The 112,554-nt window shown below is 71.1% G+C and carries 97 protein-coding genes, 2 tRNA genes and 4 pseudogenes (1 of these 103 only partly in view); 59 read left to right on the top strand and 44 right to left on the bottom strand.

The genetic code is table 11. The annotated features are described in order from the left end of the window. The 6 genes from ACWC1K_RS05200 to ACWC1K_RS05175 form a co-directional block, all read left to right on the top strand. A protein-coding gene (locus ACWC1K_RS05200; RefSeq protein WP_450828889.1) for a LysR family transcriptional regulator crosses the window boundary here: on the top strand, positions 1-443 show its 3' end. 460 nt of this gene lie to the left of the window's left edge; only the last 443 of its 903 coding nucleotides appear in the window; its start codon lies off the left edge, out of view; it ends in the stop codon at positions 441-443. Between the two features lie 580 nt (positions 444-1,023). Next, the gene (locus ACWC1K_RS05195) at positions 1,024-1,374 is read left to right on the top strand and encodes a hypothetical protein (protein ID WP_450828888.1); all 351 of its coding nucleotides are present in this window, start codon (positions 1,024-1,026) and stop codon (positions 1,372-1,374) included. Positions 1,375-1,410: 36 nt separating this feature from the next. Beyond that, positions 1,411-1,995, top strand: coding sequence for a helix-turn-helix domain-containing protein (locus ACWC1K_RS05190; protein WP_450828887.1), 585 nt, complete (start codon positions 1,411-1,413; stop codon positions 1,993-1,995). Then, positions 1,992-2,525 carry an N-acetyltransferase family protein gene (locus ACWC1K_RS05185; protein ID WP_450828886.1) on the top strand — a complete coding sequence of 178 codons (534 nt, stop codon included), beginning with the start codon at positions 1,992-1,994 and terminating at the stop codon, positions 2,523-2,525. Before ACWC1K_RS05190 ends, ACWC1K_RS05185 begins: the two co-directional genes overlap by 4 nt. Before the next feature lie 54 nt (positions 2,526-2,579). After that, positions 2,580-2,939 carry an MmcQ/YjbR family DNA-binding protein gene (locus ACWC1K_RS05180; protein ID WP_450828885.1) on the top strand — a complete coding sequence of 120 codons (360 nt, stop codon included), beginning with the start codon at positions 2,580-2,582 and terminating at the stop codon, positions 2,937-2,939. Between the two features lie 243 nt (positions 2,940-3,182). Continuing rightward, positions 3,183-4,487, top strand: a complete 1,305-nt coding sequence (locus ACWC1K_RS05175) for an MFS transporter (protein WP_450829039.1) — start codon at positions 3,183-3,185, stop codon at positions 4,485-4,487. Positions 4,488-4,905: 418 nt separating this feature from the next. Here ACWC1K_RS05175 and ACWC1K_RS05170 read toward each other — a convergent pair whose 3' ends face one another. Next, complete coding sequence (locus ACWC1K_RS05170; protein ID WP_450828884.1) at positions 4,906-5,829, bottom strand: transketolase family protein; 924 nt, start codon at positions 5,827-5,829, stop codon at positions 4,906-4,908. 53 nt (positions 5,830-5,882) lie between these two features. Beyond that, positions 5,883-6,590, bottom strand: a complete 708-nt coding sequence (locus tag ACWC1K_RS05165) for a transketolase (RefSeq protein WP_450828883.1) — start codon at positions 6,588-6,590, stop codon at positions 5,883-5,885. Between the two features lie 157 nt (positions 6,591-6,747). Here ACWC1K_RS05165 and ACWC1K_RS05160 point away from each other — a divergent pair. Together ACWC1K_RS05160 and lysA are read left to right on the top strand one after the other, a co-directional pair. Then, positions 6,748-6,821, top strand: a tRNA-Pro gene (locus ACWC1K_RS05160). Positions 6,822-7,167: 346 nt separating this feature from the next. Continuing rightward, positions 7,168-8,454, top strand: a complete 1,287-nt coding sequence (gene lysA / locus ACWC1K_RS05155) for a diaminopimelate decarboxylase (RefSeq protein WP_450828882.1) — start codon at positions 7,168-7,170, stop codon at positions 8,452-8,454. 9 nt (positions 8,455-8,463) lie between these two features. On the opposite strand, the gene ACWC1K_RS05150 is transcribed toward lysA, so the two are convergent. The 7 genes from ACWC1K_RS05150 to ACWC1K_RS05120 form a co-directional block, all read right to left on the bottom strand. Beyond that, a complete protein-coding gene (locus tag ACWC1K_RS05150; RefSeq protein WP_450828881.1) occupies positions 8,464-9,615 on the bottom strand; it encodes a hypothetical protein in 1,152 nt (383 codons plus the stop codon). Positions 9,616-9,820: 205 nt separating this feature from the next. Continuing rightward, positions 9,821-10,498 carry an aggregation-promoting factor C-terminal-like domain-containing protein gene (locus ACWC1K_RS05145; protein ID WP_450828880.1) on the bottom strand — a complete coding sequence of 226 codons (678 nt, stop codon included), beginning with the start codon at positions 10,496-10,498 and terminating at the stop codon, positions 9,821-9,823. A 238-nt stretch (positions 10,499-10,736) separates the two neighbouring features. Beyond that, positions 10,737-12,197 (bottom strand): amino acid permease, encoded by a 1,461-nt coding sequence (locus ACWC1K_RS05140; RefSeq protein ID WP_450828879.1) that lies wholly within the window; start codon positions 12,195-12,197, stop codon positions 10,737-10,739. Between the two features lie 196 nt (positions 12,198-12,393). Then, complete coding sequence (locus tag ACWC1K_RS05135; protein ID WP_450828878.1) at positions 12,394-14,025, bottom strand: PucR family transcriptional regulator; 1,632 nt, start codon at positions 14,023-14,025, stop codon at positions 12,394-12,396. A gap of 83 nt (positions 14,026-14,108) precedes the next feature. Beyond that, entirely contained in the window at positions 14,109-15,230 is a 1,122-nt protein-coding gene (locus tag ACWC1K_RS05130) for a PP2C family protein-serine/threonine phosphatase (protein ID WP_450828877.1), read from the bottom strand. Positions 15,231-15,367: 137 nt separating this feature from the next. Beyond that, complete coding sequence (locus tag ACWC1K_RS05125) at positions 15,368-16,555, bottom strand: SPFH domain-containing protein (protein ID WP_450828876.1); 1,188 nt, start codon at positions 16,553-16,555, stop codon at positions 15,368-15,370. 15 nt (positions 16,556-16,570) lie between these two features. Continuing rightward, positions 16,571-16,822, bottom strand: a complete 252-nt coding sequence (locus ACWC1K_RS05120) for a hypothetical protein (protein WP_398956479.1) — start codon at positions 16,820-16,822, stop codon at positions 16,571-16,573. A gap of 288 nt (positions 16,823-17,110) precedes the next feature. On the opposite strand from ACWC1K_RS05120, the gene ACWC1K_RS05115 reads away from it, so the two are divergent. Both ACWC1K_RS05115 and ACWC1K_RS05110 read left to right on the top strand, forming a co-directional pair. Then, positions 17,111-18,028: an SGNH/GDSL hydrolase family protein gene (locus tag ACWC1K_RS05115; RefSeq protein WP_450828875.1), complete on the top strand. Its 918-nt coding sequence runs from the start codon at positions 17,111-17,113 to the stop codon at positions 18,026-18,028. 134 nt (positions 18,029-18,162) lie between these two features. Next, the gene (locus ACWC1K_RS05110) at positions 18,163-19,329 is read left to right on the top strand and encodes an acyltransferase family protein (protein ID WP_450828874.1); all 1,167 of its coding nucleotides are present in this window, start codon (positions 18,163-18,165) and stop codon (positions 19,327-19,329) included. On the opposite strand, the pseudogene ACWC1K_RS05105 reads toward ACWC1K_RS05110, so the two are convergent. Together ACWC1K_RS05105 and ACWC1K_RS05100 are read right to left on the bottom strand one after the other, a co-directional pair. After that, positions 19,326-19,708 (bottom strand): annotated as a pseudogene (locus ACWC1K_RS05105) (ArsR/SmtB family transcription factor). The gene ACWC1K_RS05110 and the pseudogene ACWC1K_RS05105 sit on opposite strands and share 4 nt — an antisense overlap. 284 nt (positions 19,709-19,992) lie before the next feature. Further along, a complete protein-coding gene (locus ACWC1K_RS05100) occupies positions 19,993-20,460 on the bottom strand; it encodes a winged helix-turn-helix transcriptional regulator (protein ID WP_450828873.1) in 468 nt (155 codons plus the stop codon). A gap of 100 nt (positions 20,461-20,560) precedes the next feature. On the opposite strand from ACWC1K_RS05100, the gene ACWC1K_RS05095 reads away from it, so the two are divergent. From ACWC1K_RS05095 to ACWC1K_RS05065, 7 genes are all read left to right on the top strand, one after another. After that, positions 20,561-21,055, top strand: coding sequence for a PaaI family thioesterase (locus ACWC1K_RS05095; protein ID WP_450828872.1), 495 nt, complete (start codon positions 20,561-20,563; stop codon positions 21,053-21,055). Positions 21,056-21,364: 309 nt separating this feature from the next. Beyond that, positions 21,365-22,501 carry an FAD-dependent oxidoreductase gene (locus tag ACWC1K_RS05090; RefSeq protein WP_450828871.1) on the top strand — a complete coding sequence of 379 codons (1,137 nt, stop codon included), beginning with the start codon at positions 21,365-21,367 and terminating at the stop codon, positions 22,499-22,501. A gap of 187 nt (positions 22,502-22,688) precedes the next feature. Next, positions 22,689-24,308 carry a serine/threonine-protein kinase gene (locus ACWC1K_RS05085; RefSeq protein WP_450828870.1) on the top strand — a complete coding sequence of 540 codons (1,620 nt, stop codon included), beginning with the start codon at positions 22,689-22,691 and terminating at the stop codon, positions 24,306-24,308. A 66-nt stretch (positions 24,309-24,374) separates the two neighbouring features. Then, positions 24,375-27,146, top strand: coding sequence for an MGH1-like glycoside hydrolase domain-containing protein (locus ACWC1K_RS05080; RefSeq protein ID WP_450828869.1), 2,772 nt, complete (start codon positions 24,375-24,377; stop codon positions 27,144-27,146). Further along, complete coding sequence (locus tag ACWC1K_RS05075) at positions 27,143-28,591, top strand: alpha-amylase (RefSeq protein WP_450828868.1); 1,449 nt, start codon at positions 27,143-27,145, stop codon at positions 28,589-28,591. Before ACWC1K_RS05080 ends, ACWC1K_RS05075 begins: the two co-directional genes overlap by 4 nt. Positions 28,592-28,648: 57 nt before the next feature. Further along, positions 28,649-29,311 carry an NUDIX domain-containing protein gene (locus tag ACWC1K_RS05070; protein WP_450828867.1) on the top strand — a complete coding sequence of 221 codons (663 nt, stop codon included), beginning with the start codon at positions 28,649-28,651 and terminating at the stop codon, positions 29,309-29,311. 89 nt (positions 29,312-29,400) lie between these two features. Further along, a complete protein-coding gene (locus ACWC1K_RS05065; RefSeq protein WP_450828866.1) occupies positions 29,401-30,384 on the top strand; it encodes an aldo/keto reductase in 984 nt (327 codons plus the stop codon). A 12-nt stretch (positions 30,385-30,396) separates the two neighbouring features. Here the strand turns inward: ACWC1K_RS05065 and ACWC1K_RS05060 are convergent, their stop codons facing one another. Together ACWC1K_RS05060 and ACWC1K_RS05055 are read right to left on the bottom strand one after the other, a co-directional pair. After that, on the bottom strand, positions 30,397-30,648 hold the full coding sequence (locus ACWC1K_RS05060; RefSeq protein ID WP_450828865.1) for a hypothetical protein: 252 nt from the start codon (positions 30,646-30,648) through the stop codon (positions 30,397-30,399). An 8-nt stretch (positions 30,649-30,656) separates the two neighbouring features. Further along, positions 30,657-31,109, bottom strand: coding sequence for an SRPBCC family protein (locus ACWC1K_RS05055; RefSeq protein ID WP_450828864.1), 453 nt, complete (start codon positions 31,107-31,109; stop codon positions 30,657-30,659). A gap of 173 nt (positions 31,110-31,282) precedes the next feature. Here ACWC1K_RS05055 and ACWC1K_RS05050 point away from each other — a divergent pair, with 173 nt between their 5' ends. Then, positions 31,283-32,014 carry a flavodoxin family protein gene (locus ACWC1K_RS05050; RefSeq protein ID WP_450828863.1) on the top strand — a complete coding sequence of 244 codons (732 nt, stop codon included), beginning with the start codon at positions 31,283-31,285 and terminating at the stop codon, positions 32,012-32,014. A gap of 130 nt (positions 32,015-32,144) precedes the next feature. Here the strand turns inward: ACWC1K_RS05050 and ACWC1K_RS05045 are convergent, their stop codons facing one another. The 3 genes from ACWC1K_RS05045 to ACWC1K_RS05035 all read right to left on the bottom strand — a co-directional run bounded on the left by ACWC1K_RS05045 (position 32,145) and on the right by ACWC1K_RS05035 (position 34,789). Continuing rightward, complete coding sequence (locus ACWC1K_RS05045; protein ID WP_450828862.1) at positions 32,145-32,702, bottom strand: dihydrofolate reductase family protein; 558 nt, start codon at positions 32,700-32,702, stop codon at positions 32,145-32,147. Between the two features lie 64 nt (positions 32,703-32,766). After that, positions 32,767-33,771 carry an RNA polymerase subunit sigma-70 gene (locus ACWC1K_RS05040; RefSeq protein ID WP_450828861.1) on the bottom strand — a complete coding sequence of 335 codons (1,005 nt, stop codon included), beginning with the start codon at positions 33,769-33,771 and terminating at the stop codon, positions 32,767-32,769. Between the two features lie 46 nt (positions 33,772-33,817). Beyond that, positions 33,818-34,789 carry a Clp protease N-terminal domain-containing protein gene (locus ACWC1K_RS05035; RefSeq protein WP_450828860.1) on the bottom strand — a complete coding sequence of 324 codons (972 nt, stop codon included), beginning with the start codon at positions 34,787-34,789 and terminating at the stop codon, positions 33,818-33,820. A 68-nt stretch (positions 34,790-34,857) separates the two neighbouring features. Between ACWC1K_RS05035 and ACWC1K_RS05030 the strand changes: the two genes are divergently transcribed. The 3 genes from ACWC1K_RS05030 to ACWC1K_RS05020 are packed head-to-tail and all read left to right on the top strand — an operon-like array spanning position 34,858 to position 36,325. Continuing rightward, a complete protein-coding gene (locus tag ACWC1K_RS05030) occupies positions 34,858-35,217 on the top strand; it encodes an excisionase (RefSeq protein WP_450828859.1) in 360 nt (119 codons plus the stop codon). A gap of 41 nt (positions 35,218-35,258) precedes the next feature. Beyond that, a complete protein-coding gene (locus ACWC1K_RS05025) occupies positions 35,259-35,453 on the top strand; it encodes a hypothetical protein (protein WP_450828858.1) in 195 nt (64 codons plus the stop codon). A 41-nt stretch (positions 35,454-35,494) separates the two neighbouring features. Continuing rightward, entirely contained in the window at positions 35,495-36,325 is an 831-nt protein-coding gene (locus tag ACWC1K_RS05020) for a DUF427 domain-containing protein (RefSeq protein ID WP_450828857.1), read from the top strand. On the opposite strand, the gene ACWC1K_RS05015 is transcribed toward ACWC1K_RS05020, so the two are convergent. The 6 genes from ACWC1K_RS05015 to ACWC1K_RS04990 form a co-directional block, all read right to left on the bottom strand. Continuing rightward, positions 36,288-36,824, bottom strand: coding sequence for an NUDIX hydrolase family protein (locus ACWC1K_RS05015; RefSeq protein ID WP_450693440.1), 537 nt, complete (start codon positions 36,822-36,824; stop codon positions 36,288-36,290). The two genes, ACWC1K_RS05020 and ACWC1K_RS05015, sit on opposite strands and share 38 nt — an antisense overlap. 15 nt (positions 36,825-36,839) lie before the next feature. Beyond that, the gene (locus tag ACWC1K_RS05010; protein WP_450828856.1) at positions 36,840-37,970 is read right to left on the bottom strand and encodes an amidohydrolase family protein; all 1,131 of its coding nucleotides are present in this window, start codon (positions 37,968-37,970) and stop codon (positions 36,840-36,842) included. Positions 37,971-37,972: 2 nt separating this feature from the next. Continuing rightward, a complete protein-coding gene (locus ACWC1K_RS05005; RefSeq protein ID WP_450828855.1) occupies positions 37,973-39,376 on the bottom strand; it encodes a glutamine synthetase family protein in 1,404 nt (467 codons plus the stop codon). 39 nt (positions 39,377-39,415) lie between these two features. After that, positions 39,416-40,225: an SAM-dependent methyltransferase gene (locus tag ACWC1K_RS05000; RefSeq protein WP_450828854.1), complete on the bottom strand. Its 810-nt coding sequence runs from the start codon at positions 40,223-40,225 to the stop codon at positions 39,416-39,418. A gap of 113 nt (positions 40,226-40,338) precedes the next feature. After that, positions 40,339-41,169, bottom strand: coding sequence for a hypothetical protein (locus ACWC1K_RS04995; RefSeq protein WP_450828853.1), 831 nt, complete (start codon positions 41,167-41,169; stop codon positions 40,339-40,341). Positions 41,170-41,266: 97 nt separating this feature from the next. Next, positions 41,267-41,509, bottom strand: coding sequence for a hypothetical protein (locus ACWC1K_RS04990; RefSeq protein WP_450828852.1), 243 nt, complete (start codon positions 41,507-41,509; stop codon positions 41,267-41,269). Between the two features lie 150 nt (positions 41,510-41,659). Here ACWC1K_RS04990 and ACWC1K_RS04985 point away from each other — a divergent pair, with 150 nt between their 5' ends. From ACWC1K_RS04985 to ACWC1K_RS04940, 10 genes are all read left to right on the top strand, one after another. Further along, on the top strand, positions 41,660-42,127 hold the full coding sequence (locus ACWC1K_RS04985) for a potassium channel family protein (RefSeq protein WP_450828851.1): 468 nt from the start codon (positions 41,660-41,662) through the stop codon (positions 42,125-42,127). Positions 42,128-42,266: 139 nt separating this feature from the next. After that, positions 42,267-43,673: a cytochrome P450 gene (locus tag ACWC1K_RS04980; protein WP_450828850.1), complete on the top strand. Its 1,407-nt coding sequence runs from the start codon at positions 42,267-42,269 to the stop codon at positions 43,671-43,673. 79 nt (positions 43,674-43,752) lie between these two features. Continuing rightward, a complete protein-coding gene (locus ACWC1K_RS04975; protein WP_450828849.1) occupies positions 43,753-44,643 on the top strand; it encodes a Cof-type HAD-IIB family hydrolase in 891 nt (296 codons plus the stop codon). Positions 44,644-45,279: 636 nt separating this feature from the next. Continuing rightward, a complete protein-coding gene (locus tag ACWC1K_RS04970; RefSeq protein ID WP_450828848.1) occupies positions 45,280-45,936 on the top strand; it encodes a helix-turn-helix domain-containing protein in 657 nt (218 codons plus the stop codon). Between the two features lie 52 nt (positions 45,937-45,988). Next, entirely contained in the window at positions 45,989-47,323 is a 1,335-nt protein-coding gene (locus tag ACWC1K_RS04965) for a M24 family metallopeptidase (RefSeq protein WP_450828847.1), read from the top strand. After that, positions 47,323-48,303, top strand: coding sequence for a thiamine pyrophosphate-dependent dehydrogenase E1 component subunit alpha (locus ACWC1K_RS04960; RefSeq protein ID WP_450828846.1), 981 nt, complete (start codon positions 47,323-47,325; stop codon positions 48,301-48,303). Before ACWC1K_RS04965 ends, ACWC1K_RS04960 begins: the two co-directional genes overlap by 1 nt. Beyond that, positions 48,291-49,289, top strand: coding sequence for an alpha-ketoacid dehydrogenase subunit beta (locus ACWC1K_RS04955; RefSeq protein WP_450828845.1), 999 nt, complete (start codon positions 48,291-48,293; stop codon positions 49,287-49,289). Before ACWC1K_RS04960 ends, ACWC1K_RS04955 begins: the two co-directional genes overlap by 13 nt. A gap of 22 nt (positions 49,290-49,311) precedes the next feature. Then, positions 49,312-50,679, top strand: a complete 1,368-nt coding sequence (locus ACWC1K_RS04950) for an amidohydrolase family protein (protein WP_450828844.1) — start codon at positions 49,312-49,314, stop codon at positions 50,677-50,679. Further along, the gene (locus ACWC1K_RS04945) at positions 50,676-51,551 is read left to right on the top strand and encodes a cupin domain-containing protein (RefSeq protein ID WP_450828843.1); all 876 of its coding nucleotides are present in this window, start codon (positions 50,676-50,678) and stop codon (positions 51,549-51,551) included. The genes ACWC1K_RS04950 and ACWC1K_RS04945 overlap by 4 nt, the downstream gene beginning before the upstream one ends. Beyond that, positions 51,548-52,237: an SDR family NAD(P)-dependent oxidoreductase gene (locus tag ACWC1K_RS04940; RefSeq protein WP_450828842.1), complete on the top strand. Its 690-nt coding sequence runs from the start codon at positions 51,548-51,550 to the stop codon at positions 52,235-52,237. The genes ACWC1K_RS04945 and ACWC1K_RS04940 overlap by 4 nt, the downstream gene beginning before the upstream one ends. Positions 52,238-52,418: 181 nt before the next feature. Here ACWC1K_RS04940 and ACWC1K_RS04935 read toward each other — a convergent pair whose 3' ends face one another. Together ACWC1K_RS04935 and ACWC1K_RS04930 are read right to left on the bottom strand one after the other, a co-directional pair. After that, on the bottom strand, positions 52,419-52,772 hold the full coding sequence (locus tag ACWC1K_RS04935) for a hypothetical protein (protein WP_450828841.1): 354 nt from the start codon (positions 52,770-52,772) through the stop codon (positions 52,419-52,421). 32 nt (positions 52,773-52,804) lie between these two features. Then, entirely contained in the window at positions 52,805-53,446 is a 642-nt protein-coding gene (locus ACWC1K_RS04930; RefSeq protein WP_450828840.1) for a maleylpyruvate isomerase family mycothiol-dependent enzyme, read from the bottom strand. Positions 53,447-53,516: 70 nt separating this feature from the next. On the opposite strand from ACWC1K_RS04930, the gene ACWC1K_RS04925 reads away from it, so the two are divergent. Further along, complete coding sequence (locus ACWC1K_RS04925; RefSeq protein WP_450828839.1) at positions 53,517-53,960, top strand: MarR family winged helix-turn-helix transcriptional regulator; 444 nt, start codon at positions 53,517-53,519, stop codon at positions 53,958-53,960. Positions 53,961-54,131: 171 nt separating this feature from the next. On the opposite strand, the gene ACWC1K_RS04920 is transcribed toward ACWC1K_RS04925, so the two are convergent. Continuing rightward, positions 54,132-54,881, bottom strand: a complete 750-nt coding sequence (locus ACWC1K_RS04920) for a hypothetical protein (protein WP_450828838.1) — start codon at positions 54,879-54,881, stop codon at positions 54,132-54,134. A gap of 110 nt (positions 54,882-54,991) precedes the next feature. Between ACWC1K_RS04920 and ACWC1K_RS04915 the strand changes: the two genes are divergently transcribed. The 3 genes from ACWC1K_RS04915 (at position 54,992) to ACWC1K_RS04905 (ending at position 56,304) form a co-directional block, all read left to right on the top strand. Continuing rightward, positions 54,992-55,168, top strand: a complete 177-nt coding sequence (locus ACWC1K_RS04915; RefSeq protein ID WP_450828837.1) for a hypothetical protein — start codon at positions 54,992-54,994, stop codon at positions 55,166-55,168. Then, on the top strand, positions 55,159-55,629 hold the full coding sequence (locus tag ACWC1K_RS04910) for a hypothetical protein (protein WP_450828836.1): 471 nt from the start codon (positions 55,159-55,161) through the stop codon (positions 55,627-55,629). Before ACWC1K_RS04915 ends, ACWC1K_RS04910 begins: the two co-directional genes overlap by 10 nt. 105 nt (positions 55,630-55,734) lie before the next feature. After that, entirely contained in the window at positions 55,735-56,304 is a 570-nt protein-coding gene (locus ACWC1K_RS04905; RefSeq protein WP_450828835.1) for a hypothetical protein, read from the top strand. A gap of 21 nt (positions 56,305-56,325) precedes the next feature. Here ACWC1K_RS04905 and ACWC1K_RS04900 read toward each other — a convergent pair whose 3' ends face one another. The 5 genes from ACWC1K_RS04900 to ACWC1K_RS04880 form a co-directional block, all read right to left on the bottom strand. Beyond that, complete coding sequence (locus tag ACWC1K_RS04900) at positions 56,326-57,138, bottom strand: SAM-dependent methyltransferase (protein ID WP_450828834.1); 813 nt, start codon at positions 57,136-57,138, stop codon at positions 56,326-56,328. 58 nt (positions 57,139-57,196) lie between these two features. Beyond that, complete coding sequence (locus ACWC1K_RS04895) at positions 57,197-57,844, bottom strand: endonuclease (protein WP_450828833.1); 648 nt, start codon at positions 57,842-57,844, stop codon at positions 57,197-57,199. Then, positions 57,841-58,173, bottom strand: coding sequence for a DUF3140 domain-containing protein (locus ACWC1K_RS04890; RefSeq protein ID WP_450828832.1), 333 nt, complete (start codon positions 58,171-58,173; stop codon positions 57,841-57,843). The genes ACWC1K_RS04895 and ACWC1K_RS04890 overlap by 4 nt, the downstream gene beginning before the upstream one ends. Positions 58,174-58,215: 42 nt before the next feature. Then, positions 58,216-58,698: a Dps family protein gene (locus ACWC1K_RS04885; RefSeq protein ID WP_450828831.1), complete on the bottom strand. Its 483-nt coding sequence runs from the start codon at positions 58,696-58,698 to the stop codon at positions 58,216-58,218. Between the two features lie 100 nt (positions 58,699-58,798). Beyond that, positions 58,799-59,608, bottom strand: coding sequence for an alpha/beta hydrolase (locus ACWC1K_RS04880; RefSeq protein WP_450828830.1), 810 nt, complete (start codon positions 59,606-59,608; stop codon positions 58,799-58,801). Between the two features lie 147 nt (positions 59,609-59,755). On the opposite strand from ACWC1K_RS04880, the gene ACWC1K_RS04875 reads away from it, so the two are divergent. Next, positions 59,756-60,943, top strand: coding sequence for a thiolase family protein (locus tag ACWC1K_RS04875; protein WP_450828829.1), 1,188 nt, complete (start codon positions 59,756-59,758; stop codon positions 60,941-60,943). Between the two features lie 193 nt (positions 60,944-61,136). Next, a complete protein-coding gene (locus ACWC1K_RS04870; protein WP_450828828.1) occupies positions 61,137-61,910 on the top strand; it encodes a sulfite exporter TauE/SafE family protein in 774 nt (257 codons plus the stop codon). Positions 61,911-61,915: 5 nt separating this feature from the next. Here ACWC1K_RS04870 and ACWC1K_RS04865 read toward each other — a convergent pair whose 3' ends face one another. Next, complete coding sequence (locus ACWC1K_RS04865) at positions 61,916-62,782, bottom strand: HAD-IIA family hydrolase (protein ID WP_450828827.1); 867 nt, start codon at positions 62,780-62,782, stop codon at positions 61,916-61,918. A gap of 123 nt (positions 62,783-62,905) precedes the next feature. Here ACWC1K_RS04865 and rpmG point away from each other — a divergent pair, with 123 nt between their 5' ends. The 4 genes from rpmG to ACWC1K_RS04845 all read left to right on the top strand — a co-directional run bounded on the left by rpmG (position 62,906) and on the right by ACWC1K_RS04845 (position 64,404). After that, entirely contained in the window at positions 62,906-63,070 is a 165-nt protein-coding gene (gene rpmG, locus ACWC1K_RS04860; RefSeq protein WP_266963303.1) for a 50S ribosomal protein L33, read from the top strand. Positions 63,071-63,142: 72 nt separating this feature from the next. Continuing rightward, positions 63,143-63,403, top strand: a complete 261-nt coding sequence (locus tag ACWC1K_RS04855) for a type B 50S ribosomal protein L31 (protein ID WP_450828826.1) — start codon at positions 63,143-63,145, stop codon at positions 63,401-63,403. Positions 63,404-63,438: 35 nt separating this feature from the next. Continuing rightward, positions 63,439-63,561: a type B 50S ribosomal protein L36 gene (ykgO, locus tag ACWC1K_RS04850; RefSeq protein ID WP_030935932.1), complete on the top strand. Its 123-nt coding sequence runs from the start codon at positions 63,439-63,441 to the stop codon at positions 63,559-63,561. A gap of 96 nt (positions 63,562-63,657) precedes the next feature. Next, the gene (locus ACWC1K_RS04845; RefSeq protein ID WP_450828825.1) at positions 63,658-64,404 is read left to right on the top strand and encodes a cobalt-precorrin-6A reductase; all 747 of its coding nucleotides are present in this window, start codon (positions 63,658-63,660) and stop codon (positions 64,402-64,404) included. Here ACWC1K_RS04845 and ACWC1K_RS04840 read toward each other — a convergent pair. From ACWC1K_RS04840 to ACWC1K_RS04830, 3 genes and pseudogenes are all read right to left on the bottom strand, one after another. Then, positions 64,391-64,877: pseudogene (locus ACWC1K_RS04840) on the bottom strand (hypothetical protein). The gene ACWC1K_RS04845 and the pseudogene ACWC1K_RS04840 sit on opposite strands and share 14 nt — an antisense overlap. Positions 64,878-64,955: 78 nt before the next feature. Next, entirely contained in the window at positions 64,956-65,732 is a 777-nt protein-coding gene (gene cobF / locus ACWC1K_RS04835; protein WP_450828824.1) for a precorrin-6A synthase (deacetylating), read from the bottom strand. Between the two features lie 110 nt (positions 65,733-65,842). Then, positions 65,843-66,385 (bottom strand): DUF309 domain-containing protein, encoded by a 543-nt coding sequence (locus ACWC1K_RS04830; protein ID WP_450828823.1) that lies wholly within the window; start codon positions 66,383-66,385, stop codon positions 65,843-65,845. A gap of 102 nt (positions 66,386-66,487) precedes the next feature. Here ACWC1K_RS04830 and ACWC1K_RS04825 point away from each other — a divergent pair. Then, positions 66,488-66,561: transfer RNA gene (locus tag ACWC1K_RS04825), tRNA-Pro, on the top strand. 43 nt (positions 66,562-66,604) lie between these two features. On the opposite strand, the gene ACWC1K_RS04820 is transcribed toward ACWC1K_RS04825, so the two are convergent. After that, positions 66,605-67,354: a hypothetical protein gene (locus ACWC1K_RS04820; protein ID WP_450828822.1), complete on the bottom strand. Its 750-nt coding sequence runs from the start codon at positions 67,352-67,354 to the stop codon at positions 66,605-66,607. A 232-nt stretch (positions 67,355-67,586) separates the two neighbouring features. Between ACWC1K_RS04820 and ACWC1K_RS04815 the strand changes: the two genes are divergently transcribed. Next, a complete protein-coding gene (locus tag ACWC1K_RS04815) occupies positions 67,587-68,750 on the top strand; it encodes a serine hydrolase domain-containing protein (protein WP_450829038.1) in 1,164 nt (387 codons plus the stop codon). Positions 68,751-68,828: 78 nt separating this feature from the next. On the opposite strand, the gene ACWC1K_RS04810 is transcribed toward ACWC1K_RS04815, so the two are convergent. Continuing rightward, positions 68,829-69,050: a helix-turn-helix domain-containing protein gene (locus ACWC1K_RS04810; RefSeq protein ID WP_450828821.1), complete on the bottom strand. Its 222-nt coding sequence runs from the start codon at positions 69,048-69,050 to the stop codon at positions 68,829-68,831. After that, complete coding sequence (locus ACWC1K_RS04805; RefSeq protein WP_450828820.1) at positions 69,050-69,541, bottom strand: DUF2975 domain-containing protein; 492 nt, start codon at positions 69,539-69,541, stop codon at positions 69,050-69,052. Before ACWC1K_RS04805 ends, ACWC1K_RS04810 begins: the two co-directional genes overlap by 1 nt. 210 nt (positions 69,542-69,751) lie before the next feature. On the opposite strand from ACWC1K_RS04805, the gene ACWC1K_RS04800 reads away from it, so the two are divergent. Then, on the top strand, positions 69,752-70,666 hold the full coding sequence (locus tag ACWC1K_RS04800; protein WP_450828819.1) for a hypothetical protein: 915 nt from the start codon (positions 69,752-69,754) through the stop codon (positions 70,664-70,666). Between the two features lie 240 nt (positions 70,667-70,906). Here the strand turns inward: ACWC1K_RS04800 and ACWC1K_RS04795 are convergent, their stop codons facing one another. Further along, positions 70,907-71,653 carry an SDR family oxidoreductase gene (locus tag ACWC1K_RS04795; protein WP_450828818.1) on the bottom strand — a complete coding sequence of 249 codons (747 nt, stop codon included), beginning with the start codon at positions 71,651-71,653 and terminating at the stop codon, positions 70,907-70,909. A gap of 283 nt (positions 71,654-71,936) precedes the next feature. Next, on the bottom strand, positions 71,937-72,371 hold the full coding sequence (locus tag ACWC1K_RS04790; protein WP_450828817.1) for an ATP-binding protein: 435 nt from the start codon (positions 72,369-72,371) through the stop codon (positions 71,937-71,939). Between the two features lie 145 nt (positions 72,372-72,516). Here ACWC1K_RS04790 and ACWC1K_RS04785 point away from each other — a divergent pair, with 145 nt between their 5' ends. After that, positions 72,517-73,284 (top strand): IclR family transcriptional regulator, encoded by a 768-nt coding sequence (locus tag ACWC1K_RS04785; protein WP_450693385.1) that lies wholly within the window; start codon positions 72,517-72,519, stop codon positions 73,282-73,284. Positions 73,285-73,326: 42 nt separating this feature from the next. Then, complete coding sequence (gene glpK / locus ACWC1K_RS04780; protein ID WP_450828816.1) at positions 73,327-74,841, top strand: glycerol kinase GlpK; 1,515 nt, start codon at positions 73,327-73,329, stop codon at positions 74,839-74,841. 10 nt (positions 74,842-74,851) lie between these two features. Here glpK and ACWC1K_RS04775 read toward each other — a convergent pair whose 3' ends face one another. The 3 genes and pseudogenes from ACWC1K_RS04775 to ACWC1K_RS04765 form a co-directional block, all read right to left on the bottom strand. Next, positions 74,852-77,146 (bottom strand): transglycosylase domain-containing protein, encoded by a 2,295-nt coding sequence (locus ACWC1K_RS04775; RefSeq protein ID WP_450828815.1) that lies wholly within the window; start codon positions 77,144-77,146, stop codon positions 74,852-74,854. Between the two features lie 290 nt (positions 77,147-77,436). Continuing rightward, a pseudogene (locus tag ACWC1K_RS04770) lies at positions 77,437-77,535 on the bottom strand (nuclear transport factor 2 family protein); the annotation flags it as partial. Continuing rightward, a pseudogene (locus ACWC1K_RS04765) lies at positions 77,532-77,766 on the bottom strand (MBL fold metallo-hydrolase); the annotation flags it as partial. The pseudogenes ACWC1K_RS04765 and ACWC1K_RS04770, both read right to left, overlap by 4 nt. A gap of 711 nt (positions 77,767-78,477) precedes the next feature. Here ACWC1K_RS04765 and ACWC1K_RS04760 point away from each other — a divergent pair. The 9 genes from ACWC1K_RS04760 to ACWC1K_RS04720 all read left to right on the top strand — a co-directional run bounded on the left by ACWC1K_RS04760 (position 78,478) and on the right by ACWC1K_RS04720 (position 93,824). Continuing rightward, positions 78,478-79,152 (top strand): response regulator transcription factor, encoded by a 675-nt coding sequence (locus ACWC1K_RS04760; protein WP_450828814.1) that lies wholly within the window; start codon positions 78,478-78,480, stop codon positions 79,150-79,152. A gap of 43 nt (positions 79,153-79,195) precedes the next feature. Continuing rightward, a complete protein-coding gene (gene eccCa / locus ACWC1K_RS04755; protein WP_450828813.1) occupies positions 79,196-83,176 on the top strand; it encodes a type VII secretion protein EccCa in 3,981 nt (1,326 codons plus the stop codon). A gap of 145 nt (positions 83,177-83,321) precedes the next feature. Further along, positions 83,322-84,728, top strand: a complete 1,407-nt coding sequence (gene eccD, locus ACWC1K_RS04750) for a type VII secretion integral membrane protein EccD (RefSeq protein WP_450828812.1) — start codon at positions 83,322-83,324, stop codon at positions 84,726-84,728. Positions 84,729-84,738: 10 nt separating this feature from the next. Beyond that, positions 84,739-86,076 (top strand): type VII secretion protein EccB, encoded by a 1,338-nt coding sequence (gene eccB, locus ACWC1K_RS04745; RefSeq protein WP_450828811.1) that lies wholly within the window; start codon positions 84,739-84,741, stop codon positions 86,074-86,076. Positions 86,077-86,085: 9 nt separating this feature from the next. Beyond that, positions 86,086-89,163 (top strand): hypothetical protein, encoded by a 3,078-nt coding sequence (locus ACWC1K_RS04740; protein WP_450828810.1) that lies wholly within the window; start codon positions 86,086-86,088, stop codon positions 89,161-89,163. After that, positions 89,160-92,468 carry a right-handed parallel beta-helix repeat-containing protein gene (locus ACWC1K_RS04735; RefSeq protein ID WP_450828809.1) on the top strand — a complete coding sequence of 1,103 codons (3,309 nt, stop codon included), beginning with the start codon at positions 89,160-89,162 and terminating at the stop codon, positions 92,466-92,468. Before ACWC1K_RS04740 ends, ACWC1K_RS04735 begins: the two co-directional genes overlap by 4 nt. Positions 92,469-92,602: 134 nt before the next feature. After that, the gene (locus tag ACWC1K_RS04730) at positions 92,603-92,938 is read left to right on the top strand and encodes a WXG100 family type VII secretion target (RefSeq protein WP_450828808.1); all 336 of its coding nucleotides are present in this window, start codon (positions 92,603-92,605) and stop codon (positions 92,936-92,938) included. A 50-nt stretch (positions 92,939-92,988) separates the two neighbouring features. Then, positions 92,989-93,279 carry a WXG100 family type VII secretion target gene (locus tag ACWC1K_RS04725; RefSeq protein ID WP_030935821.1) on the top strand — a complete coding sequence of 97 codons (291 nt, stop codon included), beginning with the start codon at positions 92,989-92,991 and terminating at the stop codon, positions 93,277-93,279. After that, positions 93,279-93,824, top strand: coding sequence for a hypothetical protein (locus ACWC1K_RS04720; RefSeq protein WP_450828807.1), 546 nt, complete (start codon positions 93,279-93,281; stop codon positions 93,822-93,824). Before ACWC1K_RS04725 ends, ACWC1K_RS04720 begins: the two co-directional genes overlap by 1 nt. A 318-nt stretch (positions 93,825-94,142) precedes the next feature. Here ACWC1K_RS04720 and ACWC1K_RS04715 read toward each other — a convergent pair whose 3' ends face one another. Beyond that, entirely contained in the window at positions 94,143-94,481 is a 339-nt protein-coding gene (locus ACWC1K_RS04715) for a hypothetical protein (RefSeq protein WP_450828806.1), read from the bottom strand. 192 nt (positions 94,482-94,673) lie between these two features. Beyond that, entirely contained in the window at positions 94,674-95,513 is an 840-nt protein-coding gene (locus ACWC1K_RS04710; RefSeq protein ID WP_450828805.1) for a hypothetical protein, read from the bottom strand. 3,292 nt (positions 95,514-98,805) lie between these two features. On the opposite strand from ACWC1K_RS04710, the gene ACWC1K_RS04705 reads away from it, so the two are divergent. The 4 genes from ACWC1K_RS04705 to ACWC1K_RS04690 all read left to right on the top strand — a co-directional run. Then, positions 98,806-100,194 carry a hypothetical protein gene (locus tag ACWC1K_RS04705; RefSeq protein WP_450828804.1) on the top strand — a complete coding sequence of 463 codons (1,389 nt, stop codon included), beginning with the start codon at positions 98,806-98,808 and terminating at the stop codon, positions 100,192-100,194. A gap of 246 nt (positions 100,195-100,440) precedes the next feature. Next, positions 100,441-100,905, top strand: coding sequence for a YbaB/EbfC family nucleoid-associated protein (locus tag ACWC1K_RS04700; protein ID WP_450828803.1), 465 nt, complete (start codon positions 100,441-100,443; stop codon positions 100,903-100,905). Between the two features lie 116 nt (positions 100,906-101,021). After that, entirely contained in the window at positions 101,022-101,420 is a 399-nt protein-coding gene (locus tag ACWC1K_RS04695; RefSeq protein ID WP_450828802.1) for a WXG100 family type VII secretion target, read from the top strand. Positions 101,421-101,459: 39 nt separating this feature from the next. Then, on the top strand, positions 101,460-112,554 hold an 11,095-nt coding region (locus ACWC1K_RS04690), incomplete at its 3' end, for a scabin-related ADP-ribosyltransferase (protein ID WP_450828801.1).

Below are 112,554 nucleotides of genomic sequence, written 5' to 3'. Positions count from 1 at the left end.
CACCCGCCGACGACCCGCGCCTGACCCATGTACCGCTGTACGCCGAGCCCTTCGACGCGGTCGTCCCGGTGAGCCACCGGCTGGCCGAGGCCTCCGAGATCCCGCTGGCCGACCTGGCCAAGGACCCGTGGATCGGCCCGTACCCCGGCAACCCCTGCCACGAAGTGGTCGTCCTGGCCTGCGAGAGCGCCGGATTCCAGCCCCGCCTGGAACACTCCTCGGACGACTTCCGCGCCGTCGTCGCCCTCGCCTCCGCGGACGCGGGCGTGGCTCTCGTACCGCGCTCGGCACTGCGCGGAATGGACCTCACGGGCGTGGTCGTACGTCCGGTGGACGGGACCGCACCCACCCGCCGGGTCTTCGCGGCGGTACGGCGGGGAGCCGAGGAGCACCCGCTGATCCGGCCGGTGCTGGAGGCGCTCGACGAGGCGGCACGGGCGTAGGGGACCGACCGCCGGCCGTACATGACGAGTCAGCTGCGTCGGTGCGCCCGCCTGTGCCCATGCCGGTGCATCAGGGTCTGGGGAATTATGGGGCGACTTGGGCATCCCCTCGCATTGCGGGGTCTGTCATGACATCGGCTCTCAGGCTCCTCGCTCTCCCGCTGACCGCGGTCCTTCTCGCCGGGTGCGGCAGCTCCAGCGGCTCGGGCGATTCGGGTGGTTCCTCCAGGAAGCCGACGACCACCGCATCGGCGGGGATTCCGGGCTGCGCTCCGGAATGCCTCTCGGGGTTTTCCGACCCCGGAAGCCTGCCTCCGGGCCCTCACCGGACGTCTCACTTCTTCGACGGGCATCTGACGGTGACCTTCACGCAACGGTGGGAGAGCCATGAGGGCCAGCCCGTCGAGTTCTCCGTGGCACCGGAGGGCAGTGGGGATCTGCACCGGGTCCTGTTCTGGTCCGACCTCATCCCGGTGGACAGGGACCGCGAACGCGCCGCCGGAGTGGCCAGTACGCAACAGCGCCGGCGGCCTGGCTCGCGGCCCGCCCGAACCTGCAGGTCTCCACGCCCCGGAGCGGCATGATCGGCACCGGCGCTCTCCCGGCGAAGGTGCTCGACATCGCGATCGCCGGCAAAGCAGTGAACGAGGCCTCCGACTGCCCGGTACGGACCTGTGTGGACTTCCTGACCTGGCCGCACGCCGGAGCCAATGTCTATGGCATGGCGGAGCCCGCGGTACTCCGCCTGTATCTGGCCGACGTGAGATACGGCGGCAAGAACCATCTCTTCGCCATCGGGATCGAAGGGCGGGACCGGGCCGACCTCAAGGTGTTCCTCCCCGACGCGGAGCGCCTCATCGCCGGCGCGGACGCCCCGGTCAGCCCGGTCACCCCGATGACATTCGGCGGGAGGGACTGGCGGAAGCCATAGAGACTGTCGTCTCGCATCTGGGATAGCATCCCGAATATGAAACAGGACGATGGTGAGACAGGGCCCGACCCCGTCGACGCCCGGCTCGGCGCCCGGCTGGCCGAGCTCCGGGCCGAACGGAGTTGGTCGCTGGGGGAGTTGGCGGAGCGCAGCGGGGTCAGCCGCTCGACGCTCTCCCGCGCCGAACGGGCCGAGATCAGCCCCACCGCCTCGCTCCTGAACCGCCTGTGCGGTGTGTACGGGCGGACGATGTCCCAGCTGCTCAGCGAGGTGGAGGCGGAGCCGGCGCTGCTGGTGGCGGCCGCCGAGCAGCAGGTCTGGGAGGACCGGGCCTCCGGTTTCGTACGACGGTCCGTGTCGCCGCCGCACGCCGGGCTGCGCGGCGAACTCGTCGAGGGACGGCTGACCGCGGGCGCGGACATCGCCTACGACCGGCCGCCCGTGCCCGGTCTCGAACAGCACATCTGGGTTCTGGAAGGAGCACTCGAGGTGACGGCACAGGAGGTGGAGCACCACCTCGGCACCGGGGACTGTCTGCGACTGCGGGTGTGGGGGCCGACCCGGTTCCGGTGCACGGGACCGGACGACGTGCGGTACGTCCTGGCGGTGGTGCTGCCGTGATCGTGAACCGGCTGGACTGCGATGAACTGCACGCGCGCGTGGACGCGTTGGCGGACCTCCTCGTCGACACCGTGGACGGCGGGGCCTCCATCGGCTTTCTCGCACCGTTCGACCGTGCGGAGGCCCTCGTCTGGTGGAGGGAGCGCGCCGCGGCCGTCGCCGCCGGGCAGCTCGCCGTGTGGGCGGCGCGCGACGGTGAGCGGGTGGTGGGCACCGTCAGCCTGGCCTTCCCGGACAAGCCCAACAGCCGCCACCGTGCCGAACTGGTCAAGCTGATGGTGCACCGGGACGCCCGGGGACAGGGCCTCGGCCGCACACTCCTGACCACCGCAGAGGAGGCCGCCGCCGCGGCCGGCATCACCCTGCTGCACCTGGACACCGAGACCGACAGCCTCGCCGAGCACCTCTACCGCGCGGCCGGCTGGACCCGGATCGGCGCGATACCGGACTACGCGGCCGCCCCGGACGGCGTGCTGCGGCCGACGTCGATCTACTTCAAGAAGCTGGGGCCCATCAGCAGCGTGAGGTAGTCGCCCGACGCCCTCACCAGGTGATTGTCAGTGGCAGCGGCTACGGTGCGGAGCATGCCGGATGCCGAAGACGTACGCCGTATCTGCCTCGCCCTGCCGGACACGACGGAGAAGATCGCCTGGAGCATGCCCACGTTCCGGGTGGCGGGGAAGATGTTCGCCACGCTGCCCGAGGACGAGACCTCCATCGCCGTGCGGTGCCCCAAGGAGGAGCGCGACGAACTGGTGCTGGCCGAACCGCGCAAGTTCTGGATCGCCGACCACGAGGCGCAGTTCGCCTGGGTGAGGGCCCGCCTCGCCGCGATCGAGGACGAGGGCGAACTGCGCGACATCCTCGCGGACTCCTGGCGCCAGGCGGCCCCGCCCCGACTGCTGGACGCCTACCCGGAGTTGGGGCTTCCGGACGCGGACTGAAAACGCTTCGAGCGTTGTCAGTGGCGCGTGACATGATCCGAAGTCGGGTGTGGGAGCCGGAGCGGAGGGGGCTTCGGCTACCACCGAGACATCGGGGTGCGGGGATCGTGGGGGATCGGGCAGCGGGGAGGGGAGTGGGACGGGGTGACCGGGACGTCATCACAGCCATCGGACCCAGGAGCCGGGGTGGGGGCGGGGAGGCAGCAGGACGGCTCGGAAGGAGCGGTCGGCGGCCCGCGTGACATCGCTGCCGAAGCCCAGGCTCCAAAGGGAGACGCGGGGCCGGTGTGGTCACGGGACTTCGCGCTGTTCTTCGTCGCGCGTGCGGTCGCCCGGCTCGGTGACACCATGCTGCCCGTCGCCCTCGCCGCGGGCCTGCTGCAACACGGGTACGGAGCGGGCGCGGTCGGCCTCGCGATGGCCGCGACCTCCGTCGCCTTCGCCGGGCTTGTGGTCTTCGGCGGGGTGATCGCCGACCGCTTCAGCACGCAGAAGCTGATGATGGGTGCCGACCTCGTACGCCTCGGCACCCAGTCCCTGGCCGCGGGGCTGTTCTACTCCGGCCACGTCGTGCTCTGGGAGATCTGCGCCATCGGTTTCGTCAACGGCGTCGCGGGCGCCGTGTTCCAGCCCGGCGTCGCCAGTACGGTGCCCCGGCTCGCCTCCGACATCCAGGGCGCGAACGGCGCCATACGCATCGCCGAGTCCGCGGCCCAGCTCGCCGGTCCCGCGCTCGCAGGCGTCCTGGTGGGCTTCGCCTCGCCGGGCGGCGTCTTCGCAGCCCATGCGGCCACATACGCGGTCAGCGCCCTGTGCCTCCTGCTGCTCCGCCTGCCCCCGCCGGCCCCGGGCAGCGGTCCGGCGGGACACGGCGGTGGCAATGCCTTCCGCGCCGATCTGATCGAAGGATGGCGGGAGTTCAGAGCGCGCACATGGCTGTGGGGCGTGATCGCCGTCTGGTGCGTGTACATGATCGCCGTCTGGGGCCCCTCCGTCCCGCTGGTGGCGACGGAGGTCGTCCAGCAACACGGCCCGCGCGCCTACGGTGTGGTCAACTCCGCCCTCGGCGCCGGCACCGTCATCGGCGGCCTCCTCGCCCTGCGCCTGCGCCCCCGCCGCATGCTGCGCGCCGGTGCCCTCTCCCTGTTCGCCTTCGCCGGCTTCCCGGCGACCGTCGGTGCCGGACTCGGCGTACCGGCCATGGCGGCCGGGGCGGCCGTCGCCGGGGCCGGGATGTCCTTCTGGGGCGTGATGTGGGCGACAAGCGTCCAGACCCAGGTCCCACCCGACGTCCTCAACCGCATCCACGCGTACGACGTCGCCGGCTCGCTTGCGATGATGCCGGTCGGCCAGGCCCTCGCCGGCCCCGCCGCCACGGCCGTCGGCGCCGACCATGTCCTCCTCGCGGCCGCAGCGATGAGCTTCGCCATCCCGATCTCCCTGCTCTCGGTACCGGCGATACGCAACCTGATACGCGCTGATGCGTCGACGGGGGGCTCGGGAGCGGGGGTGGCCGAGCGGCAGCGGTGCTCGGAGGCAGCGGCCTGACGGGGGACATCCGCCTGCTCGGGTTGTTCGCTCCCACTGCGGGCCCCGACGCACCGATGGCGGATCGGGGTACGGGGGCGACGGCCGGTGGCCGTGTTCGGAGGTGATGGGCTGGTGGCAGGCATGTACTGGTTTGGCTGGCTTGATTGGCTAACTTTCGCCCGGTACACGTCGTTGCTCCCGCGTCGGGTCGGGGTACGGGGGCGGCCGGCCGACGGCTGCGTTCGCAGACGACGGGCTGGCGGCGCGCATCCGCCTGCTCGGCTCGCTCTCTCCCACACCGACATGCCCAGCTGCCCCGCGCCCAAAGCCCTGACCCACAGCCGCCGCCTCTGGCCCACCAGTGCTCGGCGTCGGCTCACCCGGCGGCGCCCCGGGCCACCCGGTGACGCCCCCGGTCACCCGCCGGCGCCCCGCCTCACCCGACGCGCGCACCCACCCGCTCGCCCGATACAAACCTGCCGATCCGCTCCCGCAGTGATCGGGCGTCCAGGCCGTGCGCGGCCACGTGTTCCTCGATGTGGCCGTACCGGCGCAGCTCACTGTGGCCCACGCCGAGCCCCAGCACGCGGTGGGGGACGTCGGACAGCGCGTCGTTCGCGGCGGCCGTCGACGTGCCCGCCAGGTACGGCTCGACGAGGACGACATCCGTCCCGGCCGTCTCCGTCGCCCGGCGCAGTGCGGCCGAGTCGAAGGGGCGCACGGTCGTCGCGTACAGCACGGTCACGTCGAGGCCCGCCGTGGCGGCGAGCACGGCGTCCAGCATCGGTCCGACGGCGACGACAGTGCCGGAGCGACCTTCGCGGACGGTGAGGAAACGCTCGCCGTCGACCGGAAGCCCCTCCGCGTTCGACTGCACGGACAACCTCACGTACACCTTGTCGTCGCCCGCGGCGACCGCATGCCGCAGCAGCGTCTCGGCCTCGTCGGGATGCCCGGGCACGTGCACGGTCCAGCCGTCCAGGGTGTCGAGGAGGGCCACGTCGCCGGGAGCCATGTGCGTGTATCCACCCGCCGGCCAGTCGAAGGACCCGGCGGCGCTGACCAGCACCGCACCCACGTTCTGATGTCCCAGATCCAGCTTGACCTGCTCGAAGGGCCGCTCGACGAGGAAGCTGGCGAAGGTGTGCACGACGGGCCGCAGCCCGGTCAGTGCCAGCCCCGCACCGGCCCCGATCAGCAGTTGCTCGCGGATGCCGACATTGAGCACCCGGTCCGGATGTCGCCGCTGTGCCTCGGTGAAAGCGTCCCTGCCGATCTCGGCGAGGACGACCGCGACCCGCGGATCCTCGTCGAGCAGCCGTGAGACGACGGGGGCGAAACGGTCACGCATGGTGTCCATGGAAGGTCTGTCCTTTCTCGTGGTGGAGGAAATACCGCAGGAGGAAGCGGGTCTCAGGCGCTCTTCGGCTCCACCTGTGCCACGACGACATGCGGGCGGCCCGGATGCGGAGCGGTGAAACCGGCGTGGAGCGCTTCGTGATCGCGACCGTCGACCGTGACCGCGGACCAGCCCGCGGCCTCGAAACGGGCGGCGATGCCGCCGGGCCGGGCATGACTGGCGGAGGAGTTGTCGACGACGACGGTGTGCAGTTGCTCGAGCCCCGCGGGCCCCGCGAAGGCGATCGCCTCGTGATTGCTGCCCTCGTCCAGCTCGGCGTCCCCGATCAGCACCCAGACCTGCGGCTCGTGCAGGCCCTGCGCACGCAGCCCCAGCGCCGTACCCACAGCGATCGGCAGCCCGTGCCCCAACGACCCACTGCCGATCTCGGCCCCCGGCACGAGCACACGGTCCGGATGGTGGCCGAGCGGAGAGGCGTACGTCCCGAACCCGGGCAGCCAGTCCACGGGCACGAAGCCCTTGGCGGCGAGCACCGCGTAGTACGCCATCGGGCCATGCCCTTTCGACAGCAGAAAGCGGTCCCGCCCCGGGTCGGCCATCCGCTCGGGCCCCACCCGCAGCACCCGGTCGTACAGCACCCACAGCACGTCCAGCGTGGACGTGGCCGCCGGGCCGTGCTTCTCGTCGCCCGTCATCAGCCCCATGAGCCTGGGCAGGTCCTCGTACGTGTACCGACGCCGCTGTTCCTCGGTGATCGTCATGCGGACGATCGTGCAACCTCAACCGAACTTCAGGTCAAGTGCTGCCGCGGACTGCTCCCCGGCGGCCCCGGACAAAAGCCATGCGCGACCATCGACCCGAGTGCGGTATGGTTTCCATGCACGTCCGGTCAGGGGAAACCCCAGGTCAGACGGGCACCGGGACGTGGCGCAGCTTGGTAGCGCACTTGACTGGGGGTCAAGGGGTCGCAGGTTCAAATCCTGTCGTCCCGACGGTGCGAAGGGTCTTCGCAGGCAGGAGCCTGCGAGGGCCCTTCTTCTGCGTGGGCCGTCTCCGGCTTCGAGGTTGAACCAGTCGGGAGGCCTCGCCTTCCCTGACGGCTCCCGGTGTGGGTGCCCGTCGACCCGGCGCCGCTCGGCGAGCGGGCGCGCAACCGACTGTGCCGTCACTCACCGAAGATCGAGACGAACCCCGCCGACGAGCGGCTGGTGAATCTGCGGACATGGTCGGGCGGGGTAGAGGGGCAACTGTGCGTCGCTCCATACGATGTGGCGTAGTGTCACAAACAGATCGGTGAGTTGCTGCTCAGCCCGCACTGCCAGGGGAGAAGGGTCTCCAATGGACGTATCACCCACCCTTTCACGGGACTGCACCACGCCCACGCCGGTGCGATACATCGACGGCGTCCTGTGCCTGGACGGGCTGCCGCTCGACCGGGTCGTGGCCGGGGTCGGTACGCCCGCGTATGTCTACTCGCTGGACGCCATGGTGGCGAACCTGGTCCGGGTCCGGGAGGCGTTCGCGTCTCTGGGCGGGAGGGTCTCGTACTCCGTGAAAGCCAACTCCAATCAGGCGATCCTGACCAGGTTCGCAGCGCTGGGGTCGGGGTTCGATGTGGTGAGCGGTGGCGAGCTGAGCCGTGTGCTGGACGCGGGCGGGGACCCTGCGCACACCACCTTCGCGGGCGTGGGGAAGACGGATGAGGAGCTGCTGCTGGCCGCCCGTCACGGGGTGCTGGTCAATGTGGAGTCGGCCGATGAGCTGGACGCACTCCAGAGGATCGCGCGGGGCGCGGGGCGCCGGGTACGGGTGGGGCTGCGGATCAATCCCGCGGTGACGGTGGCGACGCTGGCGCCCATGCAGACCGGGAGCGCGCGGGCCAAGTTCGGGGTTCCGGCCGACGAGGCACGGGAGTTGCTCGACGGCTTCGCGGCCGGGCGGTACCCGGATCTGGAACCGCTGGGCGTGCACATGCATGTGGGCTCGCAGGTGCCGGAACCGGCGGGGATGGTGCGGGCCACCGAAGTGCTGCTGGATGTGCTGGAGTACGCGCAGCAGGTGGGCCTGGCCGGGTTCCGGCGGCTGGACATCGGGGGCGGTTTCCCCATCGACCACGGCGGGGAGAGCGTGCCGGGGCCGGAGGAGTTCGCGGCCGCGCTGGCTCCGCTGCTGTCCGGGCGCGAGGACCTCGATCTGTTCCTGGAGCCCGGCCGGTCGGTCGCCGGCCCGGCCGGTGTGCTGGTGGCCAAGGTGCTGTACCGCAAGCATCGGCCCGGTCGCCGGATGCTGGTCCTGGACACGGGGATGCACCACTTCATTCGCCCGGCCCTGTACCGTACGGCGGCCCATCGCATCGTGCCCGTGCGGGAAGCGCCCTCGGCGGGGCCGACCGAGGTGGTCGGTCCGGTCTGTGAGTCGACCGACACGTTCGCCCAGGACGCGCAGCTGCCCGACCTGGTCCCCGGTGACCTGGTCGCCTTCCTGGACGCGGGGGCGTACGGGATGGTGATGGCCTCCAACTACAACACCAACCGGCGTCCCCCGGAGATCGTCGTGGAGGGCGGCAGCCCGCGAGTCGCACGCCCGCGCGAGGACTGGCGCGACTTGTACGCCTCGGAGGGCTGATTCACCGCGTCAGACGGGATCGGGCTCGGGCCGGGGCGGTTCGCCGGTTTGCCCGTCGACCGACTGCCGCAGGCCGTTGACGCCTTCGGACCAGGGACTCCACGCGAAGGCGAACATCGACTCGGGCAGGATCATCCCGGAGCAGCGGATCTCGTCGTTGAGCAGGTTGAGCTGGCTGACCGTCGACTGTGAGGCCAGATTGGCGATCGGCATGAGCTGGTAGTCCTGGAAGCCGATCGCCCGGAACGAGAAGTCGTACGTGCGGGCGGACGAGCGCCATACGTAGTTGTCGTGCCGGTTGCACAGCTGCCGGTGTGTGTAGGTGACCCAGGCCTGTTCGCCGGGCTGCATCAGCATCTGCTGGCAGGTCACGTCGAACTCCAGCCAGAGCGTGCCGTTGGAGCTGTCGCTGAGCGAGATGCCGCCGAGGTCGGGTTCGATCCGCAGGGGCACGGCGTGGCTGGGCAGCACCACTTTGATGCTGGGCTGCAGCACGTGCCGTACCCAGACCAGGCACTCCTCCGCGGACAGCTGACCGGCTCGGAAGCGCCGGGTGAGTTCGGTGTTCGCCGGGATGGGGATCAGCTGGGAGTGGATGACGCCGTCGCCGTTGATCCGTACCGGGCGGCGGGAGGTGTTGGCGTCGGTGCGGTAGGTGAAGGACGCCTTGATCCGCAGCACGCTGTCCGGCAGCGGCGGTGCGGAGTCGGCGAACCGTTCCTGCGCCGGCTGGTCCGACAGTTCGATCTCGGCCCGGTAGCTGCTGCGCGGTGGCGCGGCGAGCGTCGCCACCAGCCAGTCCACGGCCTGCGACACGCCGCCGTCGTTGGGGAAGCGGGCCCGGACGGCGCGCTTGAGGTGACGTTCCTGCTCCAGGCTGCTGAGCTGACTCAGATATCCGTCGCTGGAGAGCAGGGCGGCGACCAGCTCCTGGGTCGCGTACCGCTTGAGGTTGATCAGATCCAGGATCAGGGCCACCGCACCGGCCTGGACCAGGGTGTTGCCAAGGAGGTTCAGGTACTGGCTCGCAGTCGAGCCGTCCGGCCCGGCCTGGTGGAGTGTCGCCAACCAGAGCCAGCTTCCGGAAATGAGCAGGAGCGCGCTGATCAGTAACGCCTTCTCCCGTACCAGCCCCCATTGCGCCCGCGAACGTCCAGCCATGCTGCCTCCCCCGGTTCCCTGGGCCGTACCGTGTCCAGTATCCAGTGCGCCTACGGGTCACGACAGGCCTTCGAACCTTCAAGTGTCCCAGCTGGTAGCGGAGTTGGCGGAGTTGTACCCCCAGAGCCGGCTACGGGGCGGGAAGGGTTTGGCGGGAGCTGAACCGCCAGGACCACCAAGGGGCCCGCCGCACCGTCGAGCGACTTCAGTACGCGTGGTGGGTCTGCCAGAAGGCCCAGGCCTGGCAGGGGCTGCCGTACACGCTGTTCATGTAGTTCAGGCCCCACTTGATCTGCGTGGCGGGGTTGGTCTGCCAGTCCGAGCCGGCGGACGCGTACTTGTTGCCGGGCAGTGCCTGCATGAGGCCGTAGGCGCCGGAGGAGGCGTTGAGCGCCTGCATGTTCCAGCCGGACTCGCGGTCCACGATGTTGCTGAAGCACTGGAACTGGCCGCTGGGCACGATCTGCCGGGCTATCGCCTGGATCTCGGCGACGGTGTACGAGCTCTTGTTCGGGACGACGGCGCTGCTGTGGTCGGCGGCCGCCTTGGCTTCGGTCCGCTCCTTTGCCGCCTTCTGAGCGGCTTCCTTCTTCGCGACCGCGGTCGCGGCGGCAGCCCTGCGGGCCGCCTGTTCGGCGTTCTGCCTGGCATTCGTGTCCGCCTGGACGGCCTGGGCGTCGGCCTGCTGCGTCAGGGACGCGGTCTGCACCTGGGCCTGCTGCCCTGCGGGCAGGTCCGCGAGCAGCGTCGAGCCGGCCGCCGTCGCTTCGGCGTCGTTCGTCTGCGGCGTGGTGCCGGCCGAGGAAGCTCCGACGACGCTTCCGACAGCGGTGACCGCGGAGGCCGAAGCCACTGCCAGTCCCCGGACCGAAATCGGGCTCACACGTCTTCCTTCCGCTTCGTCGGTGAGGCCATGCCGTGACGTGTCGAGCAACTCGCTTGGCCTACCCAGCAGTTCGAACACTCTGCCGTGCGGCGGCGGGTGGCGCAATGGTGAAGGAGGTGTGGATGCTCACACCTGATGTCACTGAAACCTCGTCCGGATGTGGGCAGTTGACGCGGCGGGGCTCCCCGGCCGTAGTGGCGGGGAGCCCCGAGGACGGTGCAGTGGTTCGCTGCGGTTACCGGGACACCCGTGCGTCCTGGGTGTCGTTCCGGCGGATGCGTTCGCGAATCAGGGAGACGGCGATCACCAGCGCGGCGACGAGTACCGACAGCAGTACCTGGATGCGTCCGCCGCCCTTGCTGTCGTCGGTGAGCATGTAGAGGAGGACGAAGGAGATCATGCCGATCGTGGCCCAGGTCAGATACGGGAAGAGCCACATGCGGACGACCAGCTTCTCCGGGGCCTCGCGCAGGATGATCCCCCGCATCCGCAGCTGCGAGAAGCAGATGACCAGCCAGACGAAGAGTGCGACCGCGCCGGAGGAGTTCAGCAGGAACTGGAAGACCGTGTCCGGCCACAGGTAGTTGAAGCCGACCGCGACGAAACCGAAGGCCACCGAGGCCAGGATCGCGGGCTGCGGCACGCCGCGGGAGTTCGTCCGTACGAAGGAGCGCGGCGCGTCGCCGCGCTGTCCGAGGGAGAACGCCATCCGGGAGGCGGTGTAGAGGCCGGAGTTGAGACAGGACAGCACGGCGGTCAGCACGATGAAGTTCATGATCTGGCCGGCGTGCGGGATGCCGATCGAGTCGAGGGCCGCCACGTACGAGCCCTTCTTGGCGATCGAGGGGTCGTTCCACGGTAGCAGCGAGACCACGACGAGGATCGAGCCGACGTAGAAGACGCCGACCCGCCAGATCACGCTCCGGGTGGCCTTGGCGACCGCCTGCCGCGCGTTCGCGGACTCACCGGCGGCCAGCGTGACGATCTCGCTGCCCATGAACGAGAAGACGACCAGCAGGATGCCGGTGAGGATCGTGCCGGGCCCGTTCGGCAGGAAGCCGCCGTGCGCGGTGAGGTTGGTGAAGCCCGTCGCGGCATGGTCGGAGCCGGGCAGCACACCGAAGATCGCCAGGCCGCCGAGGATGATGAAGCCGGTGATGGCGACGACCTTGATGCCGGCGAACCAGAACTCGAACTCGCCGAAGGAGCCGACCGAGGCCAGGTTCGTGATGGTGAGGACGACCATCACGATCAGCGCCCAGGCCCACTGCGGTACGGCAGGCACCCACCCTTCCAGGATCACGGCACCCGCGGTCGCCTCGACGGCGAGCACGACGACCCAGAAGAACCAGTACAGCCAGCCGATCGAGAATCCGGCCCAGCGGCCGAGCGCGCGGTCCGCGTAGGCGGAGAAGGAGCCGGAGCTCGGGTTCGCCGCGGCCATCTCGCCGAGCATCCGCATCACGAACACGACCAGCGCGCCGACCAGCGCGTACGAGAGCAGGATGCCGGGTCCGGCGGCGGCGATGCCGGAGGCGGAGCCCACGAAGAGCCCGGCGCCGATCACCCCGCCGATGGCGATCATCGACAGATGGCGGTTCTTGAGGCCGGGCCGCAGGGCTGCCTGCTCGGGAGTCCGACCACGGGAGGGAGGGGCGGTGGCCGGAGCCGCAGCACCTGGGGGACGTGCAGTCATGTCGACATCCATGGGGTGGTGGGAGGGCCGAGAGGGAGGGGGTCCGCGCCGCGTTCCGTTCCCTCACGGGAAGTGATCCGTTTCACTTGCGGAAATGGATTTGCGCAAGCGTATGAGCGGCTGCGGGGGGACGGGTTTGTTCCCGGGTACGAAGTCGTCCTCGATGGTTGTACGGCCGGACCATGCGAAGCCGGGCTCAGGCGCCGGGCGGCAGCCGCAGCTGGAGCATGGCCAGCAGTCGCTGGTCGGGGCGGCTCAGGTCGAGACCGGTCAGTTCCTCGGCCCGGCGGATGCGGTAGCGCAGCGTGTTGCGGTGCACATGCAGCTGGGCGGCGGCCGCCCGGACGTCACCGAAGCAGTTGAGATAGGCCAGCAGGGACTCGGCGAGTCGGCCCTGGTGCCGGGTGTCGTGCGCGATCAGCGCGGTCAGCCGTGGGTCCCGTATCTCGGGGTGGGCGGAGAGCAGCGTCAGCATCTCGCTGATCAGTACTTCCGCCTGGATGTCCGGCAGCGCGGCGACCGCGGCGGCGACGCCCGCGCCCAGCATCGCGTCGAGGATGCGGTCGGCCTCGCGGCGCGACTCGGGGGCCCGGCCGAGCCCGGAGACCAGGCAGCCGATCGAGCCGCGCAGCGGCAGACCCAGGTGGCGGCCGGCGGCGTCGGTGATCTCCTGCGCCCAGCCGCGCAGGGTGTCCGTGTCGATGCTGCGGGGCAGCTGCGGCAACAGCACATAGATCCGGGGGTCGACCTGGGTGACCAGGGCGCTGCGGTGCCGGGCGGCGATCTGCACCGAGATGAGGTTGGTGACCTCGGTGTGGGTCAGCTCCGGGGCGGTGACCGCCTCGGCGGTCCCGTAGGAGAAACCCAGGACGGCGGCCGGGCGGGCGGCGTCGAGACCGAGGTGGGTGGCCAGCGGCTGCGGGCCGGTGCTGCCCTCCAGCAGTCCGGCCAGCAGCGTGCGGGAGAGGGTCAGGTCGTCGGAGAGTTCCCGGCGGCGGCGCACCAGATGGTGGGCGGCGACCCGGGCGGCACCCAGCAGCGCCCGCTCCGAGTGCTCGGACAGCTGCGTCGCGCCCTCCTGAACCCAGATGGTGCCCAGCTGCCGCTCCCCGGAGCGGATGGCCACCGCGAGGCGGCGGCGGATGCCCAGCTCGGGGTGACCGTCGATGCCGATCACCTTGTCGCTGGAGTGCAGGTGCTGGAACACGCCCCACTCGCGCAGCTTCGCCAGATACGCCTCAGGGCCCTGCCAGCCGAGGATGGAGCGCCGCCGCAGGTCGTCGATCTCGTCGGAGTCGGTGGAGCGGGAGTAGGCCAGCACCCGGTTGGCGGCGTCCTCGATGCTGACGATGCCGCCGGTCAGCACGGCGGTCGTCTGGGCGAGCGAGAACAGGTCGCCCTCCTCGGCCCCTGCCTCGTCCTCGCCCGGCGGTGCGTCGTCGAGGGCGGCGCGGGCCAGCGCGTTCACCTGGTCCCAGGGGGCGTCGCCGCGCAGCGAGAGCAGGGCGACCCCGGCCTCGGCGGCGGTCTCGCTGAGGGCGGTGGCCTGGCCGGCACCGTCCAGTTTGACCACGACGGCGGCCGCTCCGTCGCGCCCGGCGGCCCGCAGCGCGGGAAAGGCGGCCCGGCCGCGGGCACCGATGACGAGGACCAGTTCGCCGGGCCGTGCCGTCGGCGGGTCCTCGGGATCGAGCAGCGCCACGCCCCGGATCTCGACGTCCAGTCCGGCGGGAGCGGCCTGCACCTCCACCAGCGAGTCGCCCAGGGTCATCAGCAGCCGGCGCAGGCTGACGCCCGCGGGGGGCGGGGAGACCGCGGCCGGATCCATGTCTGTCGCCTCTGCTGGGAGCCACGCCGGAGCTCTGATGCTAACCGGCCCGGTCAGCGGTGCCGCACCGGAGCATGGTGTGCTCACAGGCGCGGGGAGCGGCGGACGGTCAGGACGGCGATGTCGTCGTGCCGGCGGTCGGCGTCGGTGAACGCGAGGGCGTCCTCGTGCAGCGCCCGGGGCAGTTCGGTGGGGGAGAGGCCGAGGTGCTTGGTCAGTCGCTCGTCGAGCGGGTAGAACGTGCCGTCGTCGGCGCGGGTCTCGGTGAGGCCGTCGGTGGTCAGCAGCAGCGTCGAACCGGCCGGGAAGTCGAACCAGTCCACGGTCGTGGGTTCGGCGGCCAGTTCGGCGAGACCGAGCGGGACGCCGGAGTCCAGCGGCGGTGTGGTGACCAGGCCCTCGTGCATCAACCGGGGTGGAATGTGGCCGCAGTTGACGACCTGCACCTCGCTGTCGGCGCCGACGCCGAGGATGAGCGCGGTGACGAACCGCTCGTCGTCGCCGGTCTGTTCGGCGTAGGAGTTGTGGCGGACGACCGCTGCGTCCAGGGCGTCGACGAGGGCGGTCAGCGTGGGCTCCCGGTGGGCCGCCTCCCGGAAGGCGCCGATGACGGCGAACGCGGCGCCCACGGCGGCCAGCCCCTTGCCCTGCACGTCACCGATCAGCACCCGGGTGCCGAAGGGCGAGTCGACGACGTCGTAGATGTCGCCGCCGACGAGCCGGTCCTCCTGCACGGGCTCGTAGACGCCGTTGACCAGCACGTCGTCGGTGACCAGGGGCAGTGGGTGCAGGATGTGGCGCTGCATGGCCGCGGCGGTGGAGCGCAGCCGCAGCATCTCGTGCTCGCGCCGGATGCGCCAACGACAGGCGTAGACCGAGGCCACCCCCAGCGCGAGGGTGAACAGGACCAGCAGCAGCCGATCCAGCCAGTGCCCGCCGACCGGGGCCCGCACCACCGCGGTGGTGGTGACGACGAGCGAGGTCCACGCCGCGACGAACCCCGTCTGCCGCACGGTGCACAGCGCCGACGCCGTCCCCGGCAGGAAGACCAGCAGCCCGAGCAGCCACACCTCGGACCCCGACAGCACCCCCAGGACCTCCACCAGCACCGTCACCGAGATCACGCCGATGACCAGCTCGGCGTTGCTCGGCGGCTGGATGGCGTCGGAGACCTCGGCGGGTCTCTTCCGTCGGCTACCGGTCATGGGGGGCTCCCGGGCAGGTGGCGATCACCACCTACGGTATGGCAGGCCGCGCCCGAAGGGGCGCGGGGAACTGCGCGACCAGCCACAACGGCGCCGCACGTGATCGACGGCCCATCGCGGCACCACCAGCGGAGCGCCTAGTCGACGTCGACCGGCCCGTCGTCCGACTTCCTCTCCTTGCCCGAGTGCAGCTGGAGCAGCCCGCCGCCGCTGTTCTCCTCGGGGCGGCGCCCGTCGGTCGTTTCCTGGCCGTTCAGGTTCTGCCGGACCGAGTCGAGGATGGTCAGGCCCTGGGACACCAGACCCGCGGCGATCTCGCCCAGACCGTCCGCTCCGTTGAGGACGTTGACGTTGGCGCCGGCCAGGCCGCCCGCCGCCTCCTTCACGATCTGCGGCAGCTGGTCGATCAGCATCCGGTCGAGCGCGACCCGGTCGTACGAGGCCGCCGCCTCGGCCTGGATCTTCATGCGCTGCGCCTCCGCGGCCGCCAGGACCCTGATCCGCTCGGCCTCGGCCTCGGCGGGCTTCACGATCTCGGCCACCAGCTGCTGCTGACGCAGCTTGGCCTGGCGCTGCGCCAGTTCGGTCTGCGCGGCGAGCACCTCCTGCTGGGCGTGCGCCTGCGCCAGCGGTCCGGCCTGGGCCGCCTGTGCCTGCGCGCGGTCCACCTCGGCGGAGTACTCCGCCTTCACGATGGCGGTCTGCCGGGCGTACTCGGCCTGCTTGCGGGCGGCCTCCTGCTCCGCCTCGACGGAGGCCTGCGTGGCCTGGGCCTGGGCGATCTGGGCCTGCCGCTGGATGGCCGCCTTGTGCGGCGCGGACATCGCGTCGATGTATCCGGCGTCGCCGTCGTCGATCGACTGGATCTGCAGCGAGTCCACGATCAGACCGATCTTCGCCATCTCGGTCTTGGAGGTGTCCAGGACCTCCGCGGCGAGCTTCTGCCGCTCGGTGACGATCTCCTCGACCGTCATCGAGCCGATGATCGCCCGCAGGTGACCGGCGAAGATCCGGCCGGTCAGGACGGACATCTGGTCCTGGTCGGAGAGGAAGCGCTGGCCGGCGTTGATGATGCTCTCGTGGTCGTTGCCGACCTTGAACGCGATGACTGCGCGGACGTGCAGGGCGATGCCCTGCCGGGTCACACAGGTCTCGGTGACCTCGGACTCGCACATCGAAAGGGTGAGGAAGCGGGTCTTGCGGAAGAACGGGATCACGAACTTGCCGTGGCCCGTCACCACTCGGAACGGCGCGCCCCCCAGTCCCCGCCTGCCTCCCGAGATCAACATCGCCTCGTCGGGAGCGGGAACGCGGTATCCGAACATTTTTCTTTCTACTCCTCAGTCAGCGCCGGCGGCGTCGCCACCGAGCGCGTCCAATGGATCCACCCACTCGATGACGCCGACCTCACGACATCCGCGCGACTCGATCACCAGCACCGTCGCCCCCGTGGGCAGGGGATCTTCGGACCAGGCGAGGAAGGTCTCGGAACCGCCCCTGACCCGCACCAGGATTTCGCCGGGCCCCGCGGATCCGCGGGTTCCGACGAGCACCTTCCCCGTGCAGCCGATCACGGCTTCGTCCTGCGGCATCATGGCCGCTCTCCTATGTTCTGGCCCACGATTCAGACGATAGACCTACCTGGGTCGGGGACCCAACGGGCATGTCGATACGGCGCGTGCCGCAGGGATGTAGACGCCCCTGAGCGGCGGGTGGTTCAGCCCCCGGAACCGATGGATCCCCTTTGCCGGGAAGGCCAGTTGCCTGCGTCCCGCCTCTGGCCCCGGAGACATACCGGGCGGTATACAGACTGCGTCGCGTGTGACGCCGCGCCTGGGTGCGGCTCCGCGCGACGTCCGGGTCTCAGGGGGAGGAATCGCATGGCGGACGACACGCGTTCGGGCTCAGCGGCGAGACGCCGGCGGCGGGGGATCGCGGTGGGGGCGGCGCTCGGCGGCTGCGCCCTCGTCGCGGCGTCCACGACGCCTGCCGCGGCACACGGAGGGGGACAAGGCAGGGACACCCGCTATGTGTCGCTCGGGGATTCCTATACGGCGGGCCCCCTCATCCCGCAGCAGGTGGACGCCAACTGCGCCCGCTCCGACCACAATTACCCCTCGATCGTGGCGGCGGCGCGCAAGGCGACCGCGTTCAAGGACGTCAGCTGCAGCGGAGCGACCACCGAGAACATGTGGAAGGCGCAGGGCACCAACGAGCCCCAGCTGGACGCGCTGAACCGCGACACCGGTCTGGTGACGGTCCAGATCGGTGGCAACGACGTCGGTTTCAGCTCCATCATCGGCACCTGCGCCCGCCTCAGCTCCCAGGACCCGACGGGAGACCCGTGCCGGCGCTACTACGCCTCGTCCGGCATCGACCAGCTCACGGTCGCCATCGCGCGGACCGCGCCGAAGATCGACGCGGTGCTGCGGGCCGTGCACACCAGGGCGCCGCACGCCCGGGTGCTCGTCGTGGGCTACCCCGACCTGCTGCCCGACGACGGCAGCGGCTGCTACCCGTCGGTGCCGTTCGCGGCCAAGGACTTCGCCTATCTGCGGGACACCGGCAAGCGACTGAACCTGATGCTGCGGCTGGTCGCCGAGTGGGACCGGGCGGAGTACGTCGACACCTACGGGCCCACGGTGGGCCACGACATGTGCAAGGCACCCGACGTCCGCTGGATCGAACCGCTCCAGCCGGCCTCGCCCGCCGCCCCCGCGCACCCCAACGCCAAGGGTGAGGAAGCGATGGCGCGTGCCGTTCTCGAACGTCTGGGCAAGGGGCACGGCCGCGGTTGAGCGCCAGGGCGGCGAGGTTCGGCCCCATTGGTGTGACGTCGCGGACGGGAATGAATGAAAGGTGCTGAACGGGCAACGTTCCCCTTCATGCCCCGCTTCATGCACAGCACGAACAGTCCCCTGCAGGTGATTCGATGACGACGGCGACCAGGGCGCCCCGGACGCCGTCGACCACCGAGGCCACGACGACCAGGAGTTCCCCGTCCGCTCCGGCGCCCTCACTGCCGTCCCTCACCGGCCTGCGATGGATGGCCGCACTGCTGGTCTTCGGACTGCACGTGCACAACTTCCACTATTTCGACGGCGCCGCCGGCTCCGTCGTCACCTGGGCGTTCGGGGCGGGCGCGACGGGGGTGTCGTTCTTCTTCGTGCTGTCCGGGTTCGTCCTGACCTGGTCGGCCCGGCCGGGTGACCGCGCGCCCGCCTTCTGGCGCCGCCGTATCGCGCGCATCCTGCCGGTGCACCTGGTCACCGCCGCGATCGCGCTGCTCATGGCGTACACGCTGGCCCACCAGTCCAAGCCGACCCTGAGCCAGGGGCTGGCCAACGTCCTGCTGGTGCATTCCTGGTGGCGGCCCTGGTGGCAGACGCTCGACCCGGTCAGCTGGTCGCTGGCCTGCGAGGCCTTCTTCTACGCCGTCTTCCCGCTGCTGGCGCTGGTCCTGCGCCGCGCCGGTGCCCGCGGCGCGGCGGCGCTGGCCGGAGCGTCGGTGGTGGCGGTGCTGGGGCTGGCGTGGGTGGACGCGCACCACTGGCTGGGCCAGCAGATCTACTCCTTCCCCGCCGCGCGGCTGCCCGAGTTCGTCCTCGGGGTCGCCGTTGCCCGGCTGGTGCTGCTCGACCGGTGGCGCGGACCGGGCCTGGAGGCCTCGCTCGCGATCGCGATCATCGGCTATTTCTTCGTGCCGCACGTCCCGCACATCACCGACGGCTACCCGGCCACCGTCTGCACCGTCATCGGCTTCGCCCTGCTCATCCCGGCGGCGGCCGTCGCCGACCTGCATGGTCTGCCCTCGATGTGGCGCCACCGGCGACTGGTGCGGCTGGGGGAGCTGTCCTTCGCCTTCTACATGGTCCACCTGCTCGTGCTGCGGGCCGGGACCGACGTGCTCGGCACGAAACCCCTCTTCGGCCCGACGGCGGGGCTGGCCGTCACGGCCGTCGCGTTCGCCGTCTCCCTCGCCCTGTCCTGGGTCCTGTACGAGGCCGTGGAGCGCCCCGCGAGACGCCTGCTGCTGCGCCGCCGCCCCTCCGCGGAGCCCCGCTCGGTCGTCCGGCAGCCGGACGGGCAGGAGGCCTAGAACGTACTGTCGCGCAGGCCCAGCCGCAGATGCTCCACGTGGTGGAGGACCTGCCGAGCAGTTCGGCGACGTCCTTGTCGTGGAGCGCGTAGACGACCGAGCGACCGCGGCGCTCGCCGGTGACCAGGCCGAGGTTGCGCAGCAGGCGCAACTGGTGGGAGCAGGCGGACTGTGCCGTCCCCACGGCGTCGGCGGGTTCGGTCGCCGCGCACGGGCCCTCCTCCAGGTGGGTCAGGATGCGCAGCCGGGACGGGGTCGCCAGGGCCTGGAGCGTGGCGGCCACATCGGCGGCGCCCACTGCCTCCAGACGCTCGCGTGCCGTTGCGGCGGTGGTGGTGTGGTGATCGCCGGGGCGTTCATCGCATGCCGCGTCGTCCAGGACCTCGCGGGCACCCTGCCACTGCCGCTCGGCGTCGCCGGCCAGGAGGGCTCCGCCCGTCCTCGTCGGCCTCAACGGGCTGCGGCTGCCGGGGGAGCGGGCCTGGCGACGGGCGGTCGCCGAGGGCGGGTGACGTCCACTCCGGCGAGCGACTGCTCACGGACGGGAAGCCCCTCCCGGCGGTCCCGCAAGCTCTGCGGCGACTTCACCTTCACGCCCAAGCGCTGAGCCCACCATGAGCACGGCCCTGTCATGCCGATCCGCAGGACAGGGCCTTCAGGCTCTCAGGGCTGCAGACGTGCCGCCGGCCCCGGCGCTACCGTGACCTCCCTCGGGGAGAGCTCCGTGTGCTCCTCGGGGCACTCGACGACGACCCGCACCGGGGCGCCGCAGTCGCGGTGCCGGATCTCCAGGACCGGGCCCTCGGGATCCCCGACGTAGGCCTCGCCCCACTGCCGCAGCGCCACGATGACCGGCCACAGATCGCGGCCCTTGGCGGTCAGGCGGTACTCGTACCGGGTCCGGCTGCCCTGCTCCTGGTAGGGGACCGTCCGCAGGATCCCAGCCGCGACCAGCTTGCGCAGCCGGTCGGAGAGGACCGCCTCCGACAGCCCCACATGGCGGCGGAAGTCGTCGAAGCGGCGCACGCTGTTGAAGGCGTCGCGCAGGAGCAGCAGCGACCACTTCTCACCGATCAGGTTGAGGCTGCGCTGGACCGGACAGTTCTCGGTGCTCATCTCGAGCCACTTCATACCGCCATCGTAGACACCTGGCTTCGACATTGACAGTCAGCGAAGCGCAGGGCTAACTTCGAGAAACATAGTCAGTGGGTCAGGGAGGAACCGCAGCCGCATGGAACGCTCTCGTACGTACGACTGGGACGACCCCGCGATCTCGGCGGGCGCCGTCGGACAGGGCTCCGGCCTGCACTTCCTCCGCGAGATCCTCGCCGGCCGGCTGCCCGCGCCGCCGATCGCCGCCACCCTGGGCATGTCGATCGAAGAGGTCGACCACGGCCACGCCGTGTTCTCCCTGGAGCCCGGCGAGGAGCACTACAACCCCATCGGGAGCGTCCACGGCGGCATCTACGCCACCATGCTCGACTCGGCGGCCGGCTGCGCCGTCCAGTCGACCCTGCCGCCGGGCGTGGGCTACACCTCGCTCGACCTGACCGTGAAGTTCCTGCGCCCGATCACCGCCGACACGGGCAAGGTCCGCGCCGTCGGCAGCGTCCTGAACAGCGGCCGGCGCACCGCACTCGCCGAGGCGCGGCTCTTCGACTCGGCGGACCGCCTGCTCGCACACGCCACCAGCAGCTGCATGCTCTTCCCGGTACCGGGGGCCTGAGGCCCAACTGCCGTACTGCTCAGTCTGGTTGCTGCCGGTCGTCGGTGCCGGCCAGCTGGCTGCGGTCGCCATCGGCACGGCGGCGCTGATCGCGCTGGGTGGCCACCACTCGACCCGGCCGGCATCTCCACCCAGGACGAGGAGCTCGTCGCCGCCTGGCCCCCGTCGAGGCGGTCGCCGGCTCGCGAACCACCTCCGTGCGATGACCACGGACGCTGAGACCCACACCTACGCCCACGCCCGCAGCAAGGCCACCTCCTGCATCCCGAGCCCGAGGGCCTGGTTGCCCCTACCATCGAATCCGCTGCCATGGCCCGCGTCCCGCTCGCGGGCATGAACCGGATCCGGGGAGGGGCTGTGATCGCCGTCGTAGGTGCCGGGCTGATGGGTGCGGCCACCGCCTGGCAGCTGGCCCGGCGCGGCCACGAGGTCACGCTGATCGAGGCGTACGACATCGGCCACCGGCACGGCAGCTCGCACGGCAGCTCGCGGATCATCCGGCGGGCGTACGCCGACCCCTTCTACGTACAGCTGACCGGGCAGGCGTACGAGCAGTGGCGGGAACTGGAGCACGACACCTCAACTCCCTTGCTGCGCACGACCGGTGGCCTCGACATGGGGGAGGAGCGCGACACGAAGGGGATCGCCGAGCTCCTGTCCGCGGCCGGAGTGCCCCATGAGCTCCTCGGCCCGGGGGAAGCCGCCGAGCGCTGGCCGTACATCCGCATCACGGGCCCGGTGCTCCACCACCCGGAGGCGGGCGTCGTCGACGCCGACCAGACCGTCGCGGCCTGCGTCCGGCGGGCGATCGAGCACGGCGCGGAAGCGATCATCGGCAGCCGTGTCACGGGCATCGACGTCCAGGGCGGCGACCGGGTCCTGCTGCGCGCCGACGACGGACGCGAGACTCTCGCGGACACCGTGGTGATCGCCGCCGGCGCCTGGCTGCCCGAGCTCGAACTGCCCGTGGCGTTGCCGCCGTTGGAGGTCACCCAGCAGCAGGTCTTCCACTTCCCGCAGCGGGATCCGGCCGTACAGTGGCCGACCCTGATCTGGGACGGGGAACTGCACCTCTTCGGTCTGCCGTCGGGCAGCGACGGCGGTCCGCTGCCCACGGTCAAGGTCGCCGAACACGACCGCGGCACGCCCGCCACCGCCCGCACCCGCAGCGGTGTCGTCGATGCCTCGTCGCGGGCGCGGGTCAGCGGTTTCGTCCGCGACCGTCTCCCGGGCCTCGACCCCGAACCGGTCGCCGAAGCCACCTGCCTCTACACCACCACCGCCGACGAGGACTTCGTCCTCGACCGTCACGGCCCCTTCGTCATCGTCTCCCCGTGCTCCGGACACGGCGCGAAGTTCACCCCGCTCATCGGCGCGATGGCCGCCGACCTCGCGACCGGTCACGCCGAGCCGCACCCCCGCTTCCGGCTGGGGCGCACGGCATGAGACGCGCCGGTGACCGGGCCGGGCCAACCTCGCCCCGGTTGGCGCGCGGTCTCGACGTGCAGGTCACCGCGCTGTTGCGCGGCATGGACGACGAACGTTGCGGAGTGCGCCGGCCCGGCGCAGTCGCCGGGGTTCGCTCACTGAGCAGGATGCGAGGTTGTCAGGGCGGCCCACTAGGCTCCCGCGCATGAGCGACGAGGGCAGAGACACCCCCGCGAGACGGGTTGTCGACGGACGGTTCGAGCTGGTGGCACGGCTCGGTGGCGGCGGCATGGGCATGGTCTGGCGGGCCACCGACCTGATGCTGCACCGCAGTGTGGCCATCAAGGAGGTACGGCCGTCCGACCCCGGCCTCGCCGAGTACGACCCGGAGGCCGCACGGCTGCTGCGGGAGCGCGTGCTGCGGGAGGCCCGTGCCCTGGCCCGGGTGGACCATCCCAACGTGGTGACGATCCATCACATCGTCGACGGCGGCCCCGGGACCTACCCGTGGATCGTCATGGAACTCGTGACCGGCGGCTCCCTCGCCGACCGCCTCGCCCGCGGCCCGATGAATCCGGTCGAGGCGGCAGGCATCGGCCTCGACGTGCTGGTCGCGCTGCGGGCCGCCCACGAGGCCGGCATCGAACACCGCGACGTGAAACCGGCCAACGTCCTGCTGCGCCCCGACGGCCGCCCGGTGCTCACCGACTTCGGCATCGCCGCCATCCGCGACGCCACCGCCCTCACCGCCACCGGCTCGGTCATCGGCACCCCCGACTACATGGCACCCGAGCGGGTCTCCGGCAAGGACGGCGGCGCTGCCTCGGACCTCTGGTCGCTCGCGATGATGCTGTACGTCGCCGTCGAGGGCCACCATCCGCTGCGCCGGGACACGACCCTTGCGACCCTCGCCGCGGTCCTCACCGAGGACATACCGCCGCCGGTCAAGGCCGGCCCCCTGACGGACCTCCTCGCCCGCGTCCTCGTCCGTGATCCCCAGGCCCGCCCCGACGCCCGGCAAATGGAACGGATGCTGGCCGACGCGGCCCGGCAGGCTCAGCCCGAGACCCCCACGTCCTTCCCCCTGCAACCCCCGGCCCTCCCACCGTGGGGCACCTCGCCGCAGGACGCCCCACCGCAGTACGTGCCACCGACCACCCCGGTGTCCGCCGGTCGCCGCCGCTGGACTCGGTTCGTCCTGCCCACCGCCGGAGTCGCCCTCGCCGGCGTACTCGTGTGGACCCTGCTGCCCGAGTGGGGCACGCACGGGTCCGGGGCCTCGGGCTCCCGCACCACGGGCTCCGGCAGCACGACATCGCCCTCGGCCGGCTCCACCGCCTCCCCCACGGCCGAGGAACAGACCGCCACGACCAACCTGCTGACCCCGCAGGGCATCCGCACCGCGATCGCGGCCATCGAGAAGGAGACCGGCCGGGACCGCTTCGGCGACCTGACGGTCTACCCGCAGTACGTCTTGGCCGACGTGATGGTGAAGGGCAGCAACACCGCGTACGACTCGTACACCTACCGCCCAGGCCAAGGCGTACAGAAGGACATCATCAAGGGCACACTGAACGGCGAAGAGACACCCGTCCGCCTGCACGGCTTCGACTGGGACAAGGTCCCCGCACTCCTGGCCCAGGCCAAGAAGAAACTCAAGGTGCCCAAGGCGAACACCCGATACCTGGTGCTGGACCCCCCGGGCAACGCCTTCGGCTTTCCCGTCGGGATGAGGATCTACCTCAGCAACGAGTACGGCCAGACCGGCTATCTGGTGGCGGACACGAAGGGCAAGATCAACACAGTGATGCCGGCCGACAGCTGAACGGGAAGTCCCCCCTCCGCCCCCCACCCATTGCGGCCCCGTCCGAGACGTCCGAGTCTGGGAACCATGCCGGGCTGGGCGGAGGAGGCGGCGATGGCGGAGGACAGCGGCACGGTGGGCGCCGAGCGGCAGCGGCTGGCGGAGGCCGACGCGTCCCGGGCGGCCTGGCGCCGCTGGGGCCCCTACCTCGCCGAGCGCCAGTGGGGGACCGTCCGGGAGGACTACAGCCCCGACGGCGAGGCCTGGTCGTACTTCACCCATGACCAGGCGCGCTCCCGCGCCTACCGCTGGGGTGAGGACGGCATCGCCGGCATCAGCGACGACAAGCAGCGGCTGTGCTTCGCGCCGGCCCTGTGGAACGGCCGCGACCCGATCCTCAAGGAACGGATGTTCGGCCTGACCAACTCCGAGGGCAACCACGGCGAGGACGTCAAGGAGTACTACTTCCACCTCGACAGCACGCCCACCCACTCGTACATGAAGTACTTGTACAAGTACCCGCAGGGCGAGTTCCCCTACGCCGACCTCGTCGACACCAACAAGGCGCGCGGCCGCCGCGACTTCGAGTACGAGCTGCTCGACACCGGCGTCTTCGACGAGGACCGCTACTTCGACGTCTTCGTCGAGTACGCCAAGGCCGGTCCGGAAGACCTGCTGATCGAGATCACCGCGCACAACCGCGGCCCCGACGAGGCCACCCTTCACCTCCTGCCGACCCTCTGGTTCCGGCACACCTGGTCCTGGGCGGGTGGCACCGCCGTACCGAGCCTCACGAAGACGGCGGACGCCATCCGCGCCGACCACGAGGAACTCGGCCCGCGATGGTTGTACTGCGACACCGACGCCCCCGCCCTGTTCACCGACAACGAGACCAACAACCGGCGCATCTTCGGCAGCCCGAACAGCACGCCCTACGTCAAGGACGGCATCGACCGCTGTGTCGTCCACGGCGAGACCGGTGCCGTCAACCCCGCACAGACCGGGACCAAGGCTGCCTTCCATCACACCCTGACCATCCCCACCGGTGACAGCGCGACCGTCCGGCTGCGACTGTCGGACGCCGCACTCGCGGATCCCTGGGCGGAGTTCGCGGCCACCATGGACATCCGCCGGACCGAGGCCGACGCCTTCTACGAGGACGTCGTCCCCGAGGGCATGGGCGAGGACGAGCGCCGACTGGTGCGCCAGGCGCTCGCCGGGATGCTGTGGAGCAAGCAGTACTACTACCTCGACGTCGAGCGCTGGCTGGCCGAGCACGGCGTCGACCCCCTTGCAGCCGACCCGAACGTCCGCAACAGCGCCTGGTACCACATGGTCAACGACGAGGTCATGTCGATGCCGGACACCTGGGAGTACCCCTGGTTCGCGGCCTGGGACCTCGCCTTCCACACCCTCGCCCTGTCCATGGTCGACATCGGCTTCGCCAAGGGGCAGCTGGAGCTCCTCCTGCGCCGCCTCTACCTCCACCCCAATGGCCAGATCCCGGCGTACGAATGGAACTTCGGCGACGTCAACCCGCCCGTGCACGCCTGGGCGGTCCTCTTCGTCTACGAACTGGAGAAGCACCGCACCGGCCACGCCGACCGCGCCTTCCTGGAGAACGCCTTCCAGAAGCTGACGAAGAACTTCACCTGGTGGCTCAACCGCAAGGACGTCGACGGCAACAACGTCTTCCAGGGCGGCTTCCTCGGCCTCGACAACATCGGCGTCTTCGACCGCAGCGCACCCCTGCCCACCGGCGGCCACATCGACCAGGCCGACGGAACGGCATGGATGGCGCTGTACTGCCAGAACCTCCTCGACATCGCCATCGAACTCGCCGTCGACAACCCGGTCTACGTCGAGCAGGCGCAGATGCTGTTCGAGCACTTCGCCTGGATCGCGGTCGCCATGAACCGCATCGGCAAGGACAACGCCAGCCTCTGGGACGAGGAGGACGGCTTCTTCTACGACGTGCTGCGGCTGCCCGACGGCACCGCCACCCGGCTGAAGGTGCGGTCCCTGGTCGGCTTGATACCGCTGGCGGCGACCAGCGTCATCGGCGGCCGCGCCGACCGTACCTTCCCCGAACTGGTCGAGGGAGCAAAGGAGTTCATCCGACGGCACCCGGCCGTCGAGGCCGTCGTCCAACAGCACGACCTGGGGACGGCCGACGAGAACGGCCGCTACCTCTTCGCCCTCTTCGGCGAGGACCGGCTGCGCCGCATCCTCGCCCGCATGCTCGACGAGGAGGAGTTCCTGGGTCCGCACGGCATCCGGTCCCTCTCCCGCTACCACGCCGAGCACCCGTACCACTTCGACGTCAACGGCCGGACCTACGGTGTCGGCTATCTGCCCGCCGAGTCCGACTCCGCCATGTTCGGCGGCAACTCCAACTGGCGCGGCCCGGTCTGGTTCCCGATGAACCTCCTTCTCATCCGCGCCCTGCTCAACCTGCACGGCTATCACGGCCCGGGCTTCACCGTGGAGTGCCCGACCGGCTCCGGACGGCAGCTGAACCTCTACGAGGTGGCTCGCGAGATCTCCGACCGGCTCACCGCCACCTTCCTGACCGGCGCGGACGGCCACCGCCCGGTCCACGGCGCACAGCCCAAGTTCGCCAAGGACCCCCACTGGAAGGACCTGATCCTCTTCTACGAGTACTTCCACGGCGACAACGGCGCGGGCCTCGGCGCCTCCCACCAGACCGGCTGGACCGGACTGGTGGCCGCCACCGCGACCCTCTTCCACGCCATCAGCGCCGACGACTGGCACCGCGGCGGCCGGGAGTCCCTGCGCCCCGTGAAGGAACGGGACGAACGGTTTGCGGGTTCGGGCGACGAGGAGCCCCTGTCATGACCGTCATCTTCGAGATCAACACCCTGGTGTGGCTGGGTGAGTTGAGTGCGCGGTACGGGCGCCGCGTCACCCTCGGCGACGTCCCGGCGGAGGTCTGGGACGAGGTCGCGCGACCCGGCATCGACACCGTCTGGCTGATGGGCGTCTGGGAGCGCAGCCCGGCGGGACTCGTGATCGCCCTGCGCGACGAGTCCCTGCTCGCGTCGTTCCGCCAGGCGCTGCCCGACCTGACCCAGGCGGACATCGCCGGATCCGCCTACTGCGTACGGAACTACGTCGTCGACGCCTCCCTCGGCGGCCCGGAAGGCCTGGCCGAGGCACGCGCCCAACTGGCCGCCCGGGGACTGCGCCTGATCCTCGACTACGTGCCCAACCACGTGGCCCCCGACCACCCCTGGCTCACCGACCACCCCGAGCGCCTCATCCAGGGCACCCGCGAGGACCTGGCCCGGTCACCCGAGGCCTTCCTCGACGTCGGCGGCCACATCTACGCCAACGGCCGCGACCCGTACTTCGCCCCCTGGCCGGACGTCGTCCAGCTCAACGCCTTCAGCGAGGACCTGCGCACGGCGGCCGTCGACACCCTCGTCTCCATCGGCGACCAGGCGGACGGCGTGCGCTGCGACATGGCGATGCTGCTGATGAACGACGTCTTCGCCAAGACCTGGGGCGACCGCGCGGGCCCGCTCCCCGCGGACGACTTCTGGCCCTACGTCGTCCCGCGCGTCAGGGCGCACCACCCCGACCTGCTCTTCGTCGCCGAGGCGTACTGGGACCTCGAATGGGCCCTCCAGCAACAGGGCTTCGACCACTGCTACGACAAGCGGCTCTACGACCGCCTCCTCCACGAGGGCGCCGGGGCGACCCGCACCCACCTCCAGGCCGACCTCACCTACCAGCGAGGCCTGGTCCGCTTCCTGGAGAACCATGACGAGCCGCGCGCCGCCGCCACCGTCCCGGGCGAGCAGGAGCGCGCCGCAGCCGTCACCATCGCCACGCTGCCCGGCGCGACGCTCTGGCACGAGGGCCAGTTCGAGGGCCGCAAGGTCCGCCCACCCGTCTTCCTCGCCCGCCGCCCACAGGAACCGTCCGACGAACAACTCCTCGCGTTCTACAGCCACTTGCTTCCTGCCGCAGCCGCCGTACGCGAAGGCGACTGGCGCCTCCTCACCACCACCGGCTGGCCGGACAACGACACCCACGGGAACCTGCTCGCCTGGAGCTGGACCGGCCCCGAGACCCGCCATGTCGTGATCGTCAACTACTCCGATGCACCCGCCCAGGGACAAGTCCTTCTGCCCTGGCCCGACCTGGCCGGCCACCCCTGCCGACTGACCGACCTGCTCACGAACCAGACCTACGACCGCGACGGCGACCAACTGCTCACCCCGGGCCTGTTCGCCGACCTTCCGGCCTGGCACTCGCACGTACTGAGCGTGACCTGACCGGCGGCCGTGGTAGACAGCGACCATGACCTACGCACGCACCGCCGGCGGTCCGCGATGACCGCCGGCATCGACACCCCGGACCGCCGCGGCCGCACCGGCCTGGACCGTACCGGACTCGACCTGACCGGCAATCCCCGTGTGAAGGTGCGGGAGGTGGAACTGCTCTCCAGCCACTGGTACGTCGAGCGTGCCACCACCTTCGACTTCCGGCACGCCGACGGCACCTGGTCCACCCAGCAGCGCGAGACGCACGACCGCGGCAACGGCGCCACCATGCTGCTCTACGACACCGAACGCGAAACCGTGCTGCTCACACGGCAGTTCCGCTTCCCGGTGTATGTGAACGGACACCCCGACGGCATGCTGGTCGAGACGCCGGGCGGACTCCTCGACGACGATGACGAGCACCCCGAACTCGCCGTCCGGCGCGAGGTGGTGGAGGAGACCGGACACACCATCGGCGAGGTCCAGCACGTCTTCGACGTCTATATGAGCCCGGGCTCGGTCACCGAACGCGTCAGCTTCTACGCCGCCGCCTACGGCCCCTCGACCCGCACCCACGAGGGCGGCGGGCTGGACGAGGAGGGCGAGGACATCGAGATCGTCGAACTGCCCTTCCGCCGGGCCCTGGAGATGATCCGCACCGGCGAGATCGCCGACGCCAAGACGATCATGCTGCTGCAGTGGGCGGCGCTCGAGGGCCCGTTCAGCAAGTAGTGCTCGCGGGGCCCTTGACTTGAAGTGCGCTTCAAGCAGAAGACTCCCGTTCGTACCCGAAACCACGGGCACGGACGGGAGGACCCGGCATGAAGTACCGCACCATCGGAACGGACCCGCACACCAGCCGCGAGGTGAGCGTGCTCGCGCTCGGCGCGATGCTGTTCGGTTCGCGCACGGACGAGGAGACGTCCTTCGCCCTGCTCGACCGGTACGTCGAGGCCGGCGGCAACTTCATCGACACCTCCGACAACTACGCGTTCTGGGTCGACGGCGGGCAGGGCGGCCAGAGCGAGGAGCTCCTCGGCCGCTGGCGGCGCAGCCGCGGCATCGGCGACGAGATCTTCATCGCGACCAAGGTCGGCGCCCGCCCGCTGGCCCCCGGCACCAGCTACATCGACAATGCGGAGGGCCTGTCGGCGAAGGTGATCCGTGAGTCCGCCGAACGCAGCCGCGAACGCCTCGGTGTCGACAAGCTGGACCTGCTCTACGCCCACATCGACGACCCGGCCGTGCCCCAGCGGGAGACGGTCGAGGGCTTCGCGGAGCTGGTCGCCGAGGGCACCGTGAGGCTGCTCGGCGTCAGCAACCAGGCCGCCTGGCGGGTGGAGCGGGCCCGCGCGATCGCCGCCGCGGCCGGACTGCCGGGCTACGAGGTCCTCCAGTACGCGCACAGCTATCTGCGCCCGCGCTCCGACGTACCCGACGACTTGTTCCCCTACGGCAGCCTCGGCCACGCGGGCCCCGACCTGCTGACGTATGTGCGGGCCGATCCCGCCCTGACCCTGGTGGCGTACTCGCCCCTCCTGAAGGGCAGCTACACCCACCCCGGCCGGCTGCCCGCGGACTACGACCACCCCGGCACCCCGGCCCGCCTCACCGTGCTGCACGAGATCGCCCGCGAGACCGGCGCAACCGCCAACCAGGTCGTGCTCGCCTGGCAGTTGGGCAGCGACCTCCCGGTCGTCCCGCTGGCCGGTGCCTCGACGCTCGCCCAGCTGGAGGAGAACCTGGCCGCGGTCGACCTGGAACTGACCGCGGAGCAGCGGGCCCGGCTGGACGCCGCGCACTGAGGCCCCTCCCCGTCACTTGGCCGGCAGACCCGCAGCGAAGGCGTACCCCTCGTCGATCCACTCGCCGAGCGTCTCTCCTCGGTCACCGCCGAGGGGTCCACGACCACCCAGCCGCGCATCGGGCGGCCGGTCATGTCGAGCGGACGGGCACCCGGCCGCGCCGGCGCGGCTTCGCCGCGAGCGGGGGACCCCCATCTCGGCGACGCCGGGATCGGCGCCCAGGTGCCGCCGGATCCGTTCGGCGAGTCCTTCGTCGTACGCCATGAGGGGCCTCAGTCCGTGCGGTGGGTGAGTCTGCGTTCGAGGTCGCGGAGGTCCTTGCGCAGGGAGAAACGGACCTGGCGGGCCAGCAGCGGCGCCGCCAGCCGGTAGAAGCCGTCGGAGCCGCCCTGGACCCGGATGCGGGCCAGGGTGCCGGCCGGGTCCGGCTCGAAGGAGTACGTCACGTGCATGGGCATCGGGCCCGCCACCGAGACCATGTCCAGCAGCCGCGGGAAGTCGTGCGCGGCCACGCGCAGCACGTAGTCGATGCGCCGACCGAGGAAGAACGCCGTCCGGGTGACCTCGGCGCCGACTCCGAAGCCGCCCCCGTCCGCCTCCCGCGTCAGCTCCGCCGTGCGAATACCCTGCGTCCACTCGGCGTCGTGGCGCCAGTCCATGGCGTACTGCGCCACCCGCTCGGGCGACAGCGGGATCACGCGTGCCACGGACACGTCGATCGTCACCTTCCCAGGATCCCCGCGCCGGGCGGCGGGCGCGCGGCGTACGGCGGCCCGATAGATATGACAGGTCTCTTACGCCGCCGCGCCAGAGCAGGACAAATCGCCGCCGTGGCGAGAGGCTGCTGCTGAGCCGAGGCTCGACCCGCCCCGGCGATCCCGTCCGAAGGAGTACGCCCATGACCGCATCGCCCGCGACCGACGACGCGTACCGCTTCGAGGACCTCACCGCCCTGTTCATCAACTGCACCCTCAAGCCCTCGCCCCAGCTCAGCCACACCCAGGGGCTGATCGACAAAAGCGCGTCGATCATGATGTCGCGCGGGGTCACCACCTCCGAGATCCGCGCCGTCGACCACGACATCGCCCCCGGCGTCTACCCCGACATGACCGAGCACGGCTTCACCACGGACGACTGGCCGGCCCTGTACGAACGGGTGATGGCCGCGGACATCCTGGTCATCGCCGGGCCGATCTGGCTCGGCGACAACAGCTCGGTCACCAAGCAGGTCATCGAGCGGCTCTACAGCTGTTCCTCGCTGCTCAACCCCGCCGGACAGTACGCCTACTACGGCAGGGTCGGCGGCTGTCTGATCACCGGCAACGAGGACGGCGTGAAGCACTGCGCGATGAACGTCCTCTACAGCCTGCAGCACCTGGGCTACACCATCCCGCCGCAGGCCGACGCCGGGTGGATCGGCGCCGCAGGGCCCGGACCGTCGTATCTGGACCCCGGATCGGGCGGCCCGGAGAACGACTTCACCAACCGCAACACCACGTTCATGACCTGGAACCTGATGCACCTGGCCGCCATGCTCAAGCGCGCCAAGGGCATCCCCGCCCACGGCAACCAGCGTTCCGAGTGGGACGCCGGCTGCCGCTTCGACGCGGAGAACCCCGAGCATCGCTGAAGCCTTGCTCAGTGGGGTGGGGCGGGCTCCCTCACCGTGCTCGTGCCCCGCTCCAACTCGGCAGCCAGGTACGGTGGTTCGCCTCCGCACACGGAGGTGGGCTCGCGGTGGAGGAGGAGGAAGCCCGCTGTCATCGCCCGGCCCTCCGGTAGCGCGTGAGGACGGTGGGGCCCGTCTGCTGCACCGACTCGCACGCGAGGTGGACGGGCGGGGTGTCCGTGGGGAAGAGGCGGTCGCCGGTGCCGACGATCGTGGGGAAGGTGATCAGGCGGTATTCGTCGATCAGGTCCTCGGCCATCAGGGCGCGGACGACGCTCAGGCTGCCGGTGACGACCACGTCGCGCTCCTCGCGCTTGACCGCGTCCACCAGGTCGCCCGTGAGGATCTGAGAGTTCGCCCAGGCGGAGACGTCGGTGAGGGTGCGGGTGGCGACGAGTTTCCGCGCGGCGTTCATGCGCGCGGAGAACGGGTCGTCGCGCCCCGGCCACAGCTGCGAGAACAGCTCCCAGGTGGTGCGGCCCAGCAGCAGGACCCCCTCGTCCAGGACGGCCCCCAGCCGGAACTTGTCCCCGGCCACCGCCTCGGGGCCGTGCCGGAACATCCAGCCGCCGCCGGGGGTGCCCGCGCGGCCGTCCGGGTCGGAGACGATGCCGTCCAGAGTGGTGAATGCGATGACGATGACGCTCATGGCGAGGTCCTCTCGGATGTCTCGATCGGTGGTCACCGGTATGTACCGGCGCCACCGACCGGACTCATCGCCCGCGCGCGAAGTCGTCCGCGGAAATCTCCCCGGGCAGGTCGAACGCTTCGAAGACGCGCGGGTCCGCGAACACCACGTTCCTCGCGACCCGGCCGCCGGCCACCGTGAACACCTGCAGCGTGTGCATCCGGTGCCCGCCGTCCCGGGCGGGCGCGTAGGCGGCGAGTGCGGGCTGTCCGCCCGCGGTGAGCTGCCGTGTGAGCCACCGCGTCCCGCGCATCTCGAAGACCCGCTCCATGAACAGGCCGTAGTCCCTGCGACCCCGGTACCACAGCGGCACCGGCGGCATCTCCAGGACGGCCGCGTCGGTCAGCAGCCGCACCAGGGCGGGCACGTCGGCCGCCTCGAAGGCGCGTGCGTACTGCTGCACCACCTCCCGCGCCCCGGCGTCGTCCGGCTCCTGCACCTCGCCGGGATCGCGCGCCTCGGCGACCGCGGCCCGGGCCCGCTGGAGCGAGCTGTTGACGGCGGCGACCGTCGTCCCGAGCTGTTCCGCGACCTCCGCGGCACTGAACTCCAGCACCTCCCGCAGCACCAGCACCGCCCGCTGCCGGGCCGGCAGCAACTGCATCGCCGCCACCAGCGCCAGCCGCAGATCGGCCCGGCTCTCCACGTCGTAGCGGGCGTCGGGGAACGGCTGGAGCCACGGGATGTCGAAGGCCGGCGTGAGCGGCGCCCCAGGGTCCTCGCTCGGCGCGCCGAGCCCGGACGGCAACGGCCGCCGCGCCCTGCCCTCCAGCGCGGTCAGGCAGACATTCGTCGCGATCCGGTACAGCCAGGTCCGCACCGCCGCGCGCGAGGCGTCGTACCGCTCCCGGGCCTTCCAGGCGCGCAGCATGGTCTCCTGCACCAGATCCTCGGCCTCGTGGAACGAGCCCACCATCCGATAGCAGTACGCCACCAACTCGCCCCGGTACGGCTCAAGGTCCATGGAGGTCATCATGCCTTCGGCCCGGCGGGAAGAGGGCGTCCTTTTCCGGCAGGGGCCGGGACTCACAAGAGCGCCGCCCCGCCCGCGGACCCCGGCCGGCCGACCGGCCGGTTCACCGGCGGAGCCGGGGTGTGAGTGCCGTGCGGACGGCCTTGGCCACCTTGCTCGCGGCGGATCCGTCGTCTTCTTCGGGTTGCGGTTCCAGCGTGCGCCGGATCTGCTCCAGGAGTTGGTTGGCCGACCGCCACAGCGGGACGAACAGGCCTGCGACCGGTCCGACGCCCCGGATCGGACCGCCGGAGAGCTCGGTCACCTTCTTGGCCGCCGTGACCGTTGCCGGGTCCCGCAGGATCAGCTGCACCTCGTCGTCGACCAGCCGGATCTCCATCTTGCGCGCGGCGGCCTCCTCCGGGTTCGCGTCCGTGGTCGTCTCCGGGTCCAGTTCGTCGATCTTTGCGGCCACGGTGTCCGGGTCGACGCCGAGTTCGCGCAGCACCCTGGCCGCCATGCTGTTCTCCGCCCGCAGCAGCGCCTCCAGCAGGTGATGGCTGCCGACGGGTGCGCCACCGGCCAGCGCGCCGGCGGTGGACAGGGTGTCCTCGGTGGCAGGTGTGCCGGCCGGCCACGGTCCGCCCGCAGCGTCCGGCGCTCCCTCCACGGTGGCCAGCACCGCGGTACGGATCCTGCTGACCGGACTGATCCGCTCGGCGAGCACCTTCGCGCCCAGGCCCTCACCCTCCCTGACCAGGGCGAGCAGGATGTGTTCCGTACCGATGTCGTTGTGGTGCAGTTGCTGTGCCTCGCGCAGGGCGAGTTCCAGCACCTTCTTGGCGCGCGCCGCGAACGGGATGTGGCCGCCCAGCTCCTTCGTGCCGGGCTTGGCGGCCGCGGCGATGTCGGCCTGCGCGGTCTCCTTGTCGTACCCGAGCTGGTGCAGGACCTGCGCCGCCGTGCCGTCCGGCACCTCGAGCAGCCCCAACAGGAGGTGCTCCGTGCCGATGTGGCTGTGCTTGAGCAGCCGCGCCTGCTCCTGGGCCGCGACGACCACCCTGCGTGCTTTCCCTGTGAACCTCTCGAAAGTCATGTCTCCATGGTCTCAACCCTGTCAATACACTGGTATTGATAGGGTCACTGTGTCGAAGGGAGGGTGTGATGGAGACACCGTCGGACTGGGAGGACCGGCTCGCGCGCTGGCAGAGCGAGCTGGAGCTGTTCGAGCAGCTGGAGGAGAACCCCTGGGTCACGCTGGCCAGGGCGGAAGCCGAGACCGGTGTGTCCCGCTCCGCCCTGCGGTCCTGGTACCGGGGCGGCGAGATCCAGTCCCGGCTGGTGGACGGCCCGAACGGGCCGCAGCGCCTGGTCCGGCTGGACGCGGTGATCGAGCGCGCCGCCGCGTCCCCGCGCATTCAGCGCCGGGCGGAGCGGGAAGTCAGCCTGGAGGCCCAGGTCACCCTGCTACGGCACCGGGTCGACCAGCTCGAACTGCGGCTGGCCGCGCTGGAGCGGAAGTGACGGCCTGCTGAGCCGTCGGCGAATGACGGTGGAGGATGGTGATGTGGCGGATTTCGGCGGCGGCGCAGTGGTGGTGGTCGAGGCGCCCGGGCACCCGGACGGGTCGACCGCGCTGCACCTGCCCGGCCCACCGCCTCGCCGGGCGGGAGGCCGACACGGCGATCTTCGGCCACGGCGACCCCGTCGTCCACGGCGCGACGACTGCTCCGCACGAAGCGGCCGCGGCAACCATGTGACGCCCCGAGCACCCTGACGACGAGCCGAAGGAGAGCGGTCCATGAGTGCACTTCCCACCGAACGGTCCCTGCGCACCACCCCCGAAGGCCTCCTGTGGGAGCCCAGCGAGCGCTGGGTGCGTGGCCGCAAGGGTGACGTCACCGTCGTCGACAGCCGGCACCCCGTCCTCGTCTGGGAGCCCTCGCTGCCCGTACCGCAGTACGCCTTCCCGCGCGCGGACGTACGCGAGGACCTGCTGCGGCCCGCGAAAAACCCGCGGACGGGCGCCCACACCGGATCCAGGATCTTCTACGACCTCGAAGCCGACGGCGAGCTGCTGGAGAACGCCGCCTGGACCTTCCCGGCCGCCGACCTCGCCGGGTACATCGCCTTCGAGTGGTTCCGGCGCAGCGGCAGGGGCCTCGACCACTGGTACGAGGAGGAGGAAGAGATCTTCATCCACCCCCGTGACCCGCACAAGCGGGTGGACGCCATCCCGAGCAGCCGGCATGTCCAGGTCTCGGTCGGCGGCACGTTCGTCGCCGACACCCACCGGCCGGTGCTGCTCTTCGAGACCGGTCTGCCGACCCGCTACTACGTTCCGCGCGAGGACGTCCGCCTCGACCTTCTCGAGCCCACCGAGCACCACACCGGCTGCCCCTACAAGGGCACGGCGCGGTACTGGTCGCTGCGCGGCCAGGCCGACGTGCCGCCGAACGTCGTCTGGAGCTACCCGGAGCCGCTGCCCGCCGTGGGCACGATCAAGGGGCTCCTCGCGTTCTACAACGAGGTGGCCGACATCATCGTGGACGGGGAGCGCGTGGAGCGCCCCGTCACACCCTTCAGCGCGATGCTCAGACAGAGCAGCCGACGTGGGCGAGGGCCTGCCTGAGCAGCACCCCGTGCCCGCCGGGCATCTCGCTCTGGACCGCTTCGGACACGGCATCCTGCGGGCTGAACCACACCAGGTCCAGAGCGTCCTGCCGGGGCCGGCAGTCGCCGGTGACCGGGACGACGTAGGCCAGGGACACCGCGTGCTGGCGCGGGTCGTGGTACGGCGTGATGCCCTGCGTCGGGAAGTACTCCGCGACCGTGAACGGCTGAAGGGAGGCCGGGATCCGGGGCAGCGCCACCGGGCCGAGGTCCTTCTCCAGGTGGCGCAGCAGGGCGTCGCGGACCCGCTCGTGGTGCAGGACGCGACCGGAGACCAGGGTCCGGCTGACCGTCCCGTCCGGGCCGATGCGCAGCAGCAGGCCGACGCTGGTGACTTCGCCGCTGTCATCGACGCGTACGGGCACGGCCTCGACGTACAGGATCGGCATACGGGCGCGTGCCAGCTCGAGGTCGTCGGGGCTGAGCCAGCCCGGCGTGGTTTCGGTCATGTCAGACATTGCTTGATCATACTTTCAGGAGGGGCCGGAAAGGCCGTAGACCCGGCTGGCATTGTGTGCTCCCGCCCACTCCGCGAACCGCAGCGCGTCGGCTAGACCCAGTTCGTCGGAATCCACCCGGTCCTGCAGCAGAGCGGCCAGACCGCGGCGGAAGGTGAGCGCGCCCAGACAGTAGAACTCGGCCACACCGTACGCGTCGGAGCTGTACAGCAGCTTGCCGAACGGTGTGATCTCCAACGCCTCCTCCAGGACCGCCCGGGCGCGCGCCGGGCCGACGTAGTGGAGGGTGAGGCCCACGTCCAGGTACACGTGCTCGAACACGGCGGCCAGATAGGCGGCCTGGCGCTGGTACGGCCAGCAGTGCAGGAGCAGTACCGGGATGGTGCCGGTGGTCAGATGAAGCCAGTCGGTGAGGTGGGTGGGGTCGACGCGGTGCAGGCGGATGTCGTTGTCGCCGAAGCCGGTGTGGAGCTGAAGGGGGAGTCCGAGGTCGACCGCGGTCCACAGCAGGTGCCGTACGAGAACGGGATCGTCCAGCCGGCCCCCGCGCGCCGACCAGCGCCGGGCCGCTTCGGTGACCTCCGCGGCGGAGGGGCGGGCCGGGTCCAGGTCGAACCCGGTGCGGTACGCGGCCACGGACTTCACGGCCACCACGCCCGGCCGCCGCACGGCCTCCAGCGCGGCTGCCTGGAAGGCGTCGCCGTAGTCGTCCGGCTCGACGCCCCGCGCCGCCACCGCCTCGGCGACGCCCTCCAGCCGTACGACCTCGTACGGCGTTCCGCCCGCGGACTCGGCCAGCTCGGCGGGCGTGGTGAGGCGCTCCGGGGCGTACCCGGTGTCCACGCAGAAGGTGCTGGTCCGAGCGGCGGTGAGGAAACGGCGGTGTACCTCCTGCCGGCCCAACTCGGCGCGCCGGGACAGGTATTCATCGGGTGGTGCGTGGCGCGGCAGGTCCAGCAGCGGGGCGCAGTGGCGGCGGAGCGCGATCCCGACCGGGCTGTCGAAGGGGGAGATGCTCGGCCAGGCCGCGCCCTCGGTGATCAGGTCCTCGAAGCCCTCCCGGGTCAGGTCCGCGGTGACGACTCCGTGGCAGTGGTGGTCCACCAGCTCCAGTGCGTCGAGCGCCTCTTGGACCGGGCCGGTCATGGTCAGTACTTCCAGCGGTACGCCGCCGCCAGTCGCTCGTCGTCCAGCCCGTGCGCCGCCGCGATCTCCCCTTGCCGTACGGCGATCACGGCGTCCGCGAGGACCGGGCCGAGAGCGGCCCGCAGCACTTCGTCCTTGCGGAACTCCTCGACGGCCTCGGTGAGTGAGGTCGGCAGGCGGCGTACGCCCCGGGCCGCCGCGTCCGCGGGGTCGAGGCGGGCCGGATCGCCGGTGATCTCCTCGGGCAGGGACGTGGACGAGGTCAGGCCGTCCAGCCCGGCCGCGATGAGGCAGGCGAGGGCGAGATACGGGTTGGCGGCCAGGTCGACCGGTTTGACCTCCAGGTTCGCGGCCCGGTCGCGCAGACCCGCCGTGCCGGTGACGACCCGTACCGCGGCCTCGCGGGTCTCGCGGCCCCAGGCGGTGAACACCCCGGCCCACTGGGAGGGTTTGAGGCGCAGATAGCTCGCCGGGCTGGGCGCGGTCACCGCCGTCAGGGCCGGGAGGCGGGCGAGCAGTCCGGCCGCGAAGGACTCGGCGTCGGCGGTCATGCCGTAGCGGCCCTCGCCTCCGGAGTGCAGGTTGACGCCTTCGCGCCAGGCGGAGAGGTGGATGTGGCCGCCGTTGCCGACGCCCTGCGCGAAGACCGCCGGGGCGAAGGACACCACCAGTCCGTGGCGCCGGGCCACGGCCCGGATGGTCTGCCGCACCAGCACGCTCCGGTCGGCCGCCGCCACCGGGTCGAGGGCGCCCACCGAGATCTCGAACTGCCCGGCCGCGTACTCGGGATGGATCTGCTCGACGTCCACGCCCTGCGCGGCGAACGCGGCCAGCAGGTCGGCCGTGTAGTCGCTGAGTTCGACCTGGCGGGTGGCGCTGTAGGCGGGGCCCGAGAGCGCGGGTACGAAGTCACCGCCCTCCGCCGGACCCTGTCCGACGGCCCACTCGACCTCGATGCCGGCCTTGAAGGTGAGGCCGTGCCGGTCGGCGGCCTCGGAGACGACGCGGCGCAGGACCGTGCGGCTGCAACCCGGGTGCGGCTCGCCCTCCTGTGTGATCCGGTCCACCGGCGCCCACGCCCAGCCGGGCTGAGCGGCCAGGACAACGAGTCGGTCGAGGTCGGGGTAGAGGCGCAGGTCGCCGTCCGGGGAGCCCAGGACGTCGGTGGAGACGATGGAGTCGTTCGCCAGGAACGTGTCGAACACCGGCGACATGCCCACACCCCAGGCCGCCGCCGAGGCCAGCTTGGCCGTCGGGACGGTCTTCACCCGGCCGACCCCGGCGGTGTCGACGTAGGCCAGGACGATGCCGTGCACGCCCCGCCCGGACAGTTCGCCGCCGAGCGCGGTGGCCCGTTCGACGTCACCCGGGCGGCCGCCGGGGACGGGGTCGGCAAGGGTCGTCATACGTCCTCCACGCTCGGCACGTCCGACAGGGCTGCTCCGTCAGGGTTTCACGGCCACCGCGCCGAACTGCGGTACCACGGCGGGCGATCCGGGCTCGGCACGCCACTGCGAGCACGACACCAGGCCCGGCTCCAGGAGGTCCAGCCCCTCGAAGAAGGCGGCGATGTCCTCGCCGCTGCGGGCGGTGATCGGCGGGGTGGCGTTCTCGTTCCAGAACTTCATCGCCGGGATCTGGCCCGCGCCGCCGAGGTCGTCGTCGAAGGTGGGGTGGGTGAGGACCAGGAAGCTGCCGGAGGGCATCGCGGCGACCACCTTCCGCACGATCTCGTGCGCCTTCTCCGTGTCCAGCACGAAGTTGAGGATGCCCAGCATCATCACCGCGACCGGCCGGCTGAAGTCGAGGGTGCGGGAGGCGCGTTCGAGGATGGCGTCGGGGTCGTGGACGTCGGCGTCGATGTAGTCGGTGACGCCCTCGGGGGTGCCCGTCAGCAGGGTGCGGGCGTGGGCGAGCACGATGGGGTCGTTGTCGACGTAGACGATGCGGGCGTCGGGGGCGATCCGCTGGGCGATCTGGTGGGTGTTGTCCGCGGTCGGCAGCCCGGTGCCGATGTCCAGGAACTGCCGCACCCCGCGCTCCTCGGCCAGGAACCGCACCGCACGGCCCAGGAACCAGCGGTCCGCGCGGGCGATCTCCCGGATGATCGGGAACATTCCGGCGACGTGTTCGCCGACCTGCTGGTCGACCTCGTAGTTGTCCTTGCCGCCGATCCAGTAGTTCCACACGCGCGCGTTGTGCGCCACACCGGTGTTCAGCCTCGCCGACCCGCCCGGGGTGTGGCTCTCACTCACGACTCTGCTCCTTCTCAACACCTTTGGCCGTCGCCGCCATTGTGCCGCCGGTTGATCACGCTGTCCCGGGAATCGGCCGATCAGGTGTGCGGAACGGGCCGGTTGACCGGCCGTCAGCCGGTGCGGCCGGGACCGGCGGCGGGCGTCCTGCCGCTCTGGACGTCCTTGAGCCGCTGGGCGCCCGTACGCACCGCCAGCTCCAGCGAGGGGTGCGCGCCCCCGGCCAGGCCGCCGGCGGTGACGGTGATCGCGTCGTTGCCCACGCGTACGGCGGCCACGTCGAGGGTGAGGGTGGCGGGTTCGCCGTTCGCGGTGCCCTGCACCGTCACATGCAGGCCCTGCCGGGCGTCGCCCTGCTTGGGCACCGAGGCGGTGGTCACCTGGACCGTCCGCTTGCCGCCCTTGGCGTCGGTCGCGGTGAACTGGTCGCACTTGACCGGCAGGGTCTTCAGCCAGGCCAGCGAGGCGCTCAGCCGGACGGGGTTGTAGGCGGCGACCTGGTAGAGGAGGCGGGAGTCGCCCTGCTCGAAGCCGGTCAGCGCGGACGCGCCGGTCGGCTTGCCCAGCAGGTCGTCGTCGTAGAGCGCGTCGAGAAACCGCTGACAGTCGGCGGCGTTCGCCTTCGCGGTCAGGAACTGGGCGGCGTCGACCTTCCCGATGAGCAGGGTGTCACCCCAGGCGGCGGCGCCCTTGACCTGGTTCCAGTTGCCTTCCAGGTCGGTCTCGGTGATGAGCGCGGCCTGTGCTCCGGCCTGGGTCAGGCGGGGCGGGGCCGACGTACGGGTCGGGACCGGGGCAGACGTGCGGGCCGCGAGCGGGGTGGCGGTGGCGTCGGAGGCCTGGGAACCGTCTCCGTCGCCCGAGCACGACGCGACGGCCAGCAGGGTACTCACCGCCACGGCCGAGACGAGCGCACGGACGAGAGGGGACGGGCGACGGATCATCGCGGATGCCTCCGGAGCAGCTGGGGGACCTCCCTTCAGCGCACCACCGGCCCCACCGCCCCACCAGGCACGACCGCCCGTTCGGGTGAGCGGGCCGTCAGGCCGTCCCCCGCTCCGTGTGCACGCGCACCCTGCGCCCGCCGCACTCGGGACAGACCGCCTCCACGAGTGGAGACCGCACGGCCCGGCCCGCCTCGTCGACGTACTCCTGGGTGGTCAGGCCCGAGGGATCCAGCGGGTCGGTGAAGAACATGAGCTGGAAGTCGGCCTTCCAGGTGTGACCGCAGTCCCTGCAGTCGAAGCCGTAGGTCTCCGGCACCGAAGGGGGATCCGCCGTCATGGACCCGGTCCGTTGCCCGGTGCGGAGAAGTACATGCCTCCAGCGCACAACGCCCCACCTCGCACGGCAACTCGAACGCCCCGCCCGGCATGCCCGCACCCCCGCCCCCGGCGACACTGGCCCCATGCCGACGCATACCGAGGAGTGACCATGCTGCCCGGATTCCTCGCCAGGGCGGTCGCGTTGCTGCTCGGCCGGCAGGGCCGCTCCCTGCACCTGAAAGCGGCGGGCGGGGCGACGGCCGTGCTGGGCGTGGTGATGCTCATCGGCTCGTGGGCCGTCGTCGCCGCCGAACACGACGCACCGCGCGCCAATCTGCGGACGTACCCGCAGGCGCTGTGGTGGTCGATCGAGACGGCGACCACCGTCGGGTACGGCGACTTCTACCCGGTGACCCTCGGCGGCCGCGTCATCGGCGCCGTCGTGATGGTCGTCGGGATCACCACATACGGCATGGTCACCGCGGCCCTCGCCACCTGGTTCGTCGGACGGGAGCAGAAACGCCTTCACCATCTGGCCCTGCATGCCCAGGAGTTGGGCGAGGAGACCGCCCGTGTCCTGCACGAACGCTTCGACCGACTGGAGCGGATGGTGGCCGGGAGCGGCGAGCGGAACTGAGGGGCAGGCGTCTGCCTTGCTACCTGTGAGTACCCTGCCGTGTGCCTTCTGTGACGCCTGAGGTACGGTCCCCCGGGGGTCCGCGGGTACCCGCATGCCGCGGACCGTTGCGGGCGGTGTCGAAGGGGGCGGCGAAAGCATGGAGTTCCACTTGGTCGACGAGGACAGCGCGGAGCGGGCCGGCACGCCGCTGGAGGACCTGGCTCCGGAACCCCTGCTGACCCGGGACTACGAGACCCGTCCCGCGCTCGTCTACGAGCGGCTGCGGGAGCGCCACGGCCCGGTGGCGCCGGTCGACCTGCTGGGTGTGCCCGCGTGGCTCGTGCTCGGCTACCGCGAGTCGCTCCAGGTGCTCCAGGACGATGCCGGCTGGCCCAAGGGCCTGGAGAACTGGCGGGCCCGGACGGAGGGCCGGGTGCCCGCCGACTGGCCGCTCGGCCCCTCCCTCGAGGTCAACCACGTGCTGATCCAGGGCGGTCCCGGCTACCGCACGCTGCGCGGCGCCTGGGACACGGCCCTGCGCCCCTTCCAGGACGCGCGGGGCCCGCAGGCCAAACGCCTGAAGGCGGCCGTCACCGGATACGCCGACGAGTTGATCTCCCTGCTCGCCCAGGGCGGCGGCACGGGCATGGCCGACCTGTCGGCGCAGTTCTCCCGGCCGCTGCCGCTGATGGCGGCGAGCCATCTGCTCGGCTTCCCCGGCTCGCAGGGCGACGACGCCCTGATGGACATGTGGCGGGTGCTGGACGCCGGCCCGGACGCCGAATCCGCCCTCGACCGCCTGCTGGTCACGCTCTCCGAACTCGCCGCCGCCAAGATCGAGAAGCCGGGCGACGACTTCCCCTCCCATCTGCTGGCCGCCCACCCGGACCTGTCCGTCGACGCGCTGGCCCGCGAGCTGTTCATGCTGCTCGGCATGACCTCCGACCACGTCGGCATCCTCATCTCCAACACGGTCGTCGAGGTGATCGCGGGAGAGAACGAGGGCGGCGTCCGCACGACCCTGTCCGCGGGGATGGTGCGCGAGACCATGAACCGCGTGGTCATGCGCAAGCCGCCGCTGGTCAACTTCGTGCCGAGGTTCGCGGCCGCGGACACCCGGCTCGGCAACTACACCATCCGCGCCGGCGACCCCGTGTGGGTCTCCTCCGCCGCCGCGCACGCCGACCCCCTGTTCGCCGGCCAGATGGCACCGGGTTCCAGCATCAGCAGCCGCGCCCATCTGTCGTGGGGCGCGGGCCCCCGCCAGTGCCCGGCCCGCGAGCTGGCGTCGACGATCGCGGCAGCGGGCGTCAGCCGCGTCTTCGAACGGTTCGGGCATCTGGAACTCGCTCTCCCCGTCGACCAACTGCCATGGCGTTCCTCGCCGTTCATGCGCGGGCTGCGCTCGCTGCCGGTGCGCTACGAACTGTCCGGGCCACCGCTGCCCGTCGTGCCGGCGCCCGCGGCGGACGTACCGGACACACCCGCCGCACCGGACCAGGCCGCCAAGCGGCGCTCGTCGCTGTGGCGGTACCTGACGGGTCTGATCCGGTCCGGAAGCTGAGCGTCCGCGCAGCTCGCGTAGGGTGACGGGACCGCCGTAAGCCGTCCGGCGCCCCGCCGCGCCCCACCGGAAGCAGGTCATGTCCTCCGCCGCCTCGCCCTTCCTCGCCGCGTCCGGTCTGCCCGCCGCCTCCGCCGACATACGCCTCGTCGTCACCGACATGGACGGCACGCTGCTGGACGACGCCAAGCGGATCCCGCCCGGCCTGTGGGGGACCCTGGCCGAACTGCGTCGGCGCGGAGTGCTGTTCAGCCCGGCGAGCGGGCGCCAATATGCCACGCTGGCACGGGAGTTCGCCGAGGTCGCCGAGGGCATGGTGTTCATCGCGGAGAACGGCACGTACGTGGTGCGCGACGGCGTGGAACTCAGCTCCGACCCGATGGAGCCCGGTGTGGCGGCCGGCGTCGTGCAGGCCGTACGGCGCCTGGTCGCCGAGGGTGTCGACGTGGGCGCGGTCGTCTGCGGCAAGCGCTCCGCCTACGTGGAGCGCGGCGACGAGCCGTTCCTGGCGGAGGTGCGCAAGTACTACGTCGAACACCGCGTCGTCGAGGACGCCACCGCGGTCGACGACGACGTCCTGAAGGTGGCCCTCTTCGACTTCGGGTCGGCCGCGCGGACCACTGCCCCAGCGCTGGAGTCCTTCACCGCCACCCTCCGCCACTCTCGACTTCGCCCGAGCGGGGGGATCCCCATGGTCGTCGTCTCCGGTGAGCACTGGGTCGACGTCATGAACCGCACCGCCAACAAGGGCTCCGCCCTGCGCCGCCTCCAGCACGAACTGGGCATCACGCCCGCCCAGACCATGGTCTTCGGCGACTACCTCAACGACCTGGAGATGCTCGACGCCGCCGAGTGGTCCTTCGCCATGGCCAACGCCCACCCGGAGGTCATCGCGAGGGCCCGCCACCTGGCCCCGTCCAACAACGACAACGGGGTGCTGCGCACCGTCGCGCGCGTGCTGAACCTCTAGGCGCCCCGGCTGCGCATACCCGCTCTGCTGCGCCCAGGCCGCGATCTCGACCCGGTGGGGGACTCGGCGGGCGGCGCGGTCCGGGTGGGGACGTCGGTCCTCGGGTCCTTCAACAGGAAACCCGCAGGCGCCGCCGCGCAGCGGGCGAGACGGTGATCCTGCTGTGTCCGCTGTTCATCGCGCTACGGGACGGCCCGCCGCGCTGGGTCGTGCGGAGGCCGGCCGACGCCCCGTGGGAGACTTGGCGGCCATCGCCGACCTGACGGAAGGTTTCGCCGGCCCCCTTCGGAAGGCCACCCTGCACCGCGACCCCGCAGTCCCCGACGACCTCCCGCACGAGGGGCATGCGGCCGCCTCCCGGGTCGTCCAGGAGGCACCGACCAACGTGCGGCGCCACGCGGCCGACGCCGCCGAGATCAGCGTCCACCTCCGCCACGGCGCCGGCCGCCTCTGCGTCTCGGTGACGGACGACGGCCGCGGCGGCACCCGACTCCCCGCCGCGGCCCACGGCGGCGGCTTCGGCCTGGTCGGCCTGCGCCGACCCCCGTACCTCGCTCCTTGCCTGAGGCCCTGGCGTCACGACCGACCTCCGCTGTTCAATGGTGCTGCACATGTCCGCCCGAGAGGGGAGCAGCCGTGTCCCCTGCCGCCGTGCCGCCCGTCGGCGCACGCATCCGGCAGGCACGCCTGGCCAAAGGGGTGAGCCTGCGCGCCCTCGCGCGGGAGATCGGCGTGTCCGCGAGCCTGGTCTCCCAGATCGAGACCGGCAAGAGCCAGCCGTCGGTGAGCACGCTGTACGCGATCACCACCGCGCTGTCGGTCTCCGTGGAGGCGCTCTTCGACGGCTACGAGGGCGAGGCCGCCGCCTCGCCGGTCGTGGCCGCGGCCACCGCCCCCGCCACCGTCCTGCACGCCCTCGCGGCCTTCGCCGCCGACCCCGGCCGACGCATCGGGCCGCTGGTCACACCCGGTGAGCGCGAGCTGCTGGAGCTGGACTCGGGGGTCGTGTGGGAGCGGCTCGGGCATGTTCCGGGCACCGACGTCGACTTCCTGCTGGTGACCTACCGGCCCGGCGGCTCCTCCTCCAGCTCCGGTGGCCTGATGCGGCACACGGGCACCGAGTACGGCTATGTGACCTCCGGCGAGCTCGTCCTGACCCTCGGCTTCGACGAGTACACACTCGGACCGGGCGACGCCGTCTGCTTCGAGTCGACGACCCCGCACCGCTACCGCAATGATGGAACCGAACCGGCCGTCGGGGTCTGGTTCGTGTTCAGCCAGAGTGTTCAGTAGCACTTGACACCTGCCCGGTGTGGTCGTTCACTCCGGAGTGGGGGTGGTCGCCATGGCGATCCGCACATATGGACCCAATGCCGTCGACTGGGAAGAGCGCATCGACCTGGACCGGCTGCGCAAGCAGCGCCTGGCCCGGCTCAACGAGACCCTGAACCGCTCCTCGCTGGGCGCGGTGCTCAGCTTCGACTTCGCCAACATCCGCTACATGACCGCCACGCACATCGGCACCTGGGCGATGGACAAGCTGATCCGCTTCGCCCTGCTGGTGCGCGGCGGCGAACCGGTCGTCTGGGACTTCGGCTCCGCGGCCCGCCACCACCAGCTCTACAACCCGTGGCTGGACTACAGCGACGGCAAGGGCGGCCCGCCCACCGGCGCCCGCGCCGGCATCTCCACCCTGCGCGGCGCCTTCCACCCGGGGGCGGGGATCGCAGAGGACGTCGCCGCCAAGATCGCCACCGAGCTGCGCGAGCACGGCCTCGTGGGCGAACCGCTCGGCATCGACGTCGCCGAAATGCCGATCCTCGCCGCGCTGCGCGCCGAGGGCATCGACGTCGTCGACGGCCAGCAGGTCTTCCTGGAGGCCCGCCGCACCAAGACCCGCGACGAGATCTCCCTGCTCACCCAGGCCTGCGCGATGGTCGACGCGGCGTATGAGGAGCTGTACGGCTACCTGCGCCCGGGCGTGCGCGAGAACGAGTGCGTCGGCCTGGTCAGCAAGGTCCTCTACGACCTCGGCAGCGAGTACGTCGAAGGCGTCAACGCCATCTCCGGGGAACGCTGTTCACCCCACCCGCACGTCTACAGCGACCGTCTGATCCGCCCCGGCGACCCCGCCTTCTTCGACATCCTGCACAGCCACCTCGGCTACCGCACCTGCTACTACCGCACCTTCGCGGTCGGCAGCGCCTCCCGCGCCCAACGGGACGCGTACGTCCGCTGCCGCGAGTACATGGACCAGGCCATCGCCCTGGTCCGCCCCGGCGCCACCACCGCCGACATCGTCCAGGTCTGGCCGCGCGCCGAGGAGTTCGGCTTCGCCGACGAGACCGCCGCCTTCGCCCTGCAGTACGGGCACGGCGTCGGCCTGTCGATCTGGGAGAAGCCCATCTTCAGCCGGCTGGTCTCCCTCGACCACCCCGAAGTCCTCGAAGAGGGCATGGTGTTCGCCCTGGAGACCTACTGGCCGGCCGCCGACGGCTGGTCCGCGGCCCGCATCGAGGAGGAGCTGGTCGTCACCGCCGACGGCTGCGAGGTCATCACCAAGTTCCCCGCCGAGGAACTGCTGGTCGCGGGCCGCAAGTACTGGACGGTCGGCGGTGAGCTCAACACCCGCCGCGAGGCCCAGTCCCACCTCAACACCGGTACCAACGGGGGCGTTTGATGGCCGACCGCGACGAACTCCTCACCCTGTACGAGCAGATGGCCGTCATCCGCCGTACGGAGAAGGCCGCCCACGACCTGTTCCTGTCCGGCCTGGTCAAGGGCACCACCCACCTCGCCGCCGGGCACGAGGCGATCGCCGTCGGTGCGAGCGCCGCACTGCGCCCCGACGACTACGTCTTCGCCACCTACCGCGGCCACCACCACGCGATGGCCCGCGGCGCCACCCCCGAGGAGTGCCTCGCCGAACTCATGCAGAGGGCCACGGGGTTGTGCGGGGCCAAGGGCGGCTCCATGCACCTCACCAAGGCGGACGCGTTCATGCTCGGCTCGTACGCCATCGTGGGCGCCCACCTGCCGATGGCCGTCGGCGCCGCATGGTCGGCCCGGCTGCGCGGCAGCGGACAGCTCGCCGTCGCCTTCTTCGGCGACGGCGCCACCAACATCGGCGCCTTCCACGAGGCGCTCAACCTGGCCGCCGTATGGAAGCTGCCCGTGCTGTTCGTCTGCGAGAACAACCTGTACATGGAGTACACGCCGATCGCCGACGTCACGGCCGTCGCCCGCCCGGCGGCCGACCGGGCACCCGCGTACGGCATCCCCGGTGAGGTCGTCGACGGCAACGACGTCCTCGCCGTGAAGGAGGCGGTCGCCCGCCTCGCCGGGCGGGCCCGGGCAGGAGACGGGCCCGCTCTGCTGGAGGCCGAGACCTACCGCCACTTCGGGCACAGCCGCGCCGACCCGGCCACCTACCGCCCGGCCGAGGAGGTCGAACGCTGGCTCAAGCACGACCCGTTGGACGTCGCCCGCGGACGCCTCGTCGAGCTGGGGGCGGACGAGGCGACGGTCACCGCGGCCGACGAGCGCGCCCGTGACCTCGTACAGCAGGCGGTCGAGGCGGCGAAGAACGCGCCGCCGCCCGATCCGGGCGAGGCCCTGACCGACGTATGGGCGGACGGAGGTGCGGCATGGCGGACGTGAGCACGGACCGTGATGTCATCACCTACCGCGAGGCGGTCGCCGAGGGCATCGCGCGGGAGATGCGCCGCGACCCGGCCGTGGTCTGCCTCGGCGAGGACATCGGCGAGGCCGGTGGGGTGTTCAAGACGACCGTCGGGCTGCTGAAGGAGTTCGGGCCCGAGCGGGTGTGGGACACGCCGATCTCCGAACAGGCCATCGTGGGCGCGGCGATGGGCGCCGCGATGACCGGGATGCGGCCGGTCGCCGAGATCATGTTCTCCGACTTCCTGGCCTGCTGCTGGGACTACCTCGCCAACGAGATACCCAAAGTGCGGTACATGACGGGCGGTCAGGTCACCGTGCCGCTCGTGGTGCGCACCGCCAACGGCGGCGGCCTCGGCTTCGGAGCCCAGCACTCGCAGGCCACGGAGAACTGGGCGCTGACCGTCCCGGGGCTGAAGATCGCGGCCCCCGCCACGCCCGCCGACGTCATCGGCATGATGGCGGCGGCCATTCGGAGCGACGACCCCGTGGTCTTCTTCGAGCACAAGGGGCTGCTGGCGAGCAAGGGTGCGCCTGCGCCGCCGGATCATGTGGTCGAGCTGGGCCGCGCCGCCGTGGTGCGCGAGGGCGCCGACCTGACACTGGTGGCGCTCGCCGCCATGGTCCCGGTGGCGCTCCAGGCCGCCTCGCAGCTGTCGGACGAGGGCATCGACACCGAGGTCGTCGACCTGCGCTGTCTCGTCCCGCTCGACGTCGCCACCGTCCTCGCCTCCCTCGCGAAGACCTCGCGGCTGGTGACCGTGGAGGAGAACCCCTACCAGGGCGGCTGGGGCGCCACCCTCGTGTCGATCGTCGCCGACGAGGGCTTCGGGCTGCTGGACGCGCCGGTGCGCCGGGTGGCGGGGGAGTGCGTACCGCTGCCGTTCGCCGACGCGCTGGAGGAGCAGGTCATTCCCACCGTGGACAAGGTCCTGGCGGCCGTGCGGAATCTCGCCGCGTACTGAACACCCCTGAGGAGGAAGCGCGATGACCGATCGGATACTGCTTCGCGCGGGGCACGTGCTCTCGATGGATCCCTCCGTCGGGGATCTGCCGAGGGGCGACGTCCTCATCGAGGACGGCCGGATCGCGGCCGTGCAGCCGGAGATCAGCGCCGATGCCGAGGTTCTCGACATGAGCGGCCGGATCGTGATCCCCGGCTTCGTCGACACCCACCGCCACACCTGGGAGGCCTCGATCCGTGGCGTCGCCCCCGACGCCACCCTCGACGACTACTTCGTCGACATCCTCGACACCTTCGCCCCGCTGTACACGCCCGAGGACGTGTACGCGGCCAATCTCGCCGGCGCCCTTGAGTGCCTCAACGCCGGTATCACCACGCTCGTCGACTGGTCCCACATCAACAACACGCCCGAGCACCCGGACGCCGCGATCCAGGCGCTCACGGAGACCGGCATCCGTGCCCAGTACGCGTACGGCAGCGCCAACACCTCCCTCGCGGACTACTGGTTCGAGAGCAAGATCGCGATACCGGGTGACGACGTCCGCCGTATCCGCGCCAAGTACTTCTCCTCCGACGACGGCCTGCTGACCATGGCGCTCGCGACCCGCGGCCCCGGCTTCTGCGTGAACGACGTCGTCACCTCCGAATGGGCCCTCGCCCGCGAACTGAACATCCCGATCACCGTGCATGTGGCGATGGGCCGCCTCGCCGGCCGCTTCGGCATGGTCAAACAGCTCAACGACCTCGGCCTGCTCGGCCCCGACACCACCTACATCCACTGCTGCTACCTGCACGAGGACGAGTGGCAGATGGTCGCCGACAGCGGCGGTACGGTCTCCATCGCGCCGCAGGTGGAGACCCAGATGGGGCACGGCTGGCCGCCCGTGATGGCGGCGATCGAGCACGGGCTGCGCCCCTCCCTGAGCATCGACGTCGTCACCACCGTGCCCGGCGACATGTTCACCCAGATCCGCGCGGCCTTCGGCGCCGAGCGCGCCCGGCTCAACGCCGACTGCTGGCAGGCCAACATGCCCGTGCCGGAAAGCATGTTGACGGCACGTCAAATGCTGGAGATCGCGACGAGCAACGGTGCGCATGTCGCGGGACTGGAGCACCGCACCGGTTCCCTGTCTCCCGGCAAGCGCGCCGACGTCGTCGCCCTCGACGCCACCGCGCTGAACATCGCGCCGGTGCACGACGCGGCCTCCGCGGTCACGCTGTGCGCGGACGTCTCCAACGTCGAGACGGTCATCGTCGACGGCGTGATCCGCAAGCGCGACGGCAGGCTGACGGCCGACGTCGCGCGCGCCCGGCAACTGGTCGAGGAGTCCCGCGACCGGCTGCTCGCGGCGAAGGAGGCGAAGGCGAAGGAGGCGAAGCCGAGCGCATGACCGGGCATCTGGTGCGGCGGGCCGCCGACGCGGCCGAGCCGCCGTACGACGCACAGAGTTACCGGCGCCGGACGCTGGTCGGCGAGGACGACGGCAGCGTGCACACCGGCTTCGGCCTGTGCGAACTGCGCCCGGACGGCGCGGTGCCGGCGCACGTGCACTCGTACGAGGAGAGCTTCCACATCCTCGACGGGACCGTGATCCTCGACATGCCCGACGGCACGTACCTCCTGGAGGAGGGCGACTACGGCATCCTGCCGACCGGCGTCCCGCACGCCTGGCGTGGCACCGGGGACACGTCCGCACGCTGGGCGGACATGCTGGCGCCGGTCCCGCGGGCCCGCTACGGGTACGACACGCAGGCGGTGCGGGACCTGCCTGTGCGCAGTCCCGTCCGTATCGACGTCCGCGACCCGCGCACCCGCACCTTCGGCCACTTCGAACCCACTCAGATGGACCCCGGCAAGCAGTCCCAGGATCTGCTCGCCGTCTCGGCGAGCATGCGCACCGCGCTGCTCGTCTACAGCGGCATCACCGTCAAGATGATGGTCGACAGCGACCTGGGCGCGGTCGCCTCGACGATGTTCATGGTCCAGTACGCGCCGGACGGCGTCGCGGGCACCCACGACCACCCCTTCGAGGAGACGTACTACTTCCTCGAAGGCGAGGCGGACGCGGTGTTCGACGGCGAGCACCACCGGCTCGGACCCGGCGACTGCGCCTGGGCGGGCGCCGGCTGTGTGCACGGCTTCGCCAACGCCGGTACGGGACCGCTGCGTTGGCTGGAGACCCAGGCGCCGCAGCCGCCACCGCGCCACTCGTACCGGTTCACACGGGACTGGGAGTACCTGAGGGAGGCCCTGGAGTCATGAACAGCGTCGTTGTCGTCGGCGGTACGTCGGGCATCGGCCGCGAGTTCGCCCGGGTCCGGGCCGAGCGGGGCGACGAGGTGGTCCTCACCGGCCGCGACCGAGACCGCGCCGACTCCGTGGCCAAGGAGATCGGCGCGCGAGGCCTCGCCCTCGACCTGTCCCGGCCGCACGAGATCGCCGCGGCGCTCGCGGACGTCGGACGCGTCGACCACCTGGTGCTCGCGGGCGTCTCCCGCGACGAGAACCGGGCGACGGACTACGACATCGCCGCCGCCCTGCGCCTGGTCACCCTCAAGCTGGTCGGCTACACCGAGGTCGTGCACGTGCTGCGGCCGCGCATGACCGACGACAGCGCGATCGTCGTCTTCGGCGGCCAGGCCAAGGAGCGCCCCTATCCGGGCGCGACCACGGTGGCCACGGTCAACGCGGGCGTACGGGGCCTGGTGAACACCCTCGCGGTGGAACTCGCGCCGGTCCGCGTCAACGCCGTCCACCCCGGAGTCGTGGGCGACAGCCCCTACTGGCGGTCCAAGCCGGAGGAGGTCCTGGCCGCCCTGCGCGCCAGGACCCCGACCGGCCGGCTCGCCACCGTGGCGGACGTGGTGGACTCGGTGGACTTCCTGCTGCGCAACAGGTCGGTCAATGCGGTGGAGTTGAGCGTGGACGGGGGGTGGCTGCTGGGGTGAGCGACACCGGGAGGAGTGCGACGCGACCGCGCGTCGGCGGGGATCGGTATCGGCCGGGTGGGCGCGGGGGTCTCCGCCCGTGGGTGGCTGAGAGCCTGCGCCTGAACCGCTGAGGCGGATCTTCGGGCGGGTCCAGCCGGGGCGGTGTGGGGTCAGAGCGCGCCGGGTGGTGGCCAGGGCGTCAGGCCTGCTCGGCCGCGGTCGGGCGGGCGGCGGGCGCCAGCAGCGCGACGGCGACGGCGGTGGCGACGATGAGGACCGCCACGACGATCCGGGCCCAGCCCGGCGCGTCCGCGGTGAAGAAGACCGGAAGGCCGAGCAGAGCCGAGACCACCCGCGAGCCGACGACGACCCGGAGGGCGCGGACGTTGCCCCGGCCTGCGGACCGGTAGGAGGCCAGGGTGACGGCGCCCAGCACCGCGCCGGTGATGATGATGGCGGGCGGCGGCCCGGGGTGCTGCCACAAGCCGACGATGCCGGCCAGGTCGAGCACGGCGAGAACTGCGCAGAGGGTCATGCCGATGGTGCGACGCATCAGATGCTCCGTTTCTCGTGCGAGCGGATGTCTCAGCGGTTTGTGTGCGAGGACTTGAGCCGGTCGATGCCGTCGCCCCGCAGGGCGTCCAGGCAGGCGGTGCGTCCGGTCGAGAGCAGCAGCAGGGCCAGGGCGGGCCCGGCGATCTCCGGTCCGTCACCCACTGCCCAGTCGGTGTCGGTCGCCCGCAGAGCCAGGCCGGCCAGGCGGCGCTCGGCGTGGAACGGCCAGCCCATCGCCCAGACCCGCCGCAGTGCTTGACGGCTGTGTTCGGCCGGGACGGGAAGCTGTCGAGCGAGCGGGAGGGCGATGTCCTGGCTGTGGACGATCGCGTCGAACAGCGCGTTGCGGGTGTCCAGCACCTTCGCTGTGCGGCGGGTGTCGGCGTGGCTGCGGATCGCGGCGACCAGGTCCGCGGGCGCACGGGAGCCGTGCCGGCGGGCCAGCACGGTATTGATCCGGTCGGGGCTGAACCGGGCGCGCGGGGCGACCGCGACCATGTCCCAGGTGGTGATGGTGGGGACCAGAGCGAGGTGTCCCGCGACGTCCCGCACGCGCCAGCCCCGGCACAGCGACTCCTGTTCCCATTCGGCCGGAGTGAGTTCTTCCAGCAGGTCAGCGATCCGCAGACGGGTCGTGCGGACAGCGGTCCAGTAAGCGTCCGAGTCGCCCATGACAGCCCCCAAAGGTCCGAACTTCGGACTATATTAGTACGAGGTTCGGACCTTCTGCAATGATGGCGGCATGACCGACGATGACGCTGATGAGCTCAACCTGGGACTCCTGATGTTCATCCCGTACCGCTTCATGGAGTCGGCCGTGATGGCCGCCCTGAAGTCCGCCGGGCACGACATCTCGCTCACCCAGGCACGGGTCTTCCAGCGGATCCGTCCGGAGGGCTCGCGGCCGGCCGAGCTGGCCGAGGCGTCACAGCTCAGCAAGCAGACCATCGGATCGATCGTCGACCAGCTCGAACGAGCCGGCTACGTCCGACGCGTGCCCGACCCGCGCGACGCACGAGCCCGACTGGTCACGATCACTGCCCGGGGCCACGAACTCATCGAACTGAGCCTGCCCGTCGTCCGCGAGATCCAGGGGGAATGGACGGCCCACCTGGGCCCCGTACGCACCCGGCAGCTGAGACAGGCCCTGGAAGCGCTGCGGGAGATCACTGATCCACACCGCTGACACCTGTATCCAGCCCCGAAAGGCTGTCCCGCAGAGGCTTCCCGGATGCCCGGCGGGTCGGCCGGGCCGAGGACTCGGCCATGATCGCTTGGCGATGACGGGCCTTGGCCGGGTGGGCCGGGCTCCGCCCTGGCTCACCCCCGACAGAGAGGCCTCAGGCGTCGGGATGGGTCAGGGTGTGGGCGAGGCGTCGGTGAGTGCCATCCACTCTCGGATCGTCTCCTGGTGCGACCCTTTCGCCGTACTCGCAGCCACCGCCTCGGCGTCCTCGACGGAGCACGGAGTTCCTGCTCGGGTGAGCAGGACGAGTGGCCACGCAGGGCCCGCGCCGGCGGGCTCCCCGTCGAACGCGGTCCAGTCCCATGGCCCGTCGAACCGCCATGCCCGGCCGACGGTATCGGCGACCTCGTCGCCCACCTGGAGGGATGCGTAGGGGCGCATCAACAGTTCGAAGGTGAAGGGGATCCCGTCGCCGGGGTGGATGGTGTACCCCGAGCCATTGAGGTGGGTCTCGTCCGGGAACTCGCGAGAGGACAGACCTCGGGGCAGCACCGTCACGGTCCGGGTGGGATGTGGCAGCCAGGCCGTCTCCAGCGGAGGGTCGTGGTGTTCGACGTCCGTCACGTGCACGACGGTGGGTGGCACGCCGATCCGGCAGACGTCTCCCGCCTTCAACTGTTCGGGCGGGGGGTCCGTTCGAAAGAGTTCGGCGTCCACCTCGGGCGAGGGGCTCCCGCTGCTGTTCACCCCGAGGGCGACGACCCCGTTCCACTGCGCGAACTCGTTCTCGGCGTCGATCTCCCACCACGGCCACCGCACCGACACGTGATCCCACATGAGACCCTTCTCGACCCTGGTCACCGTGAAGGCGCAAGCAACCGACAGCACGTCACCGACCCGGAAGTCTCCCTCGTCCATCATTCGGTCAGGGTAGGCGGGGGTTCCTTTGCCGGCATGCGAGGGCCTTCCAGCAGGGCTCCCGCTCAGATCTGCGGGCCCACCGGCAGGAGCGGTCCTGGCCCATCTTTTCGATGCTCTTCGAAGTGATGGACGGTGCATTTCCAGAAGTGCAGGGTGATGGCGACCTGTTCGCCTTCACGGCGCATCAGCGCCAAGGTCCAGATAGTCCAATTCCTCGGCAGAAAGACACCATCCAGCCAGAAACGGCTGCATCGGTTGCGACTACAGAGGAGGCCAAATGGCATTGAGCAGAATCAGGCGACGGGCGGCTGTCATGGTCGTGACGATGATCGCCGCACTTGTTCCGCTGGCGGCGCAGGCACCAGCACAGGCAGCACCGAACGTTGCCACCGGAACGGCCGCATGGACACCGCAGATCTACCCGCTGTTCTCAGGTGAGTGGGTACAGCGGGATGTGTCGAGTGCCGATCGGAACGCGGCGCTGGCCACGTGCGCCTGGGCAAATGGAATCGCCTGCGTGGCGGTTGGCCAAGGCGACGGCAACCACAGCATCTTCCACCTGTTCAAGTGCGACACGAGGTCGCTCTCGAACTTCATCGACTCGCTCGCTGTTCTCAACCACCAGACGGGCGGGGCCCAGGTCCATTTCTGGGGGCCCAGGTACCAGGTCTACATCCCTGCGGACTACAAGATCTACACGGTCCCGGACTACGCGACGTACGACTTCAACCGCCTGGATATCTGCTGAGGGCACGCCGACCCGGGCATGCTGATCATGGTGTCCGGGCCGGCACCTGACTAGCCGGCGTGGTGCAGACTCGGCATACTGCGTCTGCTTCTACCCGGGGGGATCATGCGCCACATCATCAGAGCATCCGCGCTCGCAGCAGCCTGCATCTTGAGCCTGACTGCCTGTTCCGACGGAGATGACAAGAGCGATCCGCAGCCGAGTCCGCGTACCGCGCTCGATTTCGGGCAGAGCGCCGACACAGCCGGAGTTGGTGGTAGGGGCACCGCGCAGATCACCCCGGATGCCGTCGTCTACGTCGACAAGGCCGGCGCTGAGAGCCCGGAGCATGGTCTCTTCGCTGTCGTCAGGTTCGAAGCCAAGAATCAGTCCGAGACCCCGGTGACGACCACAGCCGGCAAGGACGGCTTCCGGTGGAAGGCACCCGGCGGGAAGACCGTCAAGGCAGGCAACAGCAAAGCGGCGGGAAAGGTCGCTCCCGTGGGATTCAGTGAGGGTGCTCCAGATGTCTCCCCCAAGACCTACCAGGCCGACTCTGTCGTCTTCGATATCACCGCCGCCGAGAAGGGTGGCAGCCTCGTCTACGTTGACGGCAACGGCGTCGCATTCCGCTGGAAGATCCCTTCCACGGATTCAGGGTCCGTTGCTTCAGCGCTGAAGTCCGCTTTGAAGTGACCGCGCTGGTGGGCAGCCCCGTCAGCGCTTGACGCCGACGCCCCCGTACAGCGACACGGGCCCCTCGCCGTCCGATGGCTCGTCCACGCCGAGCTCGGGGTGCCAGTCGACCACGGACACGATCCCCGGCGCGACGAGGTCGAGGTTCTTGAAGAAGCCGCCCATTTCGGCCTGTGTACGGGCCACCAGGGTCACTCCGCCCGCCGCGTAGGCCTCGATGCCCCGCCGTACGTTCTCCGGCTCGAAGTCCGCGGTCATGGCGGACAGGACCAGGCAGCTGCCCGGGGCGAGGGCCTCGACGAGGGTGCCCACCAGGTCGTAGGCGCCGTCCTCGTCGGCGATGAAGTGCAGCAGGGCGATCAGGGAGAGGGCGACCGGGCGGTCGAAGTCGAGGATGCGGCCCGCCTGTTCGAGGATGGCGGCGGGGTCGCGGGCGTCGGCCTGCAGGTATTCGGTGACGCCTTCCGGGGTGCCGCGCAGCAGGGCGCCGGCGTGGGCGAGGACGATCGGGTCGTTGTCGACGTAGACGACGCGCGCGTCCGGTGCGACGCGCTGGGCGATCTGGTGGAGGTTGGGCTCGGTGGGGATGCCCGTGCCGATGTCGAGGAACTGGCGGATTCCCGACTGCTCGACCAGCCTGCGCGTGGCGCGCTGCATGAACCGGCGGTTGGCGCGGGCGGCGCGCGGCGCGTCCCCCTGGATCGACGCGATCTGCCGGCCCAGCTGCTCGTCGACGGGGTAGTTGTCCTTGCCGCCGAGGAACCAGTCGTAGACGCGGGCCGGGTGCGGCCTGGTCGTGTCGATCCGCGGTGCGGCCGGCTCGGTCCCCGTCACGTGACGCTCCTCTGCTCGACAGGCCCGGAAGGCCGTGCGTGCGAGCAGTGTTACACGATCATGCTGCGCGACGGAGACTGTCTTCGGCCACCTCCTTGTCGAGCGCCGCCCATACCAACGCGGCCGCGAGCACGGCCGGTTGGGTGTTCGCGGCGAGCTTCACCAGCCGGTCGGGGTCCTTCGGCAGACCCAGCCGCTCCGCTCCGTCGAGCGCCTTGCGGTCCAGGTACGGTGCCGCTTCCGGCCACACCCGCTGGGCCTCGCGCAGGAAGATGTCGGCGCCGGCCGGTCCCAGGCCCGGGACCTCCTGGAGCAGACGGCGCAGTTCGCCGACGTCGCCGTCCGCCTCCTTCCGCAGCCGGCGCAGATCCCCGCCCCACCGCTCGATCAACAGCTGGGCGCCGTCTCCCAGTTGAGTGGCTGTGCGTTCGTCGTAGCGTCGGTAGCCGCCGCGGCCCAGCGCGTCCACCCGCTGCTGCCAGTCGGCCCCGGCCATCCGGCGCGGGTCGCGCAGACCCGCCCGGTACAGCTCGCGGGCCGTGTCGACGGCGATCGCCCCGCGGATGCGGGCACTGAGCAGCAGCGCAAGGACCAGCAGCCGGTACAGCGGCTGCGGGGTGTCCTTGAGCCTGATGCCCGCCTCCTCGGCGAACGTCTGCCCGTGCGCCCGCACCAGTTCGCGTACGACGTCCTTCTGGCCGCTCATGGCTTCAGCGGGTCATGGCCGATCGTCATCAGCCGGTGCCGGCGGTCGGTGTCCTCCGCCTCCGGCTCGCTCTCCAGGTCCGACTGCTCCGTGACCGTGTCCACGACTTCGTACATCACGCGTACGTCGTCGTCGGTGAGGTCCGTGCGGCGTTTCTGCAGGATCGCGAGGACGTGCTGTCCGATGGGGGAACCCGCCTGGTCGGGCAGCGGCTCGGTGTCCTCGTCGGCGTCGCTCACCCGCAGCCAGGCGGCGAGCTCCTGGGAGGTCATGTTCACCACGCGGTGGAAGTCGTCCCACAGCGCGTCGAATTCGAGGGCGTCGGTCATCGCGTGCCCCTTCCGTACGTGCATGGTCCGGCCGTCGAGGAGTCAGTCCTCGCGCGGCCAGTTCTCCGCGTCGAACATCCACCGCTGCTTCTCGAGCTCCGCGGTGAGGGAGATCAGCAGGTCCTGGGTGACGGGGTCCGGTTCCGCGGTCGCGGCGATGCGCTCGCGCAGCCGCCCGATCGCCGCCTCCAGCGCGTCCGCGATCAGCTGGACGACCTCGGTGTCGCGCACCCAGCCGTCCTTCGGACCCGGCAGTGTGCAGGACGCCGCGATCGTCTCGGGCCGCCCGTCGGGCGGCAGGCCGAGCGCCGAGGATCGCTCCGCGACCGTGTCGGCGTACGTGCGGGCGGTGGCCACCACCTCGTCGAGCTGAAGGTGGATCGAGCGGAACCGCGGGCCCACGATGTTCCAGTGCACCTGCTTTGCGATCAGTGAGAGCCCGAGAAGATCGACGAGAGTGCTCTGCAGCGCGTCACCGGCGACCTTGCGGGCCGGTTCCGGAAGTGTGCTCTTCACGGCAGTCATCAGGGCGCTTCTCCTTCCAGCCGTTGCGGTCACTTCACGCGCACTCGGGTGCCCCTGGCGAAGTGCTGCAAACAAGGTGCAGGGGCCACCCGGCGCCGTCTCAGCCCGTGACCACGCCGTCCAGGAACCGGGACAGATCTGCGAAGACCTCGGCCTTGTTGGTCTCGTTGAACACCTCGTGCCGGGCGCCGGGGTAGATCCGTTCGGTGAGGTTGCCGCCGCTGAGCTGCTCCACGCCGACGCGGCTCCCGGCGAGCGGGACCAGCCGGTCGTCTTCGCCGTGCAGCCACAGCAGCGGCAGCCGGCCGACATCGCCGTTCTTGGTGACGGTCTCGAGCGTCCGCGCGAACGCCTCCACGGTCGGCCGCTTCATCGGACCGTGCCAGACCAGCGGATCGGCCACGTACGCCGCTCCCACCGCCGCATTGCGGGAGAGCGAGGCAGGACTGATGGGCGTGTCGGGGATCTCGTCGAGCGCGAGCAGCTGCCCCGGCAGCTCCCACGCGCCGATCACCGGCCCGGACAGCACGAGCGCGGCGAGCTCGTCGCCGTACCGCTGGGCGTAGCGGGCCGAGATGAGTCCGCCCATGGAATGCCCGATCAGCGCGACCCGCACCCCCGGGTACAGGGACCGCGCCAGCTCCGCCACGAGATGAACGTCCCCGACCACGTCCTCGAAGTCCGCGACCAGCACCCGCTCGCCGGCCGACCTGCCATGCCCCACATGATCGGGCGCGAAGACCGCGGCCCCGTGCCCGACCAGCACCCCGGCCAGTTCCTCGTACCGCCCGGCGTGCTCTCCGTAGCCGTGCACGACCAGCGCCAGATACCGGGGCCGCTCCCGAGGCCACTCGCGTACGGCGATCGAGCCGTTGCTCCCCGTGACGACGTGCTCGCGGGCGTCGGCCATGTCTCCTCCAGCTGCATCGGTGAAGGTGCTGGTTCCGGTCCCAGGTGTCCTGGTGACCTTCCCGGATCTTCCCAGGCGGCGCGGCGGCGGTCTACACTCCAAAACTAGCAGCGCTAATTAAGTGTGCCCTCGGTCAGGAGTCCTGTCGTGCGCCCCGTCCACTTCGCGGCCGCCCGCCGCACCCCCATCGGAAAGCTGCGCGGAGCGCTGTCCTCCGTGCGCCCCGACGACCTCGCGGCGCATGTGATCCGGTCCCTCGTCGCGGACGTCCCCGCCCTCGACCCGGCGCGCATCGACGACGTCTACTGGGGCGCCGCCAACCAGGCGGGCGAGGACAACCGCAACGTCGCCCGCATGGCCGCGCTCCTCGCCGGCCTCCCCGAGTCCGTCCCCGGCGCCACCGTCAACCGCCTGTGCGCCTCGGGCCTGGAGGCGGTGACGACGGCCGCCCGCACCATCGCCGCCGGAGAGGCCGACATCGTCCTCGCGGGCGGCTCCGAGTCGATGAGCCGCGCCCCCTTCGTCCTGCCCCGCCCCGATGAGGCCCTCCCGCACCGGATCGAGACGGTCGACACCCGCCTCGGCTGGCGCCTGGTCAACCCGGCGATGAAGGACCTCCACGGCCTGCTGTCCATGGGCGAGACCGCGGAGGAGGTCGCCGACTGCCACGGCATCACCCGCGAACGCCAGGACGAGTTCGCCCTGCGCAGCCACCAACGCGCCGCGGACGCCCGCAAGAACGGCCACTTCGACGATGAACTCCTGCCGGTGGAGCGTCCCGACGGGGTGCTCGTCGAGGCCGACGAATGCATCCGCGAGGACACCTCGTACGAGAAACTCTCCCGCCTCAAGCCGGTCTTCCGCACCGGAGGCACGGTCACCGCGGGCAACGCCTCCCCGATGAACGACGGCGCCGCCGGCCTCCTCCTGGTCAGCGAGGAAGCCCTGGGCGACCTGGGCCTGGAATCCCTGGGCCGCTACGTCGCCGGCGCCTCGGCCGGGGTCCACCCCGACGTGATGGGCATCGGCCCGGTCCCGGCCACCCGCAAGGCCCTCGCCCGCGCCGACTGGACCGTCGCCGACATCCAGGAGGCCGAGTTCAACGAGGCGTTCGCCGCCCAGGCCCTCGCGTGCGTGGACCGGCTCGGCATCGACCCCGACCTGGTCAACCCGAGCGGCGGCGCGATCGCCCTGGGGCATCCACTGGGCTGTTCGGGGGCACGCATTCTTACGACGTTGCTGCACCGGATGCGGCGGACGGGGGCGGAGCGGGGCTTGGCGACGATGTGTGTGGGGGTGGGGCAGGGGAGTGCGGTGCTGGTGGAGCGGCACTGAGCGCTCCGCGGGGCGCTGCTTGGCGGCCGGTCGGTGATCTCAGCCCGTCCGGCGTCTGAGGACGAGGCCCCTTGAGGGCCGAGGCGGGGGTCTGGGGGCGGCAGCCCCCGGCAGCGGCCTCACCACCGCCGGGTGCCAACCAGCGAGACGGTACTTACACACCCCCCTGCCTGCGCATAGCATCGCTTCCCGCATGAACACGATGACGCTCTGGCACATAACCGGCTGGGAGTTCGCCGCCCTCGCCTGCGCAGCCCTCCTCGTCGGCTTCTCCAAGACCGCCGTGAGCGGGGCCAACACGGTGAGCCTCGCCATCTTCGCCGCGGTCCTGCCCGCCCGCGCCTCCACCGGCGTCCTCCTGCCGATCCTGATCGTCGGCGACGTCCTGGCCGTGCTCACCTACCGGCGGCACGCCCACTGGCCCACGCTGTGGCGGCTGTTCCCGGCGGTCGCGGCGGGCGTGGTCGTGGGCACGGTGTTCCTGATGTGGGCCGACGACGGGATCGTACGGACGTCGATCGGCGCGATCCTGCTGCTGATGGCGGGCGTGACGGTGTGGCGGCGACGCACGGCCGAGGCCGAGGAGGAGCCGGACTCGGTGGCCACGAGGTCCGGCCGGGTCAAGGCCCGCTCGTACGGCGTGCTCGGCGGCTTCACCACGATGGTCGCCAACGCGGGCGGCCCGGTGATGTCGATGTACCTGCTGTCGGCGGGCTTCCGCAAGCTGGGCTTCCTGGGTACCTCGGCGTTCTTCTTCCTGATCGTGAACGTGTCGAAGGTGCCCTTCAGCGCCGGGCTCGGTCTGATCGACGGCCGCTCGCTGTTCCTCGACGCCGCCCTCGCGGCGTTCGTCGTGCCCGGTGCGTTGTTCGGCAAATGGGCTGTGAACCGAATCAACCAGCGCCTCTTCGAACAACTCGTCATCGCCGCGACGATCGTGGGCGGCCTGCAGCTGCTGTTGCGCTAGCCGCGCTACCTCTCCGCCGAACCCCGCAACAACCCCGGCAGATCCGCAAACGACTCGATGACGTGATCCGGCGTACCGCTCGCATCCCGATGTGTCTCGGGCAGATACTTCCCGGTCTTCACCAGCACCCCCGTGATCCCGGCCCGCTGAGCCGCCAGCACATCGGACTCGATGTCGTCCCCGACCATCAGCGCCTCACCCGCCCCCACACCGAGCCGCGCCAGCGCCGCCTCGAAGAACGCCGCCGACGGCTTCCCGGTCACCTCGGCCTCGATCCGGGCCGCCCGCTCCAGCCCGACGAGAAACGCCCCGGAGTCGAGCTGCAGCCCGGCGTCGGTACGCCAGTACAGATTCCGGTGTACGGCCACCAGCCGCGCCCCGCGCTGCAGATACCCGAAGGCCCTGTTGAGCGCGTCGTAGTCGAACTCCGGCCCCGCACCCCCGACGACCACGACATCCGGCACGCTCTCCGCACCGTCGGGGTCCACAGCCCCTGGGTCGGCAGCCGCAGGGTCCAGCAGCGCGACCCCGTCGAGGTCCTCCCGGATGTCCCCGCTGTTCAGCAGCACACACCGCGCCCCCGGGCAGTGCTCGGCGAGATACGCGGCGGTGGCGACGGGCGCGGTCAGGATGTCCTCCGCGTCGACCGCGAACCCCGCCTGCCGCAGGGTCCCGGCGATCGACGCCCGGGTCCGCGAGGTCGTGTTGGTGACCAGCGCGACCCCGAACCCGGCCTCCCGGATCTCCCGCAACGCCTCGACCGTCCCAGGCAGCGGCTCCCACGAGACGGTCAGCACCCCGTCGATGTCGATGAGAACGGCACGCACCGGTCCACCCATGGATCCACTCACGGCTCCCCGCACTGACTCCATGCCTGGACGATAACCGCGCCTCGCCCGCCACCCCGGGAATGCGACAGCGGGAGCCGTTGTTGGACCGGCTGTGATTGACATGCTCGGATCAACAATCCGTGGCGTGGGCGAAGGGAGAACCTCATGGCACGCAGCACCGCGCGCCCCGTCGTCAAGCTGAAGTCGACGGCCGGAACCGGCGTCACCTACGTGACCCGCAAGAACCGCCTCAACGACCCCGACCGACTCGTCCTGCGCAAGTACGACCCGGTGGCCGGCGCGCACGTCGAGTTCCGCGAGGAGCGCTGAAGCAGCCCGCGACGACCAGGCCGCGGCCCTGAGGAACCACCCTCCGGCCGCGGTCCCGGAAAGGAAAACCCCATGAAGCCCCGCATCCATCCCGACTCCCGCCATGTGGTCTTCCGCGACCGCACCGCGGACGTCACCTTCCTGACCCGCTCCACCGCCGACTCCTCGAAGACGATCGAGTGGGAGGACGGCAACACCTACCCCGTGATCGACGTCGAGATCTCCTCGGCGTCCCACCCCTTCTACACGGGCAGGTCGCGGGTCCTGGACACGGCCGGCCGGGTGGAGCGCTTCGAGCGCCGCTACGGCCGCTCCGCGGCGACGCGTCACTGACGCGGTCCCGCGCGCAACCCGAGGAGAGCAGAACCATGAAGGTCCGCAAGTCCCTGCGTTCACTGAAGTCCAAGCCCGGCGCCCAGGTGGTCCGCCGACGGGGCGTGGTCTACGTGATCAACAAGAAGGACCCCCGCTTCAAGGCCCGTCAGGGCTGAGCACATGAAACAAGACGGCCGCCCGGTACCCCCACCGGGCGGCCGTCCCGCATCCCCCGCAACCGCGTCCATCGCCGACCTCGTACGCTCGCACCCATGTCCCCCCACGTCCTGATCCTCGGCGGCACCACCGAGGCCCGCGAACTGGCCGCCGCGCTCGCGGCACATCCCGGCGTACGCGTCACGACCTCGCTCGCGGGGCGGGTGGGCCGGCCGGGCGCACTGGCAGGGGACGTACGCGTCGGAGGCTTCGGAGGGGCGCAGGGGCTGGCCGGCTGGCTGCGCGAGCAGCGCGTGGACGCCCTCGTGGACGCCACGCACCCCTTCGCGGAGGCCATCACGGCGAACGCGGCGCAGGCCGCGTCGGCGACCGGAGTCCCGGCGGTCGTCCTGCGCCGACCAGGCTGGCAACCCGGCCCCGAGGACCGCTGGCACATGGTCCCGTCCCTCGCCGCGGCGGCGAACCTGCTGCCGCGCTTCGGCCCCCGCGTGTTCCTGACCACAGGACGCATGGGCCTCTCCGTCTTCGCCCACCTGACAGACCGTCACTTCGTCGTGCGGTCCGTGGAACCTCCCGAGCCGCCGATGCCGCCGCACACGGAAGTGCTGCTGGCGCGCGGGCCGTTCACGGTGGACGACGAGACGGCGCTGCTGAGCGAGTACATGGTCGACGTCGTGGTGACGAAGGACAGCGGGGGAGAGGCGACGGCCGCCAAGCTCACGGCCGCCCGCGGACTCCGGCTGCCGGTCGTGGTCGTACGAAGGCCGCCGTTGCCGGAGGGCGTGACCGCAGTCCCCGATGTGCCGCAGACCCTCGCCCGGCTGGGTCTCACCCCGAGGTGACCGACGCCCGCAGCCGGTCGATCGCGTGCAGCACCTCGGTGCGGTTCTTGGCGCTCTTGATCCAGGCGGGCAGCCTCGCGACCAGCGTCATCTTCCGCCCGGTGTCGTACCAGGGCGCCCGCTCCCGCAGATCGGCGGCGACGAACCGCCTGATCAGGTCGAGGTGTTCGAGGTTGTACGCCCACAGCTCACCGTGCCTGGTCTCCGCCCGCAGCCACAGGGCCGGCCGGCAGCATCTCTGTCCGGGCCGCCGTGTCCCACCGTGCGGTCCGGTGTCGATGCGGGACAGACCGCAGGAGCGGCAGACCAGACGCCGTTCCGGATACGTCCGGTCCGGGGCGCCGGCCGCCCGGCCCTCGCGCCGCTCGAAGTGGGCCACGCGGTCGCAGCGCGGGCAGCCGCACCAGCGTGGACCCGGAGAAGTCGTAGGCCACGCGGCGGGTGTCGCGGAAGCGGACGGGTGCGGGAGACATGAGGCGAGTACGGCGATCACCCACTGCGCCGAGCACACCGATTTCAGACGGTGGCAGCGGTTTCCGGGTGGCGTATGCCTACCGCTGCCCGGGATGTCTGCGCAGCAGATACGTGTCCATGATCCACCCCTTGCGCTCCCGGGCCTCGGCCCGCAGCCGCTCGATGTGCGGCGCGGCCTCACCGATCGGCCCGGAGGCGAGGATCTCGTCCGGGGTGCCGATGTACGCGCCCCAGTAGATGTCGATGTCCTCGTCGGCGTACTGCCGGAAGGTTTGGTGGGCGTCCAGCATCACGACCACGTCGTCCACCCCCTCCGGGAAGCCCTCGGCGAGCCGCCGCCCAGTGGTGATCTGGACGGGCCGGGCCACCCGGTTCAGCCCCGTACGATGCCGGGCGACGAGCGCGGAGACACTGCTGATGCCCGGCACGACGTCGTAGTCGAACTCGACGCCGCCCCGCTCCCGTACCTCCTCCAGAATCCCGATCGTGCTGTCGTACAACGCCGGATCCCCCCACACCAGGAACGCGCCGCTCTCGTCCTCGCCCAGCTCCTCGGCGATCAGCCGCTCGTAGATGTCGGCACGGGCACTGCGCCAGTCCCCGACCGCGGGGGAGTAGTCCGCACCGCCCGCCTTGCGGTCCCGCTCCGGGTCCCGCGCCTCGACCAGCCGGTACGACGCCCCGTCCGGTAGGTGCGCGTCGAGCATGTCCCGGCGGAGGCGGGTGAGGTCGTCCTTCACCTCACCCTTCTCGAGAATGAAGAACACGTCCGTGCTCCGCAGCGCCCTGACCGCCTGAAGGGTGAGCTGGTCGGGGTCGCCCGCGCCGATACCGATGACATGAATCTTTCGCACACCCCGAGTGTGCCGCACCCCACTGACAGTGCGTACACCGCGTCCCTACCGAGCGGGTACGGACGCCGGAGGGCCCCACCGGAGGCGGGCCGGCCGCGCAGCCGCAGGCCCTACGAGGTCCGCCCACGCAACCGCGGCGCCCGCGCTCCCGCGTCGACGGCCCCGCCGCCGGTCTCCACGTCGTCCGCCAGCTCACGCGCCCAGCCGACCAGCCCCACCAGATCCATCCCGTACGGCCGCTGCCGCCCCGATCCCGCCGCCCACTGCTCCACGGCCCCGGCGCCCCGCCGCAGCAACCGGGCGCCGCCGGTGACATTCCCGCGGGCCGCGTGCGTGAGCCCTACGGCAAGCTGCGCCAGCCCCCGCCACAGCTCCCGCTCCTCCTCCGGCCCCGACTTCCACGCATCCTCGAACACCTCATGCGCGTGGAAGGGCTTACCGTCGTCCAGCAGCTCCTGCGCCTCGGCGACGCTCTGCTCCGGGGTGCGCACCACGCCCTCGGGCTGCCGGGCCACCCCCTCCGCGTCGTACGGCAACGGCCGCCCGAGTCCGTCCCGCGGCCGGGCATTGCGAGCCCGCCCCTCGCCGTCCCGGTCCCGCGCCCCGGCCACCCGGCCCGACGGCGCGCTGCTCCTGCGTCCCGTGCTGCCCATACGCCCGATTGTCGCGCGCCCCCCCGGCCCGCTTCGGCACCACCCCGCACGTGCGGTAAAGTGCTGTCCGCGCGATCACGCGGTTCACCGCGGGAAGCGCACCGGGACGTGGCGCAGCTTGGTAGCGCACTTGACTGGGGGTCAAGGGGTCGCAGGTTCAAATCCTGTCGTCCCGACTGGAGTCTTCTCCGTAGTCGCAGATCAGGGCCTTGGATCACATCATGTGAGACGAGGCCCTTGATCATTTGCTCTGCTACGTAATGCGCTGCCTGGTGAGGCTGCGGCCTCGGCCAGGGTGCGTCCATCGGAGCTCGTTCGGTGCCACGGCCTCTCGTCGGGCAGCTCGTTCCACATCGCTGGAACGATTTCCATCTTCCACACCTCTGGGAGATGCTTCTTTTCAAGGGTAAGCGTCCCGTATTGACTTGCCTTGACCGTATAGGCGTTCCCGAGGGCGTCCGTATACATGGCTCCCAAAAGGCTGCTCGTCTGAGGGTGGAGTACCTTCAGCTGCCCGCCCGGCGGTATCGGATACAGGTGAAGGGGACTGAACCAGGGCTCCCTGACGCCTTTTTGAAGCTGTTTCGATCCCGCACCCTTGACCACTTCTCCCAGACCGAAAATTATGTTCAAGGCTGGACCGGTACCCACATTGGTGAAGAGGATCTGATTGAGCCCCGACTCGTCAGTGGCCAAGCGTTTCATCACGAGGACGGGCATTCTGGCCCTGCGGTCAGCCGTGCGCGAAGCATGGAAGCTGATGACAAACGATACGAACGACACGAGTATGGCTACGGCGGAGAGCACATTTGCCGCCATGGAAAACCTTTCCATCAGTCTGGTCAGGGATTCCTCACTGCTTGGCTGTAACTGCTCGCCTGTTGTCGTGACGGCTTCTGCCTGGGCGTCACGGTCCCGCTGGTTGTTCATAGCGTCACGCGGGTAATCGGCAACGTCAATGCTGGTCACGAAAACGGACCAGGAGCCGCCGTTTCCGGCTGCATTCGGTCGCGCCCCAGGCTTGTCGCGCCAGAATCACGTCCGCAACACAGGACCTGCTGCGTTGGGGTTCGTCGCGGCGGCGGCAGAGCCGCATCCGGCCGGTGCATTTACTGATCGCGTACGCGGGTACCTCCAGAGGCTGAACATTCCATGACGGGAGACAGGGTTGACTGACAACGGAGACGGTGGCCGCGCGCTGGTGCAGGGGCACGTTCACGGACATGTGCAAGCAGGCTTCGAAGCGGTGCGCGAGGTCTTCGCGCGGGTGGCGGCCCAGCAACCGCACCCGACAGGCCAACAGCTTGCGGTGCATCACCGAGGTGAGCGCGTGGTGGACCTCTGGGCCGGCCCTGTCGAGGATGGCGACTCGCTGACCGGTGTGTTCTCGGTGAGCAAGGGAGCGGCCCACCTGGTGGTGGCCCTGCTCGTCCAAGACGGCGTACTGGACCTGGACCGAACGGTGGCGTCGTACTGGCCGGAGTTCGCCGAGGCGGGCAAGGGAGAGCTGACCCTGCGGCAACTGCTCGCCCACCAGGCGGGCGTGGTAGGCGTGGACGACGTCTTCACGATCGAGGAACTGGCCGACGACACCCTCATGGCCCAGCGTCTGGCCGCCCAGGCCCCCTACTGGAAGCCCGGCACGGCGTTCGGCTACCACGGCCTCGTCATAGCCGCCCTCACGGGCGAGGTCGTGCGTCGCGCCACCGGTCGTACCCTCCAGGACTGGTGGGAGCACCGGGTGCGCCGTCCGCACGGTGTCGACTTCTACCTGGGCCTGCCGGAGGAGCTGGAACCCAGGTATGTGCCGGTGGACCCGGCGATCCCGACTCCTGGTGCGGTGGTGGAGGAGCCGCCGGAGCTGGTGAAGATCGCCTTCAGTCTCAAGTACATGCCGGACCTGTCCGTCTTCCCGAACTTCCGCCGTACCAGGGCCCTCGGCCAGGGTTCGGCCGGCGGTGTCGCCTCCGCCCGAGGCGTGGCCGGGGCGTACGCGGCGGTGATCGGAGTGCTGGACGACAGGCCGGCTCTGCTGGATGCGGAGACGCTCGAGACGTTCACCCGAATCCACTCCGAGGGCATCGACGCGGTGGGCGGAGTCGAAAGCCGCTTCGCCCTCGGCTTCACGGTCTTCGACGACCACTACCGCTGCCTCGGCCCTGACGCTTTCGGTCATGGAGGGGCAGCCGGAGCCGTCGCTTTCGCCAGCCCCCGGCTCGACCTCTCTTATGCCTACATCCGCACCCGCTTCGCCGTGGGCGAGAGCGCGGACCAGGAGAACAGGATGCTGATCGAGGAGGTGGTGCGGTCGGTCACCGGCAGGAGCCAGGATCCTGACCAGGGACCGCAACCGCAGGGGGGCTGACGGGCGGGCTTCATGCGGTGCAGGTGTCGTGTCACGGCCGGTGGTGTCGGGCGTTTCCACGCCTGCCAGGGGGCAACCTCATCCGCTTGAGGCGTCCTCGGCCTCCCAGCGCAGCAGGTCGCCCGGCTGGCACTTGAGCACCTCGCAGAGGGCGGCCAGCGTCGTGAAGCGCACCGCCTTGGCACGGCCGTTCTTGAGCACCGCCACATTGGCGGGCGTGATCCCCACGCGTTCCGCGAGTTCGCCCACGGACATCTTCCGCCTGGCCAGCATCACATCGATGTCGACGGCGATCGGCATCAGATCACCTCGTCCAACTCGGCCTGCAGCTGCGCCGCTTCGACGTCGCGCGCGACGGCCTGGGCGAGCAGCATCCGCAGCACGAGCACGATGAGCGCGACCCCGAGGATGGCCAGGCCGATCCCGCCCATGATGACGGTGACGCCCGGGTCGTCCCGCTGACCCGGCGCATTGATGGCCGTGACCGCGAACCACACAAGGGAGGCCGCCACGATCGCGCCGATCACGCCGTCCACGTACCGGAAGGCGGCGTGGGAGAACACGGTTCCACGTCGCACCATCGCCACCAGGCGCCATACGCAGACCAGGGCGACCTGGACCGACACCATGCCCAGGATCGTGATCACACGCAGCGGGGTCAGCGGGAGCGACCCGTCCTCCGGGTCGTTCTTGCCGATCAGCGCCCACACCATTCCTGCCTGCACGAACACGGTGCCGGCGAACACCACCACGAGCACTGTGCGCAGCGCACGCACTGCCAGCTTTCCCATGACTCAGCCTCCATCGAGTTGCGATGGGAATCTATCGAATATCGATAGGTGGGGCAAGGGCTGGGCGGAGCTGGACGCGGGGGCAGGGGCAGGGGGCAGTCGGTGTCGATGTCGCCCGCCGGCTCAGCCCCAGGATGTCGAGGTGGAATCCGGCATAAGGGTTGAATACCGCGAAACTCGGTCACTTGGCGTCGAGCACGGAGGGACGCGATGAGCCTGGACCTGGACCTGGAGACTGTCGCGGACGAGCTGTACGCGCTGAAGCCGGAGGACTTCACCGCGGCCCGCGACGCCCGTGCGGCCGAGGCCCGCAGGGCCGGTGACCGCACCCTCGCCGGGGAGATCACCAAGCTGCGCCGTCCCAGCCTGTCGGCCTGGGCGAGCAACCTCCTCGTACGAGAACAGCCCGAGGAGACCGACACGCTGCTGCGCCTCGGCGAAGGCCTGCGCCAGGCGCACCGTGACCTGGACGGGGCGCAGCTGCGGGAACTCAGCCGTCGGCAGCACGCCCTGATCAACGCGCTGTCTCGGCAGGCACGCCAGCTGGCCTCGCAGGCCGGGCACCCGGTCGGCGAGGGCGTCCAGCGCGAGGTCGAGACCATCCTGCACGCCGTGCTCGCCCACCCGGATGCCGCGCGGGAGTGGGCCGGTGGCCACCTGGTCAAGGCCTTCGACCAGGCCGTCGGCTTCCCGGCGGCCGCCGACGGCGCGCGCCCGCGTCCTCGCGAGCCCGCACCGGCCCGGCCCGCGCGAGACGGCGGCACGGCGGGAGAAGGGCAGCGCAGGCGGCTCGAACGGGCCCGGCGGCAGGCCGAGGACACCGAACGCGACCTCACCGCCCGTCAGGAGGAAGCCGCGGCCGCCGACCGGCAGGCGCGGGACACGCAGACACGCGCCGACGAACTCGAACAGCGACTGACGGAGCTGGCCGAGGAGATCAAGCGGCTGGAGAGCGAACACCATGAGGCCGAGTCGGCCGCCCGCAAGGCCCGCGAGCTGGCCCGCGCCACCGACCGGCAGGTCAGGGAGGCCCGCCGGCGCGCCGAAGCCGCTGCCGCTCAGGTCAAACGTCTGAGCGGGCCGGAGCGGGGACGCGCCCGGGACACAGAACGAAAGGCGAGGTGAGAGGTGGCGCCCTCCGTCTGGAGAGGAGTGGTCACGCCGGGGCTGGTCAGCGTGCCCGTGGCCCTGTTCACGGCGACCGAGGACCACACGGTCCACTCCCACCGGCTGCAGCGCGGCACCTCCGGTCGGATCCGCGACAGGCGCGGGCTTCCGATGCCGACATTGCCGGCCGCTCGAAGATGCCCCGCGAGCAGCTGCTGAAGGCACTCAAGGACGCCACCGCCGCCTGAAGGTTTCCCCTTACTTCTGCTGGGCGAGCCAGTCGGCGAACCGGGTCTCGGCGCGGTGCGCGTCCGGACCCGGCAGGAGCGAGGTCTCCGTCAACTCCGCGCCCCAGTACGTCGCCTGCGGGTCCGTGACGACGGTGCGGGGGTCGTCGTGGGCGGCGAGGGCCAGGCGGATGAACTCCTCCAGCTGGAACGCCTCGGGACCTGCGACCTCCACCACGCCGTCCGCCGGGGCGCCGACTGCGGTACGGACGACGGCCGCGGCCACGTCGTCGGAGACGATGGGCTGGATCTTGGCGTCGGGCACCCGCACGGTGTCGCCCTCGGTCATCCCGTCGGCGAGACCCTTCCCGAACTCGAAGAACTGCGTGGCGTGAACGATGGAGAAGGGGATGCCCGACGCCTTGATCAGGTCCTCCTGGACCTGCTTGGCGCGGAAGTAGCCGCTGCCCTGGAGGCGGTCGGTGCCGACGACGGACAGCGCCACGTGGTGCCGGACGCCCGCATCGGTCTCCGCCTTCAGCAGGTTGGTCGTGGACGTGCGGAAGAACTCCATGACCGCCTCGTCCTCGAAGGAGGGCGAGTTGGAGACGTCGACCACGACCGACGCGCCCTGCAGGACGCCGGCCAGCCCCTCGCCCGTCAGCGTGTTGACGCCGGTGCTGGGCGCGGCCGCGACCGCCTCGTGCCCGTGCTCGCCGAGCCCGGCGACCACCTTCGAGCCGATCAGCCCGGTCCCACCGATCACTACGACCTTCATGACGGAATTCCTCTCGGTTCCCTGATCTCTGTGAGAGGTGCCTGTACGAGACGCCTCTAGCAGGGAAGACAAGGCAGAGCCTGTTTTTGTGACAGCTGCCTGTCCTGCGGGTCTTCCCGTGATCGAGATCTCTTCCAGCAGGGTGGGAATCGCGTCGGGAACGGCCGGAAGGTTCACCCGGAGAGCGTGCAGCCGCCGTCCAGGGCGAGCAGCGCCACCGCCGCCACCTACGAGGCCGCCGCCCGCCGGCTCGCGTGGCGACGGCGCCAGAAGGTGGTGCGCCTCAGCCCCGCCCCACCTGCAGCTCCGCCCACCGGCTCGTCCCGCCCGCGTGCACGCGTACGCCGCACCGGGTCGCCAGTGCGGTGACGATGCCGAGGCCCCGGCCGTGCTCGTCCGGGTCGAGGACGGAGGGGGACAGTCCCGCCGATCTCACCGGCCCCATGTCGGTCACCTCGACGCGTACGGCTCGGCACCGGTCCACCTCGCTGCGCGAGAGGCTCAGCGTCGCCGGGGGCAGGGCGTGGACGAGGGCGTTGGTGAGCAGCTCCGAGGCCACCAGCAGTACGTCCTCGGCGAGGTCCGCGGCCAGGTTCCAGTCGGTGAGGATCTGGCGTATGTGGCGGCGTACGGCCGAGACGGCTCCCGCCGCGTGCGGCAGCGCGAAGATGTGTTCGGCTTCCCCGCGGGGCGCGGCGGCGAGCTGCGCTGCTGTCATGTTTCCTCCTCGGGGAAGCTCTGGGGGCGGCGGACCGGGCGTGCCGGTGGAACGCTAAGGAGGGAAATTCCGTCCGTCAACGAACATCGGTCGGCATTACCGAACGACAGTCCCAAAAGGGCAAAACTCGGACTACCATCGCTTCATGGCCGGCCCAGTCCAGTCCATCGAGCGAGCGGCGGCGATCCTGCGCCTGCTCGCCGGAGGATCCCGTCGGATGGGACTGGGCGAGGTGGCGTCCTCGCTGGGTCTGGCCAAGGGCACCGCCCACGGCATCCTGCGCACCCTGCAACATGTGGACTTCGTCGAGCAGGACCCGGCGACCGGAAAGTACCAGCTCGGGGCGGCTCTGCTGCACCTCGGCACCAGTTATCTCGACGTCAACGAACTGCGGTCGCGCTCCATCAACTGGGCCGACGCCCTGGCCGCCCGCAGCGGCGAGGCCGTACGCCTGGGCACGCCCCTGGAGGGCAGGGTGCTGGTCATCCACCATGTCTTCCGGCCGGACGACACCCTCCAGACCCTCGACGTCGGCGCACTGCTGCCCCTGCACGCCTCCTCGCTCGGCAAGGTCCTGCTGGCCTTCGGAGTCACGCCCGTCGACGTCTTGCTGGAGGAGGCGCCGGAGCCGTACACCCGGCACACCCTGGTGCACCCGGAGGAGATCAACCGGGCGCTGGCCGAGATACGGGATCTCGGCTGGGGCGCCGAGGTGCAGGAGATGAGCATGGGCGAAGCCGGAATCGCCGCGCCGATCCGGGGGCAGGGCGGTCTGGTGGTGGGCGCGATCGGGGTGTCCGGCGCCGTCGAGCGGATCTGCGACACCAAAGGCCGGCCTCAGCCGGCCCTGATCACCGTGCTGCGGGAGGCGGCACGTGCGATCTCCAGAGACCTGGGCGCGGCCCGCTGGTAGGTCCCCAGCACCTCCGCGACACATCGGAAGGCAGGGCCGATCATGGTTGAGCGGTATGTGATGTCCATCGACCAGGGCACCACCTCCACGCGATGCATCCTGTTCGACCACAGTGGACGGCTGGTGTCGGTCGCCCAGCGGGAGCACCAGCAGTTCTTCCCCCGGCCGGGCTGGGTCGAGCACGACGCCGTGGAGATCTGGCGCAATCTCCAGCGCGTCGTCCCCGAGGCACTCTCGAACGCCGGCGTCGACGCGGGACAGATCTCGGCCATGGGGATCGCCAACCAGCGCGAGACGACGGTCCTCTGGGACCCGCGGACCGGGGCCCCGCTGGGCAGGGCCATCGTCTGGCAGGACATGCGCACCGCCCCGCTCGTCGATGAGCTGAGGAAACAGCCCGGCGACGAGTTCTTCCTCGAACACTGCTGCCTGCCCCCTTCGACCTACTTCTCCGCCCCCCGCATCCGCTGGCTGTTCGACCACGTCGACGGGCTGGAGCAGCGCGCCCGGGACGGCGAGGTGCTGTTCGGCACCATGGAGAGCTGGCTGATCTGGAACCTCACCGGCGGCACGGACGGCGGCCTGCACATCACCGACGCCACCAACGCAAGCCGCACCATGCTCATGGACATCCGCACGCTGACCTGGGACGAAGCCCTGATGGACTTCTTCGGCGTACCGGGCTCGATGCTCCCGGAGATCCGGTCCTCGGCGGAACGCTACGGCGAGGCCCGCTCGCTCCTCCCGGGCGTGCCCATCACGGCGGCCCTCGGCGACCAGCAGGCGGCCCTGTTCGGACAGACCTGTTTCTCGCCCGGTGAGGCGAAGTGCACGTACGGGACCGGCAGCTTCCTGGTGATGAACACCGGTACCGACCTCGTGCGCTCGCAGCACGGGCTGCTCACCACCGTCGCCTACAAGATCGCGGACCAGCCCACGGTCTACGCCCTGGAAGGCCCGATGGCCGTCACGGGCTCGCTCGTCCAGTGGTTCCGCGACCGGCTCGGCCTGATCCACAGCGCACCCGAGATCGAGACGCTGGCACGCACCGTCGAGGACAACGGCGGCTGCTACATCGTCCCCGCGTTCTCCGGTCTCTTCGCGCCCCACTGGCGCAGCGACGCCCGCGGTGTCATCGTCGGCCTCACCTCGTACATCACCAAGGGGCATCTGGCCCGAGCGGTCCTGGAGGCCACCGGCTGGCAGACCCGCGAGGTCGTCGACGCCATGAACGCCGACTCCGCGCTCGCCCTGAAGCAGCTCAAGGTGGACGGCGGCATGACCTCCGACCATCTGCTCATGCAGATCCTGGCCGACGTGCTCGACGTTCCCGTCGTACGGCCCCTCGTCCACGAGACGGTGTCGCTGGGCGCCGCCTACGCGGCGGGGCTCGCGTCCGGCTACTGGCCGGACCTGCAGGTGCTGCGCCGCAACTGGCACATGGCCGCCCAGTGGCTGCCGGACATGGACCCGGGACGCCGGGAGTGGGAGTACGCCAGCTGGAAGCGGGCCGTCGAGCGGTCCCTGGGGTGGATCCAGCCGCCGAAACGGCCGTGAGGTGCCTGTGTCAGGGCGGCGGGGGACTGGTGCTGGTCCCGCTCGGTGGCGTTGCCGGGGTCGATGGCGGGTCCGTGGGTGTGGGCGGTCCGGTCTCGGTCGGCGTGGGTGTGGGGGGAGTCGTGGTCGCCGGGGGTGTGCTCTGCGGGGGCTTGGGCGTAGTCGTGGGGGCGGGAGTCGTGGGCGGCCTGTGGGTGGGGACCGTGGTGTGGCTCGGCGGTTTCGCGGGGTGCGGCCTGGCCTCGGTTCTCGGGGTGTGGGTCTGCGCGGGCAGCTTGAGCCGGAAGTCGTGCACCGGTCGGTCCTTCAGCGCGGCGGACATGTACGCCGTCCAGATCCGGGTCGGATAGGAGCCGCCGTTGACCCGGCTGATCCCGGCGGCGTCACCGAGCGAGATCCGGGTGTGGTCCGTGGGCTTCTCGGCGAACATCGCCACGGATGTGGTCAGTTCGGGTGTGTAGCCGACGAACCATGCCGAGAGGTTGTCGTCCGTCGTGCCGGTCTTTCCCGCGGCCGGCCGGCCCAGGGCGGTGGCCAGATAGCCGGTGCCCTCGGGGCTGACGACACTCTTCAGTACCGAGGTGACCTGGTCGGCCGTGGCGCGGGAGAACGCCCGGGCGGCCTCATGACCGGGCAGGTCGTACGCCCTGTTGTCACGGGTGAGCTTCTGCACCGCCCAGGGAGCGATGCGCCGGCCGTGGTGGTCGAAGGTCGCGTACGCGCTGGCCATGTCGAGCGGACTGGGCGTGGCCACACCGAGGGTCAGGGCGGGGGTGGCGCCCATGTCGGGCGTGTCGGCGGGCAGTCCGGCCGCGACGGCGGCCTTGCGGACACGGGCCAGACCGGCGTCGGCGCCCTCCTGCGCGTACACGGCGTTGACGGACTTCATCATCGCCGTACGCAGGCTGATCCGGCCGTAGTCGCGGTCGTCCTCGTTGGGCGGGCAGTAGCGGTAACCGCGCGGCAGGCCCTGCACACAGTGGCGGCTGGTGCCGTCGTACCGGGTTCGGAGGGTGATGGCACGGCCGTCCTGGGTGGTGGCGTGGTGCTGCAGCGCGGCCGCGAGGTCGAACGGCTTGAAGGTGGAACCGACCTGGAGGTCGTGCCGGACGGCGTCGTTGTAGGGGCGGACGGCGTAGTCGGGGCCGCCGTAGGCAGCGACGATCCGTCCCGTGGACGGGTCCACGGAGGCCGCGCCGACCCGGATGGACCTGGCCTTACGGGTGTCCGGCAGGCTCCGCAGGCCCTTCTTCACCGCCGCGACCAGCGCCTGCTGGTCCTTCTTCACGAAGGTGGTGGTGATCTGCCAGCCGCCCGAGCCGAGCGTGGCCTCGTCGACGATGTGGTGGTCGATCAGGTACGTGCGGGCGATGTCGATGAGGTACCCGGCCTGGCCGCCGACCCCGGGGGTGGGCCGCGGCGCCCTGGGTTTGGGGAAGGTCATTCCGGCGCGCCGGTCCTTGTCCAGGTAGCCCAGGCCGACCATGCCGTCCAGGACGTAGTTCCAGCGGGCGACGGCCGCGGCCCTGAGGGCCGGGGTCGCCGTGGAGACGTCGTAGCTGCTGGGTGCCTTGAGCAGCGCGGCGAGATAGGCGCTCTGGGAAACGCTCAGCTGGGAGGCGGGGATGCCGTAGTAGGCCTGGGCGGCGGCACGGATGCCGTAGGCGTTGCGGCCGAAGTAACTGGTGTTCAGGTACCCGGCCATGACGGAGTCCTTGCTCTGCGTCTCGTTGACCTTGATCGCGATGATGGCCTCCCTGACCTTGCGGTCGAGGGTCTGCTCGCGGGTGAGGTAGTAGTTCCGCACGTACTGCTGGGTGATCGTGGAACCGCCCTGCAGCCCTTTGCCGGTGACGGTGCTCCAGGCCGCGCGCAGGATGCCGCGGGCGTCCACGCCCTGGTTGGAGTAGAACGTCCGGTCCTCCGCGGCGACCACGGCGTGCTGGATGCTGACGGAGATCTCCGACAGCGGCAGCGATTCGCGGTTGACCGCGCCCGTGCGGCCGATCTCGGTGCCGTCGGCGTAGGAGTAGACGTTGCTCTGGCTCACCGCCGCGGCGTTGGGGTCGGGGACCTGGACGGTCACGTACAGCGCGAAGAACGCCGCGACCACGAGCAGGATCATGGTGAGCAGGCTGCTGAGCACCATGCGCCAGGTGGGGAACATCCTCCGCCACCAGGGCATCGCCTCGCGTGCCGCCTTGCGCAGCAGACGGGCGCGCCGACGGGTCTGCCGTGCACTGCGCAGTTGCCTGCGCCAGGCGGCAACCGGTCTCCCCGCGGACTCGCCGTCCCCCTTGTTCATACCTGCGCCGTTCTTCAGAGCGGCAGAGTCGGGGGGGTGCGCCTCGGGGCGCGTACCGGACGCGGCGCGCCGCTCCGAAGTGCCGTAAATACCACTAATGGAATAGCATTTTCCCTTTTATGGCCGAACCATGCCGGTGACGGGTGGTTTGTGCGACTGCCTGTCGGCGGGGTGGGTCGGGTCCTCGACCCATGCCCGGCGGAACGAACGGGTCTACAGTCTGGGGGAGTTGGCCGCCTCCAGCTGCCTTGCGGAGTCATGGCCTCGTACACGAGCGCCGTGGCCACGAACAGGGTGGCGCGCAGGGCTTCCAGGTCACCAGCCGCGGAGGCCAGGTACTGGCGGCGTATGACATCGGCCGGGGCGGTCGATGCGGCGAGCTCGGTCATCGTCTGCCCCACTTCATCTCGCCCTCGGCGACCTTCGCGCCGATCCGGGCGCGATCTGCACACCGTTGCCCGGGTAGTGCTCGGGACCACCAACTGCGGGTCGAGGGCGGCCATTTCGTCGAGGAGGTCGATCCAGGCGGCACGGTCGCAGGGGGTGGGGGTGTCGGCGACCCGGAGGTGCTCCTGCTGGAAGAGCAGGACGCCGCCGAGCCGGGCGCCACTCCGCCTTTGGGGCGGCTGTCACATTGATAGTTTAGGAATCACATACCCATTAGTTTGCGAGGGGCGCGCGGTCGGAAAGGCATGGAATTACTCGCCGACGACGATTCCGCTTACCTTTTCGCCAGGTCCAGACGCGCCCTCGATCTATACCGGTTCCAAGTTTGGGTTTCGTTATTATTTCGTGGCCGGGCGCGGTCCCGGGTGATGGACCTCACATCCTTCTGTCGCCCTGAGGGGGATGGCGAAGAGGGCGCTGTCAGGCCGGGGCGAACCGGGCGCTCCGTACGCCACAAGAGGCGGTGAAAGCAGGCGACGAATCCGACATTTCACTAATTGTCGCCAGGTCCGGGTGGCTTTCTGGTGAACATTCCATGAAGTGGCTCACGTTTGCTCGCGGTGCCATTGTCGCGGTGGCCGCCTCTTGCGCACCGTACCGGTAAGTCGTCGGTCGGCCGGGAATTCCGGGGCGTCTCCGACGGATCCGAATTACCCAACCTTTGCTTGACCGCCCTATGCGAAGTGCCTTAGAAGTTAACCGCTTACCCTCGCCAGGTCGTTCCGGTTCGTTCGACACGGTGGGGGACACGTCAACATCTGGGTGCGCGGCGAGGTTTGGGGGGCTGCACCACCACAGTTTGGAGCGTCCATGAGCAGTGTCTGTTCCCCTGCGGTGCCCATCGTGGCTGACACGCACCACCCGGCCGACGCGGGCAGGTCGATATGACCGCCCGCACGGCAGAGGCGAACCCGGTGAGGGAGCGGCGCGAGGTGATCACCGTGGCCGTGCATGCCGGTGACCCCGTCACCGGCGAGGGAGCCGTCGCCTGTCTGCGCTCCATGCCAGGGATCACGCTGCTCCCACCGGAGCGAAGATGCGAGGCCGACGTCCTGCTGGTGACGGTCCACGAGACCACCGAGGAGGTCGTCCGCTGGATGGAACGTTCCGCCTCGGAGTCGACCAACCCAGAGATGCGCATCGTGCTCGTCGCCGAGACCATCGGCGAACACCATCTGATGCGGGCTGTCAGCAGCGGCTTGGTGAGCTTCCTGCCGCGCGAGGAGGCCGACCGGGACCGGGTGGTCAAGGCCATCCAGGACTGCAACAAGGACCGGGCCGTCGTCCCCGAGAAGATGGTCGGATGGCTGCTCGAGCAGGTCCGGACGATCCAGCGCACCGTGCTGGTGCCGCAGGGCCTGACCGTCGGCGGTCTCCAGGAGAGGGAGGTCGAGGTCCTGAGGCTGCTCGCCGACGGACTGGACACCGTGGAGATCGCGCAGCAGCTCAACTACTCGGAACGGACGATCAAGAACATCGTCAGCGGCATGCTGACGCGGCTGAACCTGCGCAACCGCTCGCACGCGGTCGCCTACGCGATGCGGTGCGGGGCGCTGTGAGCTGTTGGGAGCGCTCCCGCGGGCTGTCCGGTGGAGGACGACGATGACGAACACGGTGGCGGTGAAGCGCGGATCGCGCGCGACCGGGCCCGAGATGCCCGAGGGCGAGATCGAGCTCGCCGAGCCGCCTGTGCTCGGCGAGCCGGCGAGTGCCGACTTCGGGTCCGCCCTGGCCTTCCTCCCCATGGGGCTGGGCTCGGCGGTCATGGCCGTGGGGCTCTCCATGGGCCACGGTTCGCCCACCACGTACATGATGTCCGGGATGATGGGCATCTCCATGATCGCCATGAGCCTGACCCAGCTCGGGCAGTCCGGCAAGGAACGCAAACGCCGGATGCGGGCCGAGCGTAGGGACTACCTGCGCTACCTCGCCCAACTGCGCAAGCAGGCCAGGGACGCGGCGGCCGAGCAGCGGGCCGCGGTCCGCTGGGACCACCCGGAACCCCAGGACCTGTGGTCCCTGGCGATGGGGCCCCGGCTGTGGGAGCGCCGCGCCAGCCACGACGACTTCGCCCGGGTCCGGGTCGGGCTCGGCTCACGGCGCGCCGCGCTGCGCTTCGTACCCCCCGAGACCAAGCCCGTCGAGGACCTCGAACCCCTCACGGCGATCTCGCTGCGCAGGTTCATCAAGGCCCACCAGACGGTCGAGGGCATGGCCGTCCCCGTCTCGCTGCGCAGCTTCAGCAGCGTCGAGTTCGCCGGGGACGGCACCGCCGCATACGGCACGGTCCGGGCGATCCTCTGCCAGCTGGCCGTCTTCCATTCACCGGACGAACTGCGGATAGCCGTACTCACCGACGAGCACGGACGCGCGGACTGGGACTGGGTGAAGTGGCTGCCGCACAACGCCCACCCGCACGAGCGGGACGCGGCCGGTGCGCTGCGGCTCGTCGCCACCGACCACGACGCCCTCATGGAGCTGCTGGGCCAGGACGTCAGCGACCGCCCCGACCACGACAAGTCGGAGGCCCCCAGCGCGTCCGAGCCGTTCGTGGTGATCGTCGCCGCGGGAGAGCGGATCCCGCCCGGGTCGAGGCTGCTCGGGGCCGGACTGCGCAATGTCGTCCTGCTCGACCTGACCGGCGCCATGACCGGTGGCCCCAAGGTGCTGCGGCTGACCACCGAGAAGGGACGGGTGACGTTCCCCTCCGGTGACTCGACCGCGTCCGCGCGGGCCGACGAGCTGAGCCCGGCCGCGGCCGAGCGCCTGGCCCGATACCTGGCGCCGATGCGCACCAGCGGGATCGTGGACCTGGTCGACGAACCCTTCGAGAACGACTTCGACCTGACCGCCCTGCTCGGCATCCGCGACCCGCGGGCCTTCGACGTCACCGGCCAGTGGCGGCCGCGCACCCCGCAGCACGCCCGGCTGCGGGTGCCCCTCGGGGTGACCGAGGACGGCGAGGTCGTCGAGCTGGACTTCAAGGAGTCCGCCCAGAGCGGCATGGGGCCGCACGGTCTGCTGATCGGCGCCACCGGATCCGGCAAGAGCGAACTCCTGCGCACGCTGGTCCTCGGCCTGTGCGCGACCCACTCCTCCGAGATCCTCAATCTCGTCCTGGTCGACTTCAAGGGCGGCGCCACCTTCCTCAACATGGAGAAGCTGCCGCACACCTCCGCGGTCATCACCAACCTGGCCGACGAGCTGCCGCTGGTCGACCGGATGCGCGACTCGCTCCAGGGCGAGGTGATCCGCCGCCAGGAACTGCTCCGCGAGGCCGGCTACGCCAACCTCTTCGACTACGAGAAGGCCCGGCTCGGCGGCGCCCGGCTCGCCCCGATGCCCTCGCTGCTCCTCATCGTCGACGAGTTCTCCGAACTGCTCTCCAGCAAGCCGGAGTTCATCGAGCTGTTCGTGATGATCGGACGCGTCGGGCGAAGCCTCGGCGTGCACCTGCTGCTCGCCTCACAGCGCCTCGACGAAGGCAGCATCCACAAGGTCGCGGGCCATCTTTCCTACCGGATCGCCCTGCGCACCTTCTCCTCCATGGAGTCGCGCAGCGTGATCGGCATCACGGGAGCCTACGAGCTGCCCTCGGCGCCGGGCCACGGATATCTGAAGATCGACACCAGCAACCTGGTGCGGTTCAAGGCCGCCTACGTCTCCGGGCCCTGTCCGCAGCCGCAGACCCACACCTCCACGGGCGACGGCCCCAGCGGACCCGCCGCCGAGATCGTCCCGTTCGGGCTGGAGCAGCGGCCGCCGCTGCCGGCCGGGCCGGCCTCCGCCCACCCGGCGGCCGGCGTACCGGAACCGGACGGACCGGACCACGACGAGGAGCACTCCGAGAGCTCCGAGAGCCTGCTCGACATCATGATCGACCGGCTCACCGACGCCGGCCCGCCCGCCCGCCAGGTGTGGCTGCCGCCGCTGGACGAGTCGCCGAGCCTGGACCAGCTGCTGCCGGGCATCGTGCCCGACCCGGTGCGCGGCATGAGCGCCGGCGACCACCCGGCGCTCGGCGCCCTGAGAGTACCGCTCGGCCTGGTGGACCGGCCCTACGAGCAGGCACGCGAACTGCTGGTCGCCGACCTCTCCGGAGCCGACGGACACGTCGGCATCGCGGGGGCCCCGCAGACCGGCAAGTCCACCCTGCTGCGCAGCCTGATCCTCTCCCTCACCCTGACGCACACCCCGGAAGAGGTCCAGTTCTACTGCCTGGACTTCGGCGGCGGCGGGCTCGTCTCCATCGCGGGCCTGCCCCACGTCGGCTCGGTGGCCACCCGCCTCGAACGCGACCGGGTCCTGCGCACCGTCGAGGAGATCACCCAGGTACTGGAGACGCGCGAGGAGCTCTTCACCAGCATGGGCCTGGAGTCGATGTCCGCCTACCGCGCACTGCGCAGGAGCGGGCAGATCGACGACCCGTACGGCGACGTCTTCTTCGTGGTCGACGGGTGGTCCACCCTCCGGCAGGACTTCGACGAACTGGAGGACCGCGTCGCCGATTTGGCCTCCCGCGGCCTCTCCTTCGGCGTGCACGTGGTCGCCTCGGCGGTCCGCTGGTCGGAGATCCGCCCCAAGCAGCGCGACCTGATGGGCACCAAGCTGGAACTCCGCCTCGGCGACAGCATGGAGTCCGAGGTCGGCACACGTCAGGCCGCCGGAGTGCCCCCCCGCCCCGGCCGCGGTCTCACCAGCTCGGGCCACCACTTCCTGTCCGCGCTGCCCCGCCTCGACGGCTCGTCGGCCATCGAGGACCTCACCACCGCGACCAAGTCCGCGGCGGCGGAGATCGAGACGTTCTGGACCGGCCGCTCGGCCCCCGGCGTACGGCTGCTGCCCACCAGCCTTCCGGTCGACCAACTGCCGCCCCCGGACGGCGACCTGCGTGCCTGCCTGGGCTGGGACGAGAAGCGCCTGCAGCCCGTGTGGCACGACTTCGAGAAGCTGCCGCACCTGATGGCCTTCGGCGACGACGCCACAGGCAAGACCAACGCGCTGCGCCTGGTCGCCAAGGCGGTCACCGCCCGCTACACCCCCGCCGAGGCACGCATCCTGCTCGCCGACCCCGGCCGGCAGCTCCTGCGGGACGTCCCGGAGGAATACCGCGTCGGCTACGCCGTGGGCACCGAGGCCCTGGCGGAACTGGCGGGCAGCGCAGCGGTGTCGGTGAGCGGCCGGGTGCCCGGCCCCGACATCGCCCCCGAGCGGCTGGCGCAGCGCGACTGGTGGCAGGGGCCGCGGCTGTTCATGCTCATCGACGACTACGACCTGTTCGCCACCGGCAGTGCCATGGACAACCCGATGTCGTCCATGGTGCCGCTGCTGTCCCAGGCGGCCAACATCGGGCTGCACATCGTCGTCGCGCGCAGCACCTCCGGAGCGATGCGCGCCATGATGGACCCGCTGCTGCGCCGGATGTGGGAACTGGGAACCCCGGCGCTGCTCTTCTCCTACCCCAAGGAGGAGGGCAAGTTCATCGGCGAGGCCAAGCCGCGCACCCTGCCCCCCGGCCGTGCCCAGATCGTCACCCGGCGCGGGGTCGGGCTGCTCCAGACCGGACTGGCGGCACCGTCATGAGCCGGGCCGGCGGCACCGTCATGAACCGGCCCTCCCGGCGCCCCGCACCTCGCGTGCGCCGCCCGCGCACCGCGTCGGCCCTGCTCACCGCTTCGGCCTCGCGTCCCGCCCCGCTGTCTCCCCGTTCGCGCACCGCAGGAGAATCATGAGCACCGCCGCGTCGTCCCCCACCCGCACCGGGCCCTGGGGGACCGCCGACGTCTGCCGGCTGACCATCAGCGCGGCCGAGGGCCGCACCGACCTCGCGGTCCCCGTCTCCGCCGCGCTGGGCAGCATCCTGCCCGTGGTGCTGCAGCGAGCCGTGAGCGAGGAGGACCGCGGCGACCGGTGGGCGCTCCAGCGGCTCGGCGAGGTCCCGCTCGACCTGGACGGCACCCCGGAGTCCCTCGGCCTGCGCGACGGTGACGTCCTGTACCTGCGGCCGAAAGACGCCCTTCTGTCGGAGCTGCAGTTCGACGACGTGGCCGACGGGGTCGCCACCACGATCAACGCCCGACGCGACCGCTGGCGACCGGAACTGACCCGGCTGCTCTGCCTCCTCCTGGCCTGTCTGGCACTGACCTCCCTCGCCGCCCTGGTCGTCCTCGCCCGCCCGCACCTGCTGACCGGGCTCACCTGCGGTGTGCTCGCCCTGGGGCTGGTCGTCGGCTGCGCCGTGGTCACCAAGACGCTCCAGGACCGGGCCACAGGGACCATCACCGGCCTGGGGGCGTGCCTGTTCGCCGCGCTGGCCGGACTGTCCGTGGCGGCCGGCCCGGCCGGGCTGCTGGTACCGGGACGACTCGACGGGCTGGTCACCGCCGCGCTCACCGGAGTGACGGCCGCCGCCGTCCTGGCCACCGGCAGGGTGCCGATCGCGGTGTTCGGCACCCTGCTCGTGCTGGCCGGCACGGTCGAGATCGGGTCGTTCCTGTCGATCGTCCTGGCGTGGGACGCCACGCGGGTCACCGCGGTCCTCGCAGCGGCCATGTTCGCCGTGTTCCCGGTCCTGCCGCGACTGGCGCTGTTCGCGGCCAGACTGCGCGTGGTGGCACTCCCGCACAACTCCGAGGAGCTCCAGCAGGGCATCGACCCGCTGCCGGAGGCCCTGGTCACCCGCCGGGTCGCGGTCGCGGACGGCTACCTCGGTGTCTACTCCCTGTCCGCCGCCGGTGTCCTCACGGTGGCCTTCGCGCTGCTGGTGCGGGTCCCGTACTGGTCGGGCCCGCTGTTCGCCGGCGTGTTCAGCGCGGCGGTGCTGCTGCGCGCACGCGGGGTGGGCAACGCGGTGCAGCGCATCGCGCTGGTGGTCGCCGGCGGGCTGGGGGCGATCCTGGTCGTGCTGTCCTTCGCGCTCCATGCCTCCCCGCCGGCAAGGGCCGCCGCCATGCTCGGGCTGTGCGCCGCCGCCGCGCTGCTGCTGACGGGTGCCTCGCGACTGCCCGGAGCGAGGCTGCGGCCCATCTGGGGGCGGCTCGGCGAAATCCTCGAGGGCCTTACGGCGCTTGCCCTCATCCCGCTGCTGCTGCAGGTCCTGGACGCGTACGCGTACTTCCGCTCGCTGGCCGGCTGAGGGGGCTGCGGTGCAGAATCGACGCGATCACGTCCAGGCACACCGTTTCGCCGTCGGCCGGCTCGTGTCGGCGCTGGTGGCCGGTGACCCCGGCCCGGTCGAGGTCCCCATGCGACGCGGGAGCCTCGGCATGCAGTTCGGCGCGCTGGTCGCGGCCCTGCTCGCCGCGGGCTTCGCGGTCTACGGCCTGATCAGCCCGAAGGAAAGCACGGCCTGGCGCAGTCCCGGGGCGATCGTCATCGAGCAGGAGACCGGCAACCGGTACCTCTACACCGACGAGCAGCTCTACCCCATGGCCAACTACGCCTCCGCGTTGCTGGCCGCCGGGAACGGCGGCAAGACCGTCTCCGTCGCACGGGCGTCCCTCGCGGACGTCCGGCGCGGCCCGCAGCTCGGCATCCTCGGCGCACCCGACGACGTGCCGGGCGCCGCCGACCTGCTCTCCGGAGACCGCGCGGTGTGCCTGCCGCCCGGCAGCGCGCACACACTGGTGGACCTCGCCCCCGCCGGCCGCGCCACGCCCGTCCCGGGCAACCGGCGGATCCTGCTGTCCGGGCCGGATCGCACCACGTACATCCTGTGGAACGGCCGGACGCTCAAGCTGCGCTCCCGTGGTGAACTGGTCGCGCTCGGCCTGATGGCCCAGCCGACCGTCCCGGTCTCCTCGGCGTGGCTGGCCCAGCTGCCGTCCGGCGGGACACTCGGCGCTCCGCACATCCCCGGGGCGGGTTCCCGGGGCCGGTCGGTGGCCGGCCGTTCCGCGAAGGTGGGGCAGCTGTTCCAGACCACGGCCGCCGGCGCGCAGGAGATGTACGTGCTGCGGTCCGACGGCCTCACCCCGGTCAACCGCACCGAGTTCGCCCTGCTCAGCGCCGTACCCGGCACCAGCACGCCGAGGCAGGTGAGCGCGGCCGACATCGCGGCGGCCCCGCTCTCGCGGGATCGCTCCCTGCTGACCGCAGTGCCGGACCTCCTGTCGAGGCCCGCTTTCGATCCCGGCGACTCGGCCCTGTGCGTGCTGCAGAAGGCCGACGGCTCCACCGGTGGCTCGGTCGTCACCGAGCCCGTTGCCGGTTCACGGCCCTCCGGTCTGTACGTGCCCCCGGCCAAGGGCCTGCTCGTCACGGCACGGTCCGCACAGACGGCGTCCGGCCCGGCCTCGCGGATCTTCCTGATCACCGACAGCGGCGAGAAGTACCCGCTCGCCGACAACAACGCGCTCACGGCGCTCGGATACGGCCAGGCCAAGGTGCGGACCCTGCCCGGGCAACTGCTCGACCTGGCCCCCACCGGCCCGACGCTGGACACCAACAAGGCCCGGGCCGCCGTCACGGCCCGTGCCGGCTAGGGGCGCGACATGGTGCAACTCGAGCGAGGGCCGAGCGACGTGAACCGTACGCCCCTGGAGTGCCGCAGCATCGGCGACGCGCTGCTGGTCCATCCCGAGGGGAAGCTCACCCCACAGGTGCGTGCCTTCGTCGGCGGACTGGCCCAGGACCCCGAGCACACCCTGGTCGTCGTCGACCTCCCGGAGGACCCGCCGGCCGAGGACTGGGAGTCGGTCGCCCGACTGCTCAGACGCCGAGGGCGGTCCTTCCGGCTGATCACGGGCCGGCCGTGTCGCGCGAGCGCGCGGAAGGTCGGGCAACTCCTGGCCGACCGGCTCGAGCGGACCGTGCTCGCTCCGGACGGCTGGATGCTTCCCGCCCCCGGGGGCGCGCTCTTCGTGCCGGAGGACGCCGGTTCGGGCTGGCTCAGCTTCCACCCGAGCCACCCCTCCGCCTGGTCACGGCTCGTGTCGCACAAGCGCGTCACCCGGGTGTCGCGCCGCTTTCCCGTGCCGGGCTGGGACGAGGCCGTACCGCAGCGCTCCTTCGCGACCAGTGCGCAGGCGACGGCCGAACCGCTGCCCGCCGGTATCTGGATCAGGCGGTCCGACCAGCGGGACAGTGAGCATGACGTCCACCGCAGGCGGCTGGCGGTCGGTCTGCTCAGCCAGTCCGACCGGCTCACCGTGGTGCTGGGCTGCCCCGGCGGCCCGGACTTGTCGCTGAGGGACATCGAACGACTGTGGGGATGCGTCGCGCCGGACGCCCGGCCGCTGGTGCGCTTCGCGCCCTACGGGCCGGTCGCCGTGCCGGAGGGCAGCGCACTCGGTCAGGTGCTGGCCGACCGGTTCGGCCATGAGATCACCGTCTACGCCGGGCTGCCGACGCCCGGCGAGCCGGGCACCGACGGGCCCCGACTGCGCGTACCCGGCGCCGACGGCACACCCGGCCCGCCCGCCCTGGTGCGCGAGATGGTCTACCGGCCCGTGGGTGCGACCGGTGGCGTCGCGCCGCCGCCCGAGCTGCGTGGCCGCCGTTCGCCGGCGGACGGCCTGCCGGAGGTCTCCCCGGGCGTCTACCGGTACACGCCCGACGCCGTGCTGGAAGTGACCCAGAGCGGTCTGTGGCTACGGCCACCGACAGCGTCGGCCGACGCCCCGGCGGTGCACCGCGTACCCGGCGACCCGGCCCGCATGGTCATCCACTTCGACGCGGGCACCCCCGAGTCGGCGGAGCGGATGCGGTCGCTGGCCGAAGAGGTACGGCGGGGGCTCGATCCGGTGCTCGGCGAGCGCTGCCGGGTGCTGCCCGCTCCGAAGCACATCCCCGAGACGGACTCCGGCGGGGGCTCCTTGGAGGGGTTGGGTGCGGCTGCGACGTGGAGTGGTACCGGAGGGCCGGGCTCTGCGGGTTCTGGCGGGTTCGCGGGGGCTGAGACGCCTGAGGGCCCTGAGGGGCTCGGTTCGCCGTCGGGGATTGCGGGTGGAGCCGCGGAGTCCGCGCGGGGGGCTGCGGCAGGAGCGGCTGATCCGGAGGCGGGAGCGTCTGAGCCTGCGCGGGGCCCGAGCGGACCTGCGAGCGGGGTGCCCGGAGCCGGCGGTGGAGGTCCCGGAGCCGGCGGTGCGCTGTCTGCGACCGGCGCCGCGGTGCCCGAGGCGGGGGACGGTGTGCCCGCGGCCGTACCGGCGTCTGTCACAGGTGCGCCGGGGCCCGTCGGCCCCGTACCGGAACACGCGACGGACGGGCCGGGGACCGTCGGCGAGGAGAAGGCGCACGCGTCGACCCCTGACGTCGGGGAGGCGGGTCCCGCGCCCGGCGCGGCCGAATCCCCGATCACCGGTCCGGCGACGCCGGGCGCACCGACCGCGCAGGCGACGCCGTCCCTACCGGAGCCCATCCGCCCGCGGTCCCTCCGTCTGGAGTCCGCCCCGCCCTCCGGGCCCGCGCCTGCCGAATCGGCCGAGGGCCCTTCCGGCGGTGCGGCCGATCTTGCTTCCGCCGGTGGGGCCGAGGTTCCGTCCGCCGGGCCCGACGCTCCTGCCACCGGTGCGGACACCGTGGGACCCGGGCCCGAGGCCCCCCGGGCGCCGCGGACCTCACCGACGCCCCCTGCGGCACCGGCACCGACGTCATCCGCCGTACCTCCTGCTACGGCTGCCCCGGCGTCGCCCGCATCATCTGAGCCCGGCCCTTCGACGACGCCCGCCCGCGGGCCGGGTGCTCCGCCCGCCGCGCGGCCCAAGGCCCAGCGGTCGGCGGTCCGCGTGCAGCCCGTGCCCACCGCCGAAGCCTGCGCGGCCCTCCCGGAGCGCGGCATCGAGCAGGAGCGCGCCTGGCTGCGGAGGACGTTCCAGCAGCAGTACGACGCCGCCGCGAACCACGTGGCGCGGGTGCTGTCCGAGTCGCCCGGGCTGCGCGGCGGCTCCCGGCAGTCGGCCGACGACGTGGTCACCGACCTGGTCGCGGTCCGGCTGTACCTGTCCGGCGGAACCGACCGGATCGACAGCGCCGTGCGCAGCGCGGCCGTCGGCCCTCACGTGCCGCTGGCCCGCTGCGTGGCGTCAGGGCTGCGCCGACTGCCCTCCTACCGCGGTGCCACGATGCTGCGCACCACGCTGAGCGAGGCGGAGTGGCAGTGGTACGGCAAGCGCCGCATCGTCACCGAGTGGGCGTTCTGCTCCGCGCTGACCACCGCGCATGCGGACCTGCCCGGCGACGTCGACGTCATGATCTGGTCGATGACCGCGCGCCGTACCGCGCTGCTCGACCCGACCGTCCCCGACCGGGTCTGCTACCTGCCCGGCACCAGTTTCAAGGTGCTCGGGGTGCGCGACGAGGAACGGCGCGTGCTGCTGCTGCGGGAGCTGACCGGGCCGGAGATAGGCGCGGACGGGGACGTCGACCTCCGCCGCCTGCCGCTGGACGACATCGCCCTCACCCGGCTGGAGCAGGCCGCCACCGAGTGGCGGGACACCGAACCCGCCGTACCGCTCCCGGCGACGGCCGCCGGCGCGCTGCGCCATCCACCGGGGCTGATCCTCACCGACCGAAGCCCAGCACGGCGCGGCACCGACACCGCACCCCCCAGGAAGGGAACGACGCCATGACGAGGCAGGTCCTGCTGGTCTCCCGTGACCGACCCGGCGCCTACCAGTCCATCGGCGAGGCACTGCGGGCCGCCTCCGACGGCGCGCTCATCACCGTGGCCGCGGGGACGTACGAGGAGGCCCTGGTCATCACGCGCATGGTGACCCTCGCCGCCGAGAGCGGCGCGGGCGAGGTGCTCATCCGGACGGGCTCGGGAAGCGCCGTCGTCGTCGACGCCGAGGCCGTGCAGCTCTCCGGACTGACGATCTCCGGTGGGGACGACGACACGGCCGCCGTCGAGATCCGGCGCGGCGAGGCCGCACTCGACGCCTGCCGGATCACCGGCGCCGGGTGGACGGCGATCCTGGCGTGGCACCAGGGAACACTGGTCGCACGGGACTGCCGGATCGACGAGGCGCAGGGCGCCGGGATCGTGGTGACCTCGGCCGGTGGCAACACCGTCGAGCGGACCGTCGTGAAGGAGACCCGCTCGTCGTCGGTCGTGGTCGCCGAGGGCGGGCGGCTGACGGTCCGGGAGAGCGTCGTCGAGCGGTCCGGGGGCAACGGGATCTGCGTCAACGGGCACGGGCACGCGCAGATCAAGGACACGACGGTCACCGGGAGCGGCAAGCCGGCGCTGGTCGTCGAGCAGAACGGCGCGGCCGAGGTCTCGGGCCTCACCGTGACGGACAGCGTGAGCGTGGACGCGTACCTCACCGGCACGGGCCGGATCACCCTCGCCGGGTGCCGGTTCTCCGGGGCGGGTGCGGAGTCGGTGCACATCGCCGGCGGTTCGAGTCCGCTGCTCAAGGAGTGCCACGTCGCCGCCCCCGGCCGTACCGCGGTCCGGATCACCGGGAAGTCGCGGCCCCGCTTGGAGAACTGCGAGATCACGCAGGCCTCGGTGGGCGTCGCCGTGGACGGCGGCAGTACGGCCGACCTCGGACAGCTGTCCGTACGCGAGGCGGCCCAGGCCGCCGTGGTCGTCTCGGAAGGCGCCACCGCCGAGCTGGAGCGGCTGACGGTGGCTGAGGGCGCCGGCGTCGGACTGCGGGTGACAGGAGGTGCCAAGGTCGCCCTGCGGGACAGTGAGATCGCCACCGACCGGGCGAACGCGGTCGAGCTGACCGAGAAGGGGACCGGTACGTTCCAGGGGCTGCGCCTGCGTACCGCAGGTGGATCCGGCATCTCCGTGACCGACGGCTTGGCGGAGGTGGTGTCCGCCAGGCTCCAGGGCTGCGAGATCCTCGTCGGGACCGGCGCGGCGCTCACCCTGCGCGACAGCGAGATCGTGGGCTCCGGCACCGACGCCGTCCGGGTGACCGGCGGTGGATCGGTCACGGCGATCGGGTGCCGGGTGCACAGTGCCCGCGGGCACGGCCTCAACATCCAGGCCAGGGCGCGGGCCGAGATCAGCAACTGCACCATCTTCGACAACGCGGGGGACGGCGTCCGCACCAACACCGAGGAGCCCGTCCTCGTCCGCGACTGCGAGGTGCGGGACAACGGCGGCCGGCAGGTGCACCAGCTCCGGGACAACCCGCAGTTCACCGCCGCCAACCTGACCGGCGGGGACCTGAAGACCAAGTCCGGGCAGAAGGGGAAGCAGCGGCCGCAGGACGGCGCGCAGGCGCCGGGAGCGCCGGAGAGCGCGCAGCACACCGGCACCGGCCCGCTCGCCGAACTGGACGCGCTGGTCGGGCTGGAGAGCGTCAAACAGGAGGTCACCGGCCTCATCAACCTCAACAAGATGGCCCAGCGCCGGGAGGAGATGGGCCTGCCCATGCCCCCGATGAGCCGCCACCTGGTGTTCGCCGGCCCCCCGGGCACGGGCAAGACGACGGTGGCCCGGCTCTACGGCGCGGTCCTCGCCGAACTGGGCATCCTCAGCCAGGGCCACATCGTGGAGGTCGCCCGCGCCGATCTCGTCGCGCAGTACATCGGCGCCACGGCCATCAAGACCACGGAGGTCTTCACCAAGGCGATCGGCGGCGTGCTCTTCATCGACGAGGCCTACACCCTGACCAGCCAGGCCAAGGGAAGCGGCCCCGACTTCGGCCAGGAGGCCGTCGAGACCCTCATGAAGCTCATGGAGGACCACCGGGACGAGATCGTCGTCATCGTCGCCGGCTACTCCGAGCAGATGGACCAGTTCCTGTCCTCCAACCCCGGCATGGCGTCACGCTTTTCGCGCACCGTCGAGTTCCCCAACTACTCGGTGGACGAGCTGGTGACGATCGTCCGGGGTCTGTGCGGCAAGCACTACTACGAGCTCACCGACTCGGCGCTGGACGCCCTCACCTCCTACTTCGAGCGGATCCCGAAGGGACCGACCTTCGGCAACGGCCGCGTGGCCCGCCAGCTGTTCGAGTCGATGATCAACCGGCAGGCATCCCGGCTGGCCACCCAACCACCCACGGCCGACTGCGAGTTCACGCGTCTGACGGCCGACGACGTGGAGACCGCCCCCGGAGCGGAGCCCGCCCCACCCAGCTCCGGGGGCACCCCGCAGCCGGCCCCGCGCAGCAGTCGGCGCCTGGCGAACCTGGTCGGACTCCAGACGGTCCGCACCTCGTTGCTCGAACGCCTCGCCGGGCTCGCGGAGTTGCACCGGAAGGGCCAGCCGGTCGCGGGGCTGATGAACCTGGTGTTCGCCGGCAAGCAGGGCAGCGGCCGCAGCGCCGTGGCCGGACTGTACGCGCGCTGCCTCGCCGAGCACGGTCTCCTGGCGACCGGCGCGGTTCACCGGCAGGCCCTCTCGGCGTTCCCGGCGCGCTGGCGGGAGCAGGCCGAGACGTACGCCGCCGCCCTCTTCGACGAGGCCGCGGGCGGGCTGCTGTTGCTCGAACTGGACGAGGCGTTCCAGGCCCGCCCGGAGGCGGAGCGCAGCGCCGTCACGGGCGCCCTGCGCGCCGCCGCGGCGGCCGACGCCGGGGCCGCGCTGGTGCTCTGCGGCGAGGAGTCGATCCTCGCGGAGGCCCTGAACGCGCGCCCGGGCTCCGAACTGGCCACGTGTTTCGCCGAGTACCTGCCGTTCACCGACTACTCCGGAGCGGAGCTGGCGGAACTCTCCCTGCGGTACCTGACCGTCCGTGGCTTCACGGTCGAGGACCATGTCCGCGCCTCGCTCGCCGAGCACTTCACCGACTCGCCTCCTCCGGCCGGGGCATACGGCGCGCACCGGTTCGCCGAACGTCTTGCCGCGGCCGATTCCCCGGCGATCCGTCCGGCTCCCCGCGAGGACGCCGCCGCGCCCGTCGGTGCAGGTCAGGTGGATGGGCAGGAGGGCAGCCCGGCTCTGGCCGGCGCGGGCGCGGGCGCCTGACCGGAGTCGTCGGGGCAACGATCGCTGGTGGACGGGGCAAGGGATGCCGAATGCCATTCCTTTCGCCCCCGGGCTCCGAGAAGGTATGAGCACAAGGTTCCACCAGGAACGCGAAACCCGAACAGGAGGATTCCATGGCAGGCAACATGACACAGGTCGATCTTGCCGGACTCCGGAATGCCATCAACGTCTTCTCGAATGGCGTCGCCAACTTCGACTCGCAGTACAGGTCGATGTCCACGACGGTCCAGGGCATCGCGTCCGTATGGACCGGCCAGGCATACCAGGCGTTCGACCGGGCGCTGCAGAACTGGCTCGTCGACTTCAACAAGGTGATCCAGGTGCTCAACGGCATGGAGAACGCCCTGAGCCAGAACACCAGCGTGTTGGACCAGACGAACCAGGTGACCATCGAGCGCGCCCAGCAGGCCGCTTCCGGAATCACCGCGCCGCGCCTGCCCGGGTTCTGAGAAACAGTCACCATTCAAGAGCTTGCACGGAAAAGAAACAGGAGAAAGAAATGGCGGATTACAGCCTCCAGTTTGACGGCCTGGAGCAGGCGGTCACCCAGATGGGCACCATCTCCCGGCAGATCAACGACTTCCTGCAGGAGCTGCAGAGCGGCACGATGAAATCCATCATCGAGTGGGAGAGCGGCGCGCGCGACCTGTTCGACCAGCAGCGCACCATCTGGGCGCAGGGTGCCGCCGACATGGCCACGCAGGCCGTCAACGCCCAGAACGCACTGAACCAGATCACCGGCCACTACGCCGACGGTGAGAGGTCCGGCGTCAACATCTGGAACCGCTGATGCCGGATACCCATTCCCTCGACTGGGGCGACAACGGTGGCTCGTACGGCAAGGAACAGTCCTCGTCGTCCCCCAAGGAGTGGGATCCGACGACGTTCCACGCGCCGCACACGCGACCCGGACCGCAGCGGCACGACCCCACACCGCCCAAGGTTCCCGGCGGTTCGGCCGGCGGAAGGAAGACGTCCGTCGACACGCCGTCCATGGAACTCTTCGCCGACAACATGGAAAAGCTGGCCGGGCCGGTGAAGGAGGCGTACCAAAAGCTCATGCAGCTTGAACGGGTCAATCCCGGCGCCTTCTACGACGCCTACGCACTCCGGCAGGTCACCTGCGGAGCCAACGGTGACTCGGGGCTCCAGGATAAATACATCAAGATGCTCCACGATCTCAGCCAGGGTCTGGCAGACATCAGCACCGGTATACGGCAGCTGAGTGCCAAGTACAAGACCACCGAAGAAGAGGCCAAGATGACGGCGGAGGATCTGAACAACGCAATGCAGTCCGCACAGGGCGATTTCACCAAGATGGGCACTGGCGGATGAGAACAAGCCGTACGGCTGCCGCGGGCGGCGTCAGGAGTGTGTGTACCTGACGCCGCTTTAGGCGTTTGCCCACACAAGCACGAACGGGAGCTTGGACGCCATGGGATGGAAACCCGACAGCAAGAACTACAACACCGGCAACACCACCCAGGAGTCGGACACCTCCGGGATCTTCGGCAACAACGCCGTCATGGGGTCCACGAGTGACTACGACACCTGGAACTGGAAACAGATCGAAGCGGTCATCGTCGGTGGCTCGAACCTTCCTTCCCAGCAGGACGCGCACCGGGCCGAGGGCGTTGTCTCCCCGCAGAGCCTCTATGACGCGGGTGACACCTTCCAGTTCGTGCAGGAAGTCCTGCAGATGGTCTCGCAGAACATCGTCGCGCAGGCCAACGCGCTGGCCGGCCACCAGGACGCACCCTGGAAGGGCGCTGCGGCGGACTCCTTCATGACCATGATGCAGACCTTCTCCAAGCAGGTGGCGTCCGGCGCCAACGCGCTGTCCGGGGGCGGTATGGGCGCATCGGTCGCGCAGACCCTCGTCGACGCCGGCAACAACCTCGCGGTGGCCCAGGCGAACATCGCCACCATCGACCACTGGTACGCGCAGCAGGCGCTGAACCTCGGCATCGAGCCGATGGACAACGGGCTCATTCCGGTCAGCCGGAACCCTCAGATCGTCAAGATGATGACGGACGACATGCGCAGTGTGCTGCATTCGCTGGCCCGGCAGTACTCCGTCCAGACGCGCACGCTCAGCCAGGTCTCCCCGACGAACATCACGTCTCCGGTCAACGGTCCGAACCCCAATCTCACGCCGCCGGAGATCCATCCGCTGCCGGATGTTCACCCCGGCGGCGCTCTCCCCCCCATCAAAACGCCCCCCACGCCGACCATTCCCTCGGTGTCCTCGTCCCCGGTATCCGTGCCTTCGCTGTCCCCGTCCCCCGGGTTCTCGCAGCCGGTATCCGTACCCCAGTTGTCCTCGTCCCCGATATCCGCGCCCGTGGGGCCCTCGTCGCCGATATCCGTGCCCCCGTTGTCGTCCCCGACGCCCGTCTCTCTGGGGGGACCCGGCGGGACCCCCCTGCAGGGTGCGCCGAGTGCGTCGGGCTTGCCGGATCCGTCGGGTGTTGGCGGCGGGACGCCACTGAACTCGCCTGTGCCGGCTGCGCCGACGACGGGGTTGCCGGGTGGCTCGCCGGTGACGTCGGCCAAGTTGGCTTCGGCGCCGGTGCAAGACCCGCTGGGCGCTCCTGGTGGTGCGCCGGTCGATTCTCCGGTGCTGGGGGCGCCGCCGATGGGGTTGCCGGGTGGCTCGCCGGTGACTTCGGCCAAGTTGGCTTCGGCGGCGGTGAACTCGCCGCTGCCGGGGTCCATGCCGTCACCCACGCCCTTCCCCGGGAAACTGGACCCCGTGATGCACGCGGCCCTCAACCCTGGCTCCGCGCCGGACGCGACGTTGCCGACGGCGCCCGGGATCAAGGGCGGGCCCTCGTCGCCGTCGATCGGCTCTCCGTCGCCGATGCCGTCGGGTTTGCTGAAGGGCAGCAAGTTCGGGAGCTTGTCTCCGACTCCGCAGGGTGTCAACGCGGGTGGCGTGAGCGTGCCGGCCGGCGGCCTCGGAGGCGTCAAGCCCGTCTCCCTCGGCTCCGTCCCGACTGCCGGTGGAGGGCTGTCGTCCACGGGGGGCTTGGTCGGCCCTGGTGCGATGCCTCTGCCGACCATCCGGTCGAGCCAGCGCAAGGGCGCTGCCGATGGGCGTACATCACCCGCTCTTGGCTCTCCGTCGCCGATGCCGTCGGGTTTGCTGAAGGGCAGCAAGATCGGGGGCCTGCTTCCCACCTCGCAGGGTGTCAACGCGGGTGGCGTGAGCGCGCCGGCCGGCGGCCTCGCAGGCATCAAGCCCGTGTCCCTCTCGTCGCATGTGCCGACGAGCGGGGTGACGGCGCCGGGTGGCCCGGTGCCGGGGGTGTCTGTTTCTCCGTTGCCGTCTGACTTGTTGGGCCATGGTGGTGTGGGCGGTGCCGGTGCTGGTGTTGGCGTGGGTGCGGGGATGCCGTTCATGCCGATGTCGCCGGGTGCTGGTGGTGCGTCGAAGGAGGAGCATCGTTCGGACGCTTCCGGTTTGGTGGCGCGTGGGGTTGAGCCGTGGTCGGGTAAGGGTGTGGTGTCGCCCGTTGGGGGTGAGTTGTCGCCGAGCGCGGGGGCTGGTGCCGGTGGGCCTGGGTTGGTGATGCCGGGTCAGGGTGCTGGGTCCGTGCCGATCGGGTCGGTCGCACCGTTGCCCGAGGGGTCGTTGGCTCCCGGGTCTGTGTCGCATGTGTCGGTGCCGGGTGGGTCGCTGCCTTCCGGATCCGTGCCTCACTTGTCGGTGCCTTCCGGGTCGGTGCCGCACATCTCTGCTTCTCCGTTGCCGTCTGACTTGTTGGGTCATGGTGGTACTGGGGTGCACGGCACAGGTGTTGGCGCTGGCGGTGTCTCGTTGGGCGGGGTTCCCGTGTTGGAGGGGAATGCCGCGGGTGCTGGGGCTGGTGTTGGTACGGGTGTTGGCGTGGGTGCGGGGATGCCGTTCATGCCGATGTCGCCGGGTGCTGGTGGTGCGTCGAAGGAGGAGCATCGTTCGGACGCTTCCGGTTTGGTGGCGCGTGGGGTTGAGCCGTGGTCGGGTAAGGGTGCGGTGTCGCCCGTTGGGGGTGAGTTGTCGCCGAGCGCGGGGGCTGGTGCCGGCGGGCCTGGGTTGGTGATGCCGGGTCAGGGTGCTGGGTCGGTGCCGATCGGGTCGGTCGCACCGTTGCCCGAGGGGTCGTTGGCTCCCGGGTCTGTGCCGCATGCGTCGGTGCCGGGTGGGTCGCTGCCTTCCGGATCCGTGCCTCACTTGTCGGTGCCTTCTGGGTCGGTGCCGCACGTCTCTGCTTCTCCGTTGCCGTCTGACTTGTTGGGTCATGGTGGTACTGGGGTGCACGGCACAGGTGTTGGCGCTGGCGGTGTCTCGTTGGACGGGGTTCCCGTGTTGGAGGGGAATGCCGCGGGTGCCGGGGTGCGCGGTGCCGGTGCTGGTGTTGGCGTGGGTGCGGGGATGCCGTTCATGCCGATGTCGCCGGGTGCTGGTGGTGCGTCGAAGGAGGAGCATCGTTCGGACGCTTCCGGTTTGGTGGCGCGTGGGGTTGAGCCGTGGGCGGGTAAGGGTGTGGTGTCGCCCGTTGGGGGTGAGTTGTCGCCGAGCGCGGGGGCTGGTGCCGGCGGGCCTGGGTTGGTGATGCCGGGCCGGGGCGCTGGGTCGGTGGCGCCTTTGCCTGAGGGGGCTCTGCCCTCCGGGTCTTTGCCGCACGTGTCGGTGCCGGCTGGATCTGCGCCGGAGTCGGTTGCGCCGTTGCCTGAGGGGTCGCTGGCCCCCGGGTCTGTGTCGCATGTGTCGGTGCCGGGGGTGTCTGTTTCTCCGTTGCCGTCTGACTTGTCGGGCCATGGCGGTGCGGCTGATGTCGGGGTGCGCGGTGCCGGTGCCGGCTCTGGTGCTGGTGGTGTGTCGTTGGGCGGGGTTCCTGGTCTGGGGTCTGTTCCGGAGGGGAATGTCGCCGGTGCCGGTGCCGGTGCCGGTGCCGGTGCCGGTGCTGGTGTTGGTACGGGTGTTGGCGTGGGTGCGGGGATGCCGTTCATGCCGATGTCGCCGGGTGCTGGTGGTGCGTCGAAGGAGGAGCATCGTTCGGACGCTTCCGGTTTGGTGGCGCGTGGTGTTGAGCCGTGGGCGGGTAAGGGTGTGGTGTCGCCCGTTGGGGGTGAGTTGTCGCCGAGCGCGGGGGCTGGTGCCGGCGGGCCTGGGTTGGTGATGCCGGGCCAGGGCGCTGGGTCGGTGCCGATCGGGTCGGTCGCACCTTTGCCCGAGGGGTCGTTGGCCCCCGGGTCTGCGCCGCAGGCGTCGGTGCCCACTGGGTCCGTGCCGGGGTCGGTTGCGCCGTTGCCCGAAGGGTCGTTGGCCCCCGGGTCTGTGTCGCATGTGTCGGTGCCGGGTGGGTCGCTGCCTTCCGGATCCGTGCCTCACTTGTCGGTGCCTTCTGGGTCGGTGCCGCACGTCTCTGCTTCTCCGTTGCCGTCTGACCTGTTGGGTCGTGGTGGTATCGGGGCGCGCGGTGCCGGGTCTGGTGTTGGTGCTGGTGGTGTGTCCTTGGGTGGGGTTCCTAGCCTGGGATCTGTCCCGGACGGGCCTGGTGCCGGTGCTGGCGTGGGTGCGGGGATGCCGTTCATGCCGATGTCGCCGGGTGCTGGTGGTGCGTCGAAGGAGGAGCATCGTTCGGACGCTTCCGGTTTGGTGGCGCGTGGGGTTGAGCCGTGGGCGGGTAAGGGTGTGGTGTCGCCCGTTGGGGGTGAGTTGTCGCCGAGCGCGGGTGCTGGTGCCGGCGGGCCTGGGTTGGTGATGCCGGGCCAGGGCGCTGGGTCGGTGCCGATCGGGTCGGTCGCACCGTTGCCCGAGGGGTCGTTGGCCCCCGGGTCTGTGCCGCACGTGTCGGTGCCCGCTGGATCGGTGCCGTCCGGGTCGGTGTCGCCGTTGCCCGAGGGGGCTCTGCCCTCCGGGTCTGTGCCGCATGTGTCCGTGCCTGGTGGGTCGCTACCGGCCGGGTCTGTGCCGCGTGAGTCGGTGTCCAGTGGGTCGGTGGCACCGTTGCCCGAGGGGTCGTTGGCCCCGGGGTCTGTGCCGCACGTGTCGGTGCCCGCTGGATCGGTGCCGTCCGGGTCGGTGTCGCCGTTGCCCGAGGGGTCGCTCCCCGCTGGAGCCGTACCGCACGTGTCGGTGCCGAGTGGGGCGGCGCCCATCGGGGCCGCGCCGCACATGTCGGTGCCGAGCGGGTCCGTGCCGCACGTGTCTGCTTCCCCTGTGCCGTCCGACTCGCTCGGTCACGGCAGCGCCGGCGCTGGCGGGGTGCGCGGCACAGGCGCCGGCGCGACTCCCGTTCCGGGGGCGGTGCCTGAGGGTGCTGGTGGGATGCCGTTCATGCCCATGGCGCCGGGTGCCGGTGCACCGAAGGAGGAGCACCGTTCCGACGCCTCCGGGCTGGTGTCGCGTGGGGTCGAGCCGTGGGCGGATGCACACGGCGACGTACCCGGTGATGGCGAGGTCGCCCCGTCCGCAGGGGCGTCCGCGGGCGGTCCCGGACTGGTGCACCAGAGCACCGGTGCGGCCGTGTCGCCCCATGCCGACGTCGATGGTCTGACGCTTCCCGTCGTGACGGGGGCCGGCATGCCCGCGCCCAGGAAGAAGGAGCACGACGACGCGGTGCCCGTTCCCGCTCTGTTTCCTCTGCCCGGCACGCTGACCGGGGCCGCTCAGCCGACCCCACCGACCCCACCGGCACCGCCGGTGCCGGCGACGGCCCAGGAGGACGGCGTGGACGAGCCCCCCGCGGCGCGTCCGGGTCCGCTGCCCACCGCCGCGCGCGTGGGGGTCGCCGGGGCGTCGGTGCCCGCGGAGGGCGAGACGGTCGCCGGCGCCCAGGAGGCCGGTCTCGGTGCGGCTGCGGCATCCGGGGAAGGGGCTGCGCAGTCAGGCGGAGGCATGATGCCGCCGTACGGCGCGCCCGGCGGGGCCTCCAAGGGCGGCGACGAGCGCTCGGACTCCTCGGGGCTGCTGGGGGATTCGGAGAAGGGCTGGGCCGATCCCGGAGCCGAGGACCTGCCGAGCGAGACGCAGGGAGCCCCGTCCGGAGGGGCGATTCTCCGCGGTGCCGGGTCCGCGACGTCGGACGAGCTCGCCGAGGACCGTGTCGCGGTGGTCCGCAGTGCCGAGACCGTGGAGGACACCAGCGCCTGGGAGGCCTCCGACCCCGCGATGCTGTGGGCGCCCGGCGGACGCCGTACCGAGGACGAGGAGGAGGAACTCCCGCCCAAGTACGTCCTCAGCGACGACGAAGGGTGGAGCGACGAGAACGGCGCCGCGCCCGAGGCGGGCATGGACGCCGGCGAGGACGAGCAGCAGCACCAGCAGCAGCACCAGCACGACGGCACGGAGACCGTTGCCAAGGAGCCGGGGTGGAGCAACGAGGACGGCGCGGCCTTCGCCGCCGGGCTCGGCTTCCCGCAGACCCCCGCCCCCGACAGCAGCTCCGCCGAGCCCGTCACCGGTCCGGCCCTGGCCACCTGGCGGCCCGACCGCTCCCAGGCCGCAGCCCCCGAACAGCCGCCGATGCCGGTCACCGGGTACGCAGGGATGCTGCTCAGCACCGCGGAGGTGCCCGACGACGAGGAGGACGAGCAGGCCATAGAGATGGAGGAGGACGGCGACGAGGCGAAGAGCAGCCACGGTATCGCCGACCTGCTGAGACAGGGCGCCGATTCCTGGGGCGCCGCCCCCGACCAGGCCGACGCGCTCGGCTGACCGTGCGCCGCCGTGATGGTGCGGTGCCGTGACGGTGCGGCGGAACGCGTCGGGATCAGCCGCCGCGCTCGCCGCACCTGGCCGTTGGGGCAGAGGTCGGTGTCCTTCGGGTCACCCTCGGCCCAATCGGTTCCGCAGTCCGGGAGGGGCATGTTTCCTGTCTCTCATCGAATCTGCGCGAGAGAGGCGGGGAGCGCTCCCACTGATGTGGAGTGCTCGCGTCATGGCAGGTGGAAGAGGTGCAACGTGCCAAGTAGTCCCTACGACCAGCACATCGAAGAGCTGCTGGGCGCGTACCGCAGGCAGCGGGCCCAGATCGGCGACCTGCAGCGCAGGATGCGTGAGGTCAAGGCGAGCGCGACGGCTCCTCGTCAGGCGCTGAAGGTCACGGTGGACTCCCAGGGTGAGGTGACCGCGATCGAGTTCCCGACCGGCGCCTACAAGCGCATGGCTCCTCTGGAGCTCTCGCAGATCCTCGTCGCGACCATCCAGAAGGCCCGGACCACCGCCATGGCGGAAGTGGCCGAGGTGCTGTCCGGCCACCTTCCCGAGGGGATCTCCGCCACCGATCTGCTGCAGGGCAAGGCCGACCTGGGCGGACTGCTGCCTGAGACGCCGGCCATGGCGGACGAGGTCCAGGAGTACGTCGTCAACGGCCGGCCCGGCCGAGGCGCGGGCGGTCCCCGGATCGCACGGCCTCCGCTCGCCTGAGACCCCCCGGGATTCCTGAAACCCGGAATCTCGGATTCCCCGGAAACCCGGAAACCCGGAAACCCCGGAATTCGGGGATTTCTCCCCACTGAGCAGACATGAGACAGGAGGTCGCAGTGTCTTCCGACTACTTCGCTGTGGATCCCGACCGTCTGGCCAGGAACGCCCCTCAGGTGCGGGCATTTTCCGACCAGATGAGGCAGGTCCTCGGCCAGCTGGAGTCTCGCATGAACGAGCTCGGCGACTGCTGGGGCGACGACCCGATGGGAAAGGCTTTCGCGCAGCAGTACGTGACTCCCCGGGACCAGATGATCGACGGGCTGAAGGGAATCGTCGACGTGCTGGACAGCACGGCCGACGGTCTGGAGACCATGGCGAAGGGCTTCCACCAGACCGAAGAGCAGGCAAAGGCGACGGCGCACGGTCTGGAGCGCGGCACCGACACGCACGCGTCTCCCGCCGCGGACGCCAAGCCGTCCGGTGGTTCGCGCGGCCCCGGCCCTGCACATCGCTGACGTTTTTCTGAAGTTTTCTGGCAGAAAGGCCCGCAATTCATGAGCATAATGATTCCGCCGGAATTGCAGCCTTTCGCCAAGATCACCGTCGGTCAGGAGTTTCCGACCGGGAACGAGGATCACCTCGCCGAACTGGGCGCGGTGTGGAACTCGACGGCCCAGGAGCTGAACCAGCTGCTCGGTGAGCTCCATCCGGCGACCGCTGCGACGTTCGAGAGTCTGGCCGGGGCTCCGGCGGAACAGTTCGGGCAGTTCGTCAACCAGTTGAGTTCGACGCTGCCTGTGATGGCCACCTCGGCCGAACAGCTCGGGCAGATGGCGCAGGAGATCGCGCTGGAGATCGAGTACGCGAAGTACATGATCATCCTGCAGCTGGCGTGGATGGCCGCGGAAATCGCGTATCTGACGGCCACGGGATTCGGCGCGGCGGCGGTTCCGGCCGTGGTCACGATGGGGCGGTTCGCGGTCCAGACGATCCTGCGCGAGCTGTTCATCGCGGTCATCACGTCGATCGTGATGCAGGTCGGCATGGACGTCGCGGTGCAGGTCCTCCAGTTCCTGAAGGGCGACCGCACCCACTGGGACTGGAACGCCACCAAGGGCGCGGCGGAGATGGGAGCCCTCGGTGGGCTCGTCGGCGGCGGGATGGGGCAGCTCATGCGCCACCTGGCCCCGGGGTTCTCCAAGTCCTTCATCGGCAATGCCGTCGAAGGCGCTCTGGCCGGTCTCGGCACGGCGGAGGCGTCCAATCTCATCTTCGACGCCGGCCAGGACCTCGGGCTGGGCACCGCGGCCGGAGCGCTGGGCGGGGCCGTCGCCCACGGCCACGCCCTGCACGACGGCAGGTCTCCGGAGCACATCGACGTGCCCACGGTCGACAAGTCGTTCGCGGAGACGCTCAAGCACGGTCTGGAGAGCGAGGTCGAACCGGGCATCCCCGAGCACCCGGTGCCGGTGCCCGAAGAGGCTTCGGAGCAGGTGCCCGGGGAGGTGCCCCAGGAGCACGAGACCGGGCAGCGTCCGGACGAGGAGCAGCTGGATCTGCCGGATGCTCCGAAGCCGTTCGACGCGTCCGCGTTGCCGGACTCGTCGCCGGATCCGTCGGAAGTCCCGTCGCAGGACCGGTCGCCGGACACGACCGGGCAGCGTCCGGACGAGGAACACCTGGATCTGCCGGACGCCCCGAAGCCGTTCGACGCGTCCGCGTTGCCGGACCCGTCGCCGCGCGCGCTGGTCACGGACCTTCCTGCCGCTCCGACCGGGAGGCAGGCGCCGCTGCCGCAGCAGGTGCGCAGCCGTGTCGACGGGCTCAGCACGATCGCGCGGACGGCCGGTCTGCCCGAGACCCAGTGGCGACGGCAGGCCGACTCGGTGCGCGAGGCGGCCGGGGCGGGAGACTGGGGTGAGGCGGCCCGGCGTCTGCACGCGTTCCGGACGACGGTCGAGCACGGAATCCTCGACCAGCGGATGACGGACTTCCGTACCCATGTGGAGGGCGGCTTCTCCCGGCTGCGTGAGCTGGGGGTGGAGGAGGGCGCCTGGCGTTCCCAGGTGGACGCCGTGGAGCGGGCGCAGCGGACGGGCAAACCGGTCCTGCTGGACAGCGCGCTGAAGGAGTACACCGACTTCGTCGAGCGTCACCTTCCGGTCGAGGTGGTCTCCGAGAACAGCCCGCGCTCCTTCGACTCGGCCGCGGAACACATTCGCCGGGAGATCGCCACGGTCAGCGACCCGACGGTGCGGGAGGCGCTCCAGCAGGACCTGGAGTGGCATCAGCAGATGCAGCAGCGCCTGGACCGGCTGGCTCAGTCCGACCCCGCGTCCGACGTCATGCGGCGCCGGACGGTCGCGCTGGAGGATTCGGCGCGGTCGCCACAGGAGGCGGCGCAAGCCCGTGAGGAGCTGCGGGAGTTCCAGGATCAGCGTTACCTGCAGCAGCGGCTCGACGACGTGCGCCAGGGCAGTGCCGAGACCGCGCTGGAACGACGGCTGGACGCGCTGCGTGCACGGGCGCTGCCGGACACGCGAGGGCAGGAGCTGCTGCAGCGGGTGCTGGAGGCGAACACGCCGGAGGAGCACGAGCAGGCGCTTCGTGACCTGGTCGCGCACAACCAGTCGGCGCCGCTGGAGCGGCAGCTCAACACCCTGCGCGAGGGGCTGCTGCCCGTCGAGGACCCGCAGCGCGAGCAGTTGGTGCAGAAGGTGGAGCAGGCCCGGACGCCTCAGGAGGCGCGCCAGGCGCACCAGGAACTCAAGGAGTACACGGACCGTCAGATCCAGGAGCAGCAGCAGACGCTCACCGAGCGCCTGCACACGCAGGAGGACGCCCGGACGCAGGCGGCGGACGAGGACCTGCTGCGGCGGATCGACAGTCTGAACGGCGGTACGCCGCTGAATCCGCGCCAGGCCGAGCTGCGGCAGCAACTCGACGCCGCGACGAACCCGCAGGAGCGATCCCGGATCATCCATGAGCTGGGCGTGCACCAGCAGGAAGCGCTGCAGCACCGGGTCGATGCGGCGACGACGCCGCGGGAGCGGGGGCAGGCCCTCGACGCCCAGGCGAGGTTCAACAACTGGACGCCGGCGGAGCGGCGCATGGCCGAGCTGCGTACGGTGCTGACCCCGGGCGGCGCGCCGGAGGCGGACGCCCACCGCGCGGATTTCGTACGGCAGGTGGAGAACGCCCGGACGCCTCAGGAGGCGCGTCAGGCGCAGCAGGAGCTCAAGCAGTACACGGACCGCCGCATCGAAGAACAGACACGGCGGCTGGAGGAACGGCTGCGTCAGCAGGGCGGTGGCGGCGCGGGGTCGGCTGCCGCGGCGGCCCACGCGGACCTCATGCGGCGGTTCGAGGCGCTGCGCGGCGACGGGGCGCATCAGGACCCGCGCGAGGCCGAGCTGATACGGCGGATGGAGACGGCGGGCAGCCCGCAGGAGGCGCGTACCGCCGAACAGCACCTGAGCGACTACCTCGGTGAGCGGGAGCAGCAGCGCCAGGCCGCCGAGCAGCAGCGGGTGGCGCAGGTGCGTGCCCACGAGCAGGAAGTCAGCCGTCTGCGCGACCAACTCACCCAGGAGTGCCGGTCCGGCGCGCCGGAGGAGGCCGTACAGGAGACCCGGCAGCAACTGGACCAGGCGGAGCAGCGCCTGGCCGCGACACGCACCCCTGACGAGAACACCGCCGCGCTGCGCCACGAACTCGAGCAGCAGATCGATCACCCGGCGCCGGGCTCGGACCAACCCGGTGCGGGATCCGGCCGCAGCAGTGGAACGGAGTCCGGTACGACAGGCGCCGGGAGCCGACTGGACCGCCTCGTCCAGGAAGGCATCACCAGGCGAGCCGAGCAGGAACTCGCACGCACACAGGAGCAGCGGCCGTACCTGCACCAGGAGCCCGACGAGCACGCCCCCTTCACTCTCGACGAGCTCGACGCCCTGCCGAGCGCCCCCACGACCGCCCCCGAGGCCCTGCCGAGCGCCCCCGCCCACAGCCCGGACGGTCTGCCCGATGTGCCCACGGGCAGTCCGGGGTCCGTGCCGAGCACGCACGCTGTCGAGCCGGACGGCCTGCCGAGCATCCACACCGGCGAGCCGGATGCCCTGCCGAGTGCGTCGGGCACCCGGCCGGAGCCGTCGACCGCCGGTCGGCCCGATCCGCAGCCGGACGTGCGGAACGTGCCGGGCGGCGGCACCGGGCCCGATGCGACGGTCCCGCCCGAGCCGCGCCCCATCGGCGACGAGCCGCACGCGCAGTGGCCCGACGAGGCGGCCGACCGTATCGCTTCCGAGATCGGGGGACTGCCGAGCGCGCCGGTGAGTCCCTTGGAGCGTCCGGGCGATGTGCCGACGGGCCAGGGGCCCGCGGAGACGGCCCCGCAGGCGCGGCAGCCGCGTGTCGAGCTGTCCGCACCCGGGGCCGCGTCCGAGGTCATACAGGCCCAGCGGCCGCGTCCGGAAGCCGACACGGGACTGCCGTCCCAGCCGGACCCCGGTCCACGCGTCGACCGGGCCACCATGCCCTCGCGTGTCCCACAGGTCTCGGACCTCGAGCGGACCCTCGCGGAGATCGAGCACCAGGACGCGGCCCAGGCGCCTGCCCACGGAACCTCGGCAACACACGAGCAGCACGAGGTGGACCCGGCGCCTGCCCGCGGAACCTCGGCGAGGCAGCCCGAGCGCGCCACGGAGCCGCCGGAGCACCCCACCGCGCCCGCGGAGCAGAGCACCGAGCCCGGCCGGGCCGCGGATCGCGTCGCCCCGCCTTCAGGGGACACTTCCGAGGGAGCCCGGACACAGACGCCCAGCAGCGCGCCGGTGGCCGAGCCCGCGTCGGAGCGGACCTTCACCGACAGAGATGCCGGAAGGCCGGGCACGGCGTACAACCCCCGTGTCGGCGGTCGCGACTCCTTCGCCGACACCGCCCCTGTCGACACACCCCGGGCCGACTCCCTCAGCGGCACGCCGGTGGTGCCGGTCGTCGGCAGCACGGGCACGGACGCCGGCATCGGCTCAGGCACCGGCCCGGCCGCCGCCGACGCCCTGGTGTCCCGCCCGGGCCGGACGGATGGCGAGGAGTCGCCGGACTCGGCGGCGTCCGGTCCGCACGAGGCCTCGCGGCCGGCACTGTCCACGGAACAGACCGTGGCCGAGGGGCCCAACCCGGCCGCCCAGCCCGGCAGGCCGGTGGCGCCGCAGCGTGCGGATGCTGCAGGGCCGGTGGGAGCGGACAGGCTCGCGGGGTCTCCGGATGCACCGGGGCCGGTTGAGCCGAGCAGGCTCGCGCAGCCTGCGGATACACCGGTGACGCTGGATTCGGACAGGCGCACACAACCCGCCGAAGCTCCCGAGCCGTCGGAGCCGGACACGCTCGCGCAGCCCGCTGACCCCCGGCCCTCGGTCGTCACCGGTCCTGAGCCGTCGGCGATGGCTGATTCCCGGCCGTCGGTTGCCGTCGACTCCGGTCCCTCGGTCGTCACCGGTCCTGAGCCGTCGGCGATGGCTGATTCCCGGCCGTCGGTTGCCGTCGACTCCGGTCCCTCGGTCGTCACCGGTCCTGAGCCGTCGGCGATGGCTGATTCCCGGCCGTCGGTTGCCGTCGACTCCGGTCCCTCGATCGTCACCGGTCCTGAGCCGTCGGCGATGGCCGATCCCCAGCCATCGCTTGCCACTGAGCCGCGAACGGCCGGCGCGTCGGGGCCCGTTGTGGACGCGTCCGGGGCGGTGCCCGCGTCTGCTCATGCCCCGTCCTCCCGCAGCGGCGGCGATCTCGGTGCGTCGCCGGAGGCTCGCGCGTCGCAAGCCGCTGCCGAGGAACCCGAGGCTGCGTCTGAGGCGTCCAGCGCGCTCGCGGACGACCTCCGCCGCGACACGGTCACTGCCCACGACCGTATCGGGCGCCCGGAGGACCACGACACCGAGGCGTGGCTGCGTCACGAAGCCGAGTACGAGAGCACCTTCAGAACCACGCTGGAGGAAGCTCAGATCGCGCCCCTCCGGGCGGTCGGGGACGAGACCACCCCCGACACGACCCCCGCGACCACCGCGGACACGGCACTCGCGGTCGCCGCGGAGGAACCGGCGACCTCCGCCACCCCGGACGAACCCCGGTCCCCGGCGCGAGCCCCCGGACAGCACGCCGCGCCCCACGACGCGCAGCGCCCCGTACCCGCCGCGGACGCGGCACAGCAGATGGTCTCCCGGCTCGAAGAACCGCGACCGCCCGCGATGCCGCAGCATGCCAAGACACCTCCGCAAACAGGGACTTCCGAGGGCGACCGGCACAGCGCCGCCGCTCAGCGCGTCCCGGAGGTCGCCCCCGATGCAGCGCTGAGCCGCTTCGCCGAGCGTGAGTTCGGCAAGCTGAGCGAGCCGAAGGCACGTCGGCTCTGGGACGAGGCGGCGCAGATCGCCGCGCAGCATCTCCCGTTCCGTCTCACGCTGGACGAGGATGCCCGAGGCCTGCTGGAGCGCGCCCCCGAGCAGTACTGGGCCACGATGCGAGTGGCGCAGGTACTGCACCGGAGCGAAGGCGCGGTGGACCGGCAGAGCCGGGCCGAGGCCGCGGCCGGGGACCTGGCCGCACAGCGCGGCGTCGGGGCCGTGCGGGAGAGCCTGCGGGGCGGTGCTCCCGAGGTCCCGACCGCGGATCTGACCCTCCAGGCCGACGGCCCGCCCCTCACGGACGAGTCCGGAACGCCTGCGGAGGCGTCTGTGCAGCCGGCGGCGCTGCCGCTGCGCGGAGCCGGGGCGCTGACGGAGCAGGGAGCGCGGATCACGAGGGCTGCGGGTGACGCTGCCTCAGCAGTCCCGGACCGGCTGGAGTTCGTGGGCCCCGACGGTTCGCCGCTGCCCGGCCACGCGGTGCGGTCCGGCCCGGACGGGGGCTTCATCGTCACCGGCACCGGGGGAGAACTGCACTTCTCGGCGGACGGCCGTTTCACCCACCGGGACGTGCCACTGCCCGGCGCCGGCTACGTCGCGCGGTTCGAGACACCCTCCGGTGTCGACACCGCGCCGAGACTGACGGACGCAGACGGTTCGCCGGTCCCCGGAGCGGACATCCGGCGCGCCGGTCACGGCGGTGTGGCGGTCACCGTGCCGGTGCCGGGGCAGGCGGAGACGCGGCTGCGCTGGGACCTCGACGAGGACGGAGCGCTGCGCGACCAGTCGCTGATCGTGCCGGACCGGCTCGCGGCGGCCGTCGACCCCACACTGGACCTGTCGAGTCTGCGCCCGGAGGGCCTCGTATGGCGCGACTCCTACGAACCCTTGTGGCGCTATGACCTCAGACCGCCGAAGGTCGTCTTCAAGCAGGGCTTCGAGGCCAAGGGCACCGAGAGGGGCGACCTGGCGCAGTACGTGGTCGCCTGGGGCCCTTCGATGTTCGTCAGCACGTCGAAGGACGACAACTACACCCACCCCGCGAAATTCCGGTACGAGATCCACGCGCCGGGTGGCATCGACGTCAACGAGACGCTGAAGGACCACCGGTTCGACGAGCAGGGCGATGAGCTCGGTCATGAACCGCACCGCGCGAAGGCCGGAAACCCGCACACCGAAGAGCACGAGATCGCGTTCCCGGGCGGTATCCGCCCGCAGTTCATCAGGCGGGCGCAGCACATCAAGGACGCGCAGGGCAGCCACATCCGGGGCAGGTGGAAGTCCAACCCCGCGTTCGACCCGACCGCCGTCAACAGCGAGGTGAGAAGGCCGGTCACCGCCCAGGAGGCCGAGCAGATCCTGGAGCGGGCGAGGGCCGCCACGGCCGCCGCGACGCCGGTGTCGGCACCCGTGGAGGTGCCGGAGGAACTGCGGCGGTTCGCACAGCAGTTGGCCGAGATGACGATCTCGAAGTCCCACGCCCTCTGGGACAGCGCCGTCTTCATCACCCGGACCTACAACCCGTTCGACACAGTGGTCGACGAACCCCTGCCTCCCCTGGTCGGGCACCGCCTGATCGATCCGGCGCTGCTCCAGCGCGATCCCGAGCAGTACTGGCACACCATGCGGGTGGCGCAGGAGATCCACCTGCACGGCGGTCCCCGCCGGGGAACCGTCGAGGGTGTGAGGCTGGCCGAGAGGCTGGCCAGGGGCCGGCGCGAGGGTGCGACACCCGAGAGCCTCCTGGGCACCGGGGGGCAGCGGCCTTCGCAGGCTCCGGCCGGGGCATCGGCCGTACAGAGCGAGGCCGGTCACGCACCGCAGGCACTCGTGTTCCCGGCACCGGATCCGGTACGGCCCGAGCAGTGGCGCCACCGCCGCGCCGACGCGGTCGGCAGCGAGCTGTGGACCGAGCGCTTCGACCCCGAGCGGGGGAGGCCGGCCGGCGACGGCACACTGCCCGGCAGCAGCACCCTCATCCGGGCGTGGGTGCGCCGGATCCAGGCCGACGACGGCCGCTGGGTGCGCAACCTGAGCCTGCATCTGCCGGTGCGGTTCGGCGACGGCTTCCACCAGGACATGCTGGCGCGATTCGAGGCCCGCTGGCGGCAGGCGCTGGACGACCACTTCAACACCGGTCTACGGCTGCCCCGTTCCGGCGATCAGCTCCACATCGACCTCAACCTCAGCCACGTCCCGGACCACCCCGAGGCGATCGAGCTCAGCGCGTCGCCCCAGCCCGGCCGCTCCGACCAGCTGCACTTCCGCCTGCACAGCGAGGACCCCGCGCTCGCCCCCGAGGAGCTGGCGCGGCGGCGGCAGCTCAACGACCTGCTGGGCCTGCACGAGTTCGGCCACTTCATGGGCCTGCCGGACACCTACTACGCGCCGGACTCGGTGTTCCGCGACACCGCCGGGAAGTCCAGCAGCAGCGGCATCATGGCCGACGTCGTCGAGGCACCCTCCCCGGGCGTTCCGAAGGCATACCTGACCGCCGTCGAGAACGCCGTGGACTCCGGCCCGGTCGTGCGCGACCACCCGCTGACGGACTCCTCGTCCAGCACGCCGAAGACGAAGGGCGCCCGCCAGACCCCGGGAGACCCCGCAGAACACCAGCGGTTCGGGCGGTTCCGGGACGAGCTGAAGAGCCTGGTGATCAGGCCCGACGCTGATCCCGAGCGGCTGCGGCAGAGCATCGGCGCGTTCCTGGACGGTGTCGCACCGCGGCACCGGGCCGCCTGGGTCCACGAGACCCGGCAGCTGATCGACACCCTGCCCGACGCCCAGTACACCGACGAGTCGGTCAACGCCGCCCACCGGGCTCTGAACGCCTTCGACACCTACCGGAGCGCGCTGGCCGTCCCCGGCGCGCAGTACGTGAGCGCGAGCCGCGTCACGGCCCCCAGGGGGGCCGGCTTCATCCACCGCGACATCCCCGAGGTCGTCGTCATCGACGGCGAACCGTATGCGACCGTCTACACGGCCGTGTTCGGGGACGAACTGGGCGCCGACAAACCGCAGCACAAGGACGTCGGCCAGGACGCCAACGGAGTCGTCCAGATCCACACCGGAACCCCGGACTACAGCGCCAAGAAGCCCACGGAGAGCGTGTTCTGGATCAGCATCGGCCAGCCCCTGCGCCAGATCAAATGGATCGACAACTACAAGGCCAAGGGCGCGACCGAGCCGACGATCCGGTCCTTCCTCGTGCCGCTCCGCGTCGCCAACGAGATCTCGCGTGGCACGGTCACCGAGCACCAGGCCGGGGACTCCGCGTACGGGCCCGGCGAGATCATGGACGACCTCAACGTCGACAAGCCCTACGCGTCCAACCAGTTCGGCGTCAGAAACCCCCACTCCCTCGAACTGCTCCGCCGGACGGCGCTGCCCCATTCGGTACGCACCTACACGGACGGACCGACACAGGGCCGTCCCGACTCCTGGGGCGACGTCCGGTCCCTCGGCGAACTCCGCGGCAGGCTCGGCGTCCCGAACGAGGGCATGCCCGGGAACCCCGTCTTCACCGAGGGCACCGGCTTCGTCAGTCCCGCCACGAACGAGGCCATGGCGAGGACACTCAGGGAAATCGTCGCGGCCCACTACAACACCCCCGGACTGCGTGAGCCCGGCGACAAGTACCTGTCGAGAAAGCAGGTGGAGGCGTACTTCGACCAGTACGCCCCCGAGCACCTCAAGAACGGCATCGCCGACCGTGCCGGCAAGCGGGCGGCCGTCGACGCGTTCGTCCGCGACCATGTGAGCCTCTGGGCCTCGCAGGCGCGTATCGCGCAGACCCTCTACAAGGAGTACGAGCAGTTCCTCACCAGCAACCCGTCGGCGAGGCCGGTCGACTACCGGCTCACCGAGGTGCGGCCCACCCTGCGGGGGCAGCGCAGGACCGCCGACCGGCAACTGGGCCGGATCCACGGTGAGCTGATGGCTGAGCGGTTCGCGATCCGCTCCGGCTTCGAGGCCCTCGGCGAGCCCGTCGCGGCCGCGCTGGGGGAGGACCCGTCGCGCGACGTCCGCATTGCGCTCAGTGAACTGGGCAAACGCCGCAAGGAGATACTCGACGACTACCGGTTCAAGGTGGGCGACAGCACCGTCCTCCCCGCCAGGAACGACGAGTACCGCGGCATCGCCGCCGATATGCGCGACCGGCTCACCGAGGCGCTGGCCGGGCAGCGGCCGGGTCCGGAGCTGACGCGGGTCCTCGACTCCCTGGACCGGATCCAGGCGGTCGGCAACGAGGAGACGCCCGCCAGTACGGCGCTCCTCACCGACCCCGGCACGCTCGCCCTCGACCCGGTCTCCAGCCGTTCCGGCCTGGCGGACCACCCCGCCGCGGCCGCCCCGACCGCGCAGCGCTCCAGGCCGAGGCCCATCCAGACCGACGCACGCCACTTCGACCAGCCGGCACAGCGGATACCGGCGTCCGAGCCGGTCACCCGGCACATCCTCTTCGACCGGGGATCACACCGCCTGACCACCGATGCCATGCGGGCCATCGACGCCCTCGCCGCGAGCACGGCCCAGGAGGGCATGGCGGCCGCCGAGCGGGGACGGCCGCTGCCCGTCGTGTCGATCAGCGGTCACGGCAACGGAACCGTGCTCGCGCGGCCCGACTACGGCCGTGCCGTCCGGCGAGGGCAGGAGCGAGCCGACGCGGTGGCCGACGCCTTCACCCAAAGCCTGCATAGGCACCTGACGGAGGCAGGGGCGCCCGCCACACTGAACGCCGCCGACTTCCCCGTGGTCGTCACGTCCCGCGGCCGCGAGTACCCGCCCGGCACGAGCCCCGCCGACGGCGCGACCACCCTCCGCCGCGCGGTCGTCACCATCACCCACCCGGGGCCGACCCTGGCGGACCTCCTGGCGAGCTCGCCCGTGCGGAGGTCGGCGGAGTCGGCCGGGGACGCGGCGGTTCAGCAGGGAGAGCCCGACGAGGTTGCCGCCGCTGCGGAGGCGACGGTTGCGGAGGAAGTGCGTCCGCCGGAGCAGGCGTCTGCCGGGGAGGTGACGCCTGTCGAGGCGTCGCATCCGGCCGGCGAACAGCCTCAGCTCGACGAGGTTGCTGCCACCCACCCGGGGCCACCCCTGGCGGACCTCCTGGCGAGTTCGCCCGTGCGGAGGTCGGCGGAGTCGGCCGGGGACGGGGCGGTTCAGCAGGGAGAGCCCGACGAGGTTGCCGCCGCTGCGGAGGCGACGGTTGCGGAGGAAGTGCGTCCGCCGGAGCAGGCGTCTGCCGGGGCGT

The sequence above is a fragment of the Streptomyces sp. NPDC001492 genome (genome assembly GCF_053597275.1).
The sequence above is the reverse complement of the archived record's forward strand: the minus strand, read 5'-3'. Positions and strand labels throughout refer to the sequence as shown.

Excerpts from the sequence above, each read along its gene's own strand:
- ACWC1K_RS05195 (WP_450828888.1), top strand. The coding sequence starts at position 1,024 with ATGATCGGCACCGGCGCTCTCCCGGCGAAGGTGCTCGACATCGCGATC.
- ACWC1K_RS05190 (WP_450828887.1), top strand. The coding sequence starts at position 1,411 with ATGAAACAGGACGATGGTGAGACAGGGCCCGACCCCGTCGACGCCCGG.
- ACWC1K_RS05180 (WP_450828885.1), top strand. The coding sequence starts at position 2,580 with ATGCCGGATGCCGAAGACGTACGCCGTATCTGCCTCGCCCTGCCGGAC.
- ACWC1K_RS05170 (WP_450828884.1), bottom strand. The coding sequence starts at position 5,829 with ATGGACACCATGCGTGACCGTTTCGCCCCCGTCGTCTCACGGCTGCTC.
- ACWC1K_RS05165 (WP_450828883.1), bottom strand. The coding sequence starts at position 6,590 with ATGACGATCACCGAGGAACAGCGGCGTCGGTACACGTACGAGGACCTG.
- lysA (WP_450828882.1), top strand. The coding sequence starts at position 7,168 with ATGGACGTATCACCCACCCTTTCACGGGACTGCACCACGCCCACGCCG.
- ACWC1K_RS05150 (WP_450828881.1), bottom strand. The coding sequence starts at position 9,615 with ATGGCTGGACGTTCGCGGGCGCAATGGGGGCTGGTACGGGAGAAGGCG.
- ACWC1K_RS05140 (WP_450828879.1), bottom strand. The coding sequence starts at position 12,197 with ATGACTGCACGTCCCCCAGGTGCTGCGGCTCCGGCCACCGCCCCTCCC.
- ACWC1K_RS05135 (WP_450828878.1), bottom strand. The coding sequence starts at position 14,025 with ATGGATCCGGCCGCGGTCTCCCCGCCCCCCGCGGGCGTCAGCCTGCGC.
- ACWC1K_RS05130 (WP_450828877.1), bottom strand. The coding sequence starts at position 15,230 with ATGACCGGTAGCCGACGGAAGAGACCCGCCGAGGTCTCCGACGCCATC.
- ACWC1K_RS05125 (WP_450828876.1), bottom strand. The coding sequence starts at position 16,555 with ATGTTCGGATACCGCGTTCCCGCTCCCGACGAGGCGATGTTGATCTCG.
- ACWC1K_RS05120 (WP_398956479.1), bottom strand. The coding sequence starts at position 16,822 with ATGCCGCAGGACGAAGCCGTGATCGGCTGCACGGGGAAGGTGCTCGTC.
- ACWC1K_RS05115 (WP_450828875.1), top strand. The coding sequence starts at position 17,111 with ATGGCGGACGACACGCGTTCGGGCTCAGCGGCGAGACGCCGGCGGCGG.
- ACWC1K_RS05110 (WP_450828874.1), top strand. The coding sequence starts at position 18,163 with ATGACGACGGCGACCAGGGCGCCCCGGACGCCGTCGACCACCGAGGCC.
- ACWC1K_RS05100 (WP_450828873.1), bottom strand. The coding sequence starts at position 20,460 with ATGAAGTGGCTCGAGATGAGCACCGAGAACTGTCCGGTCCAGCGCAGC.
- ACWC1K_RS05095 (WP_450828872.1), top strand. The coding sequence starts at position 20,561 with ATGGAACGCTCTCGTACGTACGACTGGGACGACCCCGCGATCTCGGCG.
- ACWC1K_RS05090 (WP_450828871.1), top strand. The coding sequence starts at position 21,365 with ATGGCCCGCGTCCCGCTCGCGGGCATGAACCGGATCCGGGGAGGGGCT.
- ACWC1K_RS05085 (WP_450828870.1), top strand. The coding sequence starts at position 22,689 with ATGAGCGACGAGGGCAGAGACACCCCCGCGAGACGGGTTGTCGACGGA.
- ACWC1K_RS05080 (WP_450828869.1), top strand. The coding sequence starts at position 24,375 with ATGCCGGGCTGGGCGGAGGAGGCGGCGATGGCGGAGGACAGCGGCACG.
- ACWC1K_RS05075 (WP_450828868.1), top strand. The coding sequence starts at position 27,143 with ATGACCGTCATCTTCGAGATCAACACCCTGGTGTGGCTGGGTGAGTTG.
- ACWC1K_RS05070 (WP_450828867.1), top strand. The coding sequence starts at position 28,649 with ATGACCGCCGGCATCGACACCCCGGACCGCCGCGGCCGCACCGGCCTG.
- ACWC1K_RS05065 (WP_450828866.1), top strand. The coding sequence starts at position 29,401 with ATGAAGTACCGCACCATCGGAACGGACCCGCACACCAGCCGCGAGGTG.
- ACWC1K_RS05060 (WP_450828865.1), bottom strand. The coding sequence starts at position 30,648 with ATGGCGTACGACGAAGGACTCGCCGAACGGATCCGGCGGCACCTGGGC.
- ACWC1K_RS05050 (WP_450828863.1), top strand. The coding sequence starts at position 31,283 with ATGACCGCATCGCCCGCGACCGACGACGCGTACCGCTTCGAGGACCTC.
- ACWC1K_RS05045 (WP_450828862.1), bottom strand. The coding sequence starts at position 32,702 with ATGAGCGTCATCGTCATCGCATTCACCACTCTGGACGGCATCGTCTCC.
- ACWC1K_RS05035 (WP_450828860.1), bottom strand. The coding sequence starts at position 34,789 with ATGACTTTCGAGAGGTTCACAGGGAAAGCACGCAGGGTGGTCGTCGCG.
- ACWC1K_RS05030 (WP_450828859.1), top strand. The coding sequence starts at position 34,858 with ATGGAGACACCGTCGGACTGGGAGGACCGGCTCGCGCGCTGGCAGAGC.
- ACWC1K_RS05025 (WP_450828858.1), top strand. The coding sequence starts at position 35,259 with ATGTGGCGGATTTCGGCGGCGGCGCAGTGGTGGTGGTCGAGGCGCCCG.
- ACWC1K_RS05020 (WP_450828857.1), top strand. The coding sequence starts at position 35,495 with ATGAGTGCACTTCCCACCGAACGGTCCCTGCGCACCACCCCCGAAGGC.
- ACWC1K_RS05015 (WP_450693440.1), bottom strand. The coding sequence starts at position 36,824 with ATGTCTGACATGACCGAAACCACGCCGGGCTGGCTCAGCCCCGACGAC.
- ACWC1K_RS05010 (WP_450828856.1), bottom strand. The coding sequence starts at position 37,970 with ATGACCGGCCCGGTCCAAGAGGCGCTCGACGCACTGGAGCTGGTGGAC.
- ACWC1K_RS05005 (WP_450828855.1), bottom strand. The coding sequence starts at position 39,376 with ATGACGACCCTTGCCGACCCCGTCCCCGGCGGCCGCCCGGGTGACGTC.
- ACWC1K_RS04995 (WP_450828853.1), bottom strand. The coding sequence starts at position 41,169 with ATGATCCGTCGCCCGTCCCCTCTCGTCCGTGCGCTCGTCTCGGCCGTG.
- ACWC1K_RS04990 (WP_450828852.1), bottom strand. The coding sequence starts at position 41,509 with ATGACGGCGGATCCCCCTTCGGTGCCGGAGACCTACGGCTTCGACTGC.
- ACWC1K_RS04985 (WP_450828851.1), top strand. The coding sequence starts at position 41,660 with ATGCTGCCCGGATTCCTCGCCAGGGCGGTCGCGTTGCTGCTCGGCCGG.
- ACWC1K_RS04980 (WP_450828850.1), top strand. The coding sequence starts at position 42,267 with ATGGAGTTCCACTTGGTCGACGAGGACAGCGCGGAGCGGGCCGGCACG.
- ACWC1K_RS04975 (WP_450828849.1), top strand. The coding sequence starts at position 43,753 with ATGTCCTCCGCCGCCTCGCCCTTCCTCGCCGCGTCCGGTCTGCCCGCC.
- ACWC1K_RS04965 (WP_450828847.1), top strand. The coding sequence starts at position 45,989 with ATGGCGATCCGCACATATGGACCCAATGCCGTCGACTGGGAAGAGCGC.
- ACWC1K_RS04960 (WP_450828846.1), top strand. The coding sequence starts at position 47,323 with ATGGCCGACCGCGACGAACTCCTCACCCTGTACGAGCAGATGGCCGTC.
- ACWC1K_RS04955 (WP_450828845.1), top strand. The coding sequence starts at position 48,291 with ATGGCGGACGTGAGCACGGACCGTGATGTCATCACCTACCGCGAGGCG.
- ACWC1K_RS04950 (WP_450828844.1), top strand. The coding sequence starts at position 49,312 with ATGACCGATCGGATACTGCTTCGCGCGGGGCACGTGCTCTCGATGGAT.
- ACWC1K_RS04945 (WP_450828843.1), top strand. The coding sequence starts at position 50,676 with ATGACCGGGCATCTGGTGCGGCGGGCCGCCGACGCGGCCGAGCCGCCG.
- ACWC1K_RS04940 (WP_450828842.1), top strand. The coding sequence starts at position 51,548 with ATGAACAGCGTCGTTGTCGTCGGCGGTACGTCGGGCATCGGCCGCGAG.
- ACWC1K_RS04935 (WP_450828841.1), bottom strand. The coding sequence starts at position 52,772 with ATGCGTCGCACCATCGGCATGACCCTCTGCGCAGTTCTCGCCGTGCTC.
- ACWC1K_RS04930 (WP_450828840.1), bottom strand. The coding sequence starts at position 53,446 with ATGGGCGACTCGGACGCTTACTGGACCGCTGTCCGCACGACCCGTCTG.
- ACWC1K_RS04925 (WP_450828839.1), top strand. The coding sequence starts at position 53,517 with ATGACCGACGATGACGCTGATGAGCTCAACCTGGGACTCCTGATGTTC.
- ACWC1K_RS04920 (WP_450828838.1), bottom strand. The coding sequence starts at position 54,881 with ATGATGGACGAGGGAGACTTCCGGGTCGGTGACGTGCTGTCGGTTGCT.
- ACWC1K_RS04915 (WP_450828837.1), top strand. The coding sequence starts at position 54,992 with ATGCTCTTCGAAGTGATGGACGGTGCATTTCCAGAAGTGCAGGGTGAT.
- ACWC1K_RS04910 (WP_450828836.1), top strand. The coding sequence starts at position 55,159 with ATGGCATTGAGCAGAATCAGGCGACGGGCGGCTGTCATGGTCGTGACG.
- ACWC1K_RS04905 (WP_450828835.1), top strand. The coding sequence starts at position 55,735 with ATGCGCCACATCATCAGAGCATCCGCGCTCGCAGCAGCCTGCATCTTG.
- ACWC1K_RS04895 (WP_450828833.1), bottom strand. The coding sequence starts at position 57,844 with ATGAGCGGCCAGAAGGACGTCGTACGCGAACTGGTGCGGGCGCACGGG.
- ACWC1K_RS04890 (WP_450828832.1), bottom strand. The coding sequence starts at position 58,173 with ATGACCGACGCCCTCGAATTCGACGCGCTGTGGGACGACTTCCACCGC.
- ACWC1K_RS04885 (WP_450828831.1), bottom strand. The coding sequence starts at position 58,698 with ATGACTGCCGTGAAGAGCACACTTCCGGAACCGGCCCGCAAGGTCGCC.
- ACWC1K_RS04880 (WP_450828830.1), bottom strand. The coding sequence starts at position 59,608 with ATGGCCGACGCCCGCGAGCACGTCGTCACGGGGAGCAACGGCTCGATC.
- ACWC1K_RS04870 (WP_450828828.1), top strand. The coding sequence starts at position 61,137 with ATGAACACGATGACGCTCTGGCACATAACCGGCTGGGAGTTCGCCGCC.
- ACWC1K_RS04865 (WP_450828827.1), bottom strand. The coding sequence starts at position 62,782 with ATGGAGTCAGTGCGGGGAGCCGTGAGTGGATCCATGGGTGGACCGGTG.
- rpmG (WP_266963303.1), top strand. The coding sequence starts at position 62,906 with ATGGCACGCAGCACCGCGCGCCCCGTCGTCAAGCTGAAGTCGACGGCC.
- ACWC1K_RS04855 (WP_450828826.1), top strand. The coding sequence starts at position 63,143 with ATGAAGCCCCGCATCCATCCCGACTCCCGCCATGTGGTCTTCCGCGAC.
- ykgO (WP_030935932.1), top strand. The coding sequence starts at position 63,439 with ATGAAGGTCCGCAAGTCCCTGCGTTCACTGAAGTCCAAGCCCGGCGCC.
- ACWC1K_RS04845 (WP_450828825.1), top strand. The coding sequence starts at position 63,658 with ATGTCCCCCCACGTCCTGATCCTCGGCGGCACCACCGAGGCCCGCGAA.
- ACWC1K_RS04830 (WP_450828823.1), bottom strand. The coding sequence starts at position 66,385 with ATGGGCAGCACGGGACGCAGGAGCAGCGCGCCGTCGGGCCGGGTGGCC.
- ACWC1K_RS04810 (WP_450828821.1), bottom strand. The coding sequence starts at position 69,050 with ATGCCGATCGCCGTCGACATCGATGTGATGCTGGCCAGGCGGAAGATG.
- ACWC1K_RS04805 (WP_450828820.1), bottom strand. The coding sequence starts at position 69,541 with ATGGGAAAGCTGGCAGTGCGTGCGCTGCGCACAGTGCTCGTGGTGGTG.
- ACWC1K_RS04800 (WP_450828819.1), top strand. The coding sequence starts at position 69,752 with ATGAGCCTGGACCTGGACCTGGAGACTGTCGCGGACGAGCTGTACGCG.
- ACWC1K_RS04795 (WP_450828818.1), bottom strand. The coding sequence starts at position 71,653 with ATGAAGGTCGTAGTGATCGGTGGGACCGGGCTGATCGGCTCGAAGGTG.
- ACWC1K_RS04790 (WP_450828817.1), bottom strand. The coding sequence starts at position 72,371 with ATGACAGCAGCGCAGCTCGCCGCCGCGCCCCGCGGGGAAGCCGAACAC.
- ACWC1K_RS04785 (WP_450693385.1), top strand. The coding sequence starts at position 72,517 with ATGGCCGGCCCAGTCCAGTCCATCGAGCGAGCGGCGGCGATCCTGCGC.
- glpK (WP_450828816.1), top strand. The coding sequence starts at position 73,327 with ATGGTTGAGCGGTATGTGATGTCCATCGACCAGGGCACCACCTCCACG.
- ACWC1K_RS04775 (WP_450828815.1), bottom strand. The coding sequence starts at position 77,146 with ATGAACAAGGGGGACGGCGAGTCCGCGGGGAGACCGGTTGCCGCCTGG.
- ACWC1K_RS04760 (WP_450828814.1), top strand. The coding sequence starts at position 78,478 with ATGACCGCCCGCACGGCAGAGGCGAACCCGGTGAGGGAGCGGCGCGAG.
- eccCa (WP_450828813.1), top strand. The coding sequence starts at position 79,196 with ATGACGAACACGGTGGCGGTGAAGCGCGGATCGCGCGCGACCGGGCCC.
- eccD (WP_450828812.1), top strand. The coding sequence starts at position 83,322 with ATGAGCACCGCCGCGTCGTCCCCCACCCGCACCGGGCCCTGGGGGACC.
- ACWC1K_RS04740 (WP_450828810.1), top strand. The coding sequence starts at position 86,086 with ATGGTGCAACTCGAGCGAGGGCCGAGCGACGTGAACCGTACGCCCCTG.
- ACWC1K_RS04735 (WP_450828809.1), top strand. The coding sequence starts at position 89,160 with ATGACGAGGCAGGTCCTGCTGGTCTCCCGTGACCGACCCGGCGCCTAC.
- ACWC1K_RS04730 (WP_450828808.1), top strand. The coding sequence starts at position 92,603 with ATGGCAGGCAACATGACACAGGTCGATCTTGCCGGACTCCGGAATGCC.
- ACWC1K_RS04725 (WP_030935821.1), top strand. The coding sequence starts at position 92,989 with ATGGCGGATTACAGCCTCCAGTTTGACGGCCTGGAGCAGGCGGTCACC.
- ACWC1K_RS04720 (WP_450828807.1), top strand. The coding sequence starts at position 93,279 with ATGCCGGATACCCATTCCCTCGACTGGGGCGACAACGGTGGCTCGTAC.
- ACWC1K_RS04715 (WP_450828806.1), bottom strand. The coding sequence starts at position 94,481 with ATGAGCCCGTTGTCCATCGGCTCGATGCCGAGGTTCAGCGCCTGCTGC.
- ACWC1K_RS04705 (WP_450828804.1), top strand. The coding sequence starts at position 98,806 with ATGCCGTTCATGCCCATGGCGCCGGGTGCCGGTGCACCGAAGGAGGAG.